The 114,988-nt window shown below is 69.3% G+C and carries 92 protein-coding genes and 1 tRNA gene (1 of these 93 cut by a window edge); 45 read left to right on the plus strand and 48 right to left on the minus strand.

The window, feature by feature from the left end; translation table 11 throughout:
• Together VFZ09_RS42790 and VFZ09_RS42795 are read left to right on the plus strand one after the other, a co-directional pair.
• On the plus strand, window positions 1-502 hold a 502-nt coding region (locus VFZ09_RS42790), incomplete at its 5' end, for a TIGR02269 family lipoprotein (RefSeq protein ID WP_329733584.1).
• A 13-nt stretch (window positions 503-515) separates the two neighbouring features.
• A complete protein-coding gene (locus VFZ09_RS42795) occupies window positions 516-1,232 on the plus strand; it encodes a double-CXXCG motif protein (protein WP_329733585.1) in 717 nt (238 codons plus the stop codon).
• Window positions 1,233-1,254: 22 nt separating this feature from the next.
• Here VFZ09_RS42795 and VFZ09_RS42800 read toward each other — a convergent pair whose 3' ends face one another.
• Window positions 1,255-1,824: a hypothetical protein gene (locus VFZ09_RS42800; RefSeq protein ID WP_329733586.1), complete on the minus strand. Its 570-nt coding sequence runs from the start codon at window positions 1,822-1,824 to the stop codon at window positions 1,255-1,257.
• A gap of 42 nt (window positions 1,825-1,866) precedes the next feature.
• The gene (locus VFZ09_RS42805) at window positions 1,867-3,948 is read right to left on the minus strand and encodes a serine/threonine protein kinase (protein ID WP_329733587.1); all 2,082 of its coding nucleotides are present in this window, start codon (window positions 3,946-3,948) and stop codon (window positions 1,867-1,869) included.
• Between the two features lie 291 nt (window positions 3,949-4,239).
• Here VFZ09_RS42805 and VFZ09_RS42810 point away from each other — a divergent pair, with 291 nt between their 5' ends.
• The 4 genes from VFZ09_RS42810 to VFZ09_RS42825 are packed head-to-tail and all read left to right on the plus strand — an operon-like array spanning window position 4,240 to window position 8,151.
• Window positions 4,240-5,688, plus strand: a complete 1,449-nt coding sequence (locus VFZ09_RS42810) for a sensor histidine kinase (RefSeq protein WP_329733588.1) — start codon at window positions 4,240-4,242, stop codon at window positions 5,686-5,688.
• Window positions 5,685-6,137 (plus strand): response regulator, encoded by a 453-nt coding sequence (locus VFZ09_RS42815; RefSeq protein ID WP_329733589.1) that lies wholly within the window; start codon window positions 5,685-5,687, stop codon window positions 6,135-6,137. Before VFZ09_RS42810 ends, VFZ09_RS42815 begins: the two co-directional genes overlap by 4 nt.
• Window positions 6,134-7,783, plus strand: a complete 1,650-nt coding sequence (locus VFZ09_RS42820; protein WP_329733590.1) for a hybrid sensor histidine kinase/response regulator — start codon at window positions 6,134-6,136, stop codon at window positions 7,781-7,783. The genes VFZ09_RS42815 and VFZ09_RS42820 overlap by 4 nt, the downstream gene beginning before the upstream one ends.
• Window positions 7,780-8,151: a response regulator gene (locus VFZ09_RS42825; RefSeq protein WP_329733591.1), complete on the plus strand. Its 372-nt coding sequence runs from the start codon at window positions 7,780-7,782 to the stop codon at window positions 8,149-8,151. The genes VFZ09_RS42820 and VFZ09_RS42825 overlap by 4 nt, the downstream gene beginning before the upstream one ends.
• 18 nt (window positions 8,152-8,169) lie before the next feature.
• On the opposite strand, the gene VFZ09_RS42830 is transcribed toward VFZ09_RS42825, so the two are convergent.
• Entirely contained in the window at window positions 8,170-8,958 is a 789-nt protein-coding gene (locus VFZ09_RS42830; RefSeq protein ID WP_329733592.1) for a GNAT family N-acetyltransferase, read from the minus strand.
• Between the two features lie 75 nt (window positions 8,959-9,033).
• Here VFZ09_RS42830 and VFZ09_RS42835 point away from each other — a divergent pair, with 75 nt between their 5' ends.
• The 3 genes from VFZ09_RS42835 to VFZ09_RS42845 all read left to right on the plus strand — a co-directional run bounded on the left by VFZ09_RS42835 (window position 9,034) and on the right by VFZ09_RS42845 (window position 12,655).
• Window positions 9,034-9,492: a hypothetical protein gene (locus VFZ09_RS42835; RefSeq protein WP_329733593.1), complete on the plus strand. Its 459-nt coding sequence runs from the start codon at window positions 9,034-9,036 to the stop codon at window positions 9,490-9,492.
• Between the two features lie 125 nt (window positions 9,493-9,617).
• Window positions 9,618-12,071 (plus strand): DNA topoisomerase (ATP-hydrolyzing) subunit B, encoded by a 2,454-nt coding sequence (gene gyrB, locus VFZ09_RS42840; RefSeq protein WP_329733594.1) that lies wholly within the window; start codon window positions 9,618-9,620, stop codon window positions 12,069-12,071.
• Between the two features lie 185 nt (window positions 12,072-12,256).
• A complete protein-coding gene (locus VFZ09_RS42845) occupies window positions 12,257-12,655 on the plus strand; it encodes a hypothetical protein (RefSeq protein ID WP_329733595.1) in 399 nt (132 codons plus the stop codon).
• Window positions 12,656-13,007: 352 nt separating this feature from the next.
• Here VFZ09_RS42845 and VFZ09_RS42850 read toward each other — a convergent pair whose 3' ends face one another.
• Window positions 13,008-15,665: a protein kinase domain-containing protein gene (locus VFZ09_RS42850; protein WP_329733596.1), complete on the minus strand. Its 2,658-nt coding sequence runs from the start codon at window positions 15,663-15,665 to the stop codon at window positions 13,008-13,010.
• Window positions 15,666-15,883: 218 nt separating this feature from the next.
• On the opposite strand from VFZ09_RS42850, the gene VFZ09_RS42855 reads away from it, so the two are divergent.
• Together VFZ09_RS42855 and VFZ09_RS42860 are read left to right on the plus strand one after the other, a co-directional pair.
• Window positions 15,884-17,023: a hypothetical protein gene (locus VFZ09_RS42855; protein ID WP_329733597.1), complete on the plus strand. Its 1,140-nt coding sequence runs from the start codon at window positions 15,884-15,886 to the stop codon at window positions 17,021-17,023.
• Window positions 17,020-18,126 carry a metallophosphoesterase gene (locus VFZ09_RS42860; protein ID WP_329733598.1) on the plus strand — a complete coding sequence of 369 codons (1,107 nt, stop codon included), beginning with the start codon at window positions 17,020-17,022 and terminating at the stop codon, window positions 18,124-18,126. The genes VFZ09_RS42855 and VFZ09_RS42860 overlap by 4 nt, the downstream gene beginning before the upstream one ends.
• A gap of 17 nt (window positions 18,127-18,143) precedes the next feature.
• Here the strand turns inward: VFZ09_RS42860 and VFZ09_RS42865 are convergent, their stop codons facing one another.
• Complete coding sequence (locus tag VFZ09_RS42865) at window positions 18,144-18,923, minus strand: hypothetical protein (protein WP_329733599.1); 780 nt, start codon at window positions 18,921-18,923, stop codon at window positions 18,144-18,146.
• A 257-nt stretch (window positions 18,924-19,180) separates the two neighbouring features.
• On the opposite strand from VFZ09_RS42865, the gene VFZ09_RS42870 reads away from it, so the two are divergent.
• Together VFZ09_RS42870 and VFZ09_RS42875 are read left to right on the plus strand one after the other, a co-directional pair.
• The gene (locus VFZ09_RS42870) at window positions 19,181-19,699 is read left to right on the plus strand and encodes a hypothetical protein (protein ID WP_329733600.1); all 519 of its coding nucleotides are present in this window, start codon (window positions 19,181-19,183) and stop codon (window positions 19,697-19,699) included.
• Between the two features lie 617 nt (window positions 19,700-20,316).
• Complete coding sequence (locus tag VFZ09_RS42875) at window positions 20,317-21,435, plus strand: Fic family protein (RefSeq protein WP_329733601.1); 1,119 nt, start codon at window positions 20,317-20,319, stop codon at window positions 21,433-21,435.
• A 295-nt stretch (window positions 21,436-21,730) separates the two neighbouring features.
• Here VFZ09_RS42875 and VFZ09_RS42880 read toward each other — a convergent pair whose 3' ends face one another.
• On the minus strand, window positions 21,731-22,045 hold the full coding sequence (locus tag VFZ09_RS42880) for a glutathione S-transferase C-terminal domain-containing protein (protein ID WP_329733602.1): 315 nt from the start codon (window positions 22,043-22,045) through the stop codon (window positions 21,731-21,733).
• 248 nt (window positions 22,046-22,293) lie between these two features.
• Between VFZ09_RS42880 and VFZ09_RS42885 the strand changes: the two genes are divergently transcribed.
• Window positions 22,294-24,285, plus strand: a complete 1,992-nt coding sequence (locus VFZ09_RS42885) for a PAS domain-containing sensor histidine kinase (protein ID WP_329733603.1) — start codon at window positions 22,294-22,296, stop codon at window positions 24,283-24,285.
• 131 nt (window positions 24,286-24,416) lie between these two features.
• On the opposite strand, the gene VFZ09_RS42890 is transcribed toward VFZ09_RS42885, so the two are convergent.
• The 6 genes from VFZ09_RS42890 to VFZ09_RS42915 all read right to left on the minus strand — a co-directional run bounded on the left by VFZ09_RS42890 (window position 24,417) and on the right by VFZ09_RS42915 (window position 31,183).
• Complete coding sequence (locus VFZ09_RS42890; RefSeq protein ID WP_329733604.1) at window positions 24,417-25,772, minus strand: hypothetical protein; 1,356 nt, start codon at window positions 25,770-25,772, stop codon at window positions 24,417-24,419.
• Window positions 25,773-25,795: 23 nt separating this feature from the next.
• The gene (locus VFZ09_RS42895) at window positions 25,796-28,711 is read right to left on the minus strand and encodes a TonB-dependent receptor (RefSeq protein WP_329733605.1); all 2,916 of its coding nucleotides are present in this window, start codon (window positions 28,709-28,711) and stop codon (window positions 25,796-25,798) included.
• Between the two features lie 98 nt (window positions 28,712-28,809).
• Window positions 28,810-29,250, minus strand: a complete 441-nt coding sequence (locus VFZ09_RS42900) for an ExbD/TolR family protein (protein ID WP_329733606.1) — start codon at window positions 29,248-29,250, stop codon at window positions 28,810-28,812.
• A gap of 6 nt (window positions 29,251-29,256) precedes the next feature.
• A complete protein-coding gene (locus VFZ09_RS42905; RefSeq protein WP_329733607.1) occupies window positions 29,257-29,670 on the minus strand; it encodes a biopolymer transporter ExbD in 414 nt (137 codons plus the stop codon).
• Entirely contained in the window at window positions 29,654-30,409 is a 756-nt protein-coding gene (locus tag VFZ09_RS42910; RefSeq protein WP_329733608.1) for a MotA/TolQ/ExbB proton channel family protein, read from the minus strand. Before VFZ09_RS42910 ends, VFZ09_RS42905 begins: the two co-directional genes overlap by 17 nt.
• A 36-nt stretch (window positions 30,410-30,445) precedes the next feature.
• Window positions 30,446-31,183, minus strand: a complete 738-nt coding sequence (locus VFZ09_RS42915; RefSeq protein ID WP_329733609.1) for an energy transducer TonB — start codon at window positions 31,181-31,183, stop codon at window positions 30,446-30,448.
• A gap of 326 nt (window positions 31,184-31,509) precedes the next feature.
• Here VFZ09_RS42915 and VFZ09_RS42920 point away from each other — a divergent pair, with 326 nt between their 5' ends.
• Complete coding sequence (locus VFZ09_RS42920; RefSeq protein ID WP_329733610.1) at window positions 31,510-35,331, plus strand: serine/threonine-protein kinase PknK; 3,822 nt, start codon at window positions 31,510-31,512, stop codon at window positions 35,329-35,331.
• A 112-nt stretch (window positions 35,332-35,443) separates the two neighbouring features.
• Here the strand turns inward: VFZ09_RS42920 and truB are convergent, their stop codons facing one another.
• Window positions 35,444-36,343 carry a tRNA pseudouridine(55) synthase TruB gene (gene truB / locus VFZ09_RS42925; protein ID WP_329733611.1) on the minus strand — a complete coding sequence of 300 codons (900 nt, stop codon included), beginning with the start codon at window positions 36,341-36,343 and terminating at the stop codon, window positions 35,444-35,446.
• Window positions 36,344-36,653: 310 nt separating this feature from the next.
• Between truB and VFZ09_RS42930 the strand changes: the two genes are divergently transcribed.
• The 4 genes from VFZ09_RS42930 (at window position 36,654) to VFZ09_RS42945 (ending at window position 38,965) form a co-directional block, all read left to right on the plus strand.
• A complete protein-coding gene (locus VFZ09_RS42930; RefSeq protein ID WP_329733612.1) occupies window positions 36,654-37,127 on the plus strand; it encodes a HAMP domain-containing sensor histidine kinase in 474 nt (157 codons plus the stop codon).
• A gap of 129 nt (window positions 37,128-37,256) precedes the next feature.
• Window positions 37,257-37,330, plus strand: a tRNA-Gln gene (locus VFZ09_RS42935).
• A 28-nt stretch (window positions 37,331-37,358) separates the two neighbouring features.
• On the plus strand, window positions 37,359-37,892 hold the full coding sequence (locus tag VFZ09_RS42940; protein ID WP_329733613.1) for a non-proteolytic archaemetzincin-like protein: 534 nt from the start codon (window positions 37,359-37,361) through the stop codon (window positions 37,890-37,892).
• A gap of 104 nt (window positions 37,893-37,996) precedes the next feature.
• Window positions 37,997-38,965 (plus strand): hypothetical protein, encoded by a 969-nt coding sequence (locus VFZ09_RS42945; protein WP_329733614.1) that lies wholly within the window; start codon window positions 37,997-37,999, stop codon window positions 38,963-38,965.
• Window positions 38,966-39,129: 164 nt separating this feature from the next.
• Here VFZ09_RS42945 and VFZ09_RS42950 read toward each other — a convergent pair whose 3' ends face one another.
• The gene (locus tag VFZ09_RS42950) at window positions 39,130-41,325 is read right to left on the minus strand and encodes a (Fe-S)-binding protein (protein WP_329733615.1); all 2,196 of its coding nucleotides are present in this window, start codon (window positions 41,323-41,325) and stop codon (window positions 39,130-39,132) included.
• A 588-nt stretch (window positions 41,326-41,913) separates the two neighbouring features.
• Between VFZ09_RS42950 and VFZ09_RS42955 the strand changes: the two genes are divergently transcribed.
• From VFZ09_RS42955 to VFZ09_RS42965, 3 genes are all read left to right on the plus strand, one after another.
• Window positions 41,914-42,075, plus strand: a complete 162-nt coding sequence (locus tag VFZ09_RS42955) for a hypothetical protein (protein ID WP_169800641.1) — start codon at window positions 41,914-41,916, stop codon at window positions 42,073-42,075.
• A gap of 171 nt (window positions 42,076-42,246) precedes the next feature.
• Window positions 42,247-43,674, plus strand: coding sequence for an AAA family ATPase (locus VFZ09_RS42960; RefSeq protein ID WP_329733616.1), 1,428 nt, complete (start codon window positions 42,247-42,249; stop codon window positions 43,672-43,674).
• Between the two features lie 180 nt (window positions 43,675-43,854).
• The gene (locus VFZ09_RS42965; protein WP_329733617.1) at window positions 43,855-45,093 is read left to right on the plus strand and encodes a vWA domain-containing protein; all 1,239 of its coding nucleotides are present in this window, start codon (window positions 43,855-43,857) and stop codon (window positions 45,091-45,093) included.
• A 37-nt stretch (window positions 45,094-45,130) separates the two neighbouring features.
• Here VFZ09_RS42965 and VFZ09_RS42970 read toward each other — a convergent pair whose 3' ends face one another.
• Both VFZ09_RS42970 and VFZ09_RS42975 read right to left on the minus strand, forming a co-directional pair.
• On the minus strand, window positions 45,131-45,934 hold the full coding sequence (locus VFZ09_RS42970) for a hypothetical protein (protein ID WP_329733618.1): 804 nt from the start codon (window positions 45,932-45,934) through the stop codon (window positions 45,131-45,133).
• Between the two features lie 27 nt (window positions 45,935-45,961).
• Window positions 45,962-46,750, minus strand: coding sequence for a hypothetical protein (locus VFZ09_RS42975; protein ID WP_329733619.1), 789 nt, complete (start codon window positions 46,748-46,750; stop codon window positions 45,962-45,964).
• A gap of 616 nt (window positions 46,751-47,366) precedes the next feature.
• Between VFZ09_RS42975 and VFZ09_RS42980 the strand changes: the two genes are divergently transcribed.
• From VFZ09_RS42980 to VFZ09_RS42995, 4 genes are all read left to right on the plus strand, one after another.
• Window positions 47,367-49,622: a protein-disulfide reductase DsbD family protein gene (locus VFZ09_RS42980; protein WP_329733620.1), complete on the plus strand. Its 2,256-nt coding sequence runs from the start codon at window positions 47,367-47,369 to the stop codon at window positions 49,620-49,622.
• A gap of 55 nt (window positions 49,623-49,677) precedes the next feature.
• Complete coding sequence (locus VFZ09_RS42985) at window positions 49,678-50,265, plus strand: thioredoxin family protein (protein WP_329733621.1); 588 nt, start codon at window positions 49,678-49,680, stop codon at window positions 50,263-50,265.
• A gap of 154 nt (window positions 50,266-50,419) precedes the next feature.
• A complete protein-coding gene (locus tag VFZ09_RS42990; protein WP_329733622.1) occupies window positions 50,420-51,844 on the plus strand; it encodes an AAA family ATPase in 1,425 nt (474 codons plus the stop codon).
• A gap of 2 nt (window positions 51,845-51,846) precedes the next feature.
• Entirely contained in the window at window positions 51,847-52,596 is a 750-nt protein-coding gene (locus VFZ09_RS42995; protein WP_329733623.1) for an HNH endonuclease, read from the plus strand.
• Window positions 52,597-52,820: 224 nt separating this feature from the next.
• Here the strand turns inward: VFZ09_RS42995 and VFZ09_RS43000 are convergent, their stop codons facing one another.
• Entirely contained in the window at window positions 52,821-54,032 is a 1,212-nt protein-coding gene (locus VFZ09_RS43000; protein WP_329733624.1) for a hypothetical protein, read from the minus strand.
• A 305-nt stretch (window positions 54,033-54,337) separates the two neighbouring features.
• Here VFZ09_RS43000 and VFZ09_RS43005 point away from each other — a divergent pair, with 305 nt between their 5' ends.
• Window positions 54,338-56,065, plus strand: coding sequence for an NAD(P)/FAD-dependent oxidoreductase (locus VFZ09_RS43005; RefSeq protein WP_329733625.1), 1,728 nt, complete (start codon window positions 54,338-54,340; stop codon window positions 56,063-56,065).
• A 161-nt stretch (window positions 56,066-56,226) separates the two neighbouring features.
• On the opposite strand, the gene VFZ09_RS43010 is transcribed toward VFZ09_RS43005, so the two are convergent.
• The 3 genes from VFZ09_RS43010 to VFZ09_RS43020 all read right to left on the minus strand — a co-directional run bounded on the left by VFZ09_RS43010 (window position 56,227) and on the right by VFZ09_RS43020 (window position 58,458).
• The gene (locus VFZ09_RS43010) at window positions 56,227-56,583 is read right to left on the minus strand and encodes a helix-turn-helix transcriptional regulator (protein WP_329733626.1); all 357 of its coding nucleotides are present in this window, start codon (window positions 56,581-56,583) and stop codon (window positions 56,227-56,229) included.
• 207 nt (window positions 56,584-56,790) lie between these two features.
• Window positions 56,791-57,591, minus strand: coding sequence for a hypothetical protein (locus tag VFZ09_RS43015; RefSeq protein WP_329733627.1), 801 nt, complete (start codon window positions 57,589-57,591; stop codon window positions 56,791-56,793).
• Window positions 57,592-57,663: 72 nt separating this feature from the next.
• Entirely contained in the window at window positions 57,664-58,458 is a 795-nt protein-coding gene (locus tag VFZ09_RS43020; RefSeq protein WP_329733628.1) for a Uma2 family endonuclease, read from the minus strand.
• Window positions 58,459-60,044: 1,586 nt separating this feature from the next.
• On the opposite strand from VFZ09_RS43020, the gene VFZ09_RS43025 reads away from it, so the two are divergent.
• From VFZ09_RS43025 to VFZ09_RS43065, 9 genes are all read left to right on the plus strand, one after another.
• Complete coding sequence (locus VFZ09_RS43025) at window positions 60,045-60,197, plus strand: hypothetical protein (RefSeq protein ID WP_329733629.1); 153 nt, start codon at window positions 60,045-60,047, stop codon at window positions 60,195-60,197.
• A gap of 10 nt (window positions 60,198-60,207) precedes the next feature.
• Window positions 60,208-61,464, plus strand: a complete 1,257-nt coding sequence (locus tag VFZ09_RS43030) for an aromatic ring-hydroxylating oxygenase subunit alpha (RefSeq protein WP_329733630.1) — start codon at window positions 60,208-60,210, stop codon at window positions 61,462-61,464.
• A gap of 5 nt (window positions 61,465-61,469) precedes the next feature.
• Window positions 61,470-61,940 (plus strand): aromatic-ring-hydroxylating dioxygenase subunit beta, encoded by a 471-nt coding sequence (locus VFZ09_RS43035; RefSeq protein WP_329733631.1) that lies wholly within the window; start codon window positions 61,470-61,472, stop codon window positions 61,938-61,940.
• Between the two features lie 15 nt (window positions 61,941-61,955).
• Window positions 61,956-62,951, plus strand: a complete 996-nt coding sequence (gene ilvC / locus VFZ09_RS43040) for a ketol-acid reductoisomerase (protein ID WP_329733632.1) — start codon at window positions 61,956-61,958, stop codon at window positions 62,949-62,951.
• A gap of 124 nt (window positions 62,952-63,075) precedes the next feature.
• Window positions 63,076-63,489 carry a hypothetical protein gene (locus VFZ09_RS43045; protein WP_329733633.1) on the plus strand — a complete coding sequence of 138 codons (414 nt, stop codon included), beginning with the start codon at window positions 63,076-63,078 and terminating at the stop codon, window positions 63,487-63,489.
• 157 nt (window positions 63,490-63,646) lie between these two features.
• The gene (locus tag VFZ09_RS43050; protein WP_329733634.1) at window positions 63,647-64,114 is read left to right on the plus strand and encodes a hypothetical protein; all 468 of its coding nucleotides are present in this window, start codon (window positions 63,647-63,649) and stop codon (window positions 64,112-64,114) included.
• Window positions 64,115-64,127: 13 nt separating this feature from the next.
• A complete protein-coding gene (locus VFZ09_RS43055) occupies window positions 64,128-64,760 on the plus strand; it encodes a hypothetical protein (RefSeq protein WP_329733635.1) in 633 nt (210 codons plus the stop codon).
• A complete protein-coding gene (locus VFZ09_RS43060) occupies window positions 64,757-66,097 on the plus strand; it encodes a tetratricopeptide repeat protein (protein WP_329733636.1) in 1,341 nt (446 codons plus the stop codon). Before VFZ09_RS43055 ends, VFZ09_RS43060 begins: the two co-directional genes overlap by 4 nt.
• On the plus strand, window positions 66,097-67,365 hold the full coding sequence (locus tag VFZ09_RS43065) for a HAMP domain-containing sensor histidine kinase (protein ID WP_329733637.1): 1,269 nt from the start codon (window positions 66,097-66,099) through the stop codon (window positions 67,363-67,365). Before VFZ09_RS43060 ends, VFZ09_RS43065 begins: the two co-directional genes overlap by 1 nt.
• 6 nt (window positions 67,366-67,371) lie before the next feature.
• Here the strand turns inward: VFZ09_RS43065 and VFZ09_RS43070 are convergent, their stop codons facing one another.
• Window positions 67,372-67,764, minus strand: a complete 393-nt coding sequence (locus VFZ09_RS43070; protein ID WP_329733638.1) for a DUF779 domain-containing protein — start codon at window positions 67,762-67,764, stop codon at window positions 67,372-67,374.
• Window positions 67,765-67,787: 23 nt separating this feature from the next.
• Window positions 67,788-69,314 carry an aldehyde dehydrogenase gene (gene adh, locus VFZ09_RS43075; protein ID WP_329733639.1) on the minus strand — a complete coding sequence of 509 codons (1,527 nt, stop codon included), beginning with the start codon at window positions 69,312-69,314 and terminating at the stop codon, window positions 67,788-67,790.
• 221 nt (window positions 69,315-69,535) lie between these two features.
• On the opposite strand from adh, the gene VFZ09_RS43080 reads away from it, so the two are divergent.
• Together VFZ09_RS43080 and VFZ09_RS43085 are read left to right on the plus strand one after the other, a co-directional pair.
• Entirely contained in the window at window positions 69,536-70,891 is a 1,356-nt protein-coding gene (locus VFZ09_RS43080) for a sigma-54 dependent transcriptional regulator (protein WP_329733640.1), read from the plus strand.
• 256 nt (window positions 70,892-71,147) lie between these two features.
• The gene (locus VFZ09_RS43085; RefSeq protein WP_329733641.1) at window positions 71,148-71,690 is read left to right on the plus strand and encodes a hypothetical protein; all 543 of its coding nucleotides are present in this window, start codon (window positions 71,148-71,150) and stop codon (window positions 71,688-71,690) included.
• A 30-nt stretch (window positions 71,691-71,720) separates the two neighbouring features.
• Here VFZ09_RS43085 and VFZ09_RS43090 read toward each other — a convergent pair whose 3' ends face one another.
• From VFZ09_RS43090 to VFZ09_RS43100, 3 genes are all read right to left on the minus strand, one after another.
• Window positions 71,721-72,785, minus strand: coding sequence for an NAD(P)/FAD-dependent oxidoreductase (locus VFZ09_RS43090; protein WP_329733642.1), 1,065 nt, complete (start codon window positions 72,783-72,785; stop codon window positions 71,721-71,723).
• 18 nt (window positions 72,786-72,803) lie between these two features.
• Window positions 72,804-75,152 carry a hypothetical protein gene (locus VFZ09_RS43095; RefSeq protein WP_329733643.1) on the minus strand — a complete coding sequence of 783 codons (2,349 nt, stop codon included), beginning with the start codon at window positions 75,150-75,152 and terminating at the stop codon, window positions 72,804-72,806.
• A gap of 90 nt (window positions 75,153-75,242) precedes the next feature.
• Window positions 75,243-76,739, minus strand: coding sequence for a heme peroxidase family protein (locus VFZ09_RS43100; protein ID WP_329733644.1), 1,497 nt, complete (start codon window positions 76,737-76,739; stop codon window positions 75,243-75,245).
• Between the two features lie 364 nt (window positions 76,740-77,103).
• Here VFZ09_RS43100 and VFZ09_RS43105 point away from each other — a divergent pair, with 364 nt between their 5' ends.
• Complete coding sequence (locus VFZ09_RS43105) at window positions 77,104-77,760, plus strand: 2-hydroxychromene-2-carboxylate isomerase (RefSeq protein WP_329733645.1); 657 nt, start codon at window positions 77,104-77,106, stop codon at window positions 77,758-77,760.
• A gap of 45 nt (window positions 77,761-77,805) precedes the next feature.
• A complete protein-coding gene (locus VFZ09_RS43110) occupies window positions 77,806-78,339 on the plus strand; it encodes a hypothetical protein (RefSeq protein WP_329733646.1) in 534 nt (177 codons plus the stop codon).
• Here VFZ09_RS43110 and VFZ09_RS43115 read toward each other — a convergent pair whose 3' ends face one another.
• From VFZ09_RS43115 to VFZ09_RS43145, 7 genes are all read right to left on the minus strand, one after another.
• Window positions 78,340-79,572, minus strand: coding sequence for a phospholipase D-like domain-containing protein (locus VFZ09_RS43115; RefSeq protein ID WP_329733647.1), 1,233 nt, complete (start codon window positions 79,570-79,572; stop codon window positions 78,340-78,342).
• An 82-nt stretch (window positions 79,573-79,654) separates the two neighbouring features.
• Complete coding sequence (locus VFZ09_RS43120; protein ID WP_329733648.1) at window positions 79,655-82,774, minus strand: TonB-dependent receptor; 3,120 nt, start codon at window positions 82,772-82,774, stop codon at window positions 79,655-79,657.
• Window positions 82,775-83,227: 453 nt separating this feature from the next.
• The gene (locus VFZ09_RS43125; RefSeq protein WP_329733649.1) at window positions 83,228-83,980 is read right to left on the minus strand and encodes a DnaJ domain-containing protein; all 753 of its coding nucleotides are present in this window, start codon (window positions 83,978-83,980) and stop codon (window positions 83,228-83,230) included.
• Window positions 83,981-83,993: 13 nt separating this feature from the next.
• Entirely contained in the window at window positions 83,994-85,526 is a 1,533-nt protein-coding gene (locus VFZ09_RS43130; RefSeq protein WP_329733650.1) for an Hsp70 family protein, read from the minus strand.
• A 22-nt stretch (window positions 85,527-85,548) separates the two neighbouring features.
• Window positions 85,549-87,504 carry a serine/threonine-protein kinase gene (locus tag VFZ09_RS43135; protein WP_329733651.1) on the minus strand — a complete coding sequence of 652 codons (1,956 nt, stop codon included), beginning with the start codon at window positions 87,502-87,504 and terminating at the stop codon, window positions 85,549-85,551.
• Entirely contained in the window at window positions 87,501-88,751 is a 1,251-nt protein-coding gene (locus tag VFZ09_RS43140; RefSeq protein WP_329733652.1) for a hypothetical protein, read from the minus strand. The genes VFZ09_RS43135 and VFZ09_RS43140 overlap by 4 nt, the downstream gene beginning before the upstream one ends.
• Before the next feature lie 136 nt (window positions 88,752-88,887).
• Entirely contained in the window at window positions 88,888-89,331 is a 444-nt protein-coding gene (locus VFZ09_RS43145; protein ID WP_329733653.1) for a hypothetical protein, read from the minus strand.
• A 320-nt stretch (window positions 89,332-89,651) separates the two neighbouring features.
• Here VFZ09_RS43145 and VFZ09_RS43150 point away from each other — a divergent pair, with 320 nt between their 5' ends.
• Window positions 89,652-90,332, plus strand: coding sequence for a Crp/Fnr family transcriptional regulator (locus VFZ09_RS43150; protein ID WP_329733654.1), 681 nt, complete (start codon window positions 89,652-89,654; stop codon window positions 90,330-90,332).
• Window positions 90,333-90,895: 563 nt separating this feature from the next.
• Window positions 90,896-92,536: a sensor histidine kinase gene (locus VFZ09_RS43155; RefSeq protein ID WP_329733655.1), complete on the plus strand. Its 1,641-nt coding sequence runs from the start codon at window positions 90,896-90,898 to the stop codon at window positions 92,534-92,536.
• An 18-nt stretch (window positions 92,537-92,554) separates the two neighbouring features.
• On the opposite strand, the gene VFZ09_RS43160 is transcribed toward VFZ09_RS43155, so the two are convergent.
• The 5 genes from VFZ09_RS43160 to VFZ09_RS43180 form a co-directional block, all read right to left on the minus strand.
• Window positions 92,555-93,466 carry a S1C family serine protease gene (locus VFZ09_RS43160; protein ID WP_329733656.1) on the minus strand — a complete coding sequence of 304 codons (912 nt, stop codon included), beginning with the start codon at window positions 93,464-93,466 and terminating at the stop codon, window positions 92,555-92,557.
• On the minus strand, window positions 93,463-94,359 hold the full coding sequence (locus VFZ09_RS43165; RefSeq protein ID WP_329733657.1) for a S1C family serine protease: 897 nt from the start codon (window positions 94,357-94,359) through the stop codon (window positions 93,463-93,465). The genes VFZ09_RS43160 and VFZ09_RS43165 overlap by 4 nt, the downstream gene beginning before the upstream one ends.
• 185 nt (window positions 94,360-94,544) lie before the next feature.
• The gene (locus tag VFZ09_RS43170; RefSeq protein ID WP_329733760.1) at window positions 94,545-95,183 is read right to left on the minus strand and encodes a response regulator transcription factor; all 639 of its coding nucleotides are present in this window, start codon (window positions 95,181-95,183) and stop codon (window positions 94,545-94,547) included.
• Window positions 95,184-95,230: 47 nt separating this feature from the next.
• Window positions 95,231-95,683: a hypothetical protein gene (locus VFZ09_RS43175; protein WP_329733658.1), complete on the minus strand. Its 453-nt coding sequence runs from the start codon at window positions 95,681-95,683 to the stop codon at window positions 95,231-95,233.
• On the minus strand, window positions 95,664-96,236 hold the full coding sequence (locus tag VFZ09_RS43180) for a hypothetical protein (protein ID WP_329733659.1): 573 nt from the start codon (window positions 96,234-96,236) through the stop codon (window positions 95,664-95,666). Before VFZ09_RS43180 ends, VFZ09_RS43175 begins: the two co-directional genes overlap by 20 nt.
• A 145-nt stretch (window positions 96,237-96,381) precedes the next feature.
• Here VFZ09_RS43180 and VFZ09_RS43185 point away from each other — a divergent pair, with 145 nt between their 5' ends.
• The gene (locus VFZ09_RS43185; protein WP_329733660.1) at window positions 96,382-96,831 is read left to right on the plus strand and encodes an NUDIX domain-containing protein; all 450 of its coding nucleotides are present in this window, start codon (window positions 96,382-96,384) and stop codon (window positions 96,829-96,831) included.
• Between the two features lie 101 nt (window positions 96,832-96,932).
• Here VFZ09_RS43185 and VFZ09_RS43190 read toward each other — a convergent pair whose 3' ends face one another.
• The 8 genes from VFZ09_RS43190 to VFZ09_RS43225 all read right to left on the minus strand — a co-directional run bounded on the left by VFZ09_RS43190 (window position 96,933) and on the right by VFZ09_RS43225 (window position 104,521).
• Window positions 96,933-98,273 carry a S41 family peptidase gene (locus VFZ09_RS43190; RefSeq protein ID WP_329733661.1) on the minus strand — a complete coding sequence of 447 codons (1,341 nt, stop codon included), beginning with the start codon at window positions 98,271-98,273 and terminating at the stop codon, window positions 96,933-96,935.
• Between the two features lie 130 nt (window positions 98,274-98,403).
• Window positions 98,404-99,690, minus strand: a complete 1,287-nt coding sequence (locus VFZ09_RS43195) for a TIGR02270 family protein (protein ID WP_329733662.1) — start codon at window positions 99,688-99,690, stop codon at window positions 98,404-98,406.
• Window positions 99,691-100,167 carry a DUF4150 domain-containing protein gene (locus VFZ09_RS43200; RefSeq protein ID WP_329733663.1) on the minus strand — a complete coding sequence of 159 codons (477 nt, stop codon included), beginning with the start codon at window positions 100,165-100,167 and terminating at the stop codon, window positions 99,691-99,693.
• A 56-nt stretch (window positions 100,168-100,223) separates the two neighbouring features.
• A complete protein-coding gene (locus VFZ09_RS43205; RefSeq protein ID WP_329733664.1) occupies window positions 100,224-101,270 on the minus strand; it encodes a DUF2169 domain-containing protein in 1,047 nt (348 codons plus the stop codon).
• Between the two features lie 24 nt (window positions 101,271-101,294).
• On the minus strand, window positions 101,295-102,077 hold the full coding sequence (locus VFZ09_RS43210; RefSeq protein WP_329733665.1) for a hypothetical protein: 783 nt from the start codon (window positions 102,075-102,077) through the stop codon (window positions 101,295-101,297).
• Between the two features lie 38 nt (window positions 102,078-102,115).
• Complete coding sequence (locus tag VFZ09_RS43215; RefSeq protein WP_329733666.1) at window positions 102,116-102,700, minus strand: imm11 family protein; 585 nt, start codon at window positions 102,698-102,700, stop codon at window positions 102,116-102,118.
• A gap of 34 nt (window positions 102,701-102,734) precedes the next feature.
• Complete coding sequence (locus VFZ09_RS43220; RefSeq protein ID WP_329733667.1) at window positions 102,735-103,433, minus strand: AHH domain-containing protein; 699 nt, start codon at window positions 103,431-103,433, stop codon at window positions 102,735-102,737.
• Between the two features lie 17 nt (window positions 103,434-103,450).
• Window positions 103,451-104,521 carry a beta-ketoacyl synthase N-terminal-like domain-containing protein gene (locus tag VFZ09_RS43225; protein ID WP_329733668.1) on the minus strand — a complete coding sequence of 357 codons (1,071 nt, stop codon included), beginning with the start codon at window positions 104,519-104,521 and terminating at the stop codon, window positions 103,451-103,453.
• A gap of 274 nt (window positions 104,522-104,795) precedes the next feature.
• On the opposite strand from VFZ09_RS43225, the gene VFZ09_RS43230 reads away from it, so the two are divergent.
• Together VFZ09_RS43230 and VFZ09_RS43235 are read left to right on the plus strand one after the other, a co-directional pair.
• Complete coding sequence (locus VFZ09_RS43230) at window positions 104,796-106,256, plus strand: hypothetical protein (protein ID WP_329733669.1); 1,461 nt, start codon at window positions 104,796-104,798, stop codon at window positions 106,254-106,256.
• A gap of 18 nt (window positions 106,257-106,274) precedes the next feature.
• Window positions 106,275-108,776 carry a hypothetical protein gene (locus VFZ09_RS43235; RefSeq protein ID WP_329733670.1) on the plus strand — a complete coding sequence of 834 codons (2,502 nt, stop codon included), beginning with the start codon at window positions 106,275-106,277 and terminating at the stop codon, window positions 108,774-108,776.
• Between the two features lie 51 nt (window positions 108,777-108,827).
• On the opposite strand, the gene VFZ09_RS43240 is transcribed toward VFZ09_RS43235, so the two are convergent.
• The 3 genes in view from VFZ09_RS43240 to VFZ09_RS43250 are tightly spaced (each overlapping or abutting the next) and all read right to left on the minus strand, a layout consistent with a single transcriptional unit that may run on beyond the window.
• A complete protein-coding gene (locus VFZ09_RS43240; protein WP_329733671.1) occupies window positions 108,828-112,298 on the minus strand; it encodes a hypothetical protein in 3,471 nt (1,156 codons plus the stop codon).
• Entirely contained in the window at window positions 112,292-112,831 is a 540-nt protein-coding gene (locus VFZ09_RS43245) for a DUF1318 domain-containing protein (RefSeq protein WP_329733672.1), read from the minus strand. The genes VFZ09_RS43240 and VFZ09_RS43245 overlap by 7 nt, the downstream gene beginning before the upstream one ends.
• Window positions 112,828-114,988: the 3' portion of a hypothetical protein gene (locus VFZ09_RS43250; protein ID WP_329733673.1), read on the minus strand. The gene runs 1,532 nt beyond the window's last position; the window shows 2,161 of its 3,693 coding nt (coding positions 1,533-3,693); its start codon lies beyond the right edge, outside the window; it ends in the stop codon at window positions 112,828-112,830. The genes VFZ09_RS43245 and VFZ09_RS43250 overlap by 4 nt, the downstream gene beginning before the upstream one ends.

Genomic DNA, 114,988 nt, shown 5'->3' on the forward strand with positions numbered 1-114,988 from the left:
CGGGTTCTGGCGATGCCAGGACGTGGAGGAGGTGGAGGAGCACCCGGTGGTGCTGGCCTTCGCCCACGGCAGCCTGCGCCCACCGCCCAATCCGACGCGCTGGTGGGGAAGGCCGCTGGCGGTACCTGGAGGCCGGGAAGCCGTCTTCGAGATTCCGTGGCACAACTGGAACATCCGCGGCCAGTACGCGCCCCGGGTGCTCAAGCCCCCGTGTGTCCGCTCGTGGGAGCCACTCGAGAAGCACCACATCTTCCCGCAGGAGTTGGCTCTCTGGTTCAAGCGCCAGCACATCGCGATCCACGCCTATACGATTCGGCTGCCCAGGAGCTTTCACCGATGGCTACACAGCGGTGGGTCTCAAGGGGGCCAGTGGAATGATGCGTGGAGGCAATTCCGGCAAGACAACAAGGGGGCCAGCTCGGAAGACATGTGGCGATTCGCGGGTGAACTCATGTCGCGATTCAGAGTGATGGGCCCGCTCGTATCCTACTATTGTGAATGAGTACGGGCTACCCATGAACTATTTCACTCTCAAAGAAGACAAGTCGTCAGGTTACATGGGGTACATCGATTGCACCCACAAGTGGGGGCTTCCAGGAGTGCTTCGCTGCCCTGCCTGTACAGCCACGTGGAGTGGAGGCGCCAGCGCATACCCTTCTGTGGACCTGTCTACTGTGACCGCTCTGGCTGACTTCGAGGAACCCCGAGCCGAGCCTATCGAGGAATATGAGAGGCTGCGCGATCTGGTGCTGCCTCTGTTACCTCCAGGGTCATTGGTGGAACCGGGAACTGAGTTGGGCCCGCTCGTGGGCAAGGTCCAGGGCCGTTTCGGGTCGCTCGTGGCTCGCTTTCCGTGGTTGTTGTTGGCTCGGCGTGATGCATTGGAAAAGCTTCAGGCCGAAGGGCTTCGGGGACTCAAGGGCTGCCGCACGGAATTGCGTTCCCGCCAGAGGAACGCGCCCGAGTTGCTCGAGTTGGAACTTCTCCCCGTGGGTCGGATGCACTCGAATTGCCTGCCGCCAGATCGCAAACCGCCTTGTCCTCGCTGCGGCCGCGATGCACTCACGCGTCCCAGCAACATGCTGCTGGATGCATCCACGCTTCCCGGCCACTTGGACCTGTTCCGGCTGGAGGACTTCCCCACCACGATGGTCTGCACCGAGCGCTTCGTCGACGCTTGCCGCCGTCTCGAGCTGGATGGCGTGGTCTTCCAACCTCTGCCCGCCGCCTGACCTGGTCTCCGAGCGCATACCGTCAGCGGAGCATGATGTTGTCGAACACGGCGAGTTGCTCCATGCCCTCTTCGCCTCCCAACAGCATGAGCTTATGGGGGGAGTTCTGGAGTCTGTGCAACTCCACGGTACCTTGCAGCAGCAGGCGCAAGACCTCACCCGAGGAGTCGGGGGCCTGCCAGATGAGGAGCCAGGAATCATTCGTTCCCTGGCGCAACTTTGCACCCGTCAGCCGCCTGGCGATGCTGGCAAGCGGGTGCGTCAATTCCACCTGCAGCAGCATGTGTGTTCCAGCGGAATCCGTGGCGCGGATGCTGTGGTAGACGATGACTCTTCGTAGACCCTGCAGGTCGGGTGTCCACGTGACGCGCCCCGTGATGTCCCAGACGGAGAATGGACCCTCAGGCTCCATTCTGGAGAACGCCTCGGTCGCGAGGCTGACCCGCTGACCAGGGCCCTCCTGGGCGTGTGGCTGCTGGGGGGACTTCGAGGCAGAAGCGGTGGAAGGTACATCCTGCTCGGATGGAGCAACATCCGGTGCTGCTGCTTTTCCGAGCAGAAGCCCCATCACCAGCAGCGGGCCGAGAGACATTGAGAACACGTGGGGATTGTTTTCCGGAAGTGCTCGGGGTGCTCATTCGTGAAAGCGACTCACGGCCTTGAGCTGAACTTGTGGCACCACCCAGACGAATCCACCCGGGAACGCTTTCGTCGGGTCCCTTCCGAAGTGGGGAACCCCCGGCTTTCCGTCATACCAGACCTCCATGCACACGGGGACCTGTAACGCATTGACGGCGAAGGGGTTGAAGACGATGAGACGGGTATAGACGCGGTCTTCCACGATGATGCTCGCTCCGCCGAAGTTGCCACGCGCGCCGAGAGCACCCCAGTCGGATCGGAGCTCGACTCCGGTGCCATTCAGTGGCACCGACATCTTCTCTCCAAGCTTCTCCAGAGGAACGAGAAGCTCTCTCTGGTTGAGGCCAGAGCCATAGACGGCATCATGGAGGCTCCCGATGGCAATGCCGTGCTCCTTCATGGATTTGATCGATGAGGGAGGGCAGTCCATGAGTCCTTCGGCCTCGTAGAGGATCTTGCTCTTGACGAAGTTCTCGTAGAACGCCTTGTTGTGCACGGAGGCGCAGCCTGCCGCCAGGGCGGCGAGTGCGCCCAGCCCCAGGCAGGCGCTGATGCTCGGACGTGCCTTCCTGGCCTGGGTGGGAGGGGGCGGCTTCTGGGAACTCTGCTTCTCGGTCATGTCTTTCTCGCTATGTCTGGTGTTGACGACGGGCGCGGCAACGGCCTGTCCGTTGGGCGCCGCGTCCGCCACAACATGCGGCGGTTTCAGCGAGGGCACGACATCTGGGAAAAAAGCATCCCACCGTATGGGAAAGGCTTCGGGCGACATGAAAGGTTGGGTTGCTCCCACTACCTCCGAGGGGACCTCCGTCTTCCACGGGTGCAGGAGCCACAGCGCCGCGGTCAGCGCGAGGACTCCCAACCCCAGCGCTCCCCATCGCCATCCGCCCCCCGCCCGGGTGCCGTGCACGGGCGCCTGGGCCGTGAGCACCGCGCGGGTGGATGTCCCGTCCCGCTCCTCGCGAGGGGGCGCGGCCGTCCCCGGCCCGGCGCTCGTCTTCCGCGTGGGCACCTCGCCCCGCCGGGGAGGCTGCCGCGCGAGCCTGCTCATCCGCAGCAGCAGATCCTGCCCCTGCGCGAGCCGTCCCTGGGGCCGGGTGGTGGCGTTGTGGGGCGCATGGGGCTCGAACAGCGGCTCGCGCCATGACTCCTCCGCCTCCGCCCGCAGCACGGCCAGCACCGCGCGCACCTCGCCCGCGTCCGCGTACCTCGCGTCGGGGGACTTCTCCAGCATGCGCAGGCACAGCCGCTCCAGCGCCTCCGGCACCCACGGGTTGAGCTCGCGCGGAGGCACGGGCCGCTCGTTGAGCACCGCCGCGCCAATGGCCAGGAAGTCCGGGCCGGTGAAGGGCAGCCGGTCCGTGAGCACCCAGTACAGCTGCACGCCCGCCGCCCACAGGTCATCCGCGCGGGTGGGCAGGTAGCGCACGCCCGCGTCGCCCATGTGGTGGCGGAAGAAGTCCCAGGCCTCGGGGCTGCGGTACTCCGGGGTGCCCGGGGGCAGCACCGAGCTCGTCAGCGTGGGCGCCCCCAGGTAGGCCCCCGCCCCGAAGTCCACCAGCACCGGCCTGCCGTCCGCGGCGCGCACCAGGATGTTGGAGGCCTTCACGTCCCGGTGCAGCACGCCCGCGCCGTGCACCGCCTCCAGCGCCTCCATGAACTCCCCCATCAGCTCCACCACCCCGAGCGCCGACGGGTTGCTCCCGCGCACGTGCTCGTCCAGGGGCAGCCCGTCCACGTACTCCATGATGAGCACGCGGACGCGGGGCTCGTCCTCCGGCCAGTCCACGTACCCCAGCAGCCGCACCACGCCGGGGTGCCGCATCCGGCGCAGCACGTCCACCTCCCGCTCCTCCCACCCCCGCGAGCGCTCCAGGGGCAGCACCTTCAACGCGACGAGGCTCGTGGTGGCGTGCGCCAGGTACACGGTGCCGTAGCCCCCCGCCCCCAGGCGGCGCACCACCTCGTAGCCGGCCACCCGGGTGCCCGGGTCCAGCACGGGAGGGGGTTGCCGGCGGGGTCCGGGGCGGGCGCCGCGGCGGACGGGAGGGGACGGGGACCTTGGATTCTCAGCCATGCGGGTGACCTCCAGCGTCGTCTCCATGGCGCGAGGCCGCGGCGCTCCCGCCGCGGGTGCCTCCCGCATGTGAGCCGACACGTCATGCCGCCGGACACTACTCGCGGAATCACCCCGCAGGCTACTGCGCAGGTCACCCCACCTCGCGGGACGGGTTCCCCGCGGGTGGGCGGGCCCGTGTGGGCGGAGGGCACCTCCCGCCTCCCGGGCGAGCCTCCAGCCCTCGCCCGCCCCCCGTGGCAGGTGGCACGGGTTGAAGGGTCTCCCGGGGACCCCAACCTTCACGGGGACGTGTCCACCACCTCCCACCACGAGCTGTCCCTGACCGACCCCCGCCGCTTCCGCCGGCTGCTGCTGCGCGCCATCCTGCTCCCGGTGGGCCTGCTGCTGGTGCTCGCGGGCATCCTCATGTGGACGGTGGGCGGCCTCATCCAGGCCCAGGAGAAGGCGCGCCACTACCAGGAGGCCCTCACCCGGTTGGAGCGGGTGCGTCAGCTCTTCATCGACCGGGAGACGGGCGTGCGCGGCTATCTGCTCGCCGGAGAGCCCGTCTTCCTGGAGCCCTACCAGGCGGCCGGGCAGCGGCTCCCCCTGGCGCTCGCGCAGTTGGAGCAGGGCCTGGCGAGCGAGCCCGAGCAGCGGGCCTGGATGCAGGAGGTGCGTGGGCGCTGGCGGGAGTGGGAGCAGGTGGCCGACGAGCAGCTCTCCCGCTTCCACCAGGGAGGAGACTGGCTGTCCCTGGTGCGCTCGGGGGAGGGCAAGGCCCGCATGGACGCGCTGCGCTCGACGCTGGACACCATCGGCGCCGAGGAGCTCCAGCGCGCCACCCTCCAGGGCCTCGAGGCCGAGCGCGCGGGACGCTCCGTGCTCATCGCCGGAGGGCTGTGGACGCTCGCGGTGGGGGTGCTGCTGGCCTGGCTCAGCCGGCGTCAGCTCCTCGCGCTGGCGCGGGGCTATGACGCCAGCCTCGCCCAGGTGCGCGCCCAGGCGGACGCCCTGCGCGCCAGCGAGGCCCGGCTGGAGTCGCGCGTGGCCCAGCGCACCCTCGAGCTCACCGCCGCCAACAAGGAGCTGGAGTCCTTCAGCTACTCCGTCTCGCATGACCTGCGCTCGCCCCTGCGCGCCATCGACGGCTTCGCCCAGGCGCTGCGCGAGGACGAGGGCGAGCGGCTGTCCCCCGAGGGCCTGCGGCTCCTCACGCGCCTGCAGGCGGCCGCCACGCGCATGGGCCAGCTCATCGACGACCTGTTGCAGCTCTCCCGCGTCACCCGCGCCGAGCTGCGCCGCGAGCCGGTGGACCTCAGTGCCATCGCCGCCTCCGTGCTCCAGGAGCTGCGCCAGCGCGAGCCCGGGCGGGACGTGACGTGCTCGCTCCAGCCCGGCCTCACCGCGCGGGGGGACGCGCGGCTGCTCCGGGTGCTCCTGGAGAACCTGCTGGGCAACGCCTGGAAGTTCACCAGCAAGCGCTCCGGGGCCCTCATCGAGCTGTGCGCGGAGACGGCGGACGGGGTGACTCACTACGCTGTGCGCGACAACGGGGTGGGTTTCGACATGGCGTACGCGGGCAAGCTCTTCAGCCCCTTCCAGCGGATGCACAAGCCCTCCGAGTTCCCCGGCACGGGCATCGGGCTGGCCACGGTGCAGCGCATCGTCCACCGGCATGGCGGGGACATCTCCGCCCAGGCCACCCCGGGCGGAGGCGCCACCTTCCGCTTCACCCTCCAGGAGGCACTCGCATGATCGGCTCTCCCACCATCCTCCTCGTGGAGGACAACCCGGACGACGTGGACCTGACGCAGCGGGCCTTCCAGCGCGCGGGCGTCACCCGGCCCCTGGAGGTGGTGGAGGACGGGATGGATGCGCTCGACTACCTCTTCGGGCGGGGCGCGTTCGCGCACCGGGCCCAGGAGCCGCTGCCCGCGCTGGTGCTGTTGGACCTCAAGCTGCCGCGCCTGGACGGGCACGAGGTGCTGCGCCAGGTTCGCGCCCACCCGCGCACCCGCTTCCTGCCCGTGGTCATCCTCACCTCCTCGGACGAGGAGAAGGACCTGGTGGAGAGCTACAGCCACGGCTGCAACAGCTACGTGCGCAAACCGGTGAGCTACAACGAGTTCGTCGAGGCGGCGCGGCAGCTGGGCGTCTACTGGCTGGAGCTCAACCGCTCCCCGCAGCCGGGGGTGTCTGGATGACGAGGCCGCTGCGCGTCCTGCTGGTGGAGGACAACCCGGACGACCAGGAGTTGGTGGAGCGCGAGCTGCGCCGGGGGGACTTCGAGGTGTCCAGCCACAGGGTGCAGTCGGCCGAGGAGCTGCGCGCGGCGCTCGAGCCCGGGGCCTGGGACATCATCCTTTCGGACTACTGCCTGCCCGGCTTCAACGCGCCCGCCGCGCTGGACATCGTGCGCGACAGCGGCCTGGACATCCCCTTCATCGTCGTGTCCGGCAGCGTGGGCGAGTTCGAGGGCGAGGAGGTGATGAGGGCGGGCGCCCGCGACTACTTCCCCAAGACGCTCCTCACCCGGCTGCCGGCCGCGGTGGCGCGCGAGGTGGAGCAGGCCCGGCAGCGTCAGGCGCGCGCCCGGGCCGAGAGGGATCGCAACCTGCTGGCCCGCGCCGGGGAGGTGCTGGCCGGCTCGTTGGATTTGCAGGAGACGCTGGACAAGGTGGCGCGCCTGCCGGTGCCGGAGCTGGCGGACTGGTGCGCCGTCTACTTCTCCGAGGATGGGAAGCACCTGCGGGTGGCGTCCCTGGCGCACGAGGACCCACGGCAGGTGGAGCAGGGGTTGGAGACGGACCGCCTCTTCCCGCTGGAGCTGGACGCCCCCTTTGGCCCGGCGAGGGTGTTCCGGACGGGCGAGCCGCAGGTGCTGCCGGACGTTTCCCTGGAGCGGCTGCGGGCGCTGGCGCGCTCCCCGGAGCACCTGCGCCGGTTGCTCGCGCTGGGGCTGCGCTCCGTCACCCACGTGCCCCTGGTGGGACGCCTGGGCACGCTGGGCGTGGTGACGCTCGGCATCACGGAGCCGCGGCGGCCGCGCTTCACTCCGGAGGACCTGCCCGTGGCGCAGGAGCTGGTGCGCCGCGCCGCGCTGCTGCTGGAGAACGTGCGCCTGTACCGTGAGTCGCAGGAGGCCATCCGCCTGCGCGACGAGTTCCTCGCGGTGGCGGCCCACGAGCTGCGCACGCCGCTCACCACGCTGGGCCTGCAGCTGGGCACGCTGGTGCAGCGGGCGCGGCGCGAGTCCTCCCCGGAGATGGTGGAGCGGCTGGACAAGGGCCTGCGCCAGGTGAAGCGGCTGGGCACGCTGGTGGAGACGCTGCTGGATGTGTCGCTGCTGTCCACCGGCGAGGTGCCCCTGGCGCTGGAGGCGGTGGACCTGGTGGAGCTGGTGCGCGAGGTGTTGGAGCGCTTCGAGGCGGAGTCCCAGTCCATGGGGTGCGTGCTGCGGCTGGAGGCGGAGCGGGGGCTGGTGGGACAGTGGGACCGGATGCGGGTGGAGCAGGGGGTGTCCGCGCTCGTCTCCAACGCGCTCAAGTTCGGGGCGCGCCAGCCGGTGGACGTGCGGGTGATGGCGGACGGCGCGGGGGCGCGGGTGGTGGTGGAGGACCGGGGCATCGGCATTGCGCGGGAGCAGCTCGAGCACATCTTCGAGCGCTTCGGCCGGGCGGTGTCCTCGCGCTCGTACGGAGGGCTGGGGCTGGGGCTGTACCTGGCGCGCCGGGCGGCCGAGGCGCACGGGGGCCGGGTGTGGGCCGAGCCGCGTCCGGGCGGCGGGGCCCGCTTCACCCTGGAGTTGCCCTTGCGTGCCGTGGACAAGACGGTAGAGGAGTCCGCATGACGCGTCCCTTGCTGGTGGTGGATGACGACACGGACCTGCGCGAGGCGCTCGAGGAGGTGCTGCGCGACGCGGGCCACGCGGTGCTGGGCGCGGGCAATGGCCGCGAGGCGCTGGAGGTGCTCGCGCGGGCGCGGCCGCTGCCCGGGCTGGTGCTGCTGGACATGATGATGCCGGTGCTGGACGGGCCAGGCTTCGCCCACCAGATGCACGCGGTGCCCGAGTGGAAGGACATCCCCATCGTCATCTTCTCCGCCTCGGCGAGCAACGCGGCGGTGGCCGAGGAGGTGGGGGCGTGTGCCTACCTGCGCAAGCCGGTGGACGTGGAGGTGCTGGTGGAGACGGTGGGCCAGCACTTCCAGGGCGAGTGAGCGGCGCGAGGCGGGGCCTCAGCCGGCGCGGCGTACCCAGCTCGTCCACGCGCCCAGGTCCCGGTAGCCGAGCCGCTGGTACAGGCCATGCCCGAGGGCCGAGGCCTGCAGGACGGCGACGGTGCAGCCGCGGGCGCGCGCATCCGCGTGCAGGGCCTGCATGACGAGCGCGCCCAGTCCCCGGCGGCGGGCCTCGGGGTGGGTGGCCACGAGGTAGATGCCCGCGGTGCCGTCCTGCTCGAAGGCGACGCCCCCGGCGAGCGCGCGGCCGTCCTGGCGCACCAGCACGGCGTACAGCGGCGAGGAGGGCTCCAGCTGGGGGCGCCAGCTCTCGAAGTAGTCGGCGTGCTCCTGGCCATAGCTGAGCGCGTTGAGCTGGAGCACCTCGTGCAGCGTGTCCGGGTGCTCGAGCGTGGTGCCCGGGGCGAGCTGGGGAGGTGGGTGGTTCAGGGGGATGGCCATCGCGGGGAGGGAGTCCTCGGCGCGGTATCCGGCGCGGGCCAGCGCGGCCGCGGCGGCGGTGTCGCCCGGGTACACGGGGACGCGCCAGGCCGGAACGCCCAGCTCGCGGTACCACGCGTCGAGCGGCCCGAGCGCCTCGGCGAGCGCGCGGGCGTCGGTGTACAGCACCTGCTGCTGGAAGAGGGGGGCCCCGGGGCCGGGCAGGGCGAAGGCGCGCACTCCGGGCAGGTCCCTCATCCGCAGGGGACCGCCCCGGGCCTGGTGCGTCTTGAAGCCGTGGAGGTTGGCGCGCAGGCGCGCGGTGAGTTCAGCGTCCGTCATGGAGGGCAGGGTAGGCGCATCCATGCGCTCGCGGGTGGACAGCTGGCGTGCGGAAAATCCCCGGCCGGCCGCTCGGGAGGCTAGGGTGTGGACGCTCGCATGGAGCCCCGTTTCTACGCTTTCGATCCCCGTCCCACGCGCCGGGCCCTCTTCCTGGGCGCGTGCGTGCTCGCCGTTCTCAGCGCCTGGGCGCTGGCGGATGCGCGGGCGGCGGACAACGCTCCCCTGGCCATGGCCCGGGCGGGCATTACAGGCGGCCTCCTGCTCGCCTTCGTCTTCGCCTGGCATCGATTGCGGCCAAGGCCGGGCTGGGGCGTTACCTTGAGTGCTCGGGGCGTCGCATTGGCGCGTCCCTTCACCGGCAGCCAGCTGCAGCTGTCCTGGGGGCAGATCGACTCCGTGCGCCGCATCGGCCGCAAGGAAGACATGCTCGGCCTGTTCCTGGACGAGGGGGGCCGGGTGCTGCTCACGCGGCACCTCTTCCCCTCGCGCACGGCGTTCAGCGAGCTGGCGGCCGCCCTGGAAGAAAGGAAGCCCGCCCCGCGTTTTGACGCATAGCGTCGCGCGAGGCATTTCGTGAATCTTTTCGCTGCCTTGCGTGTTCTCAACACTCTTGTCCAGGGTGCCTCGAAGTGGTAGGCACACCTGTTCCCGCCAAGCGTCATCCCAAGGACTTTTCGCGCATGGAAAACATCCCCGCCCCCGGCGCCGCTACCCCGCCGCCGCCCGCGGATTACGACACCGGTGCCATCACGAAGCTGGAGGGCCTGGAGGCCGTCCGGAAGCGCCCGGGCATGTACATCGGCGACACCATGACGTACGGGCTGCACAAGCTCGTCTACGAGGTGGTGGACAACTCCGTCGATGAGGCCCTGGCCGGCCACTGCACCGACATCGAGGTGGTCATCCACGTGGACGGCTCGCTGTCCGTGCAGGACAACGGCCGCGGCATCCCCGTGGGTCCGCACCCGGACCCGAAGTTCAAGGGCAAGGACACCCTCGAGGTGGTGCTCACGGAGCTGCATGCCGGCAGCAAGTTCGGCAACGGCGCCTACAAGGTGTCCGGCGGCCTGCACGGCGTGGGCGTCACCTGCGTCAACTTCCTGTCCGAGTGGTTCAAGGTGCGCGTGCAGCGCAACGGCAAGGTGTACGAGCAGTCGTACGCGCGCGGCGTGTCCAATGGCGCGCCGGCCGTGGTCGGCGAGACGGACAAGCGCGGCACGCTCATCTGGTTCAAGCCGGACAACACCGTCATGGAGACGGCGGACTTCAACTTCGACACGCTCAGCCAGCGCATGCGCGAACTCGCGTTCCTCAACGCCGGCCTGCGGATCATCATCCGCGACATGCGCATCGGCAAGGAGCACGACTTCAAGTTCGATGGCGGCATCGTCTCCTTCGTCGAGTACATCAACAAGGCGAAGCAGTCGCTCAACGAGAAGCCCATCCACTTCCGCACGGAGCGGGAGGGCGTCTCGCTGGAGATCGCCCTGCAGTGGAACGACGGGTACGACGAGCGCATCTTCACGTTCGCCAACAACATCAACACCCACGAGGGTGGCAGCCACCTGTCTGGCTTCAAGGCGGCGCTCACGCGCACGCTCAACAGCTACGCCGAGAAGAGCGGGCAGTGGAAGGACCTGAAGGAGACGCCCACGGGCGAGGACGCGCGCGAGGGACTCGCGGCCGTCATCTCCGTGAAGCTGTCCAACCCCCAGTTCGAGGGGCAGACGAAGACGAAGCTGGGCAACAGCGAGGTGAAGGGCCTCGTCGAGCAGATGGTGAATGATCAGCTCGCGACCTTCCTCGAGGAGAACCCCACCGTCAGCAAGAAGATCGTCGCGAAGATTGGAGATGCCACGCGGGCGCGGATCGCCGCTCGCAAGGCGCGCGAGACGGTGCGGCGCAAGGGCGTGCTGGACGGTGGCTCGCTGCCGGGCAAGCTCGCCGACTGCCAGAGCCGCGACCCGAGCGAGAGCGAGCTCTACATCGTCGAGGGTGACTCCGCAGGTGGCTCGGCCAAGCAGGGCCGGGACCGGCGCAACCAGGCCATCCTTCCGCTGCGCGGAAAGATTCTGAACGTCGAGAAGGCGCGCTTCGAGAAGATGCTCACGAGCGCGGAGATCGTGACGTTGATCACGGCGCTGGGCACGGGGATTGGGCGCGAGGACTACAACCCGGAGAAGGCGCGCTACCACCGCATCATCCTGATGACGGACGCCGACGTGGACGGCAGCCACATCCGCACGCTGCTGCTCACGTTCTTCTACCGGCAGATGCCGGAGCTCATCCAGAACGGGTACCTCTACATCGCGCAGCCGCCGCTCTACAAAGTCACGCGCAACAAGAAGGACATGTACGTGAAGGACGAGCGCGGGCTGAACGACTACCTGCTGCGCATCGCCGCGGAGCACTCGCGGGTGGTGATGGAGGGCGGGGAGCTGGGCGGCTCGGAGCTGCGCGGGCTGCTGGAGAAGGTGATTACGTACGAGGAGCGCCTGGAGAAGATGGCGTCGCGGCGGGATGCGCGGGTGGTGGACGCGCTGGTGCAGGCGGGCCGGGTGGACGCGGGGCTGCTGACGGACGAGGAGGCGCTGCGGGGGCAGGTGGAGAAGATGGTGGAGTACCTGAAGGCGCGGATGCCGGACACGCTGGGCCGCTTCGAGGTCTCCTACCCGGTGGATCCGGAGCACCACACGCGCAAGCTGGTGGTGAAGACGGACATCAACGGAGGCGTGCGCCAGACGGTGTTCGACCACGGCTTCCTGTCGTCGCCCGAGTACCTGGAGCTGGTGAGTCTGCGCGAGACGTTCAAGGGGATGGGGAAGGCGCCCTACCGGGTGAAGGTGGGGGATGGCGAGGTGGTGGCGTTGTCGGTGCAGGAGGTGCTGGCGGCGGTGCGCAAGGACGCGCAGAAGGGGCTGGGCCTGCAGCGCTACAAGGGTCTGGGCGAGATGAATCCGGAGCAGTTGTGGGAGACCACGATGAATCCGGTGACGCGGACGCTCTTGCAGGTGCGCATCGAGGACGCGGTGGAGAGCGACGAGATCTTCTCGCTGCTGATGGGCGAGGCGGTCGAGCCGCGGCGCGAGTTCATCGAGCGCAACGCGCTGGACGTGCAGAACCTGGACATCTGATCCAGGGGGCCCTCACCGTGTGAATCCCCTCTCCCTCCGGGAGAGGGCCCACTCTCCCCTCTCCCTCCGGGAGAGGGACGGGGTGAGGGTATCTTGGCCCCCGAGTTGAACCCTTGTTATCCCGATTGCTCCGTCCTGTCGGGTCTTGGTAGAGGATTCGCTCCCCCCTCACCGAGGAGCGAGTCATGAAGATGCAGCGGGTGGTGCTGTCGCTGGTGTCCCTGATGGCGGCGTGTGGTGGCGTGGTGGAGCAGGAGCCGGTCCCCGCGAGCGTGGAGGAGGCGCTGGTGCTCGGTGGCACCGCCTGCGGCCCCAACGTGTGTGGCACGGGCACCTATTGCTGCAACGCGAGCTGTGGCGTCTGCGCCGCCAAGGGCGCCTCGTGTCTCGACGTGATGTGCGAGACGAGCGCCCAGCCCGAGGTGAAGGCCGAGGCGAAGCAGGCCGAGCCCGCCTCCATCGCGATCAGCTCCGGCGGCCCTTGCGGCTCCAACTACTGCGGCAAGGGTTACTTCTGCTGCAACCCGGGCTGCGGTGTGTGCGCGCCCGACGGTGGTGGCTGCCCGGATGTGATGTGCGACTGAGCAGGCGAGCGGGCGGCGCTCCGCCTGGCCGCTGATCCCTGACGTTTCCAGACCCCAAAAAGACCCGTGGGCCCGGTGCCGAAATCGGCTCCGCGCCCACGTGCCTTTCCCGTCCTTGTTGAGCTGGGTCGCGGAACGGCTGCGACCCCCATGAGCCCTTACGGAAGGAACTTGTTGTAATCCCCGAGGACCACCCGGTGGGGGCCTCCGTGACAGACAGGGTACGCATCACCTCCGACATGCGAGGGGAGGTGGTTTGTGCCCGGCTGGGGGGTACGAATGGGATGGACGAATCAGGCGGCCAGCGCCTGATTGCCCGTGCCCTTTGTTTAACCCAGTTGCTGTTTTGTGGTCAACGAGAAGTGCCACGCAGCGCGGCCGCTCGTTCCCGGCGGGACATGGCCGTGACATCCACGATGTCCACCTCGAGCGCACCCGTGTTGTCGTTCAACTGGGTGTCCGGAAAGGTGCACCGCAGCGTCTCGGCGCCCGTCATCTGGTAGCGCTTGCCCGCTTCCAGGAGCCGGTGGTTGTGCCGGCCCGTCTTCGCGTTGCTCTCGGCGCACAGCACCCGACGTGTACGGCCCGTGGGCCCCGGGCGCAGCTCCGCCAGGTCATCGCGCACGGTGAGCAGGTACATGGCGTCCGGGTTGAGCCCGCGCACGGCCAGATGGTGCTGGGGCTCGAGCACCAGGGCGTTGCGGTTGGGATCAAACGTGAGCTGGCGCGGCGGCACCCACTTGGACTGGCGCACGTTCACCCGGATCGCGCCCGCGTTGGTCGTCGTGTCGTCGTCCAGCAGGAAGACGTGCAGCTTGCGCACACCCTTGAAGGTGCGCGGCGCGGGGCCGATCAGCCCGAAGGAGTCCTCCACGGACAGGTTCTCCCCCTCGGCGAACCAGGCCAGGGTGTTGGACGCGCTCGCGCGGCCCTGGCCCAGCAGGGCGCTGCCGGTGGTGCTGAGGGAGTAGCTCGCCCCGGTGTTGAGCTCGATGGAGGCCGTGGCGTACTTCTCCACCGGGAAGGCGTTGTACTGGGGGCGCAGGACGAACACCCGCGTCGGGTAGTCCACCTCGTTGAACTTCTTGAGGTCCACCGGCGCCGCCGCGGTGTCCGGCGTGGCGGGCGTCCCGGTCCGCGCGTCCGGCGCGGCGGCCTGCTGCTCGCCGGCCGTCTCCGGAGCGGGCGCGGTGGCGGTGGGCTCGGGCTTCGGGGCGGGGGGCTCCGGCTCCAGGGGCTCGAGATCCGCGTGCATCTTCGGTCCCGACTCGGTGGTGAGGGTGAAGCGCCTGGTCCAGGGCCGGTAGCCGGGCAGGGTGACGACGAGGGTGTTGCCCTCGTGGAGGGGGACGTTCGGCACGACGAGCGGCGTGACGCCGGGCACGTCGCGGCCGTTGAGCTTCACCGTGGCGCCCGCCGGGATGGAGCTGATCCACTGCGTGCCCATCGGCACTTCCTCCACCGCCTTGCTGGAGAAGGCGAAGTGGAGGATGGCCAGCACCAGCGCGATGAGGAAGAGGGGGACGCTGATGAGCATCACCAGCCGTTGGCGCCGCTCGGCGCGCTCCTGGGCCTCGCGCTCCCGGGCCTCGCGCACGGGGGCCAGGGGGTCCGGCACCAGCTTGACGGCGGGCACCTCGACGGGGGTGTCGTGCGGGGCGTCGGCGGTGCTCTCCGCGGCGGTGGCGGGCTGCGACGAGGCCGTGGAGGTCTCCTGCTCCAGCGGCGGGGCCGCCATGGTGGCGGGGGAGGACACGCGCGTCACGCCGGCGCTCGACGTCACCCGGCGCCCGGAGGCGGAGCTGATGGTGCGCGCGCCCGCGTTGCTGGCGGGCCGGGCGGCGCCGTTGGTGGAGGGCCTCAGCGCGGGACGGCTGCCCGTGTTGCTCGACGGCCGTCCACTGTCACTGCCGGGCCGTGACTGCACGGCGCGCATGCCGGAGCCGGTGCTCGTCCTGCCGCTGGCCGGGCCCGGCAGGGCCCCCATGGGCTCGCTGATGGGCTGGGCCTGCCACGCGGCGAGCTGCTCCAGGAAGGCGGGCGTCACCTCCACCTTGCGGCCCTCGGCGGCGAGCTCCTCGGCGAAGAGGTGGCCCAGCAGCTGCGACAGCATGGCCGGCGAGAAGCGCGGCCAGCCCGAGTAGAGCTGCTCGCGCAGCGCCTCGGAGAAGGCCTGGGCGGTGGGGTAGCGCTGCTCCCGCTCCCGTGCCATGGCGGTGGCCATCACCGCCTCCAGCTCCGGGGTGATGGCGGGGTTGAGCGAGGAGGGCGGCGGGTAGTTGCCGTCGAGGATGCGCGGCAGCACCGCGGCGAGCTCGCCCTCGTAGGGGCGCCGGCCGCACAGCATCTCGTAGAGCACCACGCCCACGGCGAAGATGTCCGAGCGCGCGTCCAGGTCCTGCTCGCCCCGGGCCTGCTCGGTGGAGAAGTACGGGTACTTGCCCTTGAGCGTGCCGGGCGAGGTGCGCGACTCCACGACGCTCGTCGCCTTGACGATGCCGAAGTCGATGACCTTGACCTGGCCCTCGTAGGAGATGAGCACGTTGTCCGGCGACACGTCGCGGTGGACGAGCCCCATGGGCCGCCCGTCCTCACCGATGTGCCGGTGCGCGTAGTCCAGCCCGTCGCACATCTGGGTGGCGACGAAGAGCGCCAGCGGCATGGGCAGGCCGGGCAGTCCGGCCTTCTGCGCGCGGCGCAGCAGCTTGGACAGCGTCTGGCCGTGCACGAACTCCATGGCCAGGAAGTACTGGCCGTCGATCTCTCCGAAGTCGAAGACCTGGGCGATGTTGCCGTGGGTGAGCCCCGCGGCCACGCGCGCCTCGCTGACGAACATCTCCACGAAGTCGGGCTCGTCGGCGAAGTGGGGGAGGATCTGCTTGATGACCACCGGCTTGGTCACCCCCGCGGCGCCCTTCATCCGCGCGCGATAGGTGATGGCCATCCCGCCCGCGGCGAGCTTCGAGACCAATTCGTACTTGCCAAACTCCCGGGCTTCGTTGGCGGCCACGATGCGCGTCGCGTTGTTGGAGGACAGGGGGAGGCGGGAGCATACCCCGCTTCCTGGAAAAGTCCTGCCTGGGGGGGTCCCCGGATGGCTTTCCCGCCTGACTCCAGGGGTGGGCTGCGAATCCAGCCGTCAACGTTCTATCCTGGAATCCGTCGGGCGGGCAGCTCCGGCCGGGGGATGGGTCCGCCCCCCTGCCCGCCCGGGAGAAGGGGTTGCCGATGATGGTGCGACTGTGGGTGCTCGTCCTGGCGGTGCTGCCGGGCGCGGTCCAGGCCCAGGTGTGCGAGGCGCGGGCGGTGGGGGAGCTCCCCGCCCAGGCCGTCCCCGCGCAGGTGGAGCCCGTGTCCCTCGCGGAGGTGGCGCCGGCCCGGCCCCGCTTCGAGGTGCTGCCGGCGGCCGTCTCGGTGGTGCCCGGCCTGCTGCTGCACGGGATGGGGCCGCTCGTGGCGGGGGACACCGCGACGGCGGGGCGGCACTTCCTCCTGGAGGGCTCGGGCCTGGGGCTGCTGCTCGCCGGGGGCGTGCCCATCGCCCTGTCCGGGGCCTCGCGCCGGGTCATCGGTCCGCTGTACGCGGTGACGCTGGCGGGGGTGGGCGTGCTCTCCATCTCCACGCTGGCCAACCTCTACGGCGCCCTGGCGCCCGCCTTCCCTCCAGGCGAGGTGGCGCGGCACCTGCCCCCGCTCGAGCTGGAGCTGGGCTACCAGCACGTGGTGGACCCGGCCTTCGACTACCGGCACTTCGTCTCGGTGGGCGCGCTGGCGCGGCTGGAGCGCGTGCGCCTGGAGGCCGGGGCGAAGCTGTCGCCGGGCGAGGGCAACGTGCGCGTGCGCGTGGGCGGGGCGTACCGGCTGCTGGGCGCACCCGAGGGCGCGCGCGCGGGCGCGGACGGCACGGCGTTGGACCTGGAGGCCGCGGCCCTGGCGCACCGCTACCCCACCGAGTCCTTCACGCTGGCCGGTGGCGAGCTCTTCCTGCGGGGCCGCTACGACATGGCGCGCTTCAGCCCGCGCATGGCCGGCTCCTTCGCGGAGATGGGCGTGGGCTTCGCCATGCAGGGCTACGTCTACGCGGGCCCGGTGGACGACATCCTCTTCGAGCAGCTCCTCTTCACCTTCGGCTACGGCGTGTACCTGGGCCGCGGCGGGCCCTTCCGGGGCGAGGCGATGCTCTACTACGATCACCGCAAGGACGACTTCCCGGGAGGCATCAGGGGAGGCAGCGGCGTGCCGGGGTACGTGGGGCTGCGCGGGCGCATGCTGCTCACCGGGCCGTGGGGCGTGGCCGCGGAGCTCCAGGCGGGCTCGGCCGTGGTGGGCCGGGTGTCACTCGTCTACGCGTTGGGAGGTGAGCCGTGAGGAGCATTCGCCGGGGAGCCGCCGTGCTCGCGCTGCTGGCCGCGGGCTGCAGCCAGCGGCCGGCCGAGGAGCGCGCGCTGAAGGACCTGCGGGTGGGCCAGGTGGACGCCAACGGCGTGGCCTTCACCGTGGAGGACGGACTGGCCGTGGTGCGCAAGGTGGAGCCGGGCACGCTGACGCTGTGGGGCTCGGCCCCGGCCTTCCACGTGCGCGCGGTGTCCTCCGCCGGGGCCACCGAGGAGTGGACGGTGGTGGTGCGCAACGCCATGCCGGACGCGGAGCTCTCGGCCTCGGTGGGCGGCGAGCCGCTCCTGGTGGAGGCCCTGCCCGAGGGACCGCTGCCCACCGTGAAGACGTGGAAGGTGCGGGTGCCCGCGGGCGCCGAGGCCCGGCTGACGGTGGCGCCTCCGCTGTGGGATCAGCCGATGCCCTTCCGCTTCGCGGCGCTGGCGGACGTGCAGGAGGCCCTGCCCCGGGTGGGCGACATCTACCGGCGCATCAACGCGGACCCCACGCTGCGCTTCATCTACTTCTCGGGGGACCTGACGCAGCGGGGCACCGTGGAGCAGCTGGAGGAGTTCCAGTCCCGCCTGCTCGAGTCGCGCATCCCCCTGTTCGCCACGCTCGGCAACCACGAGCTCATCACCCCGGACCCGCGCTACCACGAGTACTTCGGCCGGGGGAACCTGCACTTCACCTTCCACGGCGTGCACTTCACGATGATCGACTCGGGCAACGGCTCGTTGGATCCGAGGGCCGAGGAGATGCTGGACGGGTGGCTGGCGGCGGGGCGGGACGCGGTGCACATCCTCGGCACGCACATCCCCATCGTGGACCCCATCGGCGTGCGCAACGGCGCCTTCGCGAGCCGCAACGAGGCGGCGGCCCTGCTGGCGAAGCTGGCCAACGCGAAGCTGGACCTCACGCTCTACGGCCACGTGCACTCGTACTACTCGTTCTCCAACGCGGGGATTCCGTCCTTCATCTCGGGCGGCGGCGGCGCCATTCCCGAGCAGTTCGACGGCGTGGGCCGGCACTTCCTCGCGGTGGAGGTGGACCCGGCCCAGGGGGTGCGCACCGTGTCGCTGGTGCGCGTGGACTGAGCGGCCCGCCTCCTCTCCTACTTCTCCGCGGTGGGCGACACGGACGCCTCCGGGGTCTCCACGGGCGTGGGCAGGGGCCGCGCCAGGGTGGCGGAGAAGCTGGGGTCTCCCGCCGCGGCCAGCGTCTTGCGCAGCGCCATCACCGCGTCATCCACCACGCCCTGTCCCACGATGTTGCTGAGCGCGAGCCCCAGGCTGATGCTCTTGGCCACCGCGTCCATCTTCTTCTCGCGCAGCGCCGAGACCACGTTGGCGAAGTCCTGCTTCTCCTGATCCGTCACGTTCTGCATCATCGCGAAGGCGAGCTGCGGCAGGGCCACCTCGAGCTGCTCGAAGGGAACCATGTGCATGGTCCTGGCCATCATCTCGGCGCGCACCCTGGCGCGAGCCCGGTCCACGGCGCGGTCCGTCGCGGAGAGCATGACCTGCAGCAGCGCGCTCGGGCCGATGGCGATGTCCTCGTTGCCCACGCGCATGTTGAAGGCCGAGGAGCGCAAGAGCCCCATGGCGCCAAACCCGGCGACCAGCGTGTACCCGACCCGCGCCGACGCCGGCCCCTCCCCGAGCAGCACCCCCTGGGCATCCGCCGGGTTCAGCGTCTTGAGCGCGAGCAGGGCCAGGAGCGAGGCGAGCACGTTGAGCAGCGTGTAGGTGATGGCGTGGCGGTTGGTGATGGCCTCGTAGGGGTCATCCTTGTAGCGGGAGACGAGCTCGCCAATTCCGATGAACGCACCGATGAACGCCACGGCGGTGTACTGCGCCGTGTCCGCGAGCAACTCCACCATCTCTGGCTGCATGTCGACTCCCCCAGGGCCCGCTCTTGCCGGGCTCCCCGCGCGATTCTACCTCCCCGTGCCGGACCCGATGAGACCGGAGATGGAGGGTCCATCGCCCACATGGGGGGAGTCATCCGGGCCGGACGCCGCTGGCATGGCGGGGGGTGAACACGGCGCGGGGCCGGTAAATCGGCCTCGGAGCGGACCCCCTTGAAAAGGCACTGAACATCTGTGCACATGAGGGCCCCACGCAGCACGCTGGAGGGGAGTCCCAGGCCATGTTCGACGCGAACGAAAACGATCCCATCTCGCCCGCGATGCGGGCACTGCTCGAGGTGTTCTCCACGGAGCTGTCCGAGGTGAAGTTCCCGGACGTGGACGCGGAGGTGTTGGAGGAGGCGGCGAGCCGGGTGAGGGCGCAGGCCGAGGCGGTGGCGAAGGCGCAGGCGGCGCTGGAGGCGGCGCGCCAGGTGCTGGCCGAGGGGCAGGAGGCGCTGGTGCAGAAGGGCCAGCGGGCGCTGGCGTACGCGCGGGTGTTCGCCGAGGAGGACGCGGAGCTGAGCACGAGGCTGGAGGCCATCCCGCTGCCGAGGGCGGGGCGCAAGGTGGCGCGCGCGGACGGTGGCGTGACGGCCGAGGCCCCCGCGCAGAGCGACGAGTCGGCGCCGAAGCGCCGGGGCCGTCCGCCGAAGTCCCGCCCGAGCGCCCCGCTGTTCGCCGAGGGCGGCTCGCCCGAGGCCGTCGCCATCGAGTCGGTCGAGACGGCGCCCGTGGCCGCCCGTCCCGCCGCGGCGTGAGGCAGGCCAAAGGATATTGACCCTACCTCGGCTCCTCCCAGGGATGTGGGGGTCCCCTGAGCTCTTTCCGGGTCAAGTTGGCTTGCTGAACAAGAGGCACGTGCTGGCCTGGATGCATCCCCATCCCGAGGGGCCCCACCCGTAGGCATCACGGGGCCACAGGTTTGGCTCGGCCGCTCTGGTTTGTGCTTGCCAATCCGCCCTATTTCAGGCCGCTTCCTTCTTTCCGTCCCCGACAAAGCCGAAGTTAGTAGCACCCCCGGAACTACCCCCGGAGCTACTAGGGACCTACTAACAAAGCCGAAGTTAGTAGTCGTCGTACTTGGCGTGAGTGCTATCCCGAACTACTATGTAACTACTATTAGTTACTAAATTAGTAGATCGGAGATGTCGTGCGGATCCCAGCTACGCCTCCTGACCCTCAAGCTGCCTTACAAGCCCTCCTGAAGGGGGATCCAGGCCGCTTGTCGCGTTTCTTCTCGCGCGGATTCAAACCCGAGATCGATGGACAGTACCTTCATTGGGACCAACTTCGGCGGCACCCTCCGCTAGAGGGACTGACACACGAGGAGTGGTGGACTGGCGTCAGCATGGCTCGGAGGGTGCTTAGGACCGAGTTGCCTCTCACTGACAACACAGGGCACAACTTCCACTTCGCGCGAACCGATGGTCTTCTGCTCGCATTGCATCAAATCGACCGCGATATGGGCGGACGGCTTGAGATGGCCGACCCGCAGTTGACCAATAAGGAAGTTCGAGGCCGGTACATCATCCGCTCCCTGATGGAGGAGGCGATTACCTCCAGCCAGTTGGAGGGAGCTTCGACGACCCGCCGTGTCGCAAAGGACATGCTCCTGCACGGGCGGCAGCCGCGAACGAAAGATGAGCGGATGATCTTCAACAATTTCCGGGCGATGGAGCTGCTGCGTAGAAAAGCTCAGGAGCCCCTATCAATCGCTTTGCTTCTTGAACTGCACGAGGTCATCACCGAAGGCACCTTGGAGCATGGTGAGGTAGGGCGGCTGAGGCGCCCAGACGAGCCCGTCACAGTGCAGGACATCAGCAATGGACAAGTTCTCCACATCCCCCCAGATGCACGCGCGCTTCCTTCGCGAATAGAAGCTCTCTGCACGTTTGCAAATGAAAACGCCGGGAATGCCTTCGTCCACCCTGTTGTTCGCGCTATCGGTCTCCACTTTATAATCGCTTATGACCATCCGTTTGTCGACGGCAATGGCCGTACCGCGCGTGCACTCTTCTATTGGAGCATGATCCGGCAACGCTATTGGATTGCAGAGTTCCTCTCCATCTCTCGGATCATCCAGGAAGCACCTGTCCAGTACAGTCGCGCCTTCCTGTTCACCGAGACAGACGGAAGCGACCTCACCTACTTTCTCTTGCACCAACTGGAGGTCATCCGAAGAGCAACGCAGGATCTCTACGTGTATCTCGACCGCAAGAGCAAGGAGGTGCAGGAGGTAGAGGTGCTTCTCAGGGCTGTAGATAACGTCAATCACCGCCAACGGTCGCTTTTGGCCCATGCGCTTCGTCACCCGGGCGCGCAGTACTCGATTGAACCCTACCGCCGCGAGCACGGCGTCGTTTACCAGACCGCTCGTCAAGACCTGCTCGATTTGGAGAAGGCCGGTTACCTGCGGAAGAAGCAAGTGGGGCGGGCCTTCCATTTCTACGCTGTCCCAGAACTTGAGCGGCTTCTGAGGGAGAAGAATTCCTGACGGTAGGGCTCAGGCGGTGCTACGGCTCAGGCGGGTCCTCGGGCGCGAAAGGAGACTGACACAGTTCTCGGCTCCTCCGGGTCCCGGTAGGACATTTCGACGACGAGTTCGTAGGGCTGCGCCAAGTCCGCCCAGTTCCCGCCCCAGACTTTTCCGCAACTCCATCACCATTCGATGTCCCTCTTCGTCGGGAGCGGAGGCCGACCGGAGCCGGTGGGTCAGCACCTGTTCGAGCTCGCGGCAGAGCCAGGTGCGATCTTCTGTTCGGATGAAGTGTTCGTAGGAGAAGCGCGGATCAAGCATGTGCGGTTCCCTGCATGGAGCGGCGCTCCGCGTAGAGCTTGTCCCGCCACGCCAGCAGGTCCCCGAACTCCTCGGCCAGAGCTGGCTCGGTGAACGCGGCGCGCATCGCGGGGCCGAGGGGAATGATGGGGTGCTCCACCGGCCGCACCAGGGTCAGTGACACGGCGATGGCGATGTCCGCGAAGGTGAAGTCGGAGAGCAGCGTGTCGCGCCCCCGCAGCTCCGTCCGGAGCCCTTCGAGTCCCCGCCGGATCGTCGCCCGATCCTGCTCCGGGTCACGCGTGTCCAGGCGGTACTTCCGGTTCATGAACGTCGTTCCCAGCTTCGCGAGCGGCAGCAGTGGTCGAGCGCGAAACGGGCCCGCTCCGGCCAGGGGGAGAACCAGGCGGCGACGAATCGGGGGCGGCTCATGCCGCGAGCATAGCCGCTTCCCTGGCAAGCCCGAGGGAGGTGGGTGGCTGCGCGTCCGGGCGGCCAAGGTGTCCCCGAGGGCATGGACGCCGGGCCAGTGGCTGTTACCGGCAGGGGGTGTTGGATGGACAGAGGGAGATGGGAATGAATGGGGCCCTGGAGGGCCCGGCCTCGCGGCTCGACCTGGAGGCGGTCCAACTGGAGGTGCTGTGGAACGCACCCATCGGTATCGCCCTCGTGGACCGGCGGCTCCAGGTGGTCCGCTTCAACCGGGCCATGGCCGGGCTGCACGGCCCGCGCACCCGGGCCTGGCCGGGCATGGGTCTGGCCGACGTGTTTCCTCCGGGGGAGGCCACGCAGGACCTGCTCTGGCGCCTCCAGCAGGTGCTCACGACGGGACGGCCCTTCCCCTGGCTGGAGCTGGAGTGGGGGCGGGTGAGCTGCCATCCCCTCCATGAGGGCCTGGAGATGGTGGGGCTCTGCCTGTACGTCGAGGAGGTGCCCGAGCCGAGGCTCGCACGCGAGGCGCTCCGGTTCAGCGAGGAGCGGCTGCGCATGTCCCTCGCCTCGGCCTCCATCGGCACCTGGGACTACAACCCCGCCACCGGCGAGTTCCTGTGTGACGCCCGCGCCCAGGCGCTCTTCGGCGCCCCGCCGGACTACCGGATGGACTGCGAGCGGTTCCTCTCCATCGTCCATCCCGAGGATCGCGAGCGCACGGCGCAGGTCATCCAATGGGCCGAGACCCCGGAGAGTGGCGGGGGCTATGACATCGAATACCGCGTCATCGGCATCCAGGATGGCATCGAGCGGTGGCTCTCCGCCCAGGGGCGCGCCTGGTTCGATGAGCGGGGCCAGCTGCTGCGCTTCAGCGGCACGGTGGTGGACATCACCCAGCGCAAGCGCGCCGAGGCCAGTGCCCGCTTCCTCTCGGAGGCCAGCCGGCTGCTCGCCGAGCGCCTGGACCGGGCGGAGGAGATCCTCGAGCGGGTGGCCCGGCTCGCCGCCTCCTCCATCTGCTCCTACTGCATCATCGGCGTGGCGCGGGCGGACGGACATCTGCCGCGCGTGGCCGCGGCGCACCGCGAGCCGTCCGAGGAGCCGCTCGTCCAGCGCGCCAGGAGCTTCGTGCCCCAGGCCCCGGGGAGGAGCCCGCTGCTGGAGGGGGTGCACACGGGGAAGTCCGTCCTCATCCGGGAGTTCACCCGGGACGTCCGCCAGCGCTACGCCGTCTGCCCCGAGCACCTGGAGGTGATGAACACGCTGGATGCCCACTCGGTGATGACGGTGCCGATGCGCGCGGGGGGCAAGGTGCACGGGATGATGATCTTCGCCGCCTGCGCCCCGTTGCGGCGCTTGGACGAGCAGGACCTGTCGCTCGCGGAGGAGCTGGCGCACCGGGTGGGCATGTCGCTGGAGAACCTCCGGCTCTACGAGGAGGCCCGGCAGGCGGTGGGCCTCCGGGACGAGTTCCTTTCCGTGGCGAGCCATGAGCTGAAGACGCCGCTCACCTCGCTCAAGCTCCAGCACACGCTCATCGACAAGTGCCTGACGCCCGAGTGCCGGGCGTCCGTGGGCACGCGGCTCCCCAAGGCGATGCGTCAGGTGGAGCGGCTCACCTCGTTGGTGGACAGCCTGCTGGACGTGAGCCGCATCGGCGCCGGCCGGCTGGGGCTCGAGCCCGTCGACATGGAGCTCACCGGACTGCTGCGCGAGGTGATGGAGCGGCTCTCCGAGGTGTTCGCCCAGGCCGGGTGCGCGGTGGACTTCCCCGCCACGCCGCCCGTGCACGGGTATTGGGATCCGCTGCGCTTGGACCAGGTGCTCGTCAACCTGCTGTCCAACGCGGCCAAGTACGGCGCGGGCAAGCCCATCCACGTGCGCGTGACGGTGGAGGACGAGCGGACACGGCTGATGGTCCGGGACGAGGGCATCGGCATCGCCCCCGCGGACCTGCCGCGCCTGTTCTCCCGCTTCGGGCGCGCCGTGTCCGAGCGGCACTACGGCGGCCTGGGGCTGGGGCTCTTCATCTCCAAACAGATTGTCGAGGCCATGCAGGGCAGCATCCGCGTGGAGAGCGAGCTGGCGCGGGGCTCGACCTTCACCGTGGAGCTGCCGCTGCGTGCCCGGGCGTGAAGAAAGACACCGCCCGGAGATACGTCTTCTCCCGGAGCCCCCTCCGTCAGAAGAACGTACCTCCGGGCGATGGGGCCGCACCCGGGAGGCAGCGCCGGGTGCGGCATTCCTCGTACGGCTTCAGGTGAAGCTCAGTTCTCCGGGTACGCGGTCCAGCCGGCCGTCCAGTCCGTGCTGCCCACCGCGCCGATGAACTTCGCGGTGGCGTCGAAGAACGGATCCGCCGGCGTGGCGGCGTTGGAGGTGAGGAGCGCCTGCGACTCGGCGGCCGGCTTGAAGTTGGGCGTCTTGGCGTTCACCGCGGCGCTCAGCATGGGGTCCACCACGCGGTTGTTGTTCACCGTGGCGAGGAGCTGCTCGTTCTCCTTGTAGATGGTGCCGTCGCTCAGCCGGGTGGCGTCCGCGTTGGTGGTGTTGCCCGCGGCGTCCTTCACCGGGTTGGCCGAGTAGTCGATGGACGTGGTGTTGCCCTTGTTCATCCAGAAGAGGGTGTTCTTGATGCTCAGGTTGCCGGACTCGGACAGCTGCGCCGAGGCCGCGCCGTCCACGTCCACCGCCTTGTCGGCGAAGTAAGCGACGATGGCGTTGTTGAGCTTCACGCCGGCGCCGGTGTTGAACACCAGGCCCTCCTGCTTGGTGCCCGTGGTGGCCGGGGCGCGGTTGGAGCCGATGAAGGAGGCGTTCCAGATCTCCGGCACCGAGCGCGGGGTGGCCGTGTTGGTGGTCTTGTTGCCGCTGGCCTCGATGGCGCGGTTGCCCACCCGGTCGTTCTGCTGGACGATCAGGAACTGCACCTTGCCGCTGTAGCCCAGGTCATAGTCCAGGCCGTCGTCGTCCGGCTGGCTGATGACGAGGTGCTTGAGGTTGGCGGTACCGCCGAACATCTCCACGCCGTCGTCCGCGCCCTTGTGCACCTGGACGAAGTCGAGCTCCGTGGCCGAGCCGCACGCGCCCGTGGTCAGGCCGTTGAGCTCGTTGTCCTCGGCCAGCTCGTAGCCGGCGAACTCGATGCGGGCGTACTTCAGCTTGCCGCAGTCGTGGGCGTCGTCGGTACCGCCGTACTTCGTGCGGTCATCGCCGCTGGTGGCGAAGAAGCCCTCGATGGTGTTGCTGCCACCGGCGACGTTGATTCGCGCGTTGCCCAGCAGCACCACGCCGCCCCAGTCACCGGCGGCGCGCTCGCCCTCGGGCTTCGCGCTGGTGAAGACGATGGGCTTCTCCGCCGTGCCCACCGCGTTCAGCTTCGCGTTGCGGGTGATGACGAGCGCGCTGCCCTCCTCACCGAGAATCTTCGTGCCCGGCTCGATGGTGAGCGTGCCGCTCTCCACGAAGATGTAGCCCTTGAGGGTGTAGACCTTGTCGGCCGTCCAGGTGGTGTTCTGCGTGATGTTGGCGCTGACGTCGTCCGCGGTGTCCTGCTCCACCGGGCCGGGGCAACCGGCGAGCAGGGACGTACCAAGGGTGAGGCCGAGAGCGAGCCGCTTCATGGTGTGCTTCCTTTTGACGGGGGTTACAGGGTCCAGCCGAGCGCCGCGGAGAAGGCGATGCCCGGGCGGTACTTCAGGATGGTGATTCCGCCCTGGTCCAAGACGACGGCGGAGTCGAGCAGGTTGGAGCCGGTGAGCTTGAGCTGCAGGTCGTTGCCGAGCTTCTGGCTGACGGACAGGTCCACGCGGTGGAAGGGCTGCTCGTAGACGTCCGGGAGCGGATTGAGGCCGACCTCGCTGATGCGCGGGCCGTAGACGTTGTAGAGCAGGGCCACCTCGGTGCCGCTCTCGGGGCGGTCGTAGCCGAGGTTGAGGTTGATGACGTAGGGCGACTGGCCCTGCATGGGCCGCTGGCTGTTCGTCTGCGCGCCCAGCTTCTCCGGGTCCGTGAGGACGATGTTGGACTGGATGAGCGTCAGGTTGGCCGCGGCGCGGAAGTGGGAGAGCGCCGGGGAGAGGCGGCCGAGCGACGCGCGGGCCTCCAGCTCGACGCCGTAGCTGTTGGCGCCATCCGCGTTCTCGAAGCCCATGTCGCCGGAGTAGCGGAGGATGCGCTCGATGGGGCTCTGGAAGTTCTTGTAGAAGACGCTGGCGGCGAGCACCTCGTTCTCCCCGACGAACCACTCCAGACGGGTGTCGAGGTTGTGGATGCGCGTCTCGAGCAGCTCCGGGTTGCCGGACACGTTCCGGCGGCGGACGAAGTCGAAGAAGATGAACGGGGCCAGCTCGCGGAAGGTGGGCCGGGCCAGCGTGTAGCTGTAGCCGGCGCGCAGGTTCATGTCGGGACGCAGCGCGTAGATGGCGTTGAAGGCCGGCAGCACGTCCAGGTAGTTCGCACGGGTGTTGCCGGTGGAGGTGGTGTCGAACGGGCTGTGGGCGGTGAGCTGCTGCAGCGAGTGCTCCACGCGCACGCCACCCACCAGGCGCAGGGGCTCCACGGGCTTGTAGTCCGCCGTCGCGAAGCCGGCGAAGACGCCGAGGTACGCGTCATAGGCGTCATCGCCGCGCGTGGTCTCGCGCATGCGGACGCTGGTGCCCAGGTGGGAGGAGGCGAAGAGCTCCTCGGGGGGCAGCGAGGTGTCCACCGGGGTGTCGGTGAGCAGGTAGCGGAAGCGGCGGGCCTGGAAGTCACGGAAGGACACCTGGGCCAGACCGCCCGCCTTCACGCGCACGTCGGAGAAGGGCAGGGTGAGGCTGGCGCTGCCGCCGGTGGAGGTTTCTCCGAGCGTGCCGAAGAAGCGCTCGCCGCTGTTGGGCTGGTTGGGGAAGGCGTACTTTCCGGTGGGGGTGCCCAGGTCGTCGCTGTAGAGGGTGTCGCGGGTGTCCGGCTCGTCGCGGTCCACGCGGCTGAAGTTGGCCTGCCAGTCGAGCTCGGCATCGCCCAGGGTGTTGAGGCGGTGGAAGCCGCGCACCTGGTTGAAGGAGAGGGCGCGGGAGACGAACTGCAGGCGCGTGCTCTCGAAGGTCTCCGAGCGGCCGTTGTTCACGCCGCGGGAGGTGAAGGTGGTGCTGTCCGTGCCGCGCGTGTAGAGGCTGAAGAAGGTGAGCTCGTTGTCGCGGTCGAACTGGTAGCCCACGCTGGCGAGCGCGCTGAGGGTGGAGCCCTCGGAGCCCTGGAGGGTGCGGGTGGCGTCCTGGGCCTGGAGTTCGCCCACCGGCATGTCGGCGCGGGCGAACTCGGACTCGCGGACGCTCTCCTTGTGGCCGTAGTTGACGGTGGCCAGGTAGCCCAGGCGGCTGTTGCCGAAGCGCAGCGTGTCACCCATGGACGCGCCCAGGCCCAGGTTGGGCAGCGCGGTGGCGCGGCGCGCGGACCAGATGTTGGGGAAGGACTGCCAGGTGCTCGCCGAGCTGCCCATCCGCTCGTTCTGGGGCAGGCCCGCGGGGAGCTGGCGGTCGGGGCCCGCGAAGCTCAGCGCCTCCAGGAAGCTGCCCGGGTGCGTGTTGCGCTGCTGGAAGGTGGAGATGCTGTCGCCCGAGAAGGTGATGCGCGGCTTGAACTCGAACTTGCTCGGGTAGGTGTTGGTCTCGATGAGGAGCGTGCCACCGCCGAAGGTGCCGGGCAGGTCACTGGTGTAGCTCTTCACCACGTTGAGGTTGGCCAGGAGGCTGGTGGGGAAGAGGTCCAGCGGAACGGAGGGCTCATCCGGCTCGGGGCTGGGCAGCAGCGCGCCGTTGAGCAGCGTCACCGAGTAGCGGCCACCCAGGCCACGCAGCAGCATGAAGCGGCCATCCACCACCGTGACGCTCACCACGCGCTTCACCGCGTCCGAGGCGCTCGAGTCCGGCGTGCGGGCGATCTCCTGGGAGCTGATGGCGTCGGAGACGGCGGCGGCCTTCTTGCGCTCCTGGAGCAGGGCGCCCTCGGCACGGCGGTCCGCGCGGGCCTCGACGACGACTTCCTGCACGGCGCCCGCGTCGGCGCTCAGCTGCACGTCCAGCTTCGTGGCCTTGCCCTGCTCCACGATGACGCCAGTGATGCGGCGGCCCTCGTAGACGTCATAGAAGACGCGCAGGTCATACTTCCCGGGAGGAAGCGCGAGCTGGTAGTTGCCGTCGATGTCGGTGAGCACGCTCTTCTGTCCGCCGGTGACGACCTTCACCGTGGCCTCGATGAGCGTCTCCTTCGTCTGGGCGTCGGTGATCTGGCCGTAGACGCCGGTGAAGCCCGGAGGAGGCGTGGCCGAGTCAGCCATCATCTCGTCGTCGCTGCGCTCGGCGGCGTCAGCGGCGTCAGTGGCGGTGTCACTGGAGGTGGCTGCCGTGCCCACTCCTCCCTCGCCCTCCGGGAGAGGGTCGGGGTGAGGGTGCTGGGTTGAATCCGCGTCAACCTGGGACGAGGACCCGGAGGCCTCTGGAACAGGCGCCTGCGCCATCACGGGCGCGGCCAGCAGTGCGAGCGCCGCCAGTGCGGCGCGAAGGGAATGGAGAGACAACACGGGACTCCTCACCAACGAGCGCGCGTAGAGAACGCGACGCCCGTGGCAACGAAATGGATGGAAGGTGAAAAGGGAGAGACCGGAATGAAGACTTCAGGTCACGGCGCGGCCGGCTCGGCGACGGCGTCGGGGACCACGGCGACGGTGAGATTCCCGCCACGCGCGAGGTCCATGACTTCCATCGCGGTGCCATACGGCACGTCGTTCTCCGCGTCGAAGAACACGATCTTGTCCGGGCGCGCGTTGATCATCCGCTGGAGCCGGGCCACGACCTGGTCGCGCGGCACGTCCTCGCGGTTGATCTGCACGGCGCCCGCCTTGGTGACGGTGAGCACCACGGGAGGCAGTGCGCCGGGAGGAGGCGGAGCCACTTCGGTCTGCTCGTCCGCCTTGCCCGGCACGTCCATCCACATCTGCTTGGTCATCAGCGGGGTGACGACCATGAAGATGATGAGGAGCACGAGCACCACGTCCACGAGGGGCGTCACGTTCATCGCGGGGCGGATGCCGCCCTTGCCACCACCGAGATCAAAGGCCATGGCGCGTCACTCCTTCTTCCGGTCGATGACCTGGAGCGAGATGCCCGGGAAGCCGATGTCCTGCAGCGTCTTGAAGACCCCGCGCACCTCGGCGTAGCGCACGCCCCGGTCCGCCTTGAGCACCACGCGGGCCTCGGGGTCCTTCTCGTGGACGGCGCGGAGCTGCTCGGCGAACTGCGCCTTGGGCACCTCCTTCTTGTCCACGAACAAGGCGCCCTGCGCCGTGAGACTCACGGTGGTGGGGGTGAGCGAGTTCTCCTCGCCCTTGTCCGGATTCGTCACCGCCGGGAGGTCCACCGCCGCGCCTGCCTCGAGCTGCGGGGTGACCACCATGAAGATGATGAGGAGGACGAGCACCACGTCCACCAGCGGGGTGACGTTCATCTCGGGCACGAGCCCACCGCTACGCCGGGCGGACATCGACGCCCTCCTTGCGCGTGGCGCGCTCCACGTCCAGGGCCACCGCGCCCTCCCCGCGCACCGCGGGAGACACCACCCCGTCCACGTCCTCCAGGTGGTCCATGAACTCCTTGCGGGCCAGGTCCAGCGACAGCAGGAGCGCGTCGGAGCGGGTGGTGAGGAAGTTGAACATCAGCACCGCGGGGATGGCCACCAGCAGGCCGAGCGCCGTGACGACGAGCGCCTCGGCGATACCGGCGGACACCGCGCCCAGGCCGCCCGAGCCCGTCTTCGCGATACCGGCGAAGGCCTCGATGATGCCCACCACCGTGCCGAGCAGACCGACGAACGGCGCCACCGAGCCCACCGACGCCAGCACGCTCATGCCCCGGCGCACGTCCGCCGTCACGCGCTCGTAGATGCGCTCCAGGTCTCTCCGCGTCAGCTCCACCGCGCCCAGCTTGCCCTGCGGCGCCGCCTTCTTGGCCAGGTACGTCTTCACGCCACCGCCCAACAGCTTCGCCAGGCTGCTCGCCCGGGCCGCCGAGGACTCGATGACGAACTGCTCGTGCTGCTGCGTCTCCAGCAACTTGCCGGCCCGCGCGGCGAACTTCCGGTCCGCCGCCTTCGAGCGGAAGAAGTAGATGAGGCGCTCGAAGAACACGACCATCGACGCCAGCGCGAAGGCGACCAGCGTGTAGGCGATGCACCGGGCGAAAAAGCCCATGTGGTGGTAGATCTCGATCAGATTGAAGTTCATCTGGGGGGCTCCGGCGGGTGAGACAGAGGTTGCTCGCTACTTGAGACGGAAGGGGACCTTCACGATGCGGAAGACGGCGGTGGGCTGGCCGTCCACGAGCGCGGGCTCGTAGCGCCACGTGCGCACCGCGGCGATGGCGGCACCCACGAAGGGCTCCTCGCCGCGCATCACCTTGACGTTGCTGACGCCGCCGTCCGCCTCGACGACGATCTTCAGGATGACCATGCCCTCCTGCCCCTTGGCCCTCATGTCCGAGGGGAACTCGGGCAGCAGGTTGGAGCTGAGCTCCTTGGGCGGGGTGGCGGACTCGGGGAGGTTGATGGGCTTGGGCCGCAGCGAGCCACCGGCCACGCCGGGGCTGTCCACGCCCGTGACGATGGCACCCGCGACGAGCTGGCCCGTGCCTCCCACGGCGACGGGCGCCTCGGCCACCGCGTGCTCCGCGTCGGCCTCGGGCGGCTTCTCCACCGGAATCTCCTTGGGCGCCACCATGGCCGCGGGCGCGGCGACGGTGGGCGGCGGAGGAGGCTTCGCCTTCGGCTTGGGCGGCGGGGGCGGCGGGGGAGCCGGCTTCACCTCGACCACCGGAGGAGGAGGCGGCGGCGGACGGAACACCACGTCCACCTTCTTCTCCTTGATGACTTCCCGCACCTGGTTGCCCACGGCCACCGCCGTGAGTCCGATCAGGGCGCACATCCCGAGGGAGGCGACGCCCGAGAGCGCGAACCGCCGGGCGGACTGCACGTCGGTGGCGCTGTCGTAGGTCTCGAACATGACGTCCAGCCGTATAGCGACGTCACGTTTCAGCCACGTGCAGCCCCCGCAACACTTCGTCACGCCGTGCGTCACGTCCGGCTCGCGCGCATCTCACGGCCGTGTCACGCCGTGACGATTCGTGCACGATGGGTGTCGGGTGGGTTTCACGTCACGGATGCGTCACGGTGGGATGACGGAGGTGACTGGAAAGGTCGTCTCCTTCTGGAGCCGTCACCGGGCGGGCAGGCAGGCGGCGGGTACTCTCGGAAGGCCGTTCGTTTGGAGGGGTACACCGAACCGTGCGAGTCTCGTGGACCATCATGTCGGCCGCGGAGCTCCAGGAAATGGAGCAGGGAAGGATCGGTCCCTACCGCCTCCTGGGGAAGTTGAGCTCGGGGGGGATGGGGGTCGTGTACCGCGCGTGTTCCGACGAGACGGGGGAGCGGGTCGCCCTCAAGACGGTGCGGGTGCCCGAGGCGGCCATGCTGCGAGGCATCCGCCGGGAGATCCACGCGCTGCGGCGCATCCAGCACCCGGGCGTGGTGCGCGTGCTCGCCGAGGGCGTGCAGGACGGACTGCCCTGGTACGCCATGGAGCTGCTCGAGGGGCTCACCCTCCGGCGCTACATCGACGAGCTGTGGAAGCGCAACCCCGGCACCACGACGGATGTCATCACCCAGGTCGTCTCCGCTCCCGAGGCTCCGAGCGTCACGGGTTCCACGGGCGTCTCGTTCCGTCCCTTCGGGCCGCCCCCGTTGGAGCAGCGGCGCGAGGCGTCCCTGGAGCGGCTGGGCGAGGTGCTCACCCTGACGCGCCGCCTGTGCTCCGCGCTGGCCTTCCTGCATGGCGAGGGCATCGTCCACCGCGACCTCAAGCCGGAGAACATCGTCATCCGCCCGGACGGCACGCCGGTGCTGGTGGACTTCGGGCTGGCCTCGGCCTTCGGAGGGCCGCTGGGCCGCGAGTCGCTCGATGTCTCCGGCAGCCTGGAGGGCTCCTATGTCTACATGGCCCCCGAGCAGATCAAGGGCGGGCTGGTGGATGCGAGGGCGGACCTCTACTCGCTGGGCTGCATCCTCCATGAGCTGGTGGTGGGGCAGCCGCCCTTCCCGGGCTCGGGCTGGGAGGTGCTGCGGCGGCACCTGCAGGAGCAGCCGTACCGGCTCTCGGAGTGGGTGAAGGGCGTGCCGCCGGAGCTGGATGCCCTGGTGCAGCGCATGCTGGCGAAGGTGCCCCGCGAGCGCATCGGCTACGCCGCGGACGTGGGCGCCGTGCTCGCCGGGCTCGGGGCGGAGGAGCTGCCCCGGCCACCGCGAGGCACACCGCGGCCGTACCTCTACCGGCCCGAGTTCGTGGGCCGGCAGCGGCTCCTGATGGAGATGGAGCAGCGGCTGGCGATGGCCCGCGAGGGCAATGGCGGCTGTCTGCTGATCGGCGGCGAGAGCGGCGCGGGCAAGACGCGCGTGGTGATGGAGTGCGCGGTGTCCGCGGGCCGGACGGCCTTCCGCGTCGTCACGGGTGGGTGCCTCCCGCTGTCCGGAGGAAGCACGGGCGAGCAGCTGTACGGTGAGCCGCTGCATGCCTTCAAGCCGCTGCTGCAGGCCATCGCCGACGAGTGCCGGCACCTGGGTTTCGAGGAGACGGAGCGGCTGCTGGGCGCGCGGGGGCGGGTGCTGGCCCGCTACGAGCCCGCGCTGGCGGATCTGCCCGGACAGGACGCCCGCCCCGAGCCTCCGCGGCTCCCCCCGCAGGCCGCTCGCGAGCGCGTCATGCGCTCCCTGGCCGAGACGCTCGCCGCCTTCTGCGAGAAGGAGCCCGTGCTGCTCGTCATCGACGACCTGCAGTGGGCCGATGAGCTGTCGCTGGGCGTGCTGGACTACTTGCAGGCGGGGTTCCTCGGCGAGTCGCACGTGCTGGTGGTGGGCACCTACCGCAGCGAGGAGCTGGACGCGGCGCTGCGGCTGCTGCTGGCCGCGCCGGGCGTGACGCACCGGGCGCTGGGGCAGTTGGACGAGTCCATGGTGGCGCGGATGGTGGAGGACATGCTGGCGCTGCCCTCGCCGCCGGACACCTTCGTGCGCTTCCTCACGACGCGCTCGGCGGGCAACCCCTTCTTCGTGGCCGAGTACCTGCGCACCGCCATCGACGAGCGGCTGCTCTTCCGGGATGTGTTCGGCCGGTGGCAGGTGGCCGCGGGCGGCGACACCCTGGAGCGGTTGCACGAGGAGCTGCCGCTGCCCGGCGTGCTGCACGACCTGGTGGGCCGGCGGCTGGAGGGCCTGGGCTCGGAGGCGCGGAGCCTGCTGGAGGTGGCGTCGGTGCTGGGCCGCGAGCTGGACGCGGACGTGCTGGCGGTGGCCGCGGGGATGGGGGACCTGCAGGAGCTGGAGGCGCTGGAGGAGCTGCGCGCGCGGCACGTGTTGGAGGACGCGGGCGGCGGGCGGCTGCGCTTCGTCCACGACAAGCTGAGGGAGATCGCCTACGAGGGCATCCTCCCCGAGCGGCGCCGTTCCCTGCACCGCGCGGCGGCCATGGCGCTGGAGGAGCACCACGCGGAGGAGGGGGTGCCCCCGGCGCTCTACCCCGTGCTGGCGCACCACTTCGAGCTCGCCCAGGACGACGTGTGGACCTTCGAGTACCTGGAGAAGGCGGGGACGCACGCGCTGCAGTCGGGGGCGAACCTGGAGGCCTCGGGCTACCTGCGCCGGGCGCTGGAGCTGGAGGTGCGGCGCGGGCAGGACACGGGCGTGCGGGTGGATGCGAGCCGGCGCGCGCGCTGGGAGCGGCTGCTCGCCGAGGCCATGCACGGCCTGTCGGACTTCGAGGCCTGCATCTCGCACGGAAAGCAGGCGCTGGCGGAGCTGGGCCGGCCGCTGCCGGAGACGCCGGGAGGGTTGGGGCGCTTCATCCTGACGCAGGTGGTGCGGCAGGTGCTGCACCTGGTGCTGCCCCGGAAGTGGGTGCGCGAGGAGGATCGGCAGACGCGTGTGTTGCTGGGGGCCTCGGCGCTCGCGGCGACGCGGCTGGCCGAGTGCTACTACTGGCGCTATGACCCGATGCGCATGGTGGCCACCGCGCTGCTGGCGGTGAACCTGGCCGAGCGCGCGGGCCGCGACGCGGAGATGCTGCGGTTGTATGGGCAGCTCGGCTCCATCGCCGGCATGGGACGGCTGCACCCGCTGGCGCGCAGCTACTTCCGCCGCGCCCAGGGCGAGGGCCTGCTGGTGGAGGATCCGAGTGCCACGGCGTTCGGGCTCATCGTCGAGTCGATGTATCACTCGTGCTTCGCGCGCTGGGAGCCGGCCGCGGCCAAGGCGAGCGAGGCGCAGCGGGTGTTGCTGCGGCTGGGAGACAAGGGCGAGTTCGAGCTGTCCGAGGTGCTGCTGGGGCACGTGGACTACTACACGGGGCGCTTCGAGGAGGCGCTGGCGCGCTTCGCGAGCATCCGTGAGTCGGCCCGGAAGCGGGGACATTTCCAGCACGAGGTGTGGAGCGCGTACACCATGGCGCGCAGCCTGCTGGTGCTCGGCCGGCTGGACGAGGCGATGCCGTTGCTGCGCGAGGCGGTGGGGATGCTGCGGGGGAAGCATGATCCGCTCTCGCACATCATCTGCGGCGGGCTGCTGGGGATGGCGTACCTGGAGCGCGAGGAGTGGGAGCGGGCGCGCGACGAGGCGGACAAGGTGATGGAGCTGGCCCGGCGCTACGAGCCCATGCTGTACACGGAGAGCCACGGGTACGAGGGCGCGGCGCGCGTGTACCTGGCGCTGTGGGAGCGCGAGCGGGTGCCCGGACAGAAGCCGCCGCCGGTGGCCGAAGAGGCGAAGCGGGCGTGCGCGCGGTTGTCGTCCTTCGCGGTGCGTTTCCCCCTGTCGGGGGCGGTGGCGCTGCGCTGCACGGGGCGGATGCACTGGTTGTTGGGCCACCAGTGGCGGGCGCGCTCGGCGTGGAAGCGCAGCGCGCGGCTGGCTCGGGAGATGGGCATGCCCTACGACGAGGCGATGGCCTGGCTCGAGCTGGCGCGGGCCTCGGCGCCGGGGAGTCTGGAGCGAGAGGAGTCCGCGCGGCACGCGGTGGAAGGGTTCAGCCGGCTGGGTTGCATCGGGCTGCTGCGTGAAGCCGAGTCGCTGAATCTCCCCTCTCCCCTCGGGAGAGGGACGGGGTGAGGGTGCCACGCATCCCGGGTTGAACCCCCTGTCCCCAATTCGGGCCACGGGTTGAAGAACGGGCCCGGACACCCTCACCCTGACCCTCTCCCGGAGGGAGAGGGAGCATGGCTCACAACCCGGGCCACAGCGGGGTGAGGGTGCGCAGGCTTCCGTCCTGTTCACGGAGCAGCGCCACCACCCGGCCTCGCTGCAGGGCGAGCACGGGTGCTTCCGGATCCGGAAACCCCTCGGGCAGGCGCCAGGCCGGGGGCCGCACCTGTCCGACGGGCACGGAGCGCCCGTGCTTGAGGTCGTTCACCTCGTCGCCCGCGATGACGCGGGAGGCACACCACGGCAGCGCCTCGGGACCGTGCAGCCAGACGCGCCCTCCCGGGCCCGGGTCCTCCCACGGGCCGATGGCGGTGCGGTGCAACCGGGACAAATGGGCCCCGCAACCGAGCGCCCGGCCGAGGTCCCGCGCGAGTGCTCGCACGTAGTAGCCCCCGCGGCAGGTGATGCGCAGGCGGCTGCGGCGCGGCAGCTCATGCGAGAGCCACCGTGCCTCGTGGAGATAGACGCGAGAAGGAGGAAGCTCCACGGACTCGCCCCGGTGGGCCTTCTTGTAGGCCGGCTCGCCACCTACCTTCTTGGCACTGGTCGCGGGGGGCACCTGCTCCCTCCAACCCAGGAAGGGGACGAGCGCGGCATCCAGAATATTGTCCGACAGGCCAGTCGTATCACCTTCATGGATGACCTGACCGAGCAGGTCTCCGTTGTCTGTCTCCGTGCCCCAGGTGACCTCCGCCTCGTACGTCTTCGGAAGGGCGTGCAGCAGGTCCATCAGGTGCGTGGCCGGGCCCGCGAGCAGCAGCAGCAGGCCCTCGGCGAAGGGGTCGAGCGTGCCGCCGTGGCAGACGGGCAGTTGTTTGCGCGTGAGGCCCGCGGCTTCCACCTCGCCCATGAATGCCTGCACCAGCGAGAAGCTGGTGGGGCCCACCGGTTTATGGGCCAGGTAGATGCCGGGATTCATGTGTCGGGTTTCCTCGGAAGTTCATCGGGATGTAGCGCATGCATACCTTTATTTCCGGGGACAACTCGATGGTGGAGACGGGACGGGACAGGACGGGCGAGCCACGGACCGAGGTCTGGGGCCGTGCCGTCCTGCTCTTCGCCGCCTTCTGCGGCCTGAAGGCGCTCAGCTCCCTCTTCGTCTTCCCGCCCCTCCAGAGTGCCTCGGTGTGGCTCCCCAGCGGGTTGACGCTCGCCGTCTTCCTGCGCGCGGCCCCGCGCCGCTGGCCCGTGTACCTGGCCGCCGTCTTCGCCGGCTGGTCCAGGACGTGGTGGAGCGCTTCTCCGAGGAGCTGGGGCGCGCCGGTTGCGAGGTGTCGCTGTCCCTGCAGCCCCACGTCACCGGCAGGTGGGACCGGGCCCGGCTGGAGCAGGCCCTCACCCACCTGTTGAGCAACGCCGCGAAGTTCGGCGCCCGCCGGCCCATCCGGCTCCTGGTGTCGCAGGGGGGTGGCACGGCCCGGCTCGTGGTGGAGGACCAGGGCATCGGCGTCTCCCCGGAGGCGCTGGAGCGCATCTTCGGCCGCTTCGAGCGGGCCGTCCCCACCCAGGAGTATGGCGGCCTGGGGCTCGGCCTCTTCCTCACCCGGCAGATCGTCGAGGCCCATGGGGGCTCCATCCACGTCACCAGCCGGCCGGGCGAGGGGGCCACCTTCGTCCTGGAGCTGCCCGCCTCCCCCCCGGGCTCCTACATGGCCGGGCCCGCCCCCTGGCCCCACCCCCCCGCCGACTCGCACCCCACGTGAAGGGCGGACAACACCCGGGCCTCCCCCCACCCCCCCGCCTGTCCTCCAGCCAACCGATGAACGTAAATGTTTCCGACTGCAACTGGATGGCATACAATCCCGTGACGAGCTGTAACCGTGCGATCTTGCTGGGGCGTCGTCTAAAGGCAGGACGTCAGACTTTGAATCTGATCATCAAGGTTCGAATCCTTGCGCCCCAGCCACCCTTCTTCTCTCGAGGACGGTGGACCGATGCCGCAGCCGCAGAAGTTGCTCCTGCTGGTCCCCCTGGGTAGCCCGACTCCGGTGCTCCTCAAGGAGTTGGAGGGACCCATCTCCCTGCAGCTGGGCCTCGCCTCCGTGGTGAGCAAGGCGTCGCTGCCGGCGCCCACCTACGCCTTCAACAAGGACCGGGGCCAGTACCACTGCAACGCCATCATGCGCCGGCTGGCGGGGCTGCTCGAGCCCGGGCAGTCCATGGTGCTGGGCGTCACGGACGTGGACCTCTTCGTGCCGGACTCGCCCTTCGTGCTGGGCGAGGCGGACCGGGAGTCCAAGAGCGCCGTGCTGAGCCTGTTCCGCCTGCGCCAGGGCGCCGACGGCGAGCAGCTGCGGCGCCGGCTCCAGGTGGAGGCCGTGCACCAGGCCGGGCACCTGCTGGGGCTGTCCTACTGCGAGGACGCCCGGTGCGTGATGTTCTTCTCCCAGACGCCACAGGACTGCGATCGCAAGCAGCTGTCCCTGTGCAACAACTGCCGCAACGAGCTGAACAAGCTCAACCGCTAGGCGCGCCGGCCCTCCGCGCGCGTCCGCTCCCCACTCGTGTTTGAATGCCGCGCCCGCATGGACGTCTCCATGCGCGGGGCCGGAAGACACAGGAGCACGAGCGTATGAAGCTGTTGCGGATTCTCGGGTTGGCGGCGGTGGTGGGGCTGTCGGGGTGTGATTTCGAGGGCTTTGACCCGGATGGCGGCGGTGGTGGCGGCGGCGCCGGCGGCACCTTCAGCCGTGGCTTCGTCTTCGTGCGCAACGGCACCAGCGGCCGCAACCTGTACGCGGTGGATGACGCGGGCGACCCCAACTCCCCGCTGCAGCTCACCACCCAGGGCAACGCGTACTACCCCACCGTGTCGCGCAACGGCCGGCTGGTGGCCTTCGTGTTCCGCTCCGGCACCGCGTCGGAGCTGCGCACGGTGCCCACCACGGGCACGGGCCAGCCCTCCACGGTGTTCTCCAGCACCAGCACCGCCTGCACGGGTTGCGGCAACTTCCGCTTCCCCACCTTCAACCCCAGCGGCAGCACCATCGTCTTCACCCTGGACCAGGGCGGCTACGCGAAGCTCGCCCGGGTGAACGCGGATGGCAGCAGCTTCCAGCTCCTCACCAACGGCAGCCCCTACGTCTACGGCGCCGCCTCCTACTACCCGGATGGGCAGTACGTGCTCGCGTCCGCCGGCTACACCACCAGCCAGCTCAACTTCCTCGTGAAGGTGGGCGTGGCCACCGGCTCCACCGACGTCATCTCCACCAGCCTGGGCAATACCGCCCAGGTGGTGGTGTCCCGCCCCACCGTGTCCCCGGACGGCACCAAGGTCGCCTTCGATGGCCGCACCAGCAGCGGCACGCAGATCTTCGTGGGACTGCTCGGGCAGACGCTCACCAGCGTGACCCAGCTGACGTCCCACACCGGTGAGTACGGCGTCGAGGACACCTGGCCCAGCTGGCGCGGCAACACCGAGGTCGCCTTCCTCTCCAACGCCGGCGGCAACGACAACGTCTACCGCATCAGCATCGCCTCCACCGGCGCGGGCACTCTGCTCGTCCCGGGCGCGCTGGAGCCCTCGTACGGCGGTATCTGAGTTTCGTCTCTGATGCACGAAGGCCCGGGACCCTGTGTGGGGTCTCCGGGCCTTCTTGTTTCAACCTGGGGCCCTCGACACCCTCACCCCGTCCCTCTCCCGGGGGGAGAGGGGATTTGCTCGGAGTTGTTGCCTGGGGTGCTGGGGTGCTGGGAGGCTCGCGGCTACTCGGGCTTGGCGTTCACCGCGACGCTCGGCGCCACCGTGCCCGCTCCCTGCTTCACCTCCAGCGCATCCGCCACCAGCTCGGTGATGTCCTTCACCTTGATGCGCTCCTCGCGGCCCGTGTCGTTCACCGCGTCCTTCAACATCGTCGAGCAGAACGGGCACGCCACCGCGACAATCCCCTTGCCGCCCGGCTCCTTGTACTCGCCCACCAGGCCCGGCTTCTTCTTGTCCGTCGCGTCCGGGTACGGCGTGCTCGGATCCTCGGCGTGCTTGAGCGTCAGCGCCGCCTCGTTCAACCGGTTGTGGTTGATGCGCGTGCCGATGTGCTCCTCCATCCACATCCGCCCGCCACCCGCGCCGCAGCAGAAGCCCTCGCGCCCGCTGCGCTGCATCTCCACCACCTCCAGCCCCGGAATCGCCTTCAGCACCTCGCGCGGCGCGTCGTACACCCCGTTGTGCCGGCCCAGGTAGCACGGGTCGTGGTACGTCAGCTTCTCGTTCATCACCGCGGACAGCTTGATGCGCTTGTCCTTCAGCAACTCGTTGATGAGCTGCGTGTGGTTGATGACCCGGTACTCGCCGCCGAACTCCGGGTACTCGTTCTTGATGGTGTTGAAGCAGTGCGGGCACTGCGTAATCACCGCCTTGACGCCCATCGCGTTCCAGCTCTCGACGTTCGTCTTGGCCATCGTCTGGTACAGGTACTCGTTGCCCAGGCGGCGCGCCGTGTCGCCGTTGCACATCTCCTGCTTGGACAGCGTCGCGAAGCTCACCCCCGCCTCGCGGAGAATCTTCACCAGCGCCCGGCTCACCTTCTTCTGCTTGTCGTCGTAGCTGCCCGCGCAGCCCACGAAGAAGAGGTACTCGTACGTCCCGCCGTCACCCCACGTGGGCAGCGCCAGGTCCTCCGCCCACGCGTCGCGCTTGTCCTGGCCCAGGCCCCACGGGTTGCCCTGGCGCTCGATTCCCTCGAACACGCGCTGGATTTCCTGCGGGAACTCCGCCTTCACCTGCACCTGGTAGCGGCGCATGTCGATGAGCCGCGGCACGTTCTCGATGAACACCGGGCACGCCGTCTCGCACCAGCCGCAGCTCGTGCACGCCCACACCGTCTCCGCCTTCAGCGCGCTCCCGATGATTTCAGGCAGCGGCTCCACCGTGCCCGACGGGCCCCGGCCCTCCTCCACCCACATCTCGTGCTCCCAGATCCAGTGCTTCAGGTCCTGGTTCACGCCCTTGTGGGTGAGCGGCTTGCCCGTGATGTACGTGGGGCAGTGCGTCTGGCAGCGGCCGCACTCGGTGCACGAGTACAGGTCCAGGCCCTGCTTCCACGTCAGGTCCTTCACCGTCGCCGTGCCGAACTCCTCCTTCTCCAGGTTGGGCGTGGGCAGCTTCGCGCTCTGCGTGTTGCGCTGCCCCTGGCCCAGGCGCAGGAAGAACACGTTGGGCAGGCCGGTAATCACGTGGAAGTGCTTGCCCACCGGCAGGAAGTTGAGGAAGGCCAGGATGATGGTCAGGTGGATCCAGAAGCCCGCCACGCCCAGCACGTGCGCCGCGGTCCAGCCCAGCGGCGCCATCGCCATGGCCACCACGCTGGTGACCGGCTCCCACCAGACGAAGTGGGGCGTGGCCAGCGGCATCGCCTGCTCACGCGGCACCATGTGGCTGCCACCGAAGAGGAACTCCGTCACCATCAGCCCCGAGATGAAGCCGAGGATGAGGAAGGCCTCCCAGGAGGGGCTCATGCGGTCCGGCTTCACGCTGGCGCGCATGTAGACGAAGTAGGCCGCGCCCAGCAGCGCCCCGGCCGCCACCAGGTCCTTGGTCAACAGGTAGACGCGGTAGACGTCGAGCAGCAGGGGGTGCGCGCCCCAGAAGGGGTCCTTCAGGTCCGTGAGCAGCACCAGGGCCGTCTCGGAGAAGCCCATCACGAACATCATGATGGTGCGCAGCGCCAGCACCACGAACGCCGCGAAGATGAAGACGTGCATGAGGCCCGGGGTGAACTCCTCCGGATCCACCATGCGCTTCTGCCCCAGTCCGAAGCGCAGCAGCGCGGCGGCTCGCTGGGGGAGGTTGTCCAGCCGGTTCTCCGTCTTCATCGCCAGCAGGACGCCGATGCGTCCGGCCATGGTCATGACGAAGAGGGAGACTCCGACGGCGAGGAGAAGGCCTGTAATGATGGGACTCATGGCGGTTCGGTGAACCTCGCGAAACTGCTGTAACTCCGCAACCCTAACAAGGTTGATTCGCGAATCAAGCGCCTGTCCGGGGTGGGCGCCGCAGTGTTTCTACTGGGGGCGACGCCTGCACGTTCCTCGGGCGGGGCAACGTGGACAGCACGACCGTGCCTCGGGTGCTCGACGTCCGGTGCGTGTGTGCCAGGAGGGGTCCGGCTGTGCCGCCGCGGGGGGCTCTCCCGCGGGGCTGCTGGGGCTGCTGTTCCTGCTCGCCTGGCCGTCCCCCGGCCGGGCCCGGATGCGCCGGAGCTGAAAACGCGGCCCGCCCGGGTCCTCGGAAGGGGTGCTCCGGGCGGGCTGCCACAAGCTCCTGTGTAAATGCAAGCAGGCGTGCACCATGAGACGTGGTTGGCCGCTTGAGAGCCCAAGGACTTTACAAGACCGCCGACAATGCCCATCCTGGACGGTAAATCGGTCAACGCGTTGAACGGAGCACCACATGGGGTGGGCTCCAGGTGACCGAAAGGGGGGCGCGCGTGTGGGGCGTCGAGCCCGCGGGCCGGCGACCTGTGGCCACACGAAGAGCGCCCAGGAGGAGCCATGGTGCACGACGACACGACGTACCTGGACGACGAGGGGCTGGCCTACGTGGTTCCGGGCGGTGAGGACGATGAGTCGGGAACCATCATGCCGGTGAGGGTGACGACCGGCGGACGGCTGTGGGGGGCCGACGACGCGTACGGCGGGTACGACGCCGAGTAGTGCCACGGCCCCCGCGTCACGGGACGAGACGCGGGGGCGCGAGTGTGACGCGGAGGGACGCGTCTCCCTGTCGAGCCGGTGCCTGGCACCCGTTCCGGGGATGGAATCCGCGGCTCCGTGTATCTTCCTCCCCTCGTGGGATTTCCGAGCGAATCGAGCGCAGGTGAAGCGGTGGCGGGGCATCCCGAGGAGGAGCTCGCGCGCTTCGACTGGCTGCTGCCCGCGCTGAAGCAGGCGTACCAGCGCAACCGTGGCAAGGCGTGGACGGCCGCGGAGCTCGGCGAGCTGTCGGGCCTGCCAGAGGCGGAGGTGGCGCGCACGCTGGAGCGCTTCGCCTCGGAGCTCGAGCTCGCGGAGGTGCTCTTCGGGGAGGACGGGGGGCTCGTCGACGCCATCCAGCTCTCGCCCGCCGTGCTGGAGACGGAGCCCTTCGCCACCGTGCGCGCGCGGCTCGCGGCCCAGGGCCCGCTGGAGGCCCCCCTCCACCTCACGCACCTGCGCGTGGACGGGTACCGCGTGCTCGAGGGACTCGAGGCGCGGCTCGGGGCGCTGACGGTCCTCACGGGCGAGCCGGGCTCGGGCAAGTCCTCGCTGCTCGACTGCCTGGCGCTGCTCGCCTTCGTGGTGGAGCATCCGCTGCCCCCGGGCGTGGACCCGCGCGGCACCGGCCAGCGCCTGTTCCATGCCGGTGCGCCCGAGCGGCTCCACCTGTCGCTGCGCGTCACCAGCGGCAACGGCCGCGCCTTCCGCTACACGCTGGGCCTGGGCGGTCCCGAGAGCGCACCCCGCGTCACCTCGGAGCGCTTCGCCTGCGTGGCGCCGGACGCGAGCGGCCAGGAGTCGGAGTCGTTCACATTCTTGGATTTCGAGAATGGGCGGGGGACGGTGCGCACGGTGACGTGGGCGACGCCCCGGCCCCGCGTGCTCGCCGCGTCCCACGCGCTGCCGCCAGACAGGCTCGCGCTGCGCGGGGAGCTGGAGCCGGCCCTGCGCTCCGCCGCCGGCTTTCGCGCGTTCGTCTCGGGCTGGCGCTTCTACCCGGGCTTCGACGTGTCGAGGAGCGCGGCCCTCCGGCGCCCCGTGCTCTCGGAGCCCGAGCCCCTGCTGGCGGCGGATGGCGCCAACCTGAGCGCCGTGCTCTTCCACCTGATGGTGGAGCACCCGGAGCGCTGGCGCGAGCTCGAGGCCACCCTGCGCGAGGCCCTGCCGTCCTTCCACTCGCTCTCGGTCAAACCCCGGGGCGGGCCGGGCACCGTCATCGGCGTCTGGCGCGAGGCCGGCGCGGGGAGCGAGCTGACGCTGGCGGACCTCTCGGACGGGACGCTGCGCCTGCTGTGCCTCGCGGCGCTGTGCCTGTCGCCCCGGAAGGCGCCGCTGGTGGGGCTCGACGGGCCCGAGCTGGGACTCCACCCGCGCGTGCTGCCGGTGCTCGCGCGGTTGCTGCGGCGCGCCTCCACGGAGGGCCAGCTGCTCGTGGCCACGCAGTCGCCCGCACTGCTGGCGCAGTTGCCTCCCGAGGTGGTGGGCGTGATGAGGAAGGTGGAGGGGCGAGGGGTGTGGGAGCCCGGTGCGGGTGGGGTGGATGGGACCCGCTCGTGAGGGTTTCGCGGCGTGTCCGGGTCCTGCATTCCGGGAGCGTGTCCGCGGGTGGGGCGGACGAGCCTCGGGAAGGGGGGCGCCTTCGGGTTGCGGCCGTGGGGGCGAGTGGAGCGATACTGAGGGGACGCGGCGGTAGTAGTAACGGGGCACACGAGTGTGCCTCGCACGGAGGATGAAGCGATGAAGCTGACGGCCTGGGCGGTCGAGCGCGATGGTGAGCGCGGCCGGAATGTACATCTGCTCGTCACCGTGGAGGCCGAGTCGGACGCGCCCCGTGCACCCGTGGCGATGAACCTGGTGTTGGACCGGAGTGCGTCGATGCGGGGCGCGCCGCTGGCCGCGGCGGTGGAGGCGGCGCAGCTGCTCGTGGAGCGCGCGGGGCCGAAGGACTACCTGGGGCTGATGGCGTTCGACGGCGTGCCGGAGCAGCTGGTGCCGCTGCGGCTGATGGACGCGGAGGCGCGCACGGAGCTGTCCGAGAGCCTCTCGGCGTTGCAGGCCGGCGAGGGCACGGCGCTGCACGAGGCGGTGGACTCGGGGGCGGCGGCGGTGCGCCGGCTGTTCATCCCGGGGGCGCGGCCGAAGATGCTGATGCTCACGGATGGCGAGCCCTCGGTGGGCCCGCGCTCGCTGGCGGACTTCCGCACGCTGGGCGGCAAGGTGGCCGAGTCGGGGATTACGCTGCACGCGCTGGGACTGGGGCGGCACTACCTGCCGGAGATTCTCGAGGCGCTCACGGCGCCCGCGGGCACGGGCTTCACGCACGTGGACGACGCCGAGGGCCTGCCGGTGGCGGCCGCGGCGCTGGTGGCCGAGCTGTTCGGCGAGGTGGGGACGGACGCGCGCGTGTTCGTGAAGCCGATGGGCTTCACCGAGCTGCTGTGCCGTCACCGCTACACGGCGCGGGTGGAGGGGGACGCGCTGAGCGTGGGGTTGGGCTCGCTCTCGCACGCGTTCGCGCGCCGGGCGCTCTTCACGGGGCGGCTGGAGCTGGCGGACTGGTCGCTCGGGGTGACGACGACGTGGACGGAGAATGGGGACACGCGGCGGGTGGCGGTGCCGGTGCAGCGCGTGTTGCCGGACAGCCCCGAGGGCCGCTTCATCCGCGCGGTGGGCGCGGAGCTGGACCTGGTGGCGGCGGAGTCGGCGGCGTGGAAGTCGCTGGTGCGGCGCAATCCGATCGCCGCGGAGCAGTCGCTGAAGGTGGCGCAGGAGGCGCTGCGCGAGCTGGTGCGGCTGGCGGTGGAGGAGGTGCCGGCGAAGCGCCACGTGGAGCGGCTGACGGACTTGAAGCTCGCGGTGGAGCGGCGCGCGGGCGAGCTGCCGGCGCTGATGGTGCGCCGGGCCCGGGCCGCCGACGCGCATACGGGCCTGAGCATCATCCAGCCCGCCATCCCCATCCGGAAGGCGGGGAACTGAGCGGTGGCGGAGCGATCGTCCGGTGCAATCGCTCCGTTCAATGCACTCCGAGCTCGTGATCCCAGTCATAGAGCAGTCCGATGAGCTCCGACGTGCATGCGCCGGACACTCGTTGGAATGCACGTGAATCGAGCGTTGCGAGCCGTTCGCGTTGGAAGGTGGGGTCGGCCAACACCTGCCGGTGCTTGAACTCGCGCTCGGCGGCAAGGGCTCGTGGCAGCTGACGGAGGATGGCCTCGAGGCAGTCCTCCCGTGTTGCGCGCGCCATGCGCTCGGCTGCGGTCTCCAGGCGTGCGCGCGTCGATGCTCCTCCTTCCGGGCACCATGCTTCCATGGCCCAACCGCAGGCGGCCATCATCAGTTCATTCAGTGTGTGCGCCGCTCCCGGGTGCTTGAAGAGGTAGCGTACGGACTGGAGCGGCTCCCAGTAACGCAGCACCGCCCGCAGTCTCACCGCCGTGCGCTCCGCGCTCTCCGGACTCGATGAGTGAATGGCGAAGTACAGCGCGCCCCAGGCGGTTTCACGGAAGGAGGCTTCGTAGGCATCCCTCGCGGGAATCGTGTTCTGCCCTGCCAGCGCCTCGTACAAGCTGTTCTTGACGTTGGACACCATATACAGCCGCCAGGCTGGTCGCTCGCGTTGGAAGTCGACCACCTCGTGAGCCACGACCACCTCTCCTGGGGGCACTTCCCGCATCAGCCGGGGAACGGGAAAGGTGCCGTCCCGCAGATACTGCTCGCCGCACGCTGTGCCCTCCTTCGCTGTCTTCTGGTGCACTGCGGGGAACGTGCCATGCAGGAAGGAAGGCAGTTGCAGCGAAGAATCCTGACTGGGTGCCATGCGGGGGCGTCGTATCAAAGCGGCTCATCACCGGGGAAGAGACATGCCCGCAGCAGCGGGAACCTGTGCTGGCGGCACGGTGGGCGGTGGCCTCGAGGGGAATGGAATGACCTGTCCACCTCCTTGGGCGGGAGGTTGCTGTGCCCCGGGAGTCGAACCCATCTGGCCGAAAATCGCACCCGAGAAGAACCCTGTCGCGACATTGCCCGCGACATCGATGACGACGCCCACGGCTCCGCTGAAGGTGGCGAGTTCCTCGCGTCGGCGCACCATGTCCTCCACTGCCTGTGCCACCCACCCGCCGTATTGCTGTAACTCCTGCTCGGTGATCTCTACCCACTGCCCGGCCTCATACGCCGCGGCTTCCGACTCGAAGCGTTGTTGGCTGCGTGTCCATCGGTACTGGACCACTCCTGGCTCTTGAGTCCTCCACTCCAGCCGCCAGATGTACTGGCCTCTCGCGAAGCGAATCAGGACTTCACCGTGGAAGTCCGTGCCTCCCGTGAAGCGTCTGCCGTCCAGGAGCGCTCGATTCAGTGCGGCCAGGTAGATTCGCGCCTCTTCGCGGCCCTCCTGGAGACCCTGCTCGGTCCAGGGTTTGATCTCGAAGAGGACCCGCCTGGAAATATTGGTGATGTCCGGACGTAGGTTGCGCTCATTCGAGTGCAGCAGGGACGTGTCTCCGAGTTCTTTCTCCGAGAGGATCTTCTGGAGTGTGTCCGTGTTGTAGAAGATGCGGTTGCTCGGGTACTTGGCTCCATACATGAAGGCAACCAGCCGATGCGCGGCGTTGCCGAGGAAGAACTCATAAGGCACCTGCGAATCCGGCTTCCGGCCGGGGACGTTGTAGCCCCGCACCGTTGGGCTGGAGGAGGCTCCACCTGTTGGCGGGCCGTCGCTCATGGCCAACAGGACCCGCGGAGGAGTGGGGAGGGATGCTGGGCGGATTCGTGGTGTCCCCCTGCTCCACGCAGCAGGCGACGGCTTGACGGGAGTCGTGGCGCAGCCGGCGAGCACCCACGAAAGGAGCAGTGCCACCCCACCACATCGTGCGGCCCAGGACCTGAACGCGCATCTGACGTCGGCACTCATGGACACCTCCTGTGCTGTTCACCCGGACTCGACTCAGGGAGCAGTAGCGGCCAGCATCCATGAGAGCACCATGTCCTCCCAGGTGAGGTGGTTCAGCCGAGTGGAAACCGCTCGCGTACCCGGCCTCGGCGCCACTCCGCCGCCGTGAAGTCCTTCGAGCCCGGCCGCCTGGCGGGCATTCGAGCGGTAGGGGCTGTAACCCGAGGCTGGCCGCCCGCGTATCACCCGTACCACCAGGGCGGGGCCGTCCGGGAATGCCCGCCTGCCTGGAGGGTTGATGAGAGCCAATCCACGGATGTCCGGCTGGCGAACGGCGGGCCGGTGGGTTAACGGGAGGCGCATGACGCAGCAGCCGGTACGACGTTCGAGCTGGGGGGCCTTTTTCTTCCTCGCGGTGCTGGGGCTCTGCCTCGGCGCGGGCGGGGCCCGGGCGGAATTGCCTTCCACCGCCGTGGCCAGTGGCGCGCCGGACGAGGGCAACAACCGGGTGGAAGCCGCCCTCCTGACGGACGTGGCCCAGGTGAAGGCCGGAGACGCCTTCCGCGTGGGCGTGCGCTTCCGCATGGACCCGGGCTGGCACATCTACTGGAAGAACCCGGGCGAGTCCGGCCTGGCCTCCGAGGTGACGTGGGACACGCCCGGCACCACCGTGGGCGCGCTGCAGTGGCCCGCGCCCTCCACCTTCCGCACCTCGGACGGCTACATCACCACCTTCGGCTACGCGGACGAGGTGCTCCTCTTCGCCGAGGCCCGCGCCTCCGGGCAGGCCCAGGGCTCGTTGCAGCTGTCGGCCGCGGCGGACGTGCTGGTGTGCGAGGTGCACTGTCTGCCCGCGCAGCTCATGCTCACCCGCAACCTGCCCGTGGGCCCCCGGACGCAGCCGGACCCCGAGCACGAGCCCGTCTTCGCCGCCGCCCATGCGCGCGTGCCCGTGGCCCCCGAGAGCTCCGGCCACGGGGTGACGCTCGCGCTCGACACGAAGCCGCTCACCGCCGGCCAGCCCTTCACCGGCACGCTCTCCGTCACGGGCCCCCAGGGCCAGCCGGTGTCCGTGGGGGACAAGGACTTCTTCTACCCCGAGCGCATCCCCGGCATCGCGCGCCTGACCCTGTCTCCCGTGGCGGGCAGCCCCGGCACCTTCAAGCTGGAGGGCGAGGCCGCTCCGGACGTGCCCGCGCAGGAGCCTCGTCTCACGGGCGTGCTGCGCCTGGGCTCGCCCGGCCCCACCGCCCTGACGGTGAGCCTGCCGCTGGCCTCCGTGGTGGCCGCCGCTCCCGGGGCCGCTCCGGTGGCGAAGGCCGTGGCCGCACAGAAGTCCCCGGCGGTGGCCGCGCCCGTGGCCGCCGAGTCCTCGCTGTCCCTGGGGCTGGTGCTGCTCTTCGCCTTCCTCGGGGGCGCGCTGCTCAACCTCATGCCGTGCGTCTTCCCGGTGCTGGCCCTCAAGGCCTACGGCTTCACCCGCACCGTGCACGCCGAGCGCGGCAAGGTGGGCCTGCACGCGCTGGCGTACGCGGGCGGCATCGTGGGCTCCCTGCTGGTGCTCGCGGGCGTGGTGCTGGCCCTGCGCGCCGGTGGCAGCAGCGTGGGCTGGGGCTTCCAGTTCCAGGAGCCCCTCTTCGTGGCCGCCGTGGCCGCGGTGCTGGTGGCCTTCGCGCTCAACCTCTTCGGCGTCTTCAACGTGGGCACGGACGGCACCGCGCTGGTGGAGAAGGTGGACTCGAGCCACGGCTTCGCGCGCAGCGCCGGCGAGGGCGTGCTGGCCGTGGTGCTGGCCACGCCGTGCTCGGCGCCGCTCCTGGGCACCGCGGTGGGCTTCGCGCTCGCGGCGGGCCCGGCCACCGTGCTGGCCACCTTCTTCATGCTGGGCGTCGGCCTGGCGCTGCCCTTCTGCCTGCTGGTGCTCGTGCCCGGGCTGACGAAGTTCCTCCCCAAGCCGGGCGCGTGGATGGAGCGCGGCAAGCAGCTGCTCGGCTTCGCCCTGCTGGGCACCACGGTGTGGCTGGTGTGGGTGATGGGCGGCCTCACGGGCGTGGACGGCATGGCGCGGCTGCTCGCCTTCCTCGCCGTGGTGGGCCTGGGCGCGTGGCTGTACGGCCTGGTGCAGGGCGCCTCGGGGGGCCGCAAGGCCGCGGGCGTGGCGGCGGTGGTGGCCGTGCTGGCGGTGGGCGGCTTCCTCTCGCTGCGCTTCGACGAGACGGGCCCGGCCGTGCGCAAGGCCTCCCTGGTGGCCGAGGCCCAGCCGTGGGACGAGACGGCGGTGGCCGCGGCCCTGAAGGCGGGCCAGCCCGTGTTCATCGACTTCACCGCGGACTGGTGCCTCACCTGCAAGTTCAACGAGCGCACGGTGCTCACGCGCGAGGACGTGCGCGCCGCCTTCGCGCAGCACAAGGTGGCCTTCTTCGTGGCGGACTGGACGCGGCGGGACGAGCGCATCAGCGCGAAGCTGGCCGAGTTCGGCCGGGCCGGCGTGCCCATGTACCTGGTGGTGAGCCCCGCCGCGCCCGACAAGCCCGAGGTGCTGCCCGAGCTGCTCACCTCGGACTCCGTCACCGACGCCGTGCGCCGGGCGGCCGGGCGGGTGGCCGATGCGCGATAGCCACGGCCCCGGCGTTCGTTTCTTCCGCAGTACCCCCACAAGGAGAGCAGAGCGAATGAAGCCTTTCTTCACCGCAGTGGCCCTCGCTGTGATGCTGCCCGTGGCGGCCCTCGCCGCCGATACCGCCCAGGTGGGCAAGCCCGCCCCGGCCTTCACCCTGAAGGACGAGTCCGGCAAGGAGCACTCGCTGTCGCAGTACAAGGGGAAGATCGTCGTGCTCGAGTGGACCAACCCGGGCTGCCCCTTCGTGCAGCGCCACTACACGGCCGACACCATGCAGAAGACGTTCTCGGGGCTGGATGCGAAGAAGGTGGTGTGGCTGGCGGTGGACTCCACCGCGAGCAACACGCCGGACAAGTCCGCGGCCTGGAAGAAGACCGAGGGCTTCTCCTACCCGGTGCTGCAGGACGCGAGCGGCACGGTGGGCAAGGCGTATGGCGCCAGGACGACGCCGCACATGTACGTCATCGATGAGCAGGGCGTGGTGCGCTACGCGGGCGCCATCGACGATGATCCGCGCGGCAACAAGAAGGAGGGCACCACCAACCACGTGAAGACGGCGGTGGACGCGCTCCTGTCCGGCAAGCCCGTGCCGGCCTCCACCACCGAGCCGTACGGCTGCTCGGTGAAGTACAAGAGCTGAGCCTTCGTTGTTGCCGTGAGGCCCTCGTTCCCGGAAGGGGACGGGGCCCGCGCGTGGTACGTGACCCGGAGGGCCCAGCGGACGTCCGCGGAAACTTCATGGCCGCACACGCTTCCGCTGGACCCGCTTTCGGGGGACGTCAGAATCCCCCCCCATGCGGATCGACCGACTCTACGTTCGCAATTTCAAGGGCTTCGAGGAGCGCACCTTCACGTTCCCGCGCTCGTTGGACGCGCCGGCGGACGGCAACGGTTCGTTCCATGTGATCATCGGTCAGAACGGTCGGGGCAAGACGAGTGCGCTGGACGCGCTCGCGGTCGCGGTGGGCAGCTGGTTCCTGGGCGTACGCGGCGAGGACTCCCGCCACATCCGGCTGGATGACGTGCGCGTACGCGTCATCGAATTCCGCGAGACCCAGCGCATCGAGAAGCAGCTCCCCGTTGTCGTCGAAGCCACGGGACGGGTGCAGGGGAAGGATTACACCTGGAAGCGCGAGTTCGCCGGCAAGCGTACGACCTGGGTGAACGCGAAGAACATCAAGACGTCGGCGGAGATCGCGGTCGAGAAGATGCAGCGGGGCGAAGAGGTGACGCTGCCGCTCATCTCTTATTATGGCACGGGCAGGCTCTGGTTGGAGCCGAAGGATGTCCGCGCCGAGGCGGAGGCTCTCAAGGCCGGCCACACTCCGCAGGAGGTGCCGGCACAAGAGACGGAGGAAGACCTCGCCGAAAGCTTCGCATCCCGGCTCGCGGGTTACCGGTTCAGCATCGACCCGCGGTGCAGTCCGCGCGACCTTTTGCGATGGCTCAAGTTCGAGCAACAGATCGCGAACGTGGAGCGGCGGGAGTCCATTCAGTTTCGCGTGGTGAAGCAGGCCATTCAAGATGCCGTGGAAGGGTGCCGCCGTATCGAATACCACCCGAGACTTGGCTTGTTGCTCGATATCGAGGGCCAGCCGCGGCTGCCGTTTGGCGCGCTGAGTGACGGGCAGCGCAACGTCATCGCGATGGTGGGTGATCTCGCGTTCAAGGCCGCGCAGCTCAACCCGCACCTCGATGAGAAGGTCTTGCTGAAGACGCCAGGCATCGTGCTCATCGACGAAATCGATTTGCACCTGCATCCGCGGTGGCAGCGGCACGTGATGGACGATCTCCGGCGTTTGTTTCCGGAGGTGCAATTCATCGCCACGACCCACTCCCCGTTCATCGTGCAGACAGCGCGCGAAGGGGAGCTCATCCCGTTGGATGTCCAGCCCGTGGCGGAAACGGAGAACCTGGGTCTGGAGGAGATCGCCCGGGGGCTCATGCGGGTCGAGCGGCCGGAAGTCAGCCCGCGGTATCGGCAGATGGTCGACGTGGCGAAGAACTACCTGACACTGCTCGACGAGGCGGAGAAAGCACCGGCCGAGAAGCTCCGGGACTATGTCGAGCGGCTGGCGGCGGACATCGCACCCTATGCGGACAACCCGGCGTTCCAGGCCTTCCTCGAGCTGAAGCGGGAGGCGACGCTGGGAGCTCGGCTGGAGGCGATGGCCGAGCAGGTGCAGCCGGGCCGCCATGACGGCGACGGGGAGCGCTGACCATGCGCCCTGTCGAGCGTGGCAACAGTCCCCAGGCACATGACTATGAGAACTATCGGGATGCGTTCCCCGGCCTGGTCTCGAGGCTTGGGGCGTATTGCACCTACTGCGAGCGGCGCATCCCCACGATGCTCGCGGTGGAGCACATCCAGCCGAAGGGGCTGCCGCAGTATGCGGCGCTCATCGGGCAATGGGACAACTTCCTGCTCGGCTGCGTGAATTGCAACTCGACGAAGAAGGACCAGGACGTGAGCCTCGAGCACGTGTTGCTGCCGGATCGCGACAACACGGCCGCCGCGTTCGCCTACACCTCCGGTGGCGAGGTCGTTCCCGCTCACGGGTTGACCGCGGCGCAACAGCAGATGGCCGCTCACACCCTCGCGCTCTGTGGCCTCGACAAAGGTCCGAGCGAAGTGACCGACGAGAATGGACGAATCGTCGCGATCGATAGATACGCCCAACGCATGGAAGTGTGGGGTCAGGCGCTGACGAGCAAGGCTGATCTGGCGCAGAGCCCCACCGAGGGCATGCGCCGCATGATCGTGAAGCTCGCTCAAGCGACGGGGTTCTTCAGCATCTGGATGCAGGTCTTCGACGACGATGTGCAGATGAGACGGATGCTCATCGACGGTTTCACGCGGGAAGGGCATTTCTTTGGCTTCCCCGGGACGGCGCGGAGCTGTTTCGATGCGAACACGCGCCCGGTGACACCTCGGCCAGCCAACGGTCTGGCGCATGGAAGCAAGAGCTGAGCGGGAGCGTGAACGCTCGCCGAGCCCCGTGGCCGACGCGGATGGCCGGGTGCGAGCGAACCGCCCGGGTGTCACCCTCGGGCTGTGCGCCGGGCCAGTCTCCAGGGACCTGGAGTACGGAGTGCTGGCGCCCGGGGCCGTTGTGAGAGTTGGAAGAACGAGCTTCTCGACACCGCCTCCAGGTCACTCGCCTGGAGGCGGCGGAGCAGGAGCCGCCCGGTCGATTACAGGGGACCCCCAATGGTCAGCCGCTCGCGGATGGCGGGCTCGCTCCGCAGGAGGGCCGCCTCGCGGGACAGGCCGTGCACCGATGTCCGGAGTCCCACCTGGTGCGCGGGAGAGTCATGCAGCTCGCCCGCCAGCCACTTCACCGCGTTGACGAACAACCGCCGCATTCCGCGGTCCAGGCGCGCGGTGAAGAGCTCGGGGGAGAATTGCTGCAGCCAGAGCGACTCCGCCGAGAACGGGACGAAGGCATCCCAGGGCACCTTGCCGTCCGGGGACCAGTTGATGTCCACGAGGTGGTGGAAGCTGGTGTCCCAGATGACGCCCCCCCGGGTGCTGCCGTCTGGCTGCTTCTCGGGATCCTGGCGAGCCATCACCGCGAACGAGTCGAAGGACGTCTCCATGATGGGCAGGTGGATGGCCATGGCCCGCACTCCATCGCGGAGCTGCGACTCGTCAAGCCCCGTCACCAGGCTGGCCTTGATGCGCAGCTTGCCTTCGTGCGAATGGGCGGGAATCCAGATGCCGTCCCCGCCGCCCACCCCGTTGAAGATGGGGTGAGGCTTGGCCGGCGTGTCGTACAGCAACTCGGCGGGGACGATCTTCTGCAGATGGCCGGCGGGAGGGCCGGGTGACAGATGCACCCGGACGCGCTCGCGCTGCCCGTTCTGCATGAGCTTGAAGCCGTCGGCTTCCACCCTGGCGGTGTTGGTCGCGTCGTGGGAGAACGCCATGGCCGGACGGAGCGGCTCCTCGGGTTCGGGCTCCACGGGACTGGCCAGCCCCAGCTCCAACATCGCCTGGTAGCCCAGCGGCCCGTGGTCCCACGTGACGTAGATTCCTCCGCCCCGGGCCCGGAACCGCTCCAGGGACTGGATCTCCTTGGCGGTGAATGGAATGCGGTCCTTCCCGAAGTCGGTGGCGATGAGCACCAGGACCGTGCGCTCCGGGTGCGGCAGCTGCCCCAGGGCGAGGAACTCGGGATCCTGTTGTTCGGCGCTCTTACGCACCTCCTGACGCATGCGGCCAAAGGCACCGATGACCGTGTGGCCGGCCTCGGTGAGCGCGTGGGCGGACCGCGAGTAGGTGAAGAGGTTGTCCGATGGCACCGGCGGGAATCCGTAGGGCACCCCCCCGTGGAGCTTGGTGTCCTTGGGCGGGTCGGTGACCCAGAAGATTTCGCCAGTCGAATAGTAGATGACGTCTGCCATGAGTGTCTCCGGTTGAATGCGTGTGCACCAGGCCCTGGATTCTTCCTGGTACGCATCAACCTGCCATCTGGCGGTGCGTGGGTGATGTGATCGCCTTCACGCGTCCGCGGTGAGCACGATCACAAGGTCCGGAACGTGCCGTGTCTATTCTGGCGTGGAGCCATTGGCTCCAATCCCTCACGAGGACACCGGACATGACAGCCATTCCAAGATTGCGGCGCTCGAACAGATCCACCTCCAAGCTCGCCTCGGCGAACACTGCGGACACCACGCCCACGCCCCTCACGTTCGTGGATACCCCTACGATGGACTACGTCGCGTGGCTGAGGAACAGCGGTGCGAGAATCGCGGCCTTCGAATCAGACCCCTCCCGGTACATGGTGGCGGTGGTGGGCTCCGGCGCGGCGGGTCTTTCCGCCGCGTACGAGCTGCTCCGTTGTGGCGTGGACGTCACCGTGTTCGAGGCCACGGACCGCATCGGCGGGAGGCTGTTCTCCATGAAACCAGGGGATGGGAGCCTCTTCGAGATGGGAGCCATGCGCTTCAGCCCCTCCGAGCGGCTCCTGCACTACTACGCCAACGTGTTCAACGCCTCGGGCGCATCGACAATCATTTTCGAGGAAGCGCTCTTCCCGGATCCGGGAGAGAACCTCACGTACATCACGTTCCAGGGCAGTACGTATCTCTACCGCCCCGATGAGCAGAACGAGCTCCCGCCGAGCTACTCCATCGTCGAGAAGGGGTGGAAGGCCTGGTACGAGAACGGCTTCACGAGCAAGGACGAGAAGATCTCCCTGATCGCGCCGAAGCAGCTCACTCAATGGCTGGCCGAAGACCCGCGAGGCAACGCCGGGAGAATCCGCGAGGCCTGGTCCGCCTATCTCCAGGCGTTCGGCAACTCCAGCCTGTACGAGGCGATGCAGCGTATCTTCACGGATGAGAACGCCCCGGGCTGTACCCAGTGGAAGAGGATCGACTTCGAGTTCTTCGGCGCGCTGGGAACCGGGTTTGGCGGCTTCGACGCGCTGTTCCCCATCTGCTTCCTGGACATCATGCGGTTCGTCATCAACGCGGTGGACGCTGAACATCATGCCATCACCACCGGCGTGAGCAGCGTGGTGGACGGCTTCCTCGAGCAGCAAATCGAGCTGCCGGGGAAACCGGCGGACCGCGTGAGGAACCATGTACGGACGCGGATGCCCGTGACGGCCATCACGCGGGCCGGGACGGGTCTACGGCTCTCCTTCCAGGACAAACCCTCGGAGGAGTTCGACCGCGTCATCGTCGCCACCTCGCACCGGGCCATGGAGCTGACCCTGGGACTCGCCAACAACGGTTCCGGCCGACTGCTCGAGACAGACGTGACGGATGCGCTACGGCGGGTGCACCTCGAGTACTCGTCCAAGGTGTTCGTGGAGACCCAGCGGTTCTGGGCGTCAGCCGAGCCGCAATGGCCGCGCAACGTGGTGGGCGACACCCTGCTCCGCAATCTCTACACGCTGGATTACGGCACCGGCCGCCCAGGGGTGCTGCTCTTCAGTTACACCTGGGCAGACGACTCCCAGAAGCAGGTGACCTTTACCGATCCGCAGGACCGGCTGAATCTGCTTCTCAAGGACCTGGACACCATCTCCCCGGCGTTGGCGGCCACCGTGGCGAGCTCCATCGACCGCTCGACGGCGCGATTCATCGATTGGCAGAACACGCCGTACTACTTCGGCGCGTTCAAGCTCAATCTTCCTGGGCAGGACGCGTACGTTCACTCGCTCTTCTACGACTTCCTCAAGGTCGGGAGCAGCTTGGATGGCAAGGTGTACCTGGCGGGAGACAGCGTGTCGTGGATGGGGGGGTGGGTGGAGAGCGCCTTCCAGACCGGCCTCAACGCCGCTGCCGCAGTGGCGAAGTCCCTGGGCGGCAGCCTGACCGCCGCCAGTGACAGCCCCTTCCAGCAGCTTCGTCCGGACGACTACCACTACGGAAGAGCGGTGGTGAGGGGCACGGACTCCACGCCCGAGCGGCTCGCCATCGGCTGAGCCCTGCGGGCCGGGCCCTCCTCACCTCATCTGGGAGGGCCTCGGCCAACTCGGGGTGAGGTGCGGAGGAATGCGGCGGTACTGGCGTACTTCACCCAGGGCCGCGTCATCCGGCGCATTCTTCACCAACCTACACCTGCCAGGGGGCCACCGCGGCAGGCTCAGTCGCGGCGCCGGAAGTGGGCGATGAGGAGACCCAGTGTCCGCAGCCGGGAAGCACTCAGCTCGCGCAACGAGCGGATCAACCGCTTGAGCTGTGGCGAATCCCGCTCGGAGGGCGGCGAGTGCGTCAACGCGGAGTCGATCCCGAGCAGCTGATCCGTGGGGACGTGCAACACCAGGCTCAATCGCCGCAACGTGAGCACGCTGGGGAGCAGTGCACCTCGCTCGATCCGTCCGTACACCTCCTGGGAGAGGTCGAGGCGCTCGGCCACGTCGTCTTGTGTAAGTCCCGCTCGTAGCCGGGCTTCGCGGGCCGTATTGCTCAGTGCCTTCGAGAGGAGATTCTGCTCGGTCACGTTCCACCCCAAAAGAACAACGCTCCACCGTGGGCTGCTAGGCACCGCGGGGAGCGTTGAGTTGGCGCCCCGCCATGACGCGGGTACGCCGGTACTGCCCTTGGGAGGGAGGCCACGAAGTTCACTGCTGGCAGTCAGTGGGTTTTCTGTCCTACTTCGTGAGTCCGTATAGGAACATGACTTTTCCGGTCATGCAAGCGCTTTGGTTCACGGCAGGAGGGATTGCGCCTTCCGGGCCGTCGCGGCGACCGGCAGGTAGCACTTGCCCTGGTACTCGGCCTGGTTCTTGAGACAGGGGGGACGCTTTTCCAGCGCCATCCAGCACCCGCCATTGATCTCCACCTCGCCCTCGTCGGCGAAGCAGGGTGCCTTGGCCTGGTTGCGGAAGGGGCCTCCGGGCATGGGATAGGCGATGGCCACCTCACCCCGATCGTGCTTGTTGATCATGAGGGGCTCATCGAGCCGGGCCGCGGCCTCCGCGGCCACGCCATGGGCCGTGCGGGGCTCGTGCTCCGGGCCCTTGCCGGGTCCGGTGATTCCCAGCCAGAGGCCCACGCCGAGAGCTACAGAGGCCAGTCCCGCGAGGGTGCGCCCGTGCCACGAGCGCAACCACCGGCGCGAGCGTCCGAGCCACCTGCGCACCCGTCCGATGGGCTCGCGGGTCAGGTGGGCGCGGGCCTCGGCGTTCTGCTCCAACCGCTCGACCGCGGAGGTCAGTAGATCGAGCAGCTCCGACAAGGCCGGCAGCCGGCCCGAGGCCGGGGCGTGCCCCACCTCCAGCGCGACGTAGGGGGGCGACACGTGCGAGGAGGCGGAGATCCGCCAATCCTCCGTGGGCTCCCAGTCCGAGTGCCGGTCGGGCATGAGCACGAGCGCCGAGGCCCCGGTGTGGACGTTGTGTGCCTCGTAGAGACGGCCCAGGCCCGATCCGAGCTCCTTGTGCTTGAAGCGCCTGCCGAGGTGGAACGGCCCCAGTCTTCCGCCCTTGAATGGTGATTCGTCGGCCATGTGCGGCCTCCTTCCGTTCGCCTTTCTATCACCTCGCGAAACGGGAGGCCGCACCTCATCTGGGAGGTCACCTCATGAATCACGTCGTCTGAGACGCTCCAGTTCGGCTCGAGCCTCCGTGAGGCGCCGCTCCAACTCCTCGCGCCGCCGAGTCTCTTCCGCCAGTTGACGGGCATCCTCGTCCGCTCGCCGTTCCAGCCCCTCCACTGTCTCCCGCAGCCGGTCGATGAGCTCCTCGTACTCCAGCAGCAGCGCGCTCCCCGCCCAGAAGCGCAACCGTCCCTCCTCCACCTGCAGCTCCAGCCCCAGCACCTCCGAGCTGAACCGGCCTCCCTCCGAGACGATGGGGACGTACTCCCTCGCCTCGGGCGAAGGCAGGCGGTACCCGTACAACCGCTGACGAGCCCGGTCGAAGATGAAGTATTCGGGGATGGCCACCCGGGCGTAGCGCTCCACGTTGTACTCGGCGTCCTTCTTCCGGTCTCCGCCGACGTGGACCTCCAGCACCCAGTCCAGCCCCTTGCCCTCGTGGCTCACCACCCACTTGCTGCGCGGGTGCGCCTCCGCGTCCAGCACCACCACCAGGTCCGGCGCGAAGCGGCGCTCGGCGGGGTAATACACGGGTAGCTCCGAGCCCACGTACACCCGCCGCCGTTGCCGCGAGAAGTACTCCTTGAGTGCCAGCAGCGCGCCGATCTTCGCCTGGGAGTGGAGGTCTCCCTCGGGCATCGCCATCTCGTCCCACGTCACCTCCCCGGGCAGCTCCTCCACCACCCGGGCCCTCTCCGCCTCGTTCATCCTCGCCCACTCTTCCCGCGAGGGCGCCCGGGGAAAGGCGTCCGCCCGCGGCTCTTCGTCACGTGCCATGCCCTCAGGGTGCGGCACATGACCTGTCCGGTCAATCTCCCCGACGCAACCCCCTGAGCAAGCGGTGGGCCAGATGACACAGACATCCCGCTCCGAGTGAGCGGTGACGCAGAGCGCGGTGCGGCCGGTCCCTTTCGGGGCCGGCGCGTCTCATCTCACGGACACTCGGTGCCGCTCTCGCGCCCGGTCATCAGGGGTGAAGGAGCGTGAGGTCGCTGGGGTGGTCTCGGTGAGTTCTGGCCGGTTGCACCTTCCGGCCGCGGGCGGTTCCAACTGGTCCGATTGTCGGACCAGTTGCTCGAGTTCGGGCCCGGAGGCCGCCCGCATCGCCTCATTGCTTCGTGAACGTGCCGAAGCGCTTCGTGGACACTCCGCCTGCCTGGCGTGGACAGACCCCATGTCCGTGGGCCTGGTGTGTAGAGTCGAGGTTCATGAGCGAGGCCGAGTGGGCGGAACGCTGCGAGGATCCCGCGGACTGGGAATACTTCGACTGCCCACGGGAATGCCGATGAGGTGGCGCACGCCGCTTGTCGTCCTGCTCGGGCTGATGCTGGCGGTCCCCCTGGGGTGGTTGCTTCGGACGGCGACGTCTGGCGAGCACCCGCGGGCTCCAGCACCACGGACGATTCCGATGCTCTCTCTCGAGGAGCGCCGCAGCCTGCTGTCCTATGAGCGTTCCTGCCAGCAACCCGAGGACTGCGAGTCTCCACTCGCATGCTTCTTCAACTCGAGGCGCGGAGAGCGCTACTGCACCGACAGCACGTGCATGACGGATTCCCAGTGCCCGGAGGGGTTCGCCTGCCGTGCACTGGCGCTCGGGCGCGAGGGTCCCTCCCTTCGCCTGTGCGCGCTGGCCGGGATGCGCAAGGAGGGCGAAGCCTGTCACGCCCTGCCAGAGACGCCACGCGAGGGGTGCGAGCAGGGACTCGTCTGCCAGGGGTGGTGCGGCCGACACTGCCGTGTGGATGAACCCGCGAGCTGTCCCGAGGGCTTCTTCTGCGGCGAGGGCCCCAACGGTGCCTCTTGCCTGCCCACGTGTGAGGGCCGCTCATGCCCCGAGGGGCAGCGCTGCATTCGGACCGGAGAGCGAAGCTCGGTCTGCGCTCGGGTTCACGGTGAGGACTGCCAACGAACACCCTGCTCCGAGCCGCAGCGGTGCCTCGTGGATTACGCCCCGCACCGGCCGGGTGAAGTCTGGATGCGGTGTGTCTCCCGCTGTGGCGGGAACGAGCCCCCCTGTCCCGAGGGGCTCGTCTGCCATGTCTTCCGTTGCCGACAGCCCTGCGACCCGGATGTTCCCGAGGGATGCGGTCCCTTCCAGCGCTGCCACCGCTCCTCTGGATCCGAGCCGTGGGTCTGCCGTCCGGACTACTGAGGTGTCCGGGTGCTACCAGGCGCGTCACAGGGGCCCATCCGGCAACAGGCACGTGCATTCCCGCATCGCCGAGCTGGCTCTCGGACGAGCGGAGGGCGAGCGGCGGGGCGTGTGCTGGTCCCTTGTCGGGTGGCGGGACGCTTCGGACCTTTGCCTCATCACCGGGCCTCGTGCGGTGGCGTGCGAGGTCCCTCTGCGATGGGAGCGAGCGATGGCGGAGAATCAGGGCGGACCGGACAAACGCATCATGAATCCACGGGCGGACCAGGACGCGGAGAAGCTGCGGAAGGAAGCCCGGCACGAGGAGGAGGGGGAGCAGCGCCGGGACGTGGTGGACGCGGATGTGGGCGGAGGGACGGGGTGAGGGTCTCTCCATGACGACATCCCCATCCGCGGAGTCCTTCTGGCCCTGGCCCGAGGGAGACACGGCGCACGTGCCGTACCGTGTCTTCACGGACCCGGAGCTCTTCCAGCGTGAGCAGGAGCGCATCTTCCAGGGGCCCACGTGGAGCTACGTGGGGCTGGAGGCCGAGGTGCCCGAGGAGGGCAGCTTCCGCACCACGCACATCGGAGACGTCCCCGTCATCCTCTCGCGCGCGAAGGACGGGCAGGTGCACGTGCTCATCAACCGCTGCTCGCACCGGGGCGCGCTGGTGCTGCACGAGGCGTGCGGCCAGCACAAACGCTTCAACTGCGTCTACCACCAGTGGGGCTACGACCCGGACGGGACGCTGCGCGCGGTGCCCTTCAGGAATGGGGTGCAGGGGCAGGGGGGCTACCGCGGCGTGGACGTGGACATGAAGGCGTTGAGCCTGCGGCGGCTGCGGGTGGAGGTTCTCAACGGGCTCGTCTTCGCCAGCTTCCGCGAGGACACGCCGCCGCTGCGCGAGTACCTCGGAGTCGTCTGGCCGCAGCTCACGCGGGTGTTCGATGGGCGGAAGCTGCAGGTGCTCGGCTACCTGCGCCAGCGGGTGCGGGCCAACTGGAAGCTCTATTTCGAGAACGTGAAGGACCCGTACCACGCGGGCCTGCTGCACCTCTTCGTGGCCACGTTCGGCCTGTTCCGCTCGACGCAGCGGGGCGAGACGCTGGCGGAGCCGAGCGGCTGCGGACACCTCGTCTCGTACAAGGGCGGAGCGGAGGAGCACCGCGAGGAGTACGAGCAGCAGGGCATTTCGACGTACCAGAAGGGCTACCAGCTGCGCGCGCCCGAGCTGATGCGCAAGTTGCCGGACTTCAAGGACGACATCGCGGTCTCCATCCAGACGGTCTTCCCGAGCCTGGTCATCCACCGCATCTCCAACAGCATCGCCACGCGGCACGTGCTGCCGAGGGACGTGAACGACTTCGATCTCATCTGGACGCTGCTGGGGTACGCGGAGGACACGGTGGAGCTGCGCAACCAGCGCATCCTCCAGGCGAACCTGGTGGGGCCCTCGGGGTACATCTCGCTGGAGGACGTGGAGGCGCTGGAAATCGTCCAGCGCGGCATCCAGGGCGAGCGGGGGGACGCGGCGTTCGTGGCACTCGGGGGGACGCAGGTGCAGTACGGCGAGCCGGAGCGGGACCTGGCCAACGAGACGGCCATCCGCGGCTTCTGGAAGACGTGGCGCACGTTGATGGGAGTGTGACGAGCATGGGGGACCCGACCATCCGCTGCACCGTGGAGGACCTGCTCTACCGCTACGCCGAGGCCCTGGATGACGGTGAGCTGGAGCGCTGGCCGGCGCTGTTCGTCGAGGGCGGGCAGTACCGGCTGATTCCTCGGGAGAACCACCAGAAGGGGCTGCCGGTGAGCCTCATCCTGTGCACGAGCCGGGCGATGATGGAGGACCGGGTGGTGGCCATCCGCAAGGCGTGTGTCTACACGCCGCACGTCTGCCGGCACCTGCACACGAACGTGCGGGTGGGCGAGGTGGAAGCGGGGCACGTGGAGGCGCGGGCGAACTACGCGGTGTACCGGACGACGGAGGATGGCGAGACGGTGCTGCTGAGCGTGGGGCACGTGGAGGCGCGGGTGGAGCTCGGGCCGGAGCCGCGCTTCGAGCGGATGGACGTGGTGTACGAGACGTTCCGGATCCCGGGGCTGCTCGTGTACCCGATTTGAGCGAGGGGGAGCCGGATGGCGCGGGTGTTCTACGACGCGGACGCGGACCTGGGGCGGCTGAGCGGGTTGACGGTGTCCGTGTATGACTATGGGAGCGTGGGGCGGGCGCAGGCGCTGAACCTGAGGGACTCGGGGGTGCGCGTGGTGGTGTGCGAGCGCCCGGGAACACCGGCGGCGGCGTGCGCGGAGGCGGACGGCTTCGGGTGGGTGGACGCGGTGGAGGCGGCGAGGCGCGGAGACGTGCTGGCGCTGCTGGTGGCGGACCTGTCGCAGGCGGAGCTGTTCCACCGGGCGGTGGAGCCGAACCTCACGCCGGGCAAGATGCTGCTCTACTACCACGGCTTCGCCATCCATTACGGGCTGGTGCGGCCACCGGCAGGAGTGGACGTGGTGATGATCGCACCGAACGGCCCGGGGGACCTGGTGCGCAGGACGTACGTGGAGGGGCAGGGCGTGCCGTGCCTGGTGGCGGTGAAGCAGGACGCGACGGGGCAGGCGCTGGAGCGGGCGCTGGCGTACGCGAAGGGAATGGGCGCGACGCGGGCGGGAGTCCTCGAGACGAGCTTCCGGGAGGAGACGGAGACGGACCTCTTCGGGGAGCAGGCGGTGCTGTGCGGAGGAATCACGGCGCTGGTGCACGCGAGCTACGAGACGCTGGTGGAAGCGGGGTACTCGGAGGAGGTGGCGTACTTCCAGGTGTTGCACGAGCTGAAGCTGGTGGTGGACCTGATGTACGAGCACGGCATCTCGGGGATGCGCGAGCGCATCAGCGACACGGCGCTGTACGGGGACCTGACGAGGGGCCCGCGAGTGGTGGACGAGGCGGTGCGAGCGAGGCTGAAGGAGATACTCGGGGAGATCCAGGACGGTCGATTCGCGAAGGAATGGATTGAGGAGAACGACGCGGGCCGGCCGAATCACCGGAGGCTGCTCGAGGAAGGCAGACGTCATCCCATCGAGGAAGTAGGCCGCCGCTTGCGAGCGATGATGCCGTGGTTCCACAAACCCTGACCGAGCCCAACCCAACCAGGCCAGAACTGCGTCAATATCCCCTCGCCCTCCGGGAGAGGGACGGGGTGAGGGTATCGAGGCTCCCGGGTTCCCACCGGAGGGCCTCCCGAGAGGAACAGTGCCCATGGCTGGAATGCGCGAGGACTACATCGAGCGAATGATCGAGCGGCTGGTGGCGGCGCTCGCGGCGATCCTCAAGGCGGGCAAGGCCCAGAAGACGGAGGAGGCGCTGGACCTGGTGCACCAGACGAGCCTGACGCTCTTCGGGATGGAGTACCGGATGCTCATCACGATCGACGCGGGCTCGGTGGCGGGGCTGCTGGAGCACCCGGAGAAGCTCAAGGCGCTGGCGAAGCTGGTGAGCGCGGAGGCGGAACTGCTCCAACAGCGCGGAGACACGGAGGCCGTGGCGCACCGGCTCGGACATGCGCTCGCGCTGCTCCAGGAGGCGCAACGCAGGAGGAAGAACCCCGACCCGGAGACGGAGGAGCTGCTGCGGGACGTGCGGGACAGGCAGTCGCGGCTCGACGCGTCGTAACGACGGGCGCCCAGGTGTACCGGTTGGTACAGTGGGGTGTCCCGGATGGTGCATGCTCCGGGAGCGGACAGGCGCCCACCCGAGGAACCAGCGTCCGGCACGGAGAATGCTACGCTCCCAGGTGCGCCTTCTCCCGGGGCGCGTCGTGGAGGCATGCATGCGCGGGCTCCTCATCCTCGCCATCTCGTTGTGGGCCGCGGGCGCCATCGCCGAGGAACCGTCGCGCCGTCAGGAGCCCCGGGCCGCCATGCTCGAGGCGCTCGAGGCGCAGGCCACGCTGCCGGCGCAGCTCCCCCGGCTTCCGGAGGAGGCCTCCCCGGTGGCCGAGTCGGCCCGGGAGACCGCGACGCAGGGTGCTCGCCAGGACGCGGCGGCCCGGACGCGCGGTGAGGCCGCCGAGAAGGCCCGCCGCGAGGCCTCGCAGCAGGCCGCGCGGACTCCGCCGGGGCAGAGCCTCGAGGCCGCCCGTGCCGCCGCGTTGGGCGCCGCGGGCGGGGGCCCGGAGGCGCAGGATGCCGCGGGCCGCTCCCGTTCCGAGCACGTGCGCAAGAACAAGGACCCCAAGCCCGACAGCCCGGGGAACGGACGGCCGAAGGAGCCGGAAGTCCTCCTCCGCGGCCCGTGATAGAAAGCCCCGTGTGAAGCGTCTCGCGCTTTGCCTCGCCCTCCTCGGGCTCACGGAGGCCACTCCCCCGGATGCGACGCCCCACCTGCTCCAGGGTGCCCGGCACTTCCGCGAGGGCCGCTTCTCCCATGCCCTGGTGGAGTTCAAGGTGGCCCAGCGCCTGGGCACCGACGGCGAGGCGGACTGGTACATCGCCGCGTCGCTGGTGAAGCTCGGCCGGGCCGAGGAGGCGCTGGAGGCCTTCGCCACCGCGCGCAAGAAGGCGCCGGACGCGCGCGACGCGCTGCTCGACTACTACCACGCGCTGGCCTGCTACGAGGCGCGCCTCTACCTGTGCGCGGACACGCTGCTGGACGCGGTGGGGGATGCGTCCGGGCCGCGCATCGGCGAGCAGGTGCGCAAGCTGCGCACGGACATCGCCGCGCTCTTCCGCTCGGCGCCCACGCCGGGCTCCATCGACTGGTACCACGCCCGGGCCGCGCAGGTGCGTGCCACCGGACGTCCGGTGCTCGCCGCGCACTACCTGGAGGAGGCGGTGCGGCTGGCGGGCAAGCGCGAGGACCGGTACCGGCTCGCCGAGGCCCGTGAGGTGCTGGGCGCGCTGTCCGAGCGGCCCGCGCCCCGGGTGGGTGGAGACAGTCCGTGAACCCGGGCCTGCTGGTGGCCGCGCTGCTCGCCGAGCCCGGCCTCTGTGGGCCGGTGACACCGCTGAGCCCACCGGACCCGGCCGCCGCCGCGCCCTACGTGGAGGTGGCCGAGGCCGAGCAGGCCGCGGGAGACACGGAGACGGCGCTCGTCGCCTGGCGCGAGGTGCTGCGGAGGGATCCGCGCAACGCCCGGGCGCGGGCGGCCCTGAAGACGCTCTGCCGGGGAGACTGGGCCGAGGAGCAGGCGGAGGCCGCGGCGGCGTCGCTGCTCTCGGGCCTCTCGCACTTCGAGCGGGGGGAGGACGCGGCGGCGGCGGCGGCCTTCCACGAGGCGCTCGCGGAGCCGGAGCTGGTGGACACGGCCTCCTTCTTCCTCGGGGTGCTGGCGCTGCGCGAGGGCCGGACGGACGAGGCGGGCACCTTCTTCGACGCGGCGGCGACCTCCCCGGACGAGGGACTCGCGAGGCGCGCGGGAGAGCTGCGCCTGCGGGCCGCGCGCGAGGGGCGGGTGTCGTTCTCGGGGCGGCTGGGGGGCGAGTACGACTCCAACGTGGACCTCGCGCCGGACGGCACGCTGCGGCAGGGCGGGAGCGGGGATGGCGTGAGCACGGCGCTCGCCGAGCTGAGCGTGCGTCCCTGGGGGCAGCGGGGGCCGTACGCGCGCGTCAGCGGGAACTACCGGGGCCACCTGCGCTTCCCCGGCTTCGACCTGGCCGGGGCGGGGGGCGCGCTGGGCCAGGCACACCTGGGCCCGGTGCTGCAGGGGACGGTGGAGTACGGCCTGGATTACCTGGCGCTCGGCGGGGCGCCGTACCTGCTCGCGCACCGGCTGCGGGGGGCCGCGCGCGTGCCGGTGGGCCCGGTGGTGCTGGAGGGCTCGGCGGCCGTGCGCCGCGAGGACTTCCTCGTCACCGCCTACGAGGGCTACTCCGGGTGGCGCGGCACCATGCGGCTGGACGCGGAGTGGAGCCCCACCGAATCCCTCACCCTGTCCGCGGGCTGGTGCGGCGGCCTGCTGAGGACGTACGACCTGGCGCTCGGCTATGTCGAGCACGGCCCGCGTGCCGGACTGAGCCTGGGATTGGGCCCCGGGCTGCGCATGCTGGGCGAGGTGGGCTACTCCCCGCGCGGCTACCAGAACTTCGACAACCCGCTGGGGGCCCGCCGTGAGGACGGCATCCTCGACGCGAGCGCGGTGCTGGAGTGGGACGTGTCGAGGCACTGGAGCGTGCAGGCCTCGATGGGCTGGCGAGGCGCGTCCTCCAACGTCCCCGAGCTCTCCTATGGCCGCTTCACCGGTGGGCTGGCGCTGGTGTGGTCGCGGGGGTTGTTCTGATGGCGCGGCTCGCCTCGCGCGCACTGGGCCCGCTGGGGCTCGCGACGCTCGGCCTGGTGGGCGCGCTGGCGGCGACGCTGGCCCTCTATCGCGCGGGGAGCGCGGCGCTGGAGCAGGCGCTGGATGCGCGGCTGAGGGGCGCGGGCGAGTCCGCGGCGCTGCTGCTGACGGACGCGCCGGCCTCGGCCGAGCGGCTGGAAGCGCTGATGAAGGCCAACGCGCTGGACGGGGTGTACGTGGTGGACCGGAAGCTGGCGGTGCCGGCGGACGCCACGGGGCCGGCGCGCAGGCGGGTGGACCTGTTGCGGACGGACCCGGCGGGAGTGGAGGCGGCGCTCGCGGGAGAGACGCGGGTGGGGCCGGGCTACGCGATGGGCGAGCTGCAGGTGACGGTGGGCTACTTCCCGGTGCGCGGGAGGGGTGGGCAGGTGGAGTCGGTGCTGGTGCTGGAGGCGGGGCGTGCCTTCTCCAGCGCGCGGGACTCCCTGCGGCGCGCGCTGTGGGGAGGGGTGGCGCTGTCGGCGGTGGGCGCGTTGGCGTTGGCGCTGGTGGCGGCGCGGTGGCTGAGGGACGAGCGGGCGCGGCGCGAGGCGGCGGCGAAGGCGGCGCGAGGCGAGGCGCTGACGAAGATGGCGGCGATGGCGGCGCATGAAATCCGCAACCCGCTGGGAGTGATTCGCGGCACGGTGGAACTGATGCGCGAGCGCAGCGGGGCGAAGCTGTCCGAGCGGGACAAGGAGTCGCTGGAGGACGTGCTGGGCGAGGTGGAGCGGCTGCGGCGGCTGACGGAGGACCTGTTGGACCTGAGCGCGGACCGGCCGTTGGCGGCGCGGCGGGTGGTGCTGTCCGAGGTACTGGAGGAGGCGGCGAGGGCGACGGAGGCGGCGTTCCCGGGGGTGAAGGTGCGCCGGAGCTTCGCGGAGCTGCCGCCGGTGGAGGGAGACGCGGGGCGGCTGAGACAGGTGTTCGCCAACCTGCTGCAGAACGCGGCGCAGGCGCAGGGCGAGGGCGAGGTGCGGCTGGCGGCGGAGCCGGACGGGAGCGCGGTGCGGGTGCGAGTGGAGGACGACGGACCGGGAGTGCCGAAGGAAGTCCGGGAGCGGCTCTTCGACCTGTTCGTCACGGGGAAGGCGAACGGAACGGGGCTGGGCCTGGCGCTGTGCCGCCGGTTGGTGGAGCGGCACGGGGGCTCGGTGTCGCTGGTGCCCGAGCAGCGCCAGGGCAGCACCTTCGAGGTACGGCTGCCCGCGGCGCCTCAGGCCCGCTGACGGGCCTCAGCCGTGCTGGGGTCCGCGAGGCGCGGGGCCGGCCTGCTGGAGGGCGTGGTACTCCTCATCGGTGAAGACGCGCGAGCGGATGAGGAAGCGTACGCCCTCGGGCGCCTCCACGGAGAAGCCGCTCCCACGTCCCTTCACCACGTCCACCGTGAGGTGGGTGTGCTGCCAGTACTCGTACTGCGAGCCGCCGATGTAGAAGGGCGTGTCCACGATGGTGCCGAGGAAGACGTCCTCCTGGCCCACCTCGAACTCGCCCCTCGGGAAGCACATGGGCGCGCTGCCGTCGCAGCACCCTCCCGACTGATGGAACATCAGGGGGCCGTGAATGCCTTGCAGCTTGCGCAGCAGGGCCTCGGCTTCGGGGGTGACGGTCACGCGCTCGATGCTCATCTCGGCGGCTCCTGTGCTCGGGCCTAGAAGAAGCCCATGGGCTTCGGGTCGTAGCTCACCAGCATGTTCTTCGTCTGCTGGTAGTGCGAGAGCATCATCTTGTGCGTCTCGCGGCCGATGCCCGACTGCTTGTAGCCGCCGAAGGCCGCGTGCGCCGGGTACAGGTGGTAGCAGTTGACCCACACGCGGCCGGCCTGGATGGCGCGGCCCATGCGGTAGGCGGTGTTCGTGTCGCGCGACCACACGCCCGCGCCCAGGCCGTACAGCGTGTCATTGGCCACCGCCAGCGCGTCCTCCATGTCCTTGAACTTCGCCACCGACACCACCGGGCCGAAGATCTCCTCCTGGAAGATGCGCATCTTGTTGTGGCCCTCGAAGATGGTGGGCTCCACGTAGTAGCCCTCGGCGAGCGCCCCGGACAGGTTGGCGCGGCCGCCACCGGTGAGCACCTTGGCGCCCTCCTTCTTGCCGATGTCGATGTACGAGAGGATCTTCTCCAACTGGTCGTTGGAGGCCTGCGCGCCAATCATGGTCGCGGTGTCGAGCGGGTTGCCCTGGACGATGCGCCTGGTGCGCTCGATGGCCTTCTGCATGAACTCCTCGTAGAAGCGCTCCTGGACGAGGGCGCGCGAGGGGCAGGTGCAGACCTCGCCCTGGTTGAGGGCGAACATGGCGAAGCCCTCGAGGGCCTTCTGGGCGAAGTCGTCGTTCTGCGAGAACACGTCCGCGAAGAAGATGTTGGGCGACTTGCCGCCCAGCTCCAGCGTCACGGGGATGAGGTTCTCGGAGGCGTACTGCATGATGAGGCGGCCGGTGGTCGTCTCTCCGGTGAAGGCCACCTTGGCCACGCGCTTGTTGCTGGCCAGGGGCTTGCCGGCCTCGATGCCGAAGCCGTTGACGATGTTGAGCACGCCGGGAGGCAGCAGGTCGCCAATGATCTCGGCGAACTTGAGGATGGTGACGGGGGTCTGCTCGGCGGGCTTGAGGACCACGCAGTTGCCGGCGGCGAGCGCGGGCGCGAGCTTCCACGCGGCCATGAGCAGCGGGAAGTTCCAGGGGATGATTTGGGCCACGACGCCGAGCGGCTCGTGGAAGTGGTAGGCGACGGTGTGCTCATCGAGCTCGGCGAGGCTGCCCTCCTGGGCGCGCAGGCAGCCGGCGAAGTAGCGGAAGTGGTCGATGGCGAGCGGGAGATCCGCGGCGAGCGTCTCGCGGACGGGCTTGCCGTTGTCCCACGTCTCGGAGACGGCGAGCATCTCCAGGTGGGCCTGCATCCGGTCGGCGATCTTGTGGAGGATGTCGGCGCGGGCGGTGGGGGAGGTGCGGCCCCAGGCGGCCTTGGCCTTGTGGGCGGCGTCGAGCGCCTTCTCGATGTCCTCGGCGGTGGAGCGGGGGACCTCACAGAAGGGCTTGCCGGTGACGGGGGTGATGTTCTCGAAGTACTGCCCCTTCACGGGCGGGACGAACTCCCCTCCAATGTAGTTTCCATAACGGGGGAGGTACTGGACCTTGCTGCCCTTCTGTCCCGGCGCTTCGTACACGGTCGACATTCGAACCTCGGCGTGATTCGTGGGTTGAACTGGCAACGGCAGGGGAGAGGGCACCGAGGATAGACAGGTGCCGCTCCGCGTCATCGCCGGAAAGGAACACGGGAACGTTGGAAAATGATCAACCGAGCGGGGCAGGGGGCACTCGGGCACCCGGTCACACCCCGGAGGTGGAGGGTGATCAGCGCTCGGGGGAGGGAGTCCTCGGACGAGTGAGGTGAAGCATGGCGCAGGTGTTGGTGGTGGATGACGAGGTGAAGCTGGGGAAGCTGGTGGCGGAGGCGTTGGAGCTGGACGGGCACGAGGTGGCGCGGGTGGCGGGGGGCCGGGCGGCGCTGGTGGAGCTGGCGCGGCGGGGCTTCGACGTGGTGCTGACGGATTTGATGATGCCGGAGGTGGGAGGGCTGGAGGTGTTGAAGGCGGCGCAGGGGCTGCCCACGCCACCGGCGGTGGTGATGATGACGGCGTACGGCACCGCGGAGAACGCGGTGGCGGCGATGAAGGGAGGGGCGGCGGACTACCTCACCAAGCCCTTCGCGCTGGACGAGGTGCGGCTGCGGGTGAGGCGGCTGGCGGAGCAGCGCGCGGCGGAGACGCGGAGCGAGCGGCTGGTGCGGCGGCTGACGCCGGAGCTGGTGGCGGAGAGCCCGCGGATGAAGCAGGTGGTGGCGTCGGCGAAGCAGGTGGCGGCCAGCGACGCGAGCGTGGTGTTGCTGGGGGAGAGCGGGACGGGGAAGAGCCAGCTGGCGAGGCTCATCCACTACTCGAGCAAGCGCGCGGCGGGGCCGTGGGTGGAGGTGCACTGCGCGGCGTTGCCGGAAACGCTGCTGGAGGGGGAGCTGTTCGGGCACGAGAAGGGGGCGTTCACGGGAGCGACGGAGCGGAAGGTAGGGCACCTGGCGGCGGCGGACGGGGGGACGCTGTTCCTGGACGAGATTGGCGAGGTGACGCCGGCCACGCAGGTGAAGTTGTTGCGCTTCCTGCAGGAGCGGGAGTTCGTGCCGCTGGGGAGCACGCAGGCGCGCAAGGTGGACGTGCGAGTGATCGCGGCGACGAACCGGGACCTGGCGGGGGCGGTGCGGGAGGGGCGGTTCCGGGAGGACTTCTACTACCGGCTGAACGTCTTCAGCATCGAGGTGCCGCCGTTGCGCGAGCGCAAGGAGGACCTGGTGCCGTTGGCGCAGGCGGTGCTGGCGAGGAAGGGATTGCCGGCGTCGAAGCTGTCGAAGGACGCGGAGGCGCGGCTGCAGGGGTACACGTGGCCGGGCAACGTGCGCGAGCTGGAGAACGCGATGGAGCGCGCGCTCATCTTGTCGGGGGAGGGAGACATCCAGGCGGAGCACCTGGGAGCGGGAGGCCCGTCGCTGTCACGAGGAGGAGGAAAGGGCGTGCGAGCGGCGGACGTCCTGGGAGAGGGCTTCAACCTGGACGCCTTCGAGCGGGAGCTGCTGTACGCGGCGTTGGAGAGGGCGGGGGGCAACAAGACAGCGGCGGCGAAGCTGTTGGGCATCACGCGCCGGCGTCTCTATTCACGGCTCCAGAGCCTGGGAGAAAAGGTGACGGACACGGAAGCCGATTGAGCCCCATCACCTCCCAATCCATCACAAATCCAATCAGTCACTCCCCCCTGAGCCCGAGGGTCCAATATCCCCTCTCCCCCCGGGAGAGGGACGGGGTGAGGGTGCCCGGGTCCCAGGTTGAACCCCTGTCCGTGGGTCCCGTACCCGCGTCGAAGCGCGCATGAACGGTTGGATTCCAGGCGGGCGGGCGTCCGGGCGGGTGGGGGTCCACGCGGGTGCCTACCGTTGGAAGGCCATTCCTCCCCAAGGAGCCCGCATGGAGACCACGCCGCACGAACCGAAGCATCCGCGAGAACTGGTCCACGTCCCCGTCTCGGTGAGTGATCGCAAGGGCCTGCTCGACAAGAGCGCGGCGGCCGGAATTCCCGCGATGCCTTTGCTGGGCAAGCTGCCCCTGCGCCGGCTCATCCCGCAGAACCTGCACTCGGTGTTGGACTACCAGGGCGCGCTGACGGTGACTGGCGTGGGGTTGCTGTCTAGTCCGGGGGCGTTCCGGACCGCGGGCCTGGTGCTGGGCTGCTCGGGCCTGGGCGTGTCGCTGCTCACCGACTACCGGTTGAGCCTCTTCAAGCTCATCCCCATCGAGGTGCACGAGGCCATCGACTACCTCTGGAGCTTCGGCGTCATCGCCGCGCCCTTCCTCTTCGGCGGTACGCGCCGTAGCCGATTGGCCACCTGGGTGAACGTCCTCGTGGGAGCCAGCACCATCGTCGCATCCCTCTTCACGGACTACCGGGCGCAGCGGGGCGTGCAGTGGGTCCGAGGCCAGCCGACGGACCTGGGCCCCGTGGGCGGCTGAAGTCCACGGACAGCCTCCCGGGCGCGCGCGTCACCAACTGGTCCGACTGTCGGACCAGTTGCTCGAGCTCGCGCCCCAGACCCGTGCTCCCGGAATGGACGCGTACTGCTCGCGGAGCGCGGAGGCGGTCCGCTGGTACATGTCGCGCACCCAGCCCTGGTAGTAGCGGGCCGCTTCGGTCTCGGGGACCGTCCCGTTCACGCAGGCGGTGATGAGGTGGGCGGCCATCATGCCTTGCATCAGCGCGCGCAGCACCCCCTGCGAGGAGGCGGGGTCCACCACCGCCGCAGCGTCTCCGGCGATGAAGTAGCCCGCGCCCGCCGGAGCCTCGACACGGCTCCAGGTGACATCGGCGCCGCGTGGCGCACCGGTGGCACTGCCCGGGTTCAAGGCCAGCGGTACATCTGGCCGCGTCCGGGGGTCTCCCTGGAGTGACAGCCGGGTCCACGCGTAGAGCCCCGGACGGACGCGGGCGATCCACTCCCAGCCCTCCGGCTCCCAGCGCAGGGAAGGGTGCTCGTCCCACTCCGCGAAGTGGCCCCGCACATAGCCATACCGTGCGAGCAGGAGGGGCGAGTCCACGCTCCTGGCGAGCCCCTGCTTCCGGGTGAACCAGCGCCCACGTCCACTCGCGTCGACCACGAAGCGTCCGTGCTCGATTCCATCTGCCGTCTCCACACCCACCACGCGTCCCCGCTCGACGAGCGGCTGGAGGGCCTGGCAGGGCTGCGAGACCTCGACGCCCAGGGCCACCGCGCGCCGCAGCAGGAGCGCATCGAATTCGGCGCGCCACGCCTGGAAGCCACGCCATGGCCCGTCCGAACCGGCCCCATACGGAGTGAACACGCGCCCCGCGGGCGAGTGCGTCCAGATGCCGTCATGGCGGAGGAAGCCCGCGGCGCGGACCTCCTCGGCCACGCCCAGCCGCTCCAGGAGTGCTTCCACGCCCGGGTGCAGCGTCTCACCCGGGAGGTCCCTCGGGAAACGGGAGGCCTCGATGATGCGGACGCTCAACCCGGCCGATGCGCAGCCAATGGCCGCCGCGCAACCCGCCGGGCCCGCGCCCACGATGACGACATCCGAGGTCCCGGCCATGTCAGGCGCTCCGGAGGCTCAGACGACCCCGGCGGGGCGGGCGATGAGCGTGAAGGGCCCGTCATCCACCTGGAAGCGGACGGCGGTGAGCGAGACGTGGCAGGTGAAGCGCCGCAGCACCTGCACCCGGCGGCGAGGCGTGTTGGGAAGGGCCTCCTCCTGTCCCGACGTCTCGACGAAGACGAAGTGGTAGCCGGGGCCATTCAGCGCGGTGTCCTTGGGCGGCCCCACGTCCCAGTCCGCGACCTTCTCCACCGTGGCCAGCACGAGGGTGGAGGTGGGGACGGTGTCTCCGGCGGGAGGCACCACGCGCTGGATGCAGAAGCGCAGGGCCTCCATGCGCGCGATGAGCTCCGAGGCCGTCACGCGCGCGAGCGGGCCGAGCCGCAGCCGTCCCTGGAGCGCGTTGGAGACGTAGTCGGAGCGGAAGCGGTTGGCGAAGTTCATGAACCACTGGCCGCCTTCCTGGACGAGGAAGGGCCCGTGCTCTCCGTCCCAACCGGGTGCCGAGGTGACCTCTCCGGCGAGGACGCGCGGGTGCTGCGGGTGGTAGCCCAGCTCCGAGTCGAGCAGCGGCTTGCCCATGGGGGCCTCGTTGAACGTGCGCGAGGCATCGGGCGCCACGGCGGGCCAGAAGGAGTTCAGGGCGGCGCACAGCTTGGCGTCCTCGGGGAAGGGACTCCCCAGTCCGAAGGCCGCGGTGAAGCTCCCCACGTCATCGTTGCCGAGTGCCACATCCCAGCCCGGGGCGAAGACGCCAGAGGCCCCATCCGGCAGAAAGGTGACGAGCACCGTCTCCCGCTCGCCCGCCTGCGCGCTGCCCACGGCTCCGGCGCCCACCACGGCCGTCATCGTCCTGTCGCTCCGGCGGAAGGCCGGGGTGTCCGGCTGGCTCGGACGCTGGAGGGTCGGGTTGACGCTGTCCCGCCCGCGGCTCAGGGGCTTGGGCCCTCCCTGCCGGAAGTGCGGGTCCGGGAGGGTCTCGACCCAGGCGGCGATCTCGAACTGGTCCGCGAGCGGGAAGAAGTCCGGCGCCGTCACGAGCGAGTACGCGGGGAGCGCCGTGCCGAGCGAGCGGCTCAGCCCGCTCACCCGCACGGTCACGCACCCATCGCACGTGTCGTCCATGAAGTGGGCGGCCTCGTAACCGCCGCGGTCCACCAGCGCGAGGAACTCGGCCTCCGTGAGGAAGCGCCCGTTGGCGAGCGGGCCGTTCAGGTCCTCGAGCTCGAAGGTGCCGCCGGCTCCCTGCCGCACGCGGTGGCGGATGTTGACGTACTCGGGGGCGCGGCGGCCCTCGGGGCCTCCGGAGATGGCGTCGAAGCTCGTCCAGAAGCGTGTCTCGCGCGAGGCCTGGCCGAAGGAGATGCGCTGCTTCCGGGGAACGCGGAAGCGCACCAGCTCGTCGCGTCCGGCCACCGTCTGCGTCACCGTGCGCACGAGCGTCGAATGGTGCAAGGGGACGATGAGCAGGCTGGCGCCCACCCGTTGCCGGCCCACCAGCGCGTCGTCATCCCCCGTCTGGCGGACGAAGGGGGCGCGGTCGAGGTCGAACTGCGGCAGCGCGGGGATGCGGCCATTCGTGTGGACGCGGCGCAGCTTCTCGTTGCGGTGGTACTCGTCGAAGACGAACTCCGCCGCGGTGAGCGTCTCGCCCACGAGGCACTCGTCCCCGGGGAAGAGCTTGTGCACGGGGAAGAGGAAGTTGCGCAGGTTGTCGCCCTGCACCGGGTCGAGCACCACGCGCTGCGCTCCCGGCCGGCTGGACACGCACAGGAAGGCGCCATAGCGGGCGGGGAGCACGGCGAGCCCGTCACCGCCGTCCTCGGGCTCCACCCAGAAGGAGCGCCGTGCGGCGTCATAGCGGAGCGGGCGGGTGCCGACGCGCGCCACGCCCGTGCGGGAGTAGGCCATGTCCGCGTGCAGTCCGTGCGGGCTGCGCTCGCCGGGCCGGTACTGGTAGGCGAACACGGCGAGTGTGGCGCCGGGGAAGTCCGCCAGCCGCCTCCGCGCGAGGCTGTAGATGTAGTTCTCGAGCGTGTCGAGCTCCTCGAGCGTGGGATACGCGTCGGGAGAAGCCGCGGGCGCGTTGCCGGGCCCCGGATGCACATAGGGGCTGGCCAGCGCGTGGTAGAGCAGGCTCTTGCCGGGCGAGGCGGGCTTGATGCCAGCGGCGGTGCGGAAGGAGAAGTCCTCGAAGCCCCGCAGCTCTGCGCCGGCAGGCCGCTGCACGGCGCGGGCGAGCTGCGTGGCCAGTGCCGCGGGCGTGGCCGCCGTGATGTCCAACCCGAAGGGACTCAGCCGGTCCGCCCAGCCGTGCCCCGCCAGCCGGTCACAGAGTGACTTCACACCATCGATCAACGCCATATCGGGAGTTCCCTTCAGGTGCTTCGAGACACACCCGGCCGGTGGTGGGACCGGCCGGGGCCCATCCCTTCTTCACGAGAAGGGCTCACGTCACGGCAACAGGTTCTTCTGGTCGTTGATGGGCGACAGCTCGCCCACGAACCGGAGCATGTCCGTCATGGTGAAGTTGCCCGCCTTGGTGGAGGGCAGCGTGGGCCGCCACGCCGGGTTGCTGGCGAGGAACGAGCTGGCATCGCACTCGAGCAGGCCCACGAAGACCTCGGACAGGATGCGGCTGCCCACGGGGCCCAGACGCTTGCTGTTGCCGCGCTGCTCGGCCTCCTTGAGGATGTAGTACCAGAGCGGCGTCTCCAGGTGCAGGTTGTGCCTGGCGGCCACCTGCCCGTCGGGACCCTTGGCGATGTCCTCGGGGGACAGGGGCTTGATGCGCATGCGCCGGGCCACGTTCTGTCCGGAGGGCAGGCCGAGGCTGCGCCCGCGCTTGAGGTTGGCGATGGGCAGATTCACGCCGGGCAGGACGCCGTGGTCGGGAATCTCGGACAGCGTGGGTGAGAGGAACGGGTCGAGCTTGCGGCTGAGGCCGGCCGTCACGCCGTCACCGGCGAACTGGAAGAAGCGCCGCCAGTCGATGATCCAATCGCTGGGGATGGGCACGTTGGTGCCCGAGCGCCCGGAGAAGAGGAAGAGCAGCTTGAGCGTGGCGGGCGTGGCCTTGCGGGGGCCGTCCTTGAAGGTGAAGACCTCGTTGTAGTCATAGGCCTCGCGCACCATGCTGTGGCCCAGGCGGTAGGCGGCGGCGGAGAACTCGACGGGGATGAAGGCATCGCCCTCGGGGACGTAGAACGAGCGGCCATTCTCCAGCACGTCGTCGAGCACCTTCTCGTCCACCACCCGGCGCAGGAAGTCGTTGAGGACGATCCACTGGTAGTGCCAGATGACGAGCTGGCGGGCCTCCTCGAACACGCTGCGCCGGAGGGGCGAGGGCGGTGCGATGGTGCCCTTCTGGAGCCCGTCGACGACCTTGTTGTGGAAGCGCATGAAGGCCAGGTGCAGCTGGGCGACGATGAGGTTCTCGTCGTTGCGCGGGTCGCCGATGACGGCGAGCCCCTGGGGGCCACGCGGCAGGTCGAACTCGAGCGCCGGCTTCACCTTGGGGTCGCCGCGGCCGGGCGTGGTGTGGGTGTGGCCGAGGACGAAGAGGGCATCGTTGGGAGGGAGCTGGTAGAGGAACGGCTGGTCGCCGGGGCCCCTGCCATAGAGGCAGTCGAGGTCGAGCGCGGGGGTGCGGAAGTTGTGGAGGGCGAGGGGGTCGACGAGCACCTCCTGGATGGGGGTGGTGTCGAGGGTGATGTCGTGGTCGATGAACTGGCCGAGGTAGGTGAAGCCCGCGGGGACATCCTCGTTGTCGCCCTTGGGGTCGGCGGGGTTGGGGTCCTTCATGGCGCGGCCGAGCTCCTCCAGGGCCTCCACGGGAGGCGTCAGCGGCTGGAGTGCCGGAAAGAGCCTTCCGAACTTGCCCGTCGGGACGAACTGCCCCAGCGGGGTCCCCTCCCCATTGCGTAGCAAGAAACCATGAATGGCTGGCATTGTGCTTCCTCCACGTGGTGATGCGTTCAGACAGACAGGGCCCGGCGCGTTTGTGAGCGGCGGCCCGTTCTGTCCCCCCTGCGCGTGCATGGATTCCAGTTCGGAGCACGCGCCGCAATGCCCTGAAGGGCACCTGTCCGGAAGCACGCGGGAGGCTCGGACTGGAGGGAGGGAAGGGGGAGCGGGCGAACTCGCGTGTCGCGGAGCCGGGATGCGCGGCGAGGGCGCGCCCGTTGAACGAGGCCTGTCGTCGGGGTCCTCGGTTCCCCAGGACGGGTCCCAGCGCTCGGAGTGTTTGTTGGATGGATGCTGTGTATGGGCGATGTTCGCGATGGGACGGCGGGAGCGGCGTAGAGTCGGGGGCATGAACCGCGCACCGCTCCGCTTCTTCTTCGACTACGTGTCGCCGTACTCGTATCTCGCGTGGACGCAGCTCCCGGCGCTGGCCGAGCGTCATGGCCGCACGGTGGAGCTGCTGCCCGTGCTCTTCGCGGGCGTGCTCAACACGCTCGGGACGACGGGGCCCGCGGAGGTGAAGCAGAAGCGGTTCTACATCTACAAGCACACGCGGCGGATCGCCCACGAGCTCGGGGTGCCCTTCGTCATGCCCGCGGCGCATCCGTTCAACCCGCTGCTCGCGCTCCGGGTGACGGCGGCGGTGCGGGACGGGGAGGCCCGGCGCCGGCTGGTCTCCGCGCTCTACAACGCGGTGTGGGCCGGAGGCGGCGGGCTGGTGCAGCCCGAGCGCGTGGGCGAGGTGGTGGCCTCCGTGGGGCTCGATGCACAGGCGCTGCTCGCGGCCGCGCAGACGCCCGCCGTGAAGGACCAGGTGCGCCGCAACACGGAGGAGCTGCTCGCGTTGGACGGCTTCGGCGTCCCCACCATCGTGGCGGATGGGGAGCTGTTCTTCGGCGTCGACTCCTTGAGCCATCTGGAGCGATTCCTGCGCGGAGAGGATCCGCTGTCCCGCGAGGAGCTGGAGCGGCTGAAGAACCTGCCCGTCGCGGCGTCCCGCATCTGAGGGGCGGAGGTGGCGCCGGGCGGCCGGGCTCCCTACCTTGTCTTCATGCAGTCATCGCGCAACGTCCCCATTGAAGAGCTGCTCCGCTCCGCCGAGGAGCGGGAGGAGGCGGGTGATGCCCTGGGGGCCGAGGCACTGCTCGGCCGGGTCATCTCGCTCGAGCCGGAGTTCTCGCTGGCCTGGTACCGGCGCGGCATGCTGCGCCTCTTCGAGCAGGAGGCATACGAGGAGGCACTCGCCGACCTGCGCCGCGCCGAGGAGCTGGGGGTGGACCACCTGGGCATCCCGGTGTCGCAGCTCCACTACCTGCACGGGGAGTGTCTGTTCGGGCTGGGGCGGTTCGAGGAGGCCGATGCGCGGCTCGCGCAGGGGCTCCTCGGCGAGCAGGACGAGGTGCTGCGGGCGGAGATCTACTACCGGCGCGCCGAGTGCGCCGAGGAGCTGGAGCGCCCGGAGGCACTGCGTGAGGCGCTCACGGGCTTCCTGGCGCACAAGGCCGCGTACCTGGACTCGGGCGGTGACGGCGAGCAGGTCGAGCGGGCGGAGACGCGGCTCGCCGGGCTCTCGGGTGGAGGGTGATCAAGGCGTGCCGCTGATGTTCGGCGCCGTGTAGGTCGCCTTCGGGTCCACCTCGGCCGCGTAGGGGCTCGTCCACGTGTCCTGGAAGAAGCGCTCGAGCCGGGCCGCGAACGCCTCGCCCTCCACGATGACGCCCACGTTGCGGCTCTGCGTGAAGTAGTCGCGCTCCCAGTTGCTCGTGCCCACCCAGGCCCGCTCCCCGTCCACCACCATGTACTTGGCGTGCACCACCCGCGCGAAGGGGATGAAGCCGCCGGACCACTGCGGAAGGGTGACCAGCTTCACCGTCAGCCCCGGCGGAGCGTGCAGCGCCTGCAGGCCCTCGATGGTGCCCTTGCGCTTGCCCCAGTCCGCCAGCAGCAGCTCCACCTTCACCTCGCGCGCCGCCGCCCGCTTCAAGGCATCCTCCAGCTCGGGGAAGGCACCGCCGTCACGGCTCTTCGCCCGGTACGTGAGCAGCTGCACCCGCACCGAGCGCTTCGCCCCGTCGATGAGCTTCACCAGCTTCGGCAGGTCCCACGTGGCCGGGTCCGGCAGGTGGCCCTCGGGGCTGTGCGCGGGCGTCACGCGCACCGTGCTCCCCGCGTAGCTCGCCGGGAACGGGCCCCCCACCGCCTTCGTCGCGGGCGCCGGGGCTCCCACGGCCAGCGCCCAGTCCTGCTCGAAGATGTCCGCCAGGGAGCGCACCACCTCGGGCACGCGGATGCGCAGCCCGAGCTCCTGGATGTGCTCCAGCGAGCGCCAGTCGAAGTTCTGACTGCCCAGGTACGCCTCGCGCCCGTCCACCACGAAGTACTTCGCGTGCAGCACGCCGCCTCCGAACACCTTCGCCGTGTCCAGCCGGCGCACCTCGACGCCCGGCCGCTTCGCCAGCCGCTCCAGCGTCTCCGGGTACTGCGCGTAGAACTTCTCCTCCGCGAGCACCCGCACCTTCACGCCCCGGTCCGCCGCCGCCTCGATGGCCTGAATCACCGGCTCCAGCCGGCTGCCCGGCGCGTTGCTCAGGTAGAACTGCGCCACGTCCAGCGTCCGCGTGGCCCCGTTCACCATCTCCGGCCACACCTGCCAGGCGTCTGGGATGTCCGCGTGGTCCAGCGTCGTCTCCACCGGGCTGCTCTCCACCAGCTCCAGTCCGGGAAGCGCGGAGGCGGCGGCACGCACGCCCGTGGCGGGCGCGGCACACGCGAGGGACAGCACGAGGGACAGCAGCAGGGCGTTCAGTCGCAGGGGCATGGCGGGCACCCTATACAAAAACCAAGGGCCCCCCGCGATTGCTCGCGGAGGGCCCCGGGTTCACACCGTGCTCAGGCGCTGGTTAGAACACGTACCGCGCGCCGAGCTGGATGCGCCAGCGCGACAGGGTGGGGCTGTACACCGTGGTCCGCACCGCGGTGGGCTCGGTGAAGGTGTAGACGGGGCGGTTGTTCGCCGCGTCGTAACCCACCGCGCGCAGGAACGCCGAGGCGTGGTTCTCGAACTGCGCCTCCTGCTCGAAGAGGCCCCACTTCGGGTTGAGCAGGTTCAGCACGTTGAAGATGTCCGCCTGCACCTCCAGCCGCTGGCCCTTCACGAACTCCGGCGAGTTCCAGCCGAGCCGGACGTTGAAGAAGTTCTGCCACGGGTTGCGGCACGCGCCGCGCTCGATGATGCGGCCCTTGGACTCCCTCAGGCACTGCTGGCCGTCGATGAACTTGCTCAGGGCCTCGTACTGCGCGGCCTGCGTGGCGGCGTCGCCCTGGAGGGAGATCTGGCTCGGGTCCGCCGGGATGAACGCCAGGTCGTTGCCGTTGATGCCGTCCGCGTTCACGTCACCGTTGACGGTCCAGCTGTAGGGCAGACCGGACTGGCCCGTGTAGATGATGCCCGCGTTGAAGCCGAGGGGCAGCTGGCCGGTGGCGGTGAGGGTGAAGCGGTGGGTGCGGTCGAACGCCGACGGCCGGAGGTTGCGGTTCTCCAGGCTTCCGTCCACCGGGGCGAACTGGAAGTTGGAGAGCGCCTGGGCGCTCGTCATCGAGATGAGATCCTTCGAGTCCGTGTAGCTGTAGGCCACGCTCACATCCAGCATGTCCTGGATGTTCTTCTGCAGCTGCAGGGTTGCGTTGTAGACGCGCCCGCCGTTCTTGTTGAACACGCGGATGGCCTGCACGAGGTTGGCTGGATCACGGCGGGCGGGGTTGGCCCGGAAGCCCGTCGCGGCGAAGCGGCCGTACAGGGAGCGGCCCTCGCCGCTCTGGCCCTGGTTCTCCAGGTTCTCGTCGGTGGTGTACCAGCCGTTGACGTCCTGCGTGTAGAGCAGGTCGGCGGTGGCGATGAGGCCCCAGGGCAGGCGGCGGTCCGCGCCAACCGCCACGCGGAAGTTCTGCGGGTACCGGGTGTTGGGGTCGAAGTAGTCGATCTCACCCTGGTTGGTGGGAGCCGTGGGCGGCGTGGTCCCGCCCGCGCAGTCGAAGGGCTGGGCATTGGGGTCGGCGGTGAACGCCGGAACGCCCGACGCCCCCGTGCACGTCAGCTCCACCTGGGAGAGGCCGTTGATGCTGTACGCGTTGGACACCCACACGTAGGGCGGCCGGCCCGAGAAGATGCCGAGACCACCGCGGACGATGGTGTTGGCGTTGCCCTCCACGTCCCAGTTCACACCGAGGCGGGGCGACCAGAGGATGTTGCCGGTCGGCACCTTGCCCGTGTCGATGGGGAGCGCCTCGTTGTTCACCAGCCGCTCGTTGGTGTTGGCGCGCGACAGGAACGGCACGTCGAGCCGGATGCCGGGGGTGAGCGTCAGGTTCTTGAACGGCGTCCAGGTGTCCTGCAGGTAGAAGCCCGGCTGCGCCACGGTGAAGGCGGCGGTGCCCGGCTCCTGCAGGGGGCTGACGCCGAAGCGGCGCTGGAAGGCGCTCGGGGTGCCGGCCTCGAAGGCATCCAGGCTCTCGAAGGTCCACACGCCGGTGGCCGCCTGGAGGAAGGCATTGCGCAGCCGGAAGAACTCGGTGCTGGTGCCGGCGGTGAGCTGGTGGTCACCCAGCGCCAGGGTGAGGCTGTCCTGGATCTGGAAGATGTCCTGGTCCAGCTGGTTGAGCTGGGAGAAGCGCTCGGCGCCCGCGGCCAGCCACGAGTCGGCCGCGCCGAGCTTGCCGGCCTTGACCAGGATGAGCGGGATGTCCAGGGCGGGATCGCGCGCGTCGCGCAGGATGGAGAAGCCGGCGAGGAACTCGTTGGACAGCTTGCCGCCGAGGAAGGTCGAGGTCAGCTTCGCCCGGGCGGTATGGGTGTTGGTCGTCTGGGCGTAGCCGCTGTTGGACAGCTGGTAGCCGTCACGCAGGCGGTTGGGGATGGACGGCGAGGTGGGCGAGCGCGTCAGCGAGTCCTGCAGGGCGCCCACGAAGTTGTACGACAGCTCCAGGTAGCTGTTGGGGATGACGCCCGTGCTGATCTTCGCGAAGACGTTGCGGTCCGGGTTGCGCAGCTGCGTGGCCAGGGCGGTGCCCGCGTTGGGGACGCCGTACTTGTCGGCGAGGATGCTGCTGAAGCGCTCGGCCTCGGCCTGGGTGAAGCCGGCGCGGGCCAGGTCGTCCTCCGCGTTCGCACCGCCGATCTGGAACTGGTTGCCGAACGCCGAGTTGCGCTCCTGCAGGTCGGTGGCGATGAAGAAGTGGACCTTGTCCTTGATGATGGGACCGCCGAGGCTGCCGCCGAACTGCCAGATGTTGTAGCCGAGGAAGGTGGGGTCGGACTGGTTGCCGGCCAGGCTCTTGTTCTGCGTGTAGCCGAAGAGCGAGCCGTGGAAGTCGTTGGTGCCGCTCTTGGTGACGGCGTTCACCATGCCGCCGGCGAAGTTGCCGTAGCGCACGTCGAACGGGGACACCTGCACCACGAAGGTCTGGATGGCCTCGATGGAGATGGGCTTGGCGCCGGCCTGGCCACCCGGCGTGCCGGAGCCCGACAGACCGAAGATGTCATTGTAGGCCGCGCCGTCCACCTGGATGTTGTTGAAGCGGTTGTTCTGGCCGGCCATCGCGGTGCCGCTCACCTGCGGCGTGGTCGCGATGAGGTCGGTGAAGTTGCGGCCCTGGAGCGGCAGCTGGGTCATCTGCGCGGCCTCCATGGTCATCGAGGGGCCGGTGCGGCCCTGGTCCTGGAGCTCGTCGACCTGCTGGGCCGTGACGACCATCTCCTCCTGGAACTCCTCGAACTGGCGCAGCTTCAGGTCGATGTTGAAGCGCTGGCCCAGCACCAGCTGCATGCCCTTGCGGGTCGCCGGGTAGAAGCCCTCCATGTTGGCCGTGAGGGTGTACGGGCCACCGGGGGGGATGTTGTCGAGCAGGTAGTTACCCGACGAGCCGCTCACCGCGGTGAAGGTGGTGCCGGTGGCGTCGTTGCGCAGCTGGACCACGGCGCCCGGGAGCGCCTCGTTGTCCTGGGTGGTCACGGTGCCGGTCACCGCGGAGCCTGTGACTCCCTGCGCCAGCGCCCCGGACGCCAGCATGGTCGTGAGGAAGAGGACTATCAGTCTGAGGTGGGATGGACGTACAGGATTCATGGAACCTCGCGAGACCTGCATGGGGGCAGCGTAAGGAATCCAACCACTCGGAGGCACCCACGTCTGCTTTTGCTCCTGCACGAGGGCCTCGCTGGGGGAGAGAGTGAGGGGTTGGGCTCGCGACACGACGATCGTTGCCTGGCGAACGGCGGACACTGCCGGGCGGCCGTCTATCAACATTCGAGGGACCTTTCCAACCGGGGCCCCTATTTTCACCTTGAGTTCACAAAGATGACCCAGGTGGTAGGGGGAGCCTCCGCCCGGTGGTGCCACCGGAATACTGGAAAGTACTGACCTCCCACCTGCCCGCGCGACGTGATGCGTCAGCTGCGGCGGAGGGAGCCGGGGAGGGCGCTACCGTCCCTTGAGGTAGCGGCCGGACTGCTTGTCGAGCAGCTCCAGGCCCACGCGCGCTTCACGGCACTCGGGCAGGAGCTGGAGGGCGCGCTCGAAGCTCTCGCGAGCCCGGTCGAAGAAGCGGGTGCTGAGGTACTGGTGGCCGCGGCACACCAGCTCCATGGCCTGGTTGCGGGGCGTGGGGGACAGTCTGGCGGCCTTGGAGAACAGGTCCAGCGCCTTGGCGTAGTCGACGCCCTCGAGGGCGAGCATGCCCAGCTTGTAGAGCTGGAGCGCCACCGCCGCGGGCTGCACGCCGGAGGAGGGCCGGGAGCCGGCGGGAGCACCCGGGGCCGCCGGGGCGACGGGCACGCCATGCGCGGGCGTGAAGGCGGGGCGCGGGGCGGTGGGCACGCCGTGGGCGGGCGTGAAGGCGGGGCGGAGCGGGGCCGGGGCGCTCGGGGCCTCGGGGGGCGGCGTCACCGGGGCGGCCGGGGTGCGCGGCTTCGTGCGGGCCATGCGCTCGCTCCACTCGCGCCGCTTGTCCGGCTGGGAGAGCACCTCGAAGGCCTTCTTGGCGCCGAGGAAGAGCTCCAGCGCCTGGGCCTTCTCCTCGGGCGACTTCATGCGGAGCCGGTCCGGGTGCGACTGCGCGGCGATGCGCAGGAAGGCCTTGCGGATGGCGGCCAGGTCCTCCGTGCCTTGCAGGCCGAGCACCTCGAAAGGGTTTTTCTCGGAAGGGTTCCTGTCGTGAGAGGGGTCCTGGGACATGGCGGCACCCTCCTCAGGGCGAGGAGGCGGTGGGGGGGCGCAGCGTCACCGCGGCCTTGCGGCCGGTGGCGGGCTCGCGGGCGGTGACCTGGAGGAGGCCATCCGCGTCGATGTTGAAGTCCACCTCCACGCGCACGGTGCCGGCGGGCGCGGCGGGCAGCCCGGCCAGTTGCAGCTCGCCGAGGTAGCGGTTGCCGTCCACGGTGGGGGCCTCGCCCTGGTACACCTCGAGGTCCACGTGCGTCTGGTGGTCGAGCGTGGTGGCGAAGACCTTCGTCTCGCGAGCGGGGATGGTGGTGTTGCGGGGGATGAGGACGCTGAAGCGGCCGCCCTCGGTGCGGATGCCGAGGCTGCGCGAGAGCACGTCCAGCAGCAGCACGCGGGGCAGCTCGGGCGAGGTGCCGGCGACGATGTCCGCCTCGAGCGCGGCGCCGAGGGCCACGGCCTCGTCGGGGTTGACGGAGCGCTCGCCGGGGCGGCCCAGCAGTCTCTCCGCGCGGGCGCGCACCGCGGGCATGCGCGTCATGCCGCCCACCAGGACGACGCGGTGGATGTCCTCCAGCCTCAAGCCGGCGTCCTGGAGGGCCTGCTCACAGGGGGCGCGCAGCCGGTCCAGCTCGCGGGAGGCGAGGTTCTCCAGGAGGGTGCGCGAGAAGGAGGGGATGGACAGGTGGAGGGGCCCCTCGGGGGCGGTGCCGAGGAAGGGCAGGTCGATGACCGTCTGCTCCAGCTCGGAGAGGGCGCGCTTGGTGGACTCGGCGGCGTCCTTGAGGCGCCAGAGGGCCTCGGGGCTGTGGGCCAGGTCCACGCCGGTCTGCTTGAGGAAGATGCGGCGCAGCGCGTCCACCACGAGCTCGTCGACGTTGTCGCCGCCCAGGAAGTTGTCGCCGCTGGTGGCGAGCACCTGCACCACCTCGTCCTCCACGTGCAGCAGGGAGATGTCGAAGGTGCCGCCGCCGAGGTCGAAGACGGCGATGTTCTCCGGGCGGGACTCGTCGAAGCGGCAGGCGAGCATGGCCGCGGTGGGCTCGTTGAGGAGCCGGTGCACGGTGAGGCCGGCGCGCTGGCCGGCGGCCTTCGTCTCCTGGCGTTGCACCTCGTCGAAGTAGGCGGGCACGGTGATGACGGCGCCGTCCACGCTCTGGCCCAGCTGGGCCTCGGCGCTCTCCTTGAGGTAGCGCAGCACGTGGGTGGACACCTCGGACGGGGTCATCACCTGGCCGTGGACGCGCACCGCGGCGTTGCCGGAGGGGTCGGCCACCAACTCATAGGGCAGGAGCCGGCGCAGCTGCTGCACGGCGGGGTCCGAGAAGCGCCGGCCGATGAGGCGCTTCACGCCGAAGACGGTGTCGCGGGGGTGGAGCACGGCCTGGCGGCGGGCGGCGCTGCCCACCGTCACCTTGCCGGAGACATCGAAGCCGACGACGGAGGGGGTGGTGCGCTCGCCCTCGCGATTGGGCAGGACGCGGGCGTGACCGGTGGCGGAGTCCACCACGGCCATGCAGCTATTGGTCGTGCCCAGATCGATTCCGAGAACGAGTCCCATACCACCGGCCCCCCCGCGCGCCTCAAGCCGCCAGGAGCCCTACCTCCGTGAAGAGCAGCGCCACACGGCGCAAGGCTACTTCATCCTCCGGACGCTTGAGTTCCGCAAGGGCGGCGGTGAGGGTATTTCCCGGCTTGTTGAGCAGTGAGGAGGCGCGCAGCTCGGTGGCCGAGAGCGCCAGGTCGCCGGGGGTGACGGGAGGGTCCGGGTTGCGGTGGAGGGGCTTGTGCCGGAGGGACTCCTGCTCGCGCACCAGCCGCTCCAGCGGGTAGTGGGCGCGCAGGCCCTCGTTGAGGAGCGCGAGTCCGCCCAGGCGCTCCTCGGTGCCGTCGGTGATGGGGGCCTCGCCCTCGAAGAAGGCGTAGCGGCCGCCCGTCCAGCCGAGCAGGCTGAGGGCGACGGTGCGCCGGTGCTCGCGCGTCCACTCGGCCAGCTCGGAGGGGGAGAGCACGCGGGCGGCGAGCAGCGCGTCCAGCAGGCGTCCGGAGAAGGGGCGCGTGTTCTCCACGGCGCGCTGCCACTGCTCCACGGACAGCTTGCCCGTCTGGAGCAGGAAGGGGCCGAAGCGGTCCGTGGCGAGGCTGGAGCGCACGGCGATGATCTGCCCGGCCTTGAGGAAGAGCTCCTTGTGGGCGCGGTTCTGCTCGAAGTGGAGCCGGCCGGTGGCCTTGGCGAGCATCAACCGGGCCAGGACGCGCAGGGGGGCCACGCGGCCCACGTTGCCGGCGTAGCGGGGCGGCTTCGCCCGGGCGAGCCGGGCCTCGAGGCGCTCCTGGGCCGCGGCCGCCGTGGCGCTCAGGCCGGGGAAGGCGGAGGGCGGAAGGAAGGGCCCGCCGGACTGGGACACCTGGGCCTGGGGCGACAGCTTCCCGGAGGCGAACAGGAGCCGCACGTCGTCCTCGCCCAGCTTCGTGAGGGAGAGGCCGCCGCCCGGCTCGCGCACCGAGTAGGTGGGGGCCGCGGGCTGCGGGGGGGCCGGCTCGGCCAGCAGGGCCGGGGGGATGGGGGGCTGCACGGGAGGCGCGCGCACCTCCGGCTCGTAGTAGCTGGCCATCAACGCGGCCAGGTCGCGCTGGGACACGCGCAGGCCGGCGGACAGCAGGAACTCGTCCAGGGCGTCGAGCACGTCGGCGGCCGTCTGGTAGCGCTCGTCCGGGTTGGCGAGGATGCTCCGGTTGACGACGGCGCACAGCGGCTCGGGCAGGAAGGGGGCCGCGTCCTGCAGGCGCAGGGGCCGGGCCTTGAGGGCCACCGTCTGCTTGAGCACGTCCATCACCGCGCCGGGCTTGAAGGCATGGCGCCGCGACAGCATCTCGTAGAGGGTGATGCCGAGGGCGAAGATGTCACCGCGCCCATCCGGCTTCTTGCGGGCGAGCTGCTCGGGCGGGATGTAGCCCGGCTTGCCGCGCACGTTGGTGGCGATGTCGCCGCCGGAGCTGCCCACCAGCGCCACGCCGAAGTCCAGCAGCTTCACCTCTCCCTCGAAGGAGATGATGATGTTGGTGGGGTTGACGTCGCGGTGCACCAGGTGGAGCGGCTCGCCCGCGGCCGAGCGCGCGCGGTGCGCGTAGTCCAGGCCCTTGAGCACCTCCATGGCGATGTAGCAGGCCAGGTGCACGGGGATGCCCTGTCCCCGGGCCGACACCCGCTTCATCAGATCATACAGGTCCCGGCCATGGATGAACTCCATGGCGATGAAGTACTCGCCGCGCTGCTCTCCGAAGTCGAAAATCTGGGCGATGTTCATGTGCTGGAGGAGCGCGGACAGCCGCGCCTCCTCGATGAACATCTGCACGGCGGACTCCTGCTGGGTGGCCTCCGGGAGCACGCGCTTGACGACCACCTGCTTGGCGAAGCCGCCGGCGCCGAGCGCCACGCCGCGGTAGATGTCCGCCATGCCACCGCGGCCCAGGTGGTTGAGCAGCACGTACCGGCCGAAGCGGGCCGGCAGCGCGAGGTTCCCGGACGGCGTGCTCATTTCTTGGCGGAGTCCTCGATGAGCATCTCGTCGAACATGTCCTCGCTGATGACGAGCGTGCCGGGGCGCGCGGGGGCGAGCCGGGGCGCGGCACCGGGGATGGGGGCGGGCGTCAGCGCGGGGCCCGAGGGCATGACGCGGGCGCTCGCCTTGGGCATGAGGGCCGCGGCCTTGGCCGCCGTGGGCGACAGGGCCGGCACGGGCGGCACCATCGGCACGGGGGGCGGCAGCGACGGACGCGGGGACTCCAGCTCGTCGAGCGGCTCGAGCATGATCTCCATGCTCGGCACGCGGCGCTCGGGGGCCAGGGGCTGGCTGGCCACCGGAGGCGGGGAGCGCGGCGGGGCCACGACATCCTCGCCCAGCGTCTCCAGCATGCTGTGGGCCAGCTGCATGGTGCTGTCGCCGAACATCGTGTCGGCCCTGGGCGCGTCGGCCCTGGATGCGTCGGCCGGCTTGGGCCGGGGCGGCACCGGGGCCATGGCCGGCGGAGGCGGCACCCTGGCGGAGAGGTTGACCACGCTGGCGGGCGCCGGCACGGGCTTGGGCGAGGTGGGCGAGGACGGGGCGGAGGCGGAGGCCGAGTCCCCGGTGAGCAGGACGATCATCCTGCGCAGGTCCTCGATGGTCTGCTCCTTGGCCGTGAGCGTCTGGTCGCGGGTGGTGAGGTTCTTCTCGAGCTCGGCCACGCGGTGGGCGAGCCGGTCCCGCTCGGCGCGCAGCCGGGGCATCGCCTCGTTCTCGGCGCGCAGCCGCTGCAGCTCCTCCTGTTGCGCGGGGGCGTCCGCCGTGGGGCCGCCCTGGCCGCGCACCTGCTCGCGCAGGCTGTTGAGCTCCTGCAGCCACATCCGCTTCTCCTCGCGGGTGATGGCCTCCTGCTCCTGCTGCTCCTCCTCGCGGCGCGCCAGCGCGCTCTGGAACTGCTCGCTCAGGCCGCCCACGGACGTCATGAGTTCCCGGAGGCCGCGGCTGGCGCGCTCCAGGCGCTTGACGCCCTGGGCCTGCTCGTCGATGCGCTCGAGCAGCCGGGGCAGCACGCTCTGCTGGGCCTCGCGCACGCCGGCCCGGCGCAGCTCGTCGCGCTGGGCCTCCAACCGGGCGAGCTCCTGGGTGGCCTGGCGCAGCAGGGGGAGCACCAGCTCGGCGATGCCCTCGGCCTGGCGCCCCAGTTCGACGCAGCCCTGCCTCACCAGCTGGAGGTCCGCCGAGGAGTCCGCCGATGGCTCCGTGCTGGTTGCGTTCCTCATCGCGCTTCCTCCACTCCCTCCTCGAGGCGTGCCGTCATCGAACCACGCGCGGGCTCATGATACCCCACCACCCCCGGCCGGGCTTCATGGGGGTTGGTGGGCTCGGCCGTCAGAGCACCAGCCTGCTGGATTGCTCTCATTTCCCCTGCAAATGGGACGGGGGCGCTCGCTGGGGCAGCGAGGGGAAGGGCTCGAAGGACTCCAGCGCGAGCTTCCCAAGGTCCACGTTCGCCTCCGGCAGCCGCTCGATGTCCTCGGCGAACCAGGGCGTCTCGGGGAGGGGAGGCGTGGGGGCCGCCTGCGCCTGGGCGGGAGCCGGCCGGGCCGCGTCCGCCTCCAGCGGCTCCGTGTCGATCTCCGACTGCGACAGCTCCACGGTGAAGTTGACCGCGGGCTGGACCTCGGCGCGCCGGGGGCCGGAGATCTCCACCATGGGCCGGCGGCGGGGACGGGGGCCCCCCTCACTGGCCTGGGGCGCGGGGGCGGGGACCGCGGGCTCCGCCGGACGCACGCTCACCTGGAGGGCCGCACCGCATCCCGTACAGCGGATGACCTGGGTGCCGGGGCCCGCGAGGGGCACCCCCGCCCCACAACGTGGGCACAGGGGGCGCGCGGCTGGAGTGGAAGAGGGAGCCTCTGCGGTCATGGGCTCGTCGAGCTCCGAGCAACACGACAGGGGCATCCACGCGTGCTGGACTCGGCGTTACACCATCGCCGCATCATTCCGCAAGAGAACTCGCGGGTCAACGGAGGTCTGGTGCCGGGGGCGCGACCTGAAGGGTGTGTAGGCGGGGGAGCATTCGCACCGGGGGTGAAGCCGATAACGTTTGGACCCGGGCCCGAGGAGGTGGAGACTTCCGGTGTTCGCCCGCTTCACCCGTCCGGAGTCCGAGGGTCCCCATGGCTTACGAGTTGCTGCTGGCTCAGATTCCCATGTTCGAGCACCTCGCGCAGGAGGATCTGACGCATCTGTCGGGGCTGCTGCAGCAGCGGCGCTACAGCAAGGGCGAGGTCATCTTCCACCAGGGCGACGTGGGCACGGCCCTCTTCATGGTGCGCCGGGGCGAGGTGGCCATCCGCCTGAGCTCCGCGGAGGGCAAGGAGGTCATCCTGGCGCTGCTGGGCCGGGGAGACGCCTTCGGAGAGCTGGCGCTGCTGGACGGGGAGCCGCGCTCGACGGACGCGGTGGCGCGCGACGAGACGCACCTGTTGAGCCTGCACCAGGAGGACTTCCGGCGCTTCCTGAGCGAGCGCCCGCAGGTGGCCATGGGGCTGCTGGCGGTGCTCAGCCGGATGGTGCGGCGCGTCACCCAGCTGGTGCACGACTCGGCCTTCCTGGATGCGCGGGCGCGGCTGGCGCGGGTGCTGTTGGACCTGGCCCGGACGCAGGGCCAGCCGGCCTCCGAGGGCGGCATCGTCATCCCCAAGCTGACGCAGGCGGAGCTGGCCAACCTGTGCGGCGTGACGCGCGAGAGCGCCAACAAGTGGCTGCGCTTCTACACCCGCGAGGGGCTGCTCACGTACGAGGGCGGGCAGATCACCATCGTGGACCCCGAGCGCCTGCGCCGCGACGTGGACTGAAGGACCTTGGACCGTTTGGACTGAAGGACTACGGGTGGGAGGAGCCCGCGCCCCCCGGCGCGGACTCGACTCCCGGAAAACATGGGCGGAGACCGCGCCCCCCAGCGCGGCACCCCCTCCCTCGGGACATGCACGATGCCCTCTCGCGCTCTTCCCGAGGCGGAGCGGGGCGGAGTCCCCCCAGCGAGGTAACGGCGGCCATCCCCCCCTCAGGACATGGCGGCCTTCGGCGGCCTCGCACAGACGTCACTCCGCTCGCACCTCGGGCGCGGCGTTCGGCGAAACGGGGCATCGAGTCCCTGTTCCCGAGAGCATTCATACCGCCCGGGGGGAGCCAGGGCTGTGAATCGACTCACTGCGGGGGTGTGAAGCCGTTCACAGCCTGCGGGGCCGGTTTGTGCGGGGGGAGGGCGGGAGCGGCTGCTCACGGTGCTTCCGGGCGCTCCTCCGGGAGGTGGCAGGGATACCCCAGGTGCGGGGAACCTTCTACCCCCTCGGGGGCTCGGGCCGTGAACGGGCCTCGGTGAGATTCCAGTGCTAGACAGTTGGTCCCGAGTTCCTGGATGAAGCCAATCGAGATGACATTGCGCAGCCGGGTGCTGCTCTTCGCGGCGCTGTCGGTGGGGTGTGTGGCGCTGGCGGGAGGCGGCCTCTTCCTGCTGGGCCACCGGGGCAAGGAAGGCCTGGGGCAGATGTTGGCCATCCAGGCGCAGATGGAGGTGTACGGCCGGGTGACGGACGACGCCTTCGGGTACCTGAACGCGCTGCTCCAGACGAGTGAGGAGGGAGGGGACACCCAGGCCGTGCTCGAGGCGCAGGAGCGGCGCTTCGACTCGGCCATCTCCCACCTGCGGGAGCTGGTGCGGGAAGAGCATGTGGGCGGCCCCGCGGTGAAGGAGCTGGAGGACATCGAGCAGTTGCAGCGGGCGTTCCACCGGTGGCTGCGGAGCTCCGAGGAGCGGGTGAGACGGGCTCCGGAGGGGGTGGCGGAGGCCCTGCTGCTGCATGACGCGCTCCGGGCCTTCCGGGAGAACGTGACGCCGCACCTGGAGCGGGCGTGGGCCACGGCGAGCGCGGACCTGGAGTTCCACAAGCGCAAGGGCCGGCGGGAGCTGGGGCTTGGCCAGATGGTGGGCGTGGCCGTGCCGGTGCTGGCCCTGGTGCTCGTGCTGTCGATGGCGTCCGTCATCTACCTGAACATGCGCCGCGCGTTGGGGACGCTGCTGGAGCGCGCGCAGCGCATGGGCGAGGGAGACCTGGACACCGAGCTGCCGGTGAAGGGCGAGCGTGACGAGTACGATTTGATGGCGCGGGCCATCAACCGCATGGCCGCCCAGCTGCGGGCCGCGGCGCGGGAGCGCGAGCGCTACAACGCCCTGCTGGAGCAGACCGTGCGGCAGCGCACCGCCGAGCTGGAGCAGGCCAATGCGCGGCTGACCGACAGCCTCCAGCAGTTGCAGGCCGCCCAGTCGCAGCTGCTCTTCGCGGACCGGCTCGCCACGGTGGGCCAGCTGGCGGCGGGCGTGGGCCATGAGCTGAACAACCCGCTGGCCTTCGTGCTCAGCAACCTCAACTACGCGCAGCAGGTGGTGACGGAGATGGAGGCGGCGCCCACGCCGGTGGAGCGGCGGGAGTTGCTGGAGGCGCTCGCGGATGCACGCGAGGGCGCCGAGCGGGTGCGCCTCATCGTCAGGGATCTCCGGATGCTGTCCCGCCCGGATGACCGGGAGATGGGGCCGGTGGACCTGGTGAAGGTGGTGCGCAGCGCGGCGAAGATGGCGGCGCACGAGATTCGCGACCGTGCCCGCCTGGTGCAGGCGGTGGAGAACGTGCCGCCGGTGCACGGCAACAGCGCGCGCCTGTGCCAGGTGTTCCTCAACCTGCTCATCAACGCGGCGCACGCGATTGCCCCGGGCGCGGTGGAGCGCAATGAAATCAAGCTCTCCGCCCGGGTGGACAACACCCACCGCGTCACCGTGGAGGTGCGCGACACGGGCAGTGGCATCCCGAAGGATAAGCTGGAGCGCATCTTCGAGCCGTTCTTCACCACCAAGCCCACGGGCGAGGGCAGCGGGCTGGGGCTGTCGGTGTGCAAGAGCATCATCTCCGCGCACGGCGGGGACATCTCCGTCGAGAGCGAGCCGGGCCAGGGCACCACCTTCCGCGTGAGCCTGCCGGTGTATGGGGGCGAGGCTCGCGCGTGAGCGGGGGTGCCCCGTGGCTCAAGCCGCCTTGCTGTGCTCGCGCGGGGTGGTGCGGGCCCGCAGGGTGCGGCGCCGGCCCTTGCGCAGCACCTCCAGGCGCACCTCGGGCTCGGGGGCGAGCGCCAGCAGGCGCTGGACGTCGTCCACGCTGGTGACGGGCCGCTCGTCGATGCCCAGCAGCAGGTCCTCCGCCTCGAGTCCCGCGTCATCCGCGGGCGAGCCCTCGCCCACCTTCATGACGCGCACGGCGCGCGGCTGGCCCGCTTCCTGGGCGCTCTGGGGCGGGAGGTTGATGGCGGTGGCCGCGATGCCGAGGAAGCGCCGCTCCACCTTGCCGCGCTGGATGAGCAGGCTGGCCACCCAGGCCGCGGTGGTGGCGCTCACCGCGAAGCCGATGCCCTGGGCGTAGGGCAGCACCAGCGTGTTGAGGCCCACCACCTGCCCGCGCATGTTGAGCAGCGGCCCGCCCGAGTTGCCCGGGTTGATGGCCGCGTCCGTCTGCAGCAGGCCCTCGAGAATGACTCCGTCGGGCAGCGGCAGGGTGCGGTTGATGGCGCTCACCACGCCCAGCGACACCGACTGCTCCAGGCGGAAGGGGTTGCCGATGGCCATCACCAGCTGACCCACGCGCACGTCATGGGGGTCCGCCAGCGGCAGCGTGGGGAACTTCGCGCCTCCCTCGGCGCGCACCACCGCCAGGTCCGTGGGTGGGTCTCCACCCACCAACTCGGCGCGCACCTCGCTTCCGTCGTGCAGCTCGAGCACGAGCTTGCCCCGGCTGCGCACCACGTGCCGGTTGGTGAGGACGTAGCCGTCCGGGGTGAGGAAGAGGCCCGTGCCGTGACCCCGCGGGTGCTGCACGGCCACCACCGCGGGGGCCGCCTTGGAGACGAGCGACTCGAGCTCGTCGGAGAATTGCTGGAGAATCAAGACCGCCTCCCGATGGTGAGGGACACTTCACGCACTTCACCGGCACGCAGCACCTTCGCCTGCACCTGCGTGCCCACCTTCTCGTCGCCGAGGTAGCCGAGCAGCTCCTCGATGCTCTGCAGCGGCTGGCCCCCGAGGCTCACCAGCACGTCGCCCATCACCAGCCCCGCCTGGTCCGCGGGGCCTCCGGGCTCGACGGAGAGGAAGATGAGCCCGGCCTCGCTGCCCACGCGCTCGGAGAGGTGCTTGGGCAGCCGGACGGGGTGGGCGCCCACGCCGAGGTAGCCCCGGCGGATGCCTCCGTGCTGCTGGAGGGCCTGGGTGACGCGGCCGAGCGTCTCCCCGGGGATGACGACGGCGGCGGTGCGCGACAGGGCCGCCGTGAGCAGGCCCAGGAAGCGGCCCTGCACATCCACGAGCGCTCCGCCGGAGAAACCGGGAGGCAGGTCCGCGTCGGTCTCGAGATAGCGGTCGATGCGGCCTCCCGCGAAGGTGCGCCAGGAGTCGCCCAGGGCGCTGACGATGCCGAGCGTGGCGCGCGCGGTGCGTCCGGGACGGCCGAGGGCGAGCACGAGGTGGCCCACCTTGAGGCCGTCGAGCGGCGCGGGCGCCAGGGGCGTGAGGCCGGGGAGGTCCGCCTTGAGGAGGGCGACATCGGTGGAGGGGTCCCGGCCGATGAGCTCGGCGGAGACGGTGCGGCCATCGGCGAGGCCCACGGAGATGGAGCCCTCGTGCTCGATGGCGTGGTGGGTGGTGACGATGTGGCCCTCGGCGCTCCAGACGATGCCGGTGGCACCGTGGCGGCGGCGGGCCTCGACGCGGACGATACTGGGAGCGAAGCGCTCGACGATGGAGGAGAGGGATTGGGACAGGGAGGCGAGGTCGGCGGACATGAGCGATTCCTTTCGCTGTAAAAACTAAAAGGCGCGCCCGCGCTGCACATCGGCGAGAGGGACAGCTCGCGACCTACCCGAATGGACAGGTCCCTCACCCGTTGGACCAGGGTTCCCCCATTTCCCCTCTCCCTTCGGGAGAGGGACGGGGTGAGGGTATCGAGGCCGCGGGTTCCCCCCCTGTGTCAGAGCGTCACGAGTCCCATGCGCGCGGCCCGTACCACCGCCTCTGTCCGCCGCTGCACACCGAGCTTGGCGAGCACCGCGTTCACATGGAACTTGGCGGTGTGCTCGCTGATGTCGAGCCGCTCGGCGATGGCCTTGTTGGACAACCCCTCGGCGAGCAACGCGAGCACCTCTCGCTCCCGGGGCGTCAATCCCTCGGGGGTCGAAGCCGTGGCACCGGTCCGTGGAGTGGCTCGCAGCGAGGACAGCGCCGGGTCGAACACGGAGAGCCCCCGGGCCACGGCCCGGAGCGCGGCCATCAACGGAGCGGGAGCCACGTCCCGGAAGAGCAACCCCCGGGCGCCCGCGGAGAGCGCACCTTCTCCGGCGGACTCATCCGGGACGAGCGCGAGCACGGGAGCACCGAGCTCGGGGGCCTCCATGCGTCCACCGGCGTCGGCGGGGTGCAGGCCCACGTCCCACAGCACGACATCGGGAGCGTCCCCGGCGCGCGAGGACTCCAGCTCCGTCAGGGTGCCCGAGGCGATGACGGCGATGTCTCCCGCTTGCTCGGAGAGGGCGCGGGAGAGCGCACCCCGGGCGAGCGGGTCCTCGGCGACCAGGGCGAGACGAACGGGTGAGGCATCGGAGTCCAGCACAGTGCCCATGCCTAACGGGCACCCGCGCGCTTCGCTCGGAGAGCCTGCTACGCGGGCCTGCTGCGTCGCATCAGGCGTCGGACATCCCACACAGCCACGCCTGGCATCACGAGGGCGAGGAGGTCCGTCGGGTCCACGGTGTTGCCCGCTGGACGCCGCAGCAGGGCGGTGAGCACTGCTTCATAAAGCCTGTCGGCTGGGGGGAACGTCTTGATGGTGGTGAAGAGGAGGCCAAAGCCCAGCGCGGCCCACGCCACCCGGCGCACTGCGACGCGGGCCATCGGGCTTGGCCTCGCGAGCATCCACAGCTCCGCGACGAGCAGCGGCGCGAAGTAGAGGCCCGCGAAGTCGGACAGCTTTCCGGTGAGCCAGCCGGGCAACAGCCCCGCGCCCTTGAGCACGTGGTCGTTGAGTGCCACCAGCACCATGGCGGCCACCGGCGGCACACGGGTGAAGAGCGCGGGCCGGGGACCCGGCGTCTCAGTGGCCGTTGCCGCCATCCATGCCTTCCGGGGGACGATCGGGCCAGCGGTGCAGACTGCGGACATCGGCCTCGACGTGGCAGTCACACCGGTACTGCATGGTGCCCAGGCCGAAGCCGAGCTCCACGTCCACCGGCCCATCCGGCGCGTACAGCGTGAGGAAGCCCGTGCCAGGCTCGGGCATCCATGAGGGCTGGGCCCGCTCCTTGTCGTCGAAGAGCAGCTCCTGCGGTGCGTAGAGCACGAAGAGCACCGTGCCGAGCCCTTCCAGCTGCTCGCCCACCCCATACGAGGCACTGGGGGAGAGCGTGGCGAGCGCCTCGGGCGGTGGTGCGGTGGGCGAGAGGATGCCCACGACCCGGCCCGAGCGCGACCAGGTCCGCACATATGTATGGGAGGCGAAGCGCTTCCCCGAGTCGCTCCGGATGAAGAGCTCGAGCAGCTCGCCGCCTCCGCCGGACAGCTGGACGGGATGGGTGATGTAGGAGGGGGGATAGGGCCGGGCGAGCGAGGTGGCCACCATCACCGAACACCCCACGGCGAGCAGCAGGACTCGGACAAGAAGGCGCATGCGTGGCAACGTTACCGTGAGCCTCCGCCGCCGTCGTGGCCGCCCGTGCCCGCCTCCGAGTGCTGGACGCATGGCGGACGGAATCTCGGCGTTGTGGCTGTCAGGGGCGGGGTGGAGCGTGTATGGAACGGGTGTGCCCGGCCTCATGAAAATGCCCATCCCCCAGTTCGGCAAGCGAGTCCCAGGCGGGGTCTACATCGACCGGCCCGGCGCCTATGCCGTCATCGTCAACGGGCGGGGTGAAGTGGCGTTGATTCGCGTTCCCCAGGGCTATTTCCTCCCCGGCGGCGGAATCGATCCCAACGAAGATGCCCTCACCGCATTGGCTCGCGAGGTGCGCGAGGAGACGGGGCATGAGGTGCAGGTGGTGCGAGAGCTCGGATGGTCCGCGCAGTTCCTCGTGGCCCGTCATGAGGAGCTGTTCCTGAACAAGGTGGGTCAGTTCTTCGTCGCGCGCCTGGGGCCCAAGACGCAGGAGGCTCACGAGGTGGACCACTCGCTCGAGTGGCTTCCCATGGCCGAAGCCAAGAAGCGGCTCCGGCACGAGTTCCAGGTGTGGGCCCTCGAGCGGTTCGAATCGACCCAGGACACGTGAGCACAACCCATGTCCATCAAAGACCCGGGGCCCCAGACGCTGTCCCCCGAGATTGCCTGCTGCGCATGCAGCGGCGCATCCCGGGCCTCTGACGCCGCCGCTCAGCTCCCGCTGCGCGCGGACTTCTCGATGCGGCCATCGTCGTACAGCTCGGTCATGCCGGTCACCTTGCCCGAGGCATCCTTCTCCATGCGGAAGCGGAGGATGTCCAGGCCATCGTCGAGCATGAAGGTGTCCGCGGTCATCGGCATGGCGCGCAGCTTGTGCCCCGGCCAGCTGTACCAGAGCGAGCCGTTCTCGTAGCTCAGCGTCAGTTGCCCGTAGTTGCCCGTGAAGCTCTTCAGCACCTCGGCGCTCAGCGACACCGGCGTGGCGAGCGCCTCCACCCTCTGCAGGGCCCACGCGAACCGCTGCTTGCGCTCCGCGTCCTGCGCGTTGTCCTGGAGCTTCTTCAGCGCGTCACGGTGGGCCGCCGCGAGCGCCTGGTCCGCCGGGACCTGGATGTCCGGCGTCACGCCGGTGCCTTCCCAGTTGGTGCCGGTGATGGGATTCACCGCGCGGCCGAAGGGGATGAACGCCAGCAGATGCACGTCGGCGAGGAAGTGGGGCTCGACCGGATGGGCGCCTCCACCGGTCGTCTCCCCGACGACGGTGGCCCGCCCGAGGCTCTTCAAATCATAGGCGAACGCCTCGGCCGCCGAGAACGTGCGCTGGCTGGTGAGGACGTACAGGGGCACATCGGTCATCCGCTTGCCGGCCACGTGGGCCGAGGTCCAGAACTGCTGCGTGGTGTTCCCCTTGCGCACGTAGAAGCCGCTGAGCTGCGTGGGCTTCTCGAAGAAGTAGCTGGTGAGCAGTTGGATCATCGACGGCTCACCGCCGCCGTTCTTGCGCAGGTCGATGATCACCGCATCCGAGTGGGCCAGGAAGTTCATGGCGGAGATGGCGGTCTCTCCCGCCAGCTCCGCGTCGATGAAGCCACGCAGATCCAGGTAGCCCACGTTCCCCGCGAGCCGCTCCACCTTCTCGAAACGGAAGTTCACGGACGCCAGCTCACGGCGCATCCGCTCGAGTGCGGCCGGGTCCTTGGGCGCGTGGGGGTCCATCCCCGGGGGCATCGCGGGCGCGTAGTGGATGTGCAGGTGCTTGTCCTTGCTCACCTCGCGCAGGTCCCGCGTCATCGCCGCGGCGAGCTCGGCCGAGCGGGTGAGCTTGTCATAGGCGCCTGCCTTCAGCTTCTGGCGGAGGCTCGCCTCCATCTTCCTGGCCACCTCCGGGAAGACATAGTGCTCGTTCAGCGCCGCCGAGACACTGTTCACGATCTTCGCGCGTGCCGCCGCGTCCACCGGCTCGCCCGCGTCGGGGCCCTGGGCCCGCGAGGCGCCCGGGAGCAGCAGGAGCGCCGCGGACAATACCGTGCCCATCACCTGCCGTACGCTCATCCCGCGCCCACTTCCAGTCTTGCCGCCTTGCGTCGTCATCGGAGTCCCTTCGGGTCGGATCTCGGGGCCGAGTATGCCCCTCCTCGACATGAATGAGCCGGCGAGCGGGGCAGTGATGCACACGCGCGGCTCAACCCAGTGCACCCAAGAGCTTTGAGGTCGTGAACCGGCTCTGACGGGCCGCCTGGAGCTGCCGACGTTGCACTCGAGTAAAGCCCATCACTTGGACTCTTAGCTCTCCCTGGCTACGGACGGCTAACTCAAGGGCATGGACGGGACGCCTGCGCATAGGGCCCTGCTCCAATTCGTCCAGCAGGCTCGTGGGGGTGAGGCGCTGGCCTCGCACGTAGCGCGCCTGGAAATCGAAGTTCTTCCGGGCGCTGGCCCACCATGCTTCCACCACGTCCGCTGCGGGCCGTGGGAGCATGCTCTCTGGTTTCAGCTCGATGTCCATGGCCAAGTCCTCTTGGAGTGGAAGTGGTTCCTCGGGCTCCGGAAGGGGCTCAGCACAGAATCGGCCTTCGAGCACCAGTCCGGTGATGGCGCAGAAGGCCTCCCCCGCGAGTGCCGCGTGTGCTTCGTCCCTGAGTAGCGGCACGCAGGCATCGGCGAGCGCCGGTCTGCCGGAAAACCCCGCAGCCCAAAGGGCATCTCCGCGCAGTTCGGGCCTCTCTATTGCATCCCGAAGGAGCAGCGTGGAGTCCGCGCTTCCCCCCAGCGCGAGGAGGAGCCGGCACCGTGCACCCTCTGGCGTGTGCGCGCGGACCTGACGCAGACACTGGTCCCAGGCTGAATGAATTCCGAGTACGAGCCCTGCGGTGATTGCGGCATCACGTACCTTCGCTGAAGGCGAGCCTATCGCCTTGTGGACGTGTGCCACGAAGGCAAGGTCCGGTGCCGATTCGATTGCCTGGAGCGCGGCCACTTGGGCGACCACATCGCCGCTGGCGAGTATTCCCTCCAGTACATCTCCTATTCGCATGCGCCGGAGTCCAAGCAGACGGACCAACTCCGCCCTGACACGGAGAGGGCGCGCATCCAGTCGCAAGCGCAGCCTCTCCAGGAGTCCTTGTCGTTCAACAACCTCCAGCACCCTCCTGAGTGGCTCGGGAATGGACTCTTGTTCTTCCGGAAGCCAGCGCTCTAAGCAGTCAAGGCGGGGATCCAGTTCCTCGTGCAGCAGGCAGAGCGCAGCCACCTGTGCAAGCCCGGGGTCGGCTTCCTCCACGGCGGGCCAGAGGAGCCGGTCCGCCACGGCGGAACCGCCCAGCACAAGCCCATCCAAGTGGGCTCGCAGACGCTCCTCAAGACCCTCTACATCCTCCAGGGTGTAGTGCGGCGCGTGCAGGACGCGCTCCCACTGTGTCCAGAGAAAGGCGGCTTCGGACAGGTGTTGCTCTAGGAGATCCCAACGCACCTACTCCTCCATCTTCTTCTTGCAAACAGTGCAGAGGATGGGATCCACCTCGGTCTCGTTGGCCATGGCGATGACCGGAGGTTGTATCAGCGGAGCAGGAGGGGTGTTTTTGTCGTTGTGGAGCATCAGGTCCAAGGCGCGCGCAACGTTCTTCCCCTCGAACTTCACGTCGAAGGAGAAGTTGACGAACTCCGCCTTGCCCTTCGTCTTGCCAGAGGCCACACCACCGCCCGCTGTGCCAGCCTCGTCTCCAGTGCTGGTGCTGAAATGGGAATCTTTTACGCAGACGGGGTTGCCATCAACGGAAACATCCTTCGTCCCCTTTGACGTGTCCGCGGAGCGGGCGATGTTGGGATAGGGAATGGGGATGGGGCCACCAGGGCTTGGCGTCTTGCAGACATCGGGCATGGCGATGGTGACGCCGTTCGTCTCCTTGTGCACGACTGAGAGCTTGTTTACTCCAACAGTGGTACCCATACTACCTCCCAATGGGCCCCACGCGGGTGGGGACGTGAATCGAACCCTGGCACCAGCTACCCTCCCAGTCGGACGGGTGCACCGCTTTCAGGTTTCAGCTCCATGTGAAAGACATCCAATGGGCCGCTGCGTAGGGATACTCGTGCTCGCCAGTACAGGTACACGCGTGCTGCGTCCGTATCGACGATGACGGTGTCCAGGTTCAGCACGCCCTGCTCTCTGGAGCGTCCCTTCAGCGCCACCCTGTAGAGAGGAGGTGGCACGCCGGGCAGTGGAAAGCCGAGTCGGCCATCAGGGGAGGCGTTCTCCACCACGACGGGCTCGTTTCCACGCAAGTAGCGTGCAGCCATCAATCCAGGCGACGCTGCGTTCATGAATCGCGGGTCGTAATCCTTTGGAAGAAGGGGCTTGCGTTCGCGCTCCCAGGCCGCGTCATACGTTCCAGCAAAGCGCGCGCGGGGAATCCAGTGTGGAGAAAGGAAGCCGAAGCCAGTGGGTGGTGGCGTCTGCCGGAAGGAGGTGATCACGTACTCAGGATCCTCCAGATTGGGGAGCAGGATTCCTTCCTCGAAGCGGCCCTCCGGCCCCCTGAAGCCTCGGCCTACAGGGTTACGGGGTTCGAACGTATGTCGCGAAGGATCGGGGTGGCTGCGATCCCAGCCGCCAAAGGCGCGCTCATAGCACAGCGGGAGCCGCTCCACAGGGCGCGGCGGCGTCATTGCGATCGACCCCAGGCTCTTGTACCAGGTGCGGTCCCCCACTACGCGCACCTCCTTGCGCAGAGGTCCCACCCGGAAGTGGACGAGGAACTCGCGCGACTGGGTATTCGGAGGGTGGGCATGGCCCACCAGCACCACGTCCGTGGTGGGCTTGAATGAGGCACATTCAGGTTCGTAGCGGTAGCTGGAGTTCGCGCTGTCCTCGCCCCACAACTCGCCACCGAGTTGCAAGGGCGTCTGCTCTTCGGCCAGCGTCAATCCACGCGGACTCAAGACATACGTTGCCTTGGCTACCAGCGTCACGACGGGTCGCCCGTGTTCATCTGTCAGGAAGAGCGCCTCTGCGGCGAAAGGTGTCCGGTTTTCCAGTCTGGGCTGGGCCATCTTCCGCCTCCTCGCGAGCGAGCCTCAACCGCGTGGGTATCCGTCATCCGGGAAGGGACGTTCCATGGGCATGCGTGCCAGCGCGGGGCAGAAGCGGCACTCCTCCAAGGAGAGTAGGGGCGATCGAGTGTGCTCCGCCAACCGCATCCAGGCCAGACCCTCAATGAAGACGTAGGCATTGGTGATGGCGCTTGCGGTGTCCATGACGCGGGCTTCCCAGCGAGCCACCTCGTTCGCACGTTCCTCCAACAACGCTTGGAAGGCGGCTTCGAAAGCGCGACCGTCATGCGCGAGGAGGCTCTGACACAGGTCCACGCGAGCACCAGACTGGTGAGCTTCCAGCGTGATCAACAGTCGCTCAAGCTCGCCTGTCTTGTCCTGGCCATCAAGTAGGAGATAGCGGTTCAGCAGGTTCGCGTAGTGATAATCCTCAGGATACTCTTCGCCCTCGCGGGGTCCAGGGACGGCGAGCCGTGCCAGTTCTCGTGCCAGCGCCAGGCTTCCGGCGGCGAGCGCGTCGAAGAACGGCTCGGTGCGGCTAGCCACGGTGAAGTAGTCCGCGTAGCTCTCCCGCTGGCAGCGAGTCAGGTAGTAGCGCCGTGATAGGGCGCTCCGGAGCAGTTCGTGGTGAAAACCGTCCACATCCGCCTCGCGCAGCAGGCGGCAGATGGCGAGCACCCGCCGGAGCGAGGTGGTTTCCTCGCAGAACTCCCCCGCTAGCTCAATCGGTAGCTTTGCGTCCGCCAGGTTTCGGAGCGAGGAAGCCAGTTCATCTTCGTAGACGGAGGTGTCGCGCAGTCGTTCCATGTCTTGAAATGTCCTTTCTCTCCTGGCGACTCCGCTACCTACCAGCCGTACTGCTCCAACTCGATGAACGCGATGCCTTGGAAGCCCGCGCCCAACAACTCCTCGGCCAGGTCCCGATGCACCAGCACCGGGCCGCCGAAGTTCTTGATGCGGAACATCCGCACTCCGGGCTGGACCCGGGACTCATCGATGGTTAGTTTGTCCACCAAGTCGATTTCCGTGGGGATGATGGGGCTATAGGTGCAACCGCTTGCCGTGATGTCCAGGCAGTCCTGCGGATGGATGGGATGCACCACATGGTAGTCCGCGCTGGCGACCCGTCCCTTATGGTTGAGTATGGTGACGCGGTGATACTCCATGAGCGGGAGTTGCCGCTGCGCCAGGAAGTCCCTCAAGCGCCGTGAGGCGATGATGAGGGTGTCTCCATTCGATAGCGAATCGATCAGCCCGATGTCCTTGGGATGCTCGTCACTCATCCGGAAGAGCACGTTATCGGGGAACGTACCCGCACGCGGGATTCCCTTGAGCAACTCGTACTCTCGGCCCAGGTTTTCCACTCCCGACAACATGCAGGAGTTCCCAACAGGCACGTTCTGCCAGCAAACGTAATTCGAGGTGGTCATTGTAGAGGAATGTCCTCATGAAGGCACGGAATGATTAGAGCCATAGACGAGGGCGTGCGAGCGCGACAACATCGCTGGCCATCGAGAATGGCAACCACCAGCCATTGCTTGTGGTGCCCTGCATGCCCCACGTCACAGACACCCCTCCTCTTCGGCGGCCCCGAGAGACGATGATGGCGTTGAAGCGCTTTTCCAGTGTCTGGAATGCAGCGAGCACAGCGGCCTCCGAGTAGTGGGCCTGGCCTTGAGTCGCATTGTCGACGGCATCCTTGATGCGGTCCCAAACGTGTCGCTTGAGGGCTCCTGTGACCTCGTCCTGGTATCCGAGTTTTGCGTTGTGGTGCATGTTATGGCACGGAAGGTTCAGGTTGAGGCTTGCCGGGGGCTGCTGCGGGTTGGGTTTATTGGGGCTCAGCGGATTGTAGGTCTTCTTGAGTGGGAGCGGGATGAGGTTGGGGCCTTGGTTGATGCACCAGTCCGTGCGTCGGTACGTGGCTTCGATCTCGAGGATGCAACTCTGGAACTGTGGATATTTGATCTGGTCGCCGAATGCCTTGATGCTCTTGAGGCAGATGATGTGGTGGGCTTCCCAGGGGGAGAAGGCGTGGGCCGTTGCTCCAGCGGCTCCCGGAGCGTTAGCGCGGTAATCACAAGGGCCCTTGGCACACGTACCAGTGGCCTCCGTGTGAATCTTGCTGCCCAGAGTGCGGCTGTTGAAGTGGTAGGTCGACATGGCCCGACTCCGCTGCGTCAGCGTGGAATGAACCGCTCTACCCGGATGGCGCTCCGCTCCACTCCATCCGAAGAAGACAGCACGAGGCTCGCCTCCGCAGGCGCGTAGTCTCGGGCGAAGGCCCGCACCGTAGCACACATGCCAATGATGGCACTGGCCGCGCCCGTGTCCCCCAGGCTCGCTGCTGGATACCAAAGGGGGGCCTGCTTCAGGCCCTGGTGCTCTGTGGGCAGGCGGACCATGCACTGCGCATACTCCAGGGCCCGGCCCGGCTCGCCATTGATGTCCGAGATGAGCCAGTAGCTCGCGGGCTTCCACGAAGAGTTCAGCAATGCCGCGATCGCGCGCCCGAGCGCTACGCCCGGCACTCTCCGGGACTCGTCCTCCTCTTCTCGTGCGACCGTGACTCCTCCTAGGATTGCTTGCACGGAGGCTCCGCGCTGTGACGCGGACCTCAGCCTCTCCAGCAGGATGAAGGCGGCGGCCTCTCCTGGCTGAAGACCGTCGGGTGCATCCTCGCTCTTGAGCCTGCGCTTGTTGTGGAGGGCCTGGAGGGTACTCGCATCCAGTAGGCTGTCGATGCCTCCGACGATGCAGAAGTCCAGTTGCCCGGAGAGGAGCTCTCGGGATGCCTGCTCGAGTGCGAGCGCCAGCCCGGCATGGCCGTACCGGAATTCTTGTAGCAGTTGCTCTCGGATGGGCAGTCCCGCTAGTCGCGCGAGTTGTCGGGCCAGGATTGGCCCTCGTGATTCAGAGCCGATCAGTGCCTGTGGTGCGCGGACCGGCGGCAGTCCGAGAAAAAGGCCGAGCCGGTTCAAGGGCTCCGTGCGCAGCTTATTTCGCAAGAGCAGTTCGTCGAGCGCCGGGAGGCCCAGGGCGAGCAGCTTCGCCTGTCCCTGGAAGCCCTGCGCCTGCAGTATGGGGTGCCCTGTAGGGTGCTCTGGTGTCCCATCCTCATTGAGCACGGTGAACTGTGGGAGTTCCTGGGCGCAGGTCAGACCGGCACGGAGGGCCGCACACGAGCCAACGGCATCGTCCCCGATCGAGGTGCGCATGCCCAGCCCGGTAATAGCGACGGCCTGACTCATCTGCCCCCCTAAGTTCAAGACTGGAACGCTATAGCCTGAGAGGAAGAGGTAGCAAGTAGGTTCTGCCTGGCAGTGGCATGCCCTTGGGAAAAGTGGGCTTGCCCCTCAAAACCTGGCAGGTGCGGAATCTCCATCTCCTTCCAGCAGGTCCGCATCGCGCGCGCTGGCCCGGAAAAAAAGAGACGAGCGGATTTGTTACTCCGAGTGTGGGCCGGAGTAGGCTCCCATGGGAACGCCAGACTCATCTTCTGGCGAGACCGTTGAGGAGAAACCCGTGTCTCACAGACCCTTCATGTTGCTCCCCGTGGCGATCGGCGCCATGGGCCTCATGGCTTGTCCCGCGAAGACCCTCGTCGAGCCGGTGCAGCCACTTCCCCCGACGTCGGTAGGTGACTCCGCGGCCAGCTCCTGTCCGGCCGATCCCTCCTGGCTCACGAGCTCCACCCTGCCTGGCGAAGTGCCCGGGAACCAGAGCATCTGCAACTTCCAGCAGTTCATGTGGCAGTCCATGCTCGCGCTCGTCCAACCGGCCAGTGGCGATCCCACCCGGTTGCAATTCGAGACGTGGATGCCCTCCTACGGCATCTTCATCAAGGACGGCACGCCCACGCCCTGGGGCCAGGAGCCGCCCAACTCCTGCAGCTCCATCCAGAAGGCCGCCTCCATCGCTGGCACCACCCCCAGCAAGCCGCCCCGCGTCTACTCCGACATCACCAAGCAGGCCGGCGCGGATCAGCCGCTGATCGATCTCAAGGGCGAGTTCGTCTACTACGGCATGTCCGTCAACCAGAGCATCTACAACATGCTCACGTCCTGCCAGCTCTACATGGCCAACTGCGCGGGTCCCCTCAAGCCGGGGAACAAGGGCATCGACCTGATCAGCAAGTATCCGAACCTGGCCCTGCCCAACACCGCCGTCGAGCTCAAGACGAGCTGGATGGTGCTCGATGGCTCGGGCTTCAACCCGGACCTCTTCTACGTGGTTCCTGGCATCATCCAGTACAAGGGCGGGCCCTGCCGTCAGGTCAACCTGGGCCTGGTCGGGATGCACATCGTGGCCAAGACCCCGAACTTCCCGGCGATGATCTGGGCCACGTTCGAGCACCGCAACAACGCGCCCGATTGCAGCAACACCTCGGCCGCGCCTCCCCTCGGTGGTTCGTGGAACTTCTTCAACCCGAACTGCACCAACTGCACCACCAACACCTATCAGCCCGGCAAACCCGCCCAGGTCTGCCGCATGCACCCGGAGGGGGACTCGGCCACGGGGACCTTCCCCGACGGCAACGACTGCAAGGCCAATCCCAACCAGTTCGCCTGCCAGGACAAGACCCGCGCGATGCTCGCCCAGAGCTCCGAGGCCATCAACGCCATCAACAGCAGCGTCCAGTCGCTCATCCAGGCCAACCCCACCCTCATCAACAAGGTCTGGGCCAACTACGAGCTCGTGGGGAACGTGTGGACCGTGGGCGGCACCCTCCCTCCCTACCTGCAAGCGCAGCAGGGCGCGCTCTCCGCCGCCAATACCTCCATGGAGACCTTCGTGCAGAATGGTGTCGCGGCGGTGAGCAACCCCTACAACTGCATGAGCTGCCACAACATGCAGGGCCCCACCAACAGCCAGAACCTGCCGCCCGTGGGGTTGAGCCACCTCTTCGACAACGTCCAGATGCCGGGGGGGTGCGAGAACGGCTCCCTGCCCACCACCTGCAATCCCTACCTCTCCAACCCCTAGCCCCTGGAGCAGACCGATATGAGCTACCTTGACCAGCCTCGCATCAACTTCGCGGGCACGTTCCAGGCTTCGCCGGCCACCATCAACAACACGCCCAACAACTACAACCCGGCGAACTACAACGAGAACTCGCTCAAGCCCGAGAACATCGAGCTCTACTGGGAGCCCAAGGGCGACAGCATCTTCGATCTGATCCAATGCAAGGTGACCACCGTCGAGGCCCCCGGCGTCACCACCGACTCCCTCCTGGGGAGCACGGTCACGGCCCTGTACACCAGCTCTCCGCCCAAGCTGGTGGACCTGGATCCCATGCAGCAGAACGGCAGTGAGATCTGGGGCATGACCGTCATGCTCGGCGACTTCAGTGGCGCCTGGGTCCAGGGCGTGTTCTCGCCCGTCGCCTTCAATGGCATCTGGGGCAACTCGCAGGGCCCCAATACCCCCCGCAACTCGGCGAGCGGCTCCGCCGTCTATCAATCCACGCTCACCCATCTGAAATGGAACGTCGGTAACTCGGCGGTCCTCAAGGCGCTTCAGGCCCGGTCACCCAACCGGCTGTCCATCCGCATGGTGGTCAGCGCCCACAACAACGCCCCGCAGCTCTACGCCTTCACCACCGCCACCTTCCAGGCGATGCTGGCGCAAGGCGTCCCCCAGGCGGTCCTGGACAAGCTCGTGAGCCTCCAGGACTACGTGATGAACGTCGACAGCAATGGCAAGCCCGTGGCTCCGGGGCGGGGCTTCATCCCCACGCAGGTCTACGTCAACTCCCTGCTCGAGCAGCTCCTGGGTCAGAGCACGGCGCAGCAGTACGGTCCGGTGATCCTGGAGGTGACCAAGCAGCCCTACGCTCCGTGGATCGACTACAGCACCGGCAAACCCCTGCCCGAGCAGCCGCTCTACGACTTCAACTACGGGAAGATCGTCGGCTCCGTCGGGCCTTGCCTGGATGACGAGCCCTCCTATGCCGTGCCAGCGCGCACCCTGGCGCCGCCCGTGGGCTCGAAGTCCCCCGCGTGGTGGGCCCAGGCCCAACTCGACCTCGATGGCTCCACGCCCTCGTTGACCCTCGACCTCGCCAACTCGCTACCGGTCCGGCTGCCGGGGCGCCCGCTGTGGGCGGAGAAGCTCGGGACGTTGTCGCTCGCCTATTACACCGGCACCGGCGACAACAAGACGTACACGACCTTCGTTCCCTCGATTGACTACTCCAACCCCGATTTCATCGACAAGCAGTCCGGGATGCTGGTCGTCACCCAGTTCGGCTCCGTCGATCCCAAGAGCCTCGCGAACCTCCCGATCGCCCTTCGGAGCACGACGACCGTCAACGGCAGTCCCGTGACCCAGAGCCTGCTGGAGGAGAACTCCGAGGGCCTGAGCATGCGGGCCAACCAGTTCATCTTCCGCATGAACCCGGGCCTGCAGACCACCCCCAGCTTCCCGCTCGGAGAGACCAACACCGTCGACATCTACGTGCGCAAGTTCGGCCGGGTCGAGGGCACGGAGCAGTGGAAGGTCAGCCTCAACACCCTCAGCCCGAGCGAGGCGGCCACGTACACCCTCGAGACCCTGGGCACGTCGGGCACCAATGGCATCAACGCGGGGAACATCTCGACGCCTCCCGGGAAGCTGGTGCTCTCCTCGAGCCTCGTGCCGATCACCGGCGGCAAGGCCACCCTCACCATCACTGGCACGGATCCCGGCAATCCACGCGGCTTCGTCGACGGGCAGGTCTACTTCACCACCTACACCTTCAGCCCGGCCGTCGCGGACTACAACCAGGATCCCAACGATCTCGTCAGTGCCCAGATCTACCAGCAGAATCCGATCTCGGGCACGCCCACGTGGGTCAATGGCATCGGCGACATGCTGCGGCAATACGGCATGCTCTATCCGATCATGGGCCGCTTCCAGTTGTGGACCTATGAAGGGGTGGTGGTGAACCGCGAGAAGATCCAGCGGGTCCTCGGCCTGGACATCACCCAGCCGCTGCACATGCCGGTGAGTCGTGACCTGTCGACCATCCGGTGCAACCTCATCCTGAACTGGTTCAATTCGGGCATGCCCTATGGGCCCATCGGTCCCGTGGGAGGACCGGGCGCGAGCTGGGACAACCAGTCCGCGGTCAGTGGCTGGGGGCCCATGACGAGCCTCCTGGTGCGCTCCGGCGACATCATCGACGCCATTCAGGCCAGCTACGGCTCCAATACCGCGCCCTTCGAGGGGGGACCGGGTGGCAACCCCGCCACGATCGACCTCACCGACGATGCGATCGTGTCGCTCACCGGTTACACGGGCACGTACTTCGGCATGGAGCAGGTCGCGCAGATCACCTTCCATACCGCGCGCGGCAAGAGCTACGGCCCCTTCGGGACCATGGCCAACGTGTACAACCCGCAGCCCTACACGCTCGCCGCGCCCGCCGGTAGTGCGATCCGGTCGTTCTTCGGGACGACGGTGACGCACTCGGATGGGAGCACGTTCATCGCCTCCATCGGCGGCAACGTGCAGTTGCTGTAGCACCCGATGCCCGGCGCGGCCTCTCCACGGGGGCCGCGCCCGGGCAGTCGATCAGGGCTGCGAGGGCAGCAGCAGGGCGTCCCGCACCTCCGCTGCTGGTGGGTGTGCGTTGAGCGCCAGGTAGATCTCGAACCACGCGAGATAGGCGCGCCAGGAAGGATCCTGCTGGTCGATGAGGGTGCGTTGCGCCTGGCCCAGACGCTTGGGCACGTCGAAAGGCACCCGCGTGTTCCCATCCGAGTGCAACTGCGCCGCGAACCAGAGCACGTCGAGCTGGCCGGCATCGACCGGTGCGTGGGTGCGCTTGACCAGGGTGTCGGCGTGCTCGAGCGCCTTGCCCAACCAGCGGGCCGCCCGCGCCGTGTCCCGGCGATCCACGGCGTTCTCGGCCAGCCGCATCTCCGCCAGCGTCACCGCGCGGATGTCCTCGTCGCGATCCGACTCGGCGAACTGTTCCAGGAACAGCGCGCGCCGCTGTTCGAGTGCGTGGGCGGCGGCGTCCAGGTTCCCGAGCCGCGTCTCCGCATTGGCGCGCAGTCCCGCGGCGATGATGCGATAGGAGCGCTGGACGTGCTCGGGCGTGGCGTGGGCCTGTCTCAGCGTGGTCTGCACGGCCGGGGTGGCCAGGTCGCGATCCACCTTCTCCAGGTCCTCCAACGCCCGCTGGGGCTGACCCGCGCCCAACGCCGCGGCGCAGCGGGACAGCCGCACCACCAGCCGGTTGCGCAGCCCCTCCGCGTCGCTGGGGCCCGCTTCCACGGTGGGCAGTTCACGATCGTAGAGCGCCAACGCCCGCTCGAACCGGCCCGCCGCGAGGTTGTAGAGCGCCGCGCGATCCAGTGCCAGGGTGGCGAACCTGTCCAGCTTCGGTGTGGTGTCCACCATGGCCAGGGCCTTGTCCGCCGCCTGCGCTGACTCTTCCTCGCGGCCGACGTGCAGGAGCGCCCGGGCCCGGGCCAGGGACACCGCCAGCCCCGACGCGTTGTCCACATAGGGCAACTTGTCCCGTTGCTCGAGGTAGCCCAGGGCGATGTGGAAGTTGCCCACCTGGGTGTGCAACAGCCCCAACGCGCCGAGGAGCCTCGCCCGGTAGCGGACGTTGTTGCGCACCAGGTCCAGGGCAATCAGATAGTGCCGGTTGGCGCGCTCGGCGGCCGCGGGCGCGTGGCCCCGGAGGAAGTCCTCGTGATGAATGGCTCCCGAGAGGGCATGCGCCACGCGCTGGTTCTTGAGCTCCTGCCACGAGGCGCGCAGCTCCTTCACGGCCGCCGCCACCATTTGAGCGTGGGCGCGGTCATCCTCCAGCTTGGGCAGCTGGCGCGCCATGAGGTAGGCCTTCACGAAGTGCGCGAGCGGCCCGGCCATCTTCGGAGAGGTGGTGGTGACTTCCTTCTCCACCACCTCGGGGCTGACGCCGGCCCGTAGACGCAGGCTCATGGACTCGACGGCACTCTCCAGGTAGCCCGTGCGTTGCGTCACGAGGTCGAAGTCGGCACGGGCCTCGTCCAGCCGCTCCCTCGCCAACCGGCGGTAGGCCCGGCCCAGCATCGCGCGGCGGAACAACCGTTCGGCCTGGCGGCGTTCCTCGGTGCCGGGCCGGGCGTCATCGACGTAGACCGTCGCCAACGCCTCCAGCACGCCGTCGGCGCCGAGCCCCGCCGCGCGCTCGACGGCGTCCTGCACCAGGGCTCGCCGGCGAAGGGGATTCTCCTGCTGCCGGTAGAACGCGATCAGCGCGTCCCGGACGGGCCGGGGGGGACGCTCTTCGTGCAACGCGTTGACGTGCCGGCCCAGCTCCAGGGCGAACGCATAGGCCGAGCCGGCGGGGGCCGAGGCGAGTGCCTGGGCCATGGCGGCATCCGCCTCGTCGTACGGGCGTCCCCGGTACAGGGCGCGGACGGCGGCGCGAGCGAAGTCGAGCTGGTCATCTTCAGGAAACACCTTGTTCATGGACAGCCGGCGGCCGGCGTCGACGAGGGCCTCGCGATCATCAAGCGCGCGGTACAGCGCGTCCGCTTGCTCGTACCAGGCCTCCAGCACCGCGCGCGGCGTGGTGTCGGTCACCTGGGCGGCCTCTAGCTCCTGACGCGCCCGCGTGAAGTCTCCGGCGGTCTGTGCCAGCTCGCTGCGCACCACGTGTTGAAAGACGGCGGAGGGCGGGCTGGGGGCGGTGGAGGGATCCAACGCGGCCATGCGTTGCCGTTCGGCGTCAGCGGGCTCGCCCACCCTGCGGCCGTACTCGCGCTCCTTCATGGCGCGCCGGTGCTCGATGAGGAGCCGCAGCGGCTCCGCCAGTCCCGCGGTGGCGGGATCGTCCACCGACCGCATGTGGCGGGCGTAGAACTCCGCCGCATCGAAGTCCTCGTACGCCAAGTGGAGCTGACTCAGGCGCATCATCAGCAGACGGCGGAGTTTGGGCCGGGTTTCGCGCAGCAGGCGTTGGCGGTAGAGCAGGAGTTGATCCGCGCGCCTGCCAACCATCTTCAATTCCCCGCTGAGACGAGGAACGTCCCAGCTGCTGGGAACCTGGCCATCCAGCGGCAGCTGATACACATCCAGTGATTGATCGCGCGAGCAGGTCGCGATGAGGGTCGCGGCCGCGGGTGCCGGGTACTCGCAGCTCCAGGACGCACTGGTGAGCTGGTCCGGACTGGAGGCGGCGGCCAGCTCGGGCGCATCCTCGCGCTCGGCGGCGAAAGGCACCCGGAACAGCACGCCCTTGTCGCTGGCGTCGATCACCCCGTCCGCATTGGAGTCGGTGAAGAACTGCACCACGTACAGGGAGCGCCCATCGAGCGCGAACACCGGCTGTCCGGTCTGCCCCGGAAGATCCAGCGCCATCGGGATGGGGGTTGCGCCCGGGCGATCCAACCGGAGTGCCTCCAGATGGAGCGAGGCGCGCGCGGCGAAGCCGGGGCCCACCTGCTGCACGGAGCGCTCGACCGGGACGTACACCAGCCAGCGCCCATCGGGGGAGAGGGTGGGACTGGTCAGGTTGCGCTCGAGCAGGGGACTCGCGCTCAACTCGCGTTTCACCGTGACCCGCGACAATCTCAGGTCCCCCTGGATGGTGGCCCGGCTCACCAGCGCGATGTGCGAGGCATCCATCCACTCCGCCTGCAGCGCGCTGGTCTCCTCCTCGAGGCACCGGCGGTCTTCCCCACCCGGCAGCTTCCGCACACACAGCTGGCCGCTGGCCTGGTTCCGGAACGAGATGTAGAGCAGGTGTTTGCCGTCGGGGCTGATCCGCGGCCAGGTCACGTCCGCGCCTTCGTCGAAGAGGCGGCGCTCGCGGCCCTGGTCCATGTCCTGAATGTAGATCTCGGTCGCGATGTTACGGTTGGACACGAAGATCAGCGTGTTTCCATCGGGCGCCAACTGCCCCAGGAATTGATCTCCCATGCCCACGGTGAGCCGCGAGAGCGTGCGCAGGCCGCCGTCGTTCTCATCGTCCTGCGCCCAGGCGCTGCCCACCATGAGGACGGCCAGGACCAGGAAGCACCGGCCACGGAGCGTCAGCACTTCTTCTCTCCCCAGGTGCCGTCGTCGGCTTCGACCCAGCCGCCGCAGATGACCCCCTTCGCGTGCATCTGCTGCCAGCTCCGGCGCACCGACTCCTCGGGCACGTCGGGGCGGACCGTCCGCATCCACTGCCACAGGTTCTGCCGGGCCCGGTTCACCCGTTCCACCAGCGCGACGTCATCGGCCGACATGCGTCCGGCCTGGCATTGGCGCCGGGTGACCACCAGCAGCCCGTCCCGCCCTTCTCCCACGCAGTGGCGCCGCAGCAACTCGTCGACCCGGTCCGCCTGCGTCCTGCCCAGGTTCTCGATCAACGGCGTGGGTTGGATGCCCAGGTCCTCCAGTTGGTTGGGCGTGAACGGCACCGGTGTCGGGCTCATGCCCGCGCGAGCGAGACGCCGTTCCACGTCCTTGAACGAGCCCGAGGCCTGTTCCTCGAGTGCCGTCGCGCGATCGACCATGACGATCTCAGGAGCGCGGATGCACCCGGGAAGGGCGAGGGCGGCGAGCAGCAGCAACCCGCGGCGATTCATGGCGTGGCCTCCGGAGGGGACAAGGAGTCGATGACACGGTCGACGATGGGGCCCATGGCGATGCCCCGGATCTCGTCGATGCTGAGGAACCGGGCCAGGCCGCCCATGGTGATGCGCAGCCTGCCGAAGCCCTGGTTGAAGCTCACCCGCACGTTCTCCGGGTAGCCCACGCTCAACGCGTAGCGGACCCGGTTGGTGGCGGGATCCGTGTGGCGCGGATCCTCGAGGTCCAGCAGGTCCAGCAGGTGGCGGTTGCCAATGCGGAGGATCTCCGCGCGTCCGTTGACGCTGCGATCCTTGCCGGAGATGACCACGGCGGCATTGCCATCGAAGGGCTCGCCCCGGGACGAGCGCACGCCGGTCGCCCGCACGCGTGCTTCCAGGGTGGAGTGTTGTCCCTGCCAGTTCAACACGCACTGTCCGGTGATACGCCCACCGCGGACGCCCATCTCCAGCTGACTCATGGAGAAGACGTTCTGGTTGACGAACAGGTTTCCAGCCAGGGGCGCGATGGAGATGCGTGGCGTGGTGATGCTGCCCACCGACACGAAGCCACTGCGCGAGAGCAGGGGGTGCTGGTCGGCGAAACGAAGCATCGAATACGGGTTCACGTCGATGTCGCCCAGCAGCTTCACCTGGCCCTCGGTGAGCTCCACGTTCTCGGTGAACGGCACGTTGCCATCGAGCGCTTCGATGGTGACTCCCGATTGGGGCAGCCGCAGGTTCACGTTCTGGAAGAGCACGTTGGAGAGGCTTCGGAAGACCACCAGGTTGGGCGAAGCCACCTGGAAATCGAGTGTGGCCTTGCCACTGCCCTCGAGGAGTCCGGGCCGCGCGAGCTTGGACAGGTCCTGCTCCAGTTTCCCCTGGACCGCCAGCCGGCGCCGGTCGTCACCGAGCTCGAGCCGGCCTTCGGCTTTCAGGCGGGTACTCGTCCCCGCGTTGGTCAGGTGCAGGTCGGGGATGTGGATGAGGCCATTGGGCTCACGGCGAGCGGAGAACGACCATTCCAGGTCCTGGACCGGATAGGGCAGCGCCGGCTTCTGCTCGAGGGCACCGACCTTCAAGCGTTGTTTCAGTCCGAGCTCGTCCGCTTCCCACTTCCCGGTGAAGGTGGCGGTGGTGTCGCTGGACACATGGGCGAACGACAGCCGGCGATCGCTCATGCCGACGTTGAGCTTTTCCACCGTCAGGTTGCTGTGGACGGTTCGCCGTGGCCCCTCGGCGCGCGACTCGACCCGCCAATGCAGCGCGGGGAGGTTGATGGAGCGGGCATCCTCTCTCCAGCGGATGCCGCGCGCGTCCACCACGGCTGTTCCCTCGAAGCTGGCGGTACGCAGGGGGTCGGGGGCCAGGCTCGGGGTGCCGTCGGCGGCGATGTCCGTGAGCACACCGAGCAGCGTGCCATGCAGCTCCACGTTCAGCTCGAGCCGGGAGGGCTCCAGTTCCGCGGGCACTCCGGCCCTGGCCAGCAGCGGTGTCAGCGCACCGAGCGGCGGAAGGCCGCCCGTGACATCACAGCGAAGCGCGCGGGCCTTGCGGTCGAACGCCAGTGCGGCATCGAGTGCGAGCTTCAACCCCGCCTGGCTGGTGAGTCCCAGCCGGAGCGACGGCTTGCGGCGATCGAGGTCCAGCGTCAGGGTCTGGTGTTGAGGACCCGCATCGTTCTCGCCGACGCGCAGCCCTTCGATTTGGAGCTCCAGCTCGCCCTTGTGCCGCCAGGCATCTCCTCGCGAGCTCAGCACGGCGGCGAGGTTGCTGGCCGACACGTCGTCCCAGCCCGGCCGCTGCAGGCGCAGTTCCGTGCGGTGCTCCAACCGTGGCGCGGAGGAGAAGAGCGCCGCCAGCCTGCCCGTGGAGGCCAGATTCACGGCCAGCTGCTTCCAGGGAAAGCGCGCGGCGACCGACTCGGGGATGAAGGGCCGGGCGGCGGCGAGGTCCGGGGCCTGGAGGGCCACGGTGTACGCCACAACGTCGGTCCCCTTGGTGGCATCCATCGACGCGTGCATCGTGCCGACGTCGAGCTCCAGATGGGCGCGGGCCCGGCTCAGCCGCGGCTCGTCCAACCGGGGGAACGCCTCCGACACGTCGAGCTTCACGTGCACGGGACCCTTCAGCACCTCGCGTCCATCCGCCGTGACCACCTGGAGTGAGCGC

The organism is Archangium sp. (assembly GCF_036277355.1).
In the GTDB taxonomy this organism is placed as follows: domain Bacteria; phylum Myxococcota; class Myxococcia; order Myxococcales; family Myxococcaceae; genus Archangium.

Coding starts and splice junctions, on each gene's coding strand:
- VFZ09_RS42830 (WP_329733592.1), bottom strand. CDS start 8,958: ATGGATGCGCCTACCCTGCCCTCCATGACGGACGCTGAACTCACCGCG.
- VFZ09_RS43105 (WP_329733645.1), top strand. CDS start 77,104: ATGAACCGCGCACCGCTCCGCTTCTTCTTCGACTACGTGTCGCCGTAC.
- VFZ09_RS42945 (WP_329733614.1), top strand. CDS start 37,997: ATGAAGCTGTTGCGGATTCTCGGGTTGGCGGCGGTGGTGGGGCTGTCG.
- VFZ09_RS42910 (WP_329733608.1), bottom strand. CDS start 30,409: ATGAACTTCAATCTGATCGAGATCTACCACCACATGGGCTTTTTCGCC.
- VFZ09_RS42835 (WP_329733593.1), top strand. CDS start 9,034: ATGGAGCCCCGTTTCTACGCTTTCGATCCCCGTCCCACGCGCCGGGCC.
- VFZ09_RS42800 (WP_329733586.1), bottom strand. CDS start 1,824: ATGTCTCTCGGCCCGCTGCTGGTGATGGGGCTTCTGCTCGGAAAAGCA.
- VFZ09_RS42820 (WP_329733590.1), top strand. CDS start 6,134: ATGACGAGGCCGCTGCGCGTCCTGCTGGTGGAGGACAACCCGGACGAC.
- VFZ09_RS43065 (WP_329733637.1), top strand. CDS start 66,097: ATGGCGCGGCTCGCCTCGCGCGCACTGGGCCCGCTGGGGCTCGCGACG.
- VFZ09_RS43200 (WP_329733663.1), bottom strand. CDS start 100,167: ATGGGTACCACTGTTGGAGTAAACAAGCTCTCAGTCGTGCACAAGGAG.
- VFZ09_RS42900 (WP_329733606.1), bottom strand. CDS start 29,250: ATGGCCTTTGATCTCGGTGGTGGCAAGGGCGGCATCCGCCCCGCGATG.
- VFZ09_RS43210 (WP_329733665.1), bottom strand. CDS start 102,077: ATGGAACGACTGCGCGACACCTCCGTCTACGAAGATGAACTGGCTTCC.
- VFZ09_RS43085 (WP_329733641.1), top strand. CDS start 71,148: ATGGAGACCACGCCGCACGAACCGAAGCATCCGCGAGAACTGGTCCAC.
- VFZ09_RS43035 (WP_329733631.1), top strand. CDS start 61,470: ATGGGGGACCCGACCATCCGCTGCACCGTGGAGGACCTGCTCTACCGC.
- VFZ09_RS43165 (WP_329733657.1), bottom strand. CDS start 94,359: ATGTCCGCCGACCTCGCCTCCCTGTCCCAATCCCTCTCCTCCATCGTC.
- VFZ09_RS42855 (WP_329733597.1), top strand. CDS start 15,884: ATGATGGTGCGACTGTGGGTGCTCGTCCTGGCGGTGCTGCCGGGCGCG.
- VFZ09_RS43175 (WP_329733658.1), bottom strand. CDS start 95,683: ATGGCGGCAACGGCCACTGAGACGCCGGGTCCCCGGCCCGCGCTCTTC.
- VFZ09_RS43090 (WP_329733642.1), bottom strand. CDS start 72,785: ATGGCCGGGACCTCGGATGTCGTCATCGTGGGCGCGGGCCCGGCGGGT.
- VFZ09_RS42825 (WP_329733591.1), top strand. CDS start 7,780: ATGACGCGTCCCTTGCTGGTGGTGGATGACGACACGGACCTGCGCGAG.
- VFZ09_RS43190 (WP_329733661.1), bottom strand. CDS start 98,273: ATGAGCGTACGGCAGGTGATGGGCACGGTATTGTCCGCGGCGCTCCTG.
- VFZ09_RS43205 (WP_329733664.1), bottom strand. CDS start 101,270: ATGGCCCAGCCCAGACTGGAAAACCGGACACCTTTCGCCGCAGAGGCG.
- VFZ09_RS43235 (WP_329733670.1), top strand. CDS start 106,275: ATGAGCTACCTTGACCAGCCTCGCATCAACTTCGCGGGCACGTTCCAG.
- VFZ09_RS43000 (WP_329733624.1), bottom strand. CDS start 54,032: ATGGCAGACGTCATCTACTATTCGACTGGCGAAATCTTCTGGGTCACC.
- VFZ09_RS42905 (WP_329733607.1), bottom strand. CDS start 29,670: ATGTCCGCCCGGCGTAGCGGTGGGCTCGTGCCCGAGATGAACGTCACC.
- VFZ09_RS43225 (WP_329733668.1), bottom strand. CDS start 104,521: ATGAGTCAGGCCGTCGCTATTACCGGGCTGGGCATGCGCACCTCGATC.
- VFZ09_RS42920 (WP_329733610.1), top strand. CDS start 31,510: ATGGAGCAGGGAAGGATCGGTCCCTACCGCCTCCTGGGGAAGTTGAGC.
- VFZ09_RS43220 (WP_329733667.1), bottom strand. CDS start 103,433: ATGTCGACCTACCACTTCAACAGCCGCACTCTGGGCAGCAAGATTCAC.
- VFZ09_RS43095 (WP_329733643.1), bottom strand. CDS start 75,152: ATGGCGTTGATCGATGGTGTGAAGTCACTCTGTGACCGGCTGGCGGGG.
- VFZ09_RS42970 (WP_329733618.1), bottom strand. CDS start 45,934: ATGGCACCCAGTCAGGATTCTTCGCTGCAACTGCCTTCCTTCCTGCAT.
- VFZ09_RS43020 (WP_329733628.1), bottom strand. CDS start 58,458: ATGGCACGTGACGAAGAGCCGCGGGCGGACGCCTTTCCCCGGGCGCCC.
- ilvC (WP_329733632.1), top strand. CDS start 61,956: ATGGCGCGGGTGTTCTACGACGCGGACGCGGACCTGGGGCGGCTGAGC.
- VFZ09_RS43050 (WP_329733634.1), top strand. CDS start 63,647: ATGCGCGGGCTCCTCATCCTCGCCATCTCGTTGTGGGCCGCGGGCGCC.
- VFZ09_RS43155 (WP_329733655.1), top strand. CDS start 90,896: ATGAAGCCAATCGAGATGACATTGCGCAGCCGGGTGCTGCTCTTCGCG.
- VFZ09_RS43080 (WP_329733640.1), top strand. CDS start 69,536: ATGGCGCAGGTGTTGGTGGTGGATGACGAGGTGAAGCTGGGGAAGCTG.
- truB (WP_329733611.1), bottom strand. CDS start 36,343: ATGAATCCCGGCATCTACCTGGCCCATAAACCGGTGGGCCCCACCAGC.
- VFZ09_RS43125 (WP_329733649.1), bottom strand. CDS start 83,980: ATGTCCCAGGACCCCTCTCACGACAGGAACCCTTCCGAGAAAAACCCT.
- VFZ09_RS43180 (WP_329733659.1), bottom strand. CDS start 96,236: ATGCGCCTTCTTGTCCGAGTCCTGCTGCTCGCCGTGGGGTGTTCGGTG.
- VFZ09_RS42915 (WP_329733609.1), bottom strand. CDS start 31,183: ATGTTCGAGACCTACGACAGCGCCACCGACGTGCAGTCCGCCCGGCGG.
- VFZ09_RS42880 (WP_329733602.1), bottom strand. CDS start 22,045: ATGAACCGGAAGTACCGCCTGGACACGCGTGACCCGGAGCAGGATCGG.
- VFZ09_RS43130 (WP_329733650.1), bottom strand. CDS start 85,526: ATGGGACTCGTTCTCGGAATCGATCTGGGCACGACCAATAGCTGCATG.
- VFZ09_RS43070 (WP_329733638.1), bottom strand. CDS start 67,764: ATGAGCATCGAGCGCGTGACCGTCACCCCCGAAGCCGAGGCCCTGCTG.
- VFZ09_RS42995 (WP_329733623.1), top strand. CDS start 51,847: ATGCGCCCTGTCGAGCGTGGCAACAGTCCCCAGGCACATGACTATGAG.
- VFZ09_RS43005 (WP_329733625.1), top strand. CDS start 54,338: ATGGACTACGTCGCGTGGCTGAGGAACAGCGGTGCGAGAATCGCGGCC.
- VFZ09_RS43115 (WP_329733647.1), bottom strand. CDS start 79,572: ATGCCCCTGCGACTGAACGCCCTGCTGCTGTCCCTCGTGCTGTCCCTC.
- VFZ09_RS42815 (WP_329733589.1), top strand. CDS start 5,685: ATGATCGGCTCTCCCACCATCCTCCTCGTGGAGGACAACCCGGACGAC.
- adh (WP_329733639.1), bottom strand. CDS start 69,314: ATGTCGACCGTGTACGAAGCGCCGGGACAGAAGGGCAGCAAGGTCCAG.
- VFZ09_RS42885 (WP_329733603.1), top strand. CDS start 22,294: ATGAATGGGGCCCTGGAGGGCCCGGCCTCGCGGCTCGACCTGGAGGCG.
- VFZ09_RS43245 (WP_329733672.1), bottom strand. CDS start 112,831: ATGAATCGCCGCGGGTTGCTGCTGCTCGCCGCCCTCGCCCTTCCCGGG.
- VFZ09_RS42965 (WP_329733617.1), top strand. CDS start 43,855: ATGAAGCTGACGGCCTGGGCGGTCGAGCGCGATGGTGAGCGCGGCCGG.
- gyrB (WP_329733594.1), top strand. CDS start 9,618: ATGGAAAACATCCCCGCCCCCGGCGCCGCTACCCCGCCGCCGCCCGCG.
- VFZ09_RS42845 (WP_329733595.1), top strand. CDS start 12,257: ATGAAGATGCAGCGGGTGGTGCTGTCGCTGGTGTCCCTGATGGCGGCG.
- VFZ09_RS42805 (WP_329733587.1), bottom strand. CDS start 3,948: ATGGCTGAGAATCCAAGGTCCCCGTCCCCTCCCGTCCGCCGCGGCGCC.
- VFZ09_RS43140 (WP_329733652.1), bottom strand. CDS start 88,751: ATGAGGAACGCAACCAGCACGGAGCCATCGGCGGACTCCTCGGCGGAC.
- VFZ09_RS43135 (WP_329733651.1), bottom strand. CDS start 87,504: ATGAGCACGCCGTCCGGGAACCTCGCGCTGCCGGCCCGCTTCGGCCGG.
- VFZ09_RS43100 (WP_329733644.1), bottom strand. CDS start 76,739: ATGCCAGCCATTCATGGTTTCTTGCTACGCAATGGGGAGGGGACCCCG.
- VFZ09_RS42990 (WP_329733622.1), top strand. CDS start 50,420: ATGCGGATCGACCGACTCTACGTTCGCAATTTCAAGGGCTTCGAGGAG.
- VFZ09_RS42890 (WP_329733604.1), bottom strand. CDS start 25,772: ATGAAGCGGCTCGCTCTCGGCCTCACCCTTGGTACGTCCCTGCTCGCC.
- VFZ09_RS43150 (WP_329733654.1), top strand. CDS start 89,652: ATGGCTTACGAGTTGCTGCTGGCTCAGATTCCCATGTTCGAGCACCTC.
- VFZ09_RS42985 (WP_329733621.1), top strand. CDS start 49,678: ATGAAGCCTTTCTTCACCGCAGTGGCCCTCGCTGTGATGCTGCCCGTG.
- VFZ09_RS43185 (WP_329733660.1), top strand. CDS start 96,382: ATGAAAATGCCCATCCCCCAGTTCGGCAAGCGAGTCCCAGGCGGGGTC.
- VFZ09_RS43025 (WP_329733629.1), top strand. CDS start 60,045: ATGGCGGAGAATCAGGGCGGACCGGACAAACGCATCATGAATCCACGG.
- VFZ09_RS42795 (WP_329733585.1), top strand. CDS start 516: ATGAACTATTTCACTCTCAAAGAAGACAAGTCGTCAGGTTACATGGGG.
- VFZ09_RS43215 (WP_329733666.1), bottom strand. CDS start 102,700: ATGACCACCTCGAATTACGTTTGCTGGCAGAACGTGCCTGTTGGGAAC.
- VFZ09_RS42980 (WP_329733620.1), top strand. CDS start 47,367: ATGACGCAGCAGCCGGTACGACGTTCGAGCTGGGGGGCCTTTTTCTTC.
- VFZ09_RS43015 (WP_329733627.1), bottom strand. CDS start 57,591: ATGGCCGACGAATCACCATTCAAGGGCGGAAGACTGGGGCCGTTCCAC.
- VFZ09_RS43045 (WP_329733633.1), top strand. CDS start 63,076: ATGGCTGGAATGCGCGAGGACTACATCGAGCGAATGATCGAGCGGCTG.
- VFZ09_RS42955 (WP_169800641.1), top strand. CDS start 41,914: ATGGTGCACGACGACACGACGTACCTGGACGACGAGGGGCTGGCCTAC.
- VFZ09_RS42940 (WP_329733613.1), top strand. CDS start 37,359: ATGCCGCAGCCGCAGAAGTTGCTCCTGCTGGTCCCCCTGGGTAGCCCG.
- VFZ09_RS42950 (WP_329733615.1), bottom strand. CDS start 41,325: ATGAGTCCCATCATTACAGGCCTTCTCCTCGCCGTCGGAGTCTCCCTC.
- VFZ09_RS43030 (WP_329733630.1), top strand. CDS start 60,208: ATGACGACATCCCCATCCGCGGAGTCCTTCTGGCCCTGGCCCGAGGGA.
- VFZ09_RS43110 (WP_329733646.1), top strand. CDS start 77,806: ATGCAGTCATCGCGCAACGTCCCCATTGAAGAGCTGCTCCGCTCCGCC.
- VFZ09_RS42870 (WP_329733600.1), top strand. CDS start 19,181: ATGTTCGACGCGAACGAAAACGATCCCATCTCGCCCGCGATGCGGGCA.
- VFZ09_RS42865 (WP_329733599.1), bottom strand. CDS start 18,923: ATGCAGCCAGAGATGGTGGAGTTGCTCGCGGACACGGCGCAGTACACC.